The sequence below is a fragment of the Cellvibrio sp. BR genome, from assembly GCF_000263355.1.
Classification (GTDB): Bacteria; Pseudomonadota; Gammaproteobacteria; order Pseudomonadales; family Cellvibrionaceae; genus Cellvibrio.
The window spans coordinates 1,095,756-1,211,098 of sequence record NZ_JH668200.1 but is presented as its reverse complement, the minus strand read 5'-3'; the positions used below and the strand labels follow the sequence as shown (position 1 = coordinate 1,211,098).

Genomic DNA, 115,343 nt, shown 5'->3' with positions numbered 1-115,343 from the left:
TCAAACCGAACAAAATTGTTTCATCTTCACCAAACTCCTGCAGCAGGCCAATCGGTTTTTTAGCACTACCTACAGTTGGATATTGTTTACAGTTAGTTTCCAATAACCCCTCAACACACACTTTAACGCGCGCAACATACTCACCATTGGTCGCAAGACTGGCGACACTCAATTTGTTGCCCGAATTGGCGCTCGGTGCAGTCCCATAAGCATAAATTCCGGAACCGGCGATCACGTTATCGTTACCGGCTCCGTCAAACCTGCACTGCCAGCGCTCGTTGCTTGCCCACAGCGAATAATTTCCTTTTGCTACTCTAAGCAAAGGCGGGCTGGTGATGGTTTGCGAAAGATTGGAGTTGAGATCGGTATCGGCCGTGGTATTACAAATCGTAATACCTGTAGCCGCTGTATTTGACTGTAACTTGGGAACAGTAAACGGAGTTAATTTCTCAATGTCAGAACCATCGTAAAATTTTGCAAAAGAGTGGGCGTCATGAGGCAATAAGGCGCGCTCTAAAACGGTAGCAGTGCTTGAGTCGGTGGAGCGCAGCCCACCGTAAAGAATTTTGCGAACAGCATCCATGCGCGTCATTGAGGCCCAGTTTAAAAAATTACCACTCCATAACTCCGAATTTGCAGTGCAATAGTGATCGCTGGTAGTTGCTTCTTTGGGCTCGAACAACTGATCTGTTGTGTTGTATTTGTAGCATTTTTTACTGTCAAAATAGCCGTAGTATTCATATTTAGTGATGTAAGTTGTATCCGGCGAAGTATCTGGATTGCCGCCATTAGGGTCGGTCAGATCTCCATAGTCATCATATAATTTGAAAAAAAGCTGATGATCCCGCGACATGTTCAGCATAACTATTGGCTTCACCGGCGCCATCAAAAACAGTGGACTCTGATGTGGTTCAGCCACTGCTATATGCGTGAGCGACAACGCAAGGCCACCCGCAACAGCGGCAATCCAGGTTTTGGCGAGCGCTTTAAAAGAAGATGATATTTTGTGCATATAATTCTCCAAAACTAACTGGATTAACGAGCAAATGTGGATTGCAAAATCACTTCCGCATCCGCTGTCAAACCGAGCCCACGGCTGGTTATACGATAAAATTCTGCGTCCTGTAACTTTTCAACACTCTCGTGATCCACACCGCTACCCTGGCTTGCAGCAAGCCCTGTCACTATCACTTTTTCAATTGTGTAGCGTGGCTGTTCAGTAAGACCACTAATTGTATCTTCATCCAACTGAACGCTATTTGCTTCCCACTGCGCCGCAGTCCAAATAGTAGGGCGCAGTCCACGTACCGTAGTAGAGCCTTCAATATAAGGCCAGCTACCCAGCAGACTGGGGGAGTAATTGGAACTTTTATTTAAATCCGGCCAATAACCAATAACGGATCCGGTAAAACTGGGCAGAACCGGAAAATCAAGAGGATCAAGAATATTTTCACCCTCGCGAAGAGCCGCTTCAGAAGCCTGAAAAGCGATATTGCGGTCACGCATATTGCCTGCCATGCGCTCCTGCAAATCACTGCCGCGAATTGACGCGAGACCAATAACGGTAAGAATCAGTAGGAGCACTAGGCCGACAATAAGAACCGCGCCAGTTTGCTGCTTGATTACAATTGTTCGCTGTTTCATAAACACATCCAGAACATAATTTGTTTTAAAAGGAGCGACTGCGAATACCAACGGTAGTGGTGAACACTTGGCGTAATCGCCTATCAACTGGGTCGGGAGTTATATCGTCTTCTCCGGCGAAGCTATAAGTTTGTGTTTCAGGCAAAACACCATCATCAATACTGCTCACCAATAACTCAACACGCATTGCAACAACCTGTGCCCACTTAGTCAGCGCTATATCGCCAGCGGGTAGATAATCATCCGGAACATAATCTCCATTATCATCCACGCCATAGGTCACACTCATATCATCAACGCCTTCAAGCAACTCCAAATTATCGTTATTAACATTTTGCCAGAGGCTAGGACGCCCAGAGGCGCCAGTGGCAATGAAGTAAGTAATACTGGTGGCAGATAACAATTCCGCGCCTGGTTTAAAGGTATCTTCGTCATTACCGGAATTCCCCCCCCAACTGGTAATTGCATTGCCGGGGCTAGCGCCAGACCCATCGTGATTAAGGTTTACCTCATCGCTCGCCACAGTTACCTTAGTTGCCTGAAATACCTTTGCTTTGGTGCAATCGGTTAATACGAGGATGTCACCCTGGCAAATGCCGCTGATTCGTGTCGAACCATCTGCACAGGCTTTAGGTTCGTTACTAGTAAGCGTGACAAATACTTGCGCCGATTCGTTATTTTTACTGACCTGAACACCCGAACCATAAGCACCACGCAGCACAAAAAAATCAGTATCGGCTTTGGGCAATGGACTCAGACCGTGATTTGCAGGTAGCGCAGCGGCGGTATACCCCATAATCGCGGTGCCAAAATCGTATTTATAATTATCCTTGTCATTCAAAGTATTGGTTACTTTCATTTCCGATGAGCGCGTAGCACACCCCATATAGCCTGCCATACGAATATCGCGCGCCAAAAAATCGATAGCCAAGCGCCCGGTTTCCTGTATGCGCGACAACGCTTGCTGGGTTGTGTAAACCGTTTTGCTGGAGATAAATACTTGCAACACACCGGTGATCAAAATCAAACCCAATGTGATGGCAATCATGAGCTCAATCAGTGATAAACCTTTCTGCTTCTTCATAGATCAGCTCTCAAATAACCGACGTAAATTCAAATTCACTGGTTGCCTCTGCAGCGACATCCTCATCATCATCGTTCTCATCGAATAACGAAGAGTCTTTCCATTTAATAGAGACGGTACAAATACGGGTTGCCTGCACACAGGCAATCTTACCTTTGCCTTCAGGCAAATCTTTCTCAAGCCTTGCGCGCCAATCTGCAACGTCTGCAGACGCGACAGCGTTACCGGCTGGATCAGCCTCATAATCAGCGGTATAAGCGGATAACCGGTTATCGCCGTCGGTACCGCGGTTGATGCGCATACGGTCCATTATGTCGTAGGCGTGAATATTGGCTTGTGAGCGCATAAACGCACTCTGATTAAACTGTAATGAGCGAGTCTGCAAAGTCGCCATTGCCAACAGTGAAGTTGCAAGCACTAGCACAGTAATAGCCACTTCGATAAGTGTGGCGCCTGATTGTATTTTTTTATTGACCATAACCCTTCCTCACCTATGGGCATGCTTGTTTGGTGGTGCTTAACATTCCCGCCAAACCTACATCAATTTGGGTAGCGGCATTACCTTTGCAATCCGTCACCCGAGCGGTAAAGCGACGCCCCAGTTGATCCACCCGAGCTAGCGCCCCAGTACTGTTAAAACGAATAAAACTGACATCGGTGGCGGTACCGGTTTTCCGGGCACTGATCACCGCCAAGGGGTTAAGATCGCTCCAATAACGCAAAACTGTCCCCACGGTTACTGCGGCTGTACTGTCTGCCGCCGCATCATCAATAAATACCAGCCATCCCTCTTTCCAATTGTTCGCTGCCAAACAAGTAGCGCCATCATTAGAAGCGCAAATAGAAACCCGTTTGGCCCGCTTCACTGCTTCAGATCGAGCATAGTTAAGCGCGCCCGCCAATTCAGAACCAAGACCACTGGAGCTATTGTTGCGCATAGTTTGATTAAAACTTGGGATCGCTATACCTAGGGCAATCGCAGCAACAGCCAAGGTGACCATTAACTCAACAAGAGTGAAACCTTTTATTTTCCCCATCATCTATGCCTATTTACGATAAATACCGAGACAAAAGTAAAGTTGTCGCCCATGGCTGATGTCGCTCTAGACAATTAACTTCTACCACTTTATATTCCTTTCAAGGTATCACATCCTCTCTATACCTCGAGCAAGGGTGCGATATCCGGTCAACAAGGAAGCATGAACGGCTACAACCTGATGCTATGTTTATTTAGCCATGACAACCAACCACGGAGGGTCCCCCCATGAAACCGCAAGGTTTTACTCTGATTGAATTAATGATTTGCCTGCTAGTGTTAGCAATCATCCTCGCCCTGGGCATTCCCAGCTTTTCAGAGCAGTTCAAAAACATCCAAACCAAAGTAGCGATGCACGATCTATTGCGCGCAATAGAGTCAGCACGAACTCTCGCAGTGACCAGCAATAAACGTACGGTATTACTTGCAAACCAGGAAGATTGGAAACAAGGGTGGACTCTATTTATTGATGAGAATGATGACGGGGAGCTAAACGGGGAAGAGACCTTAAAGCAGGAGAAGAGCGCGCTGACAAAAGTAAAAATCGATGCCAATACCCATGTGGAAAAATATGTATCCTTCATTGGCACCGGTGAAGGAAGGAAACTGGGAATAAATAACACCGGCGCATTTCAGGTGGGAACCATCAAAATTTGTCCATACACAGAGGGTAGTGGTTATGCTCTGGTACTATCGCGGGGAGGAAGAACCAGAGTTAAAACGCTGACAAAAACAGAATGCGATGAAATTAACTAAATAATAAATAACTGCGCTGCTGCAGTTTTATTGCCGCAGCGCTTTAGGTAGTGAAAAGCTGATATTTTCAGGAGTGCCGTCCATTTCGATTGGCACTTGTGCGCCGCAGGCTTTTAATTTGTCGATGACCTGTTTCACCAAAATTTCTGGCGCAGAAGCACCAGCGGTAATACCAATGCTGGTGCGATTTTTAATCCACTCCGGATTAATATCTTCAGGTCCATCGATTAAATAAGCTTCCGTTCCACAGCGCTCGGCCAATTCGCGCAAACGATTTGAGTTGGACGAGTTAGGTGAGCCAACAACAAGAACCAAATCACACTCTAACGCGAGCTGACGCACAGCATCCTGGCGATTGGTAGTTGCATAGCAAATATCATCGCGGCGCGGCCCCTGAATCTTGGGGAATTTATTGCGTAGCGCTTCAATTACCTTGGCAGTGTCATCCATAGAAAGCGTGGTCTGGGTAACGTAGGCAAGGTCTTCCGGGTCATGTACTACAAGTGCATCAACATCAGCTTCATCCTCTACCAAATAAATTGCACCGCCGTTACTGGTACTGTACTGCCCCATGGTGCCCTCAACTTCCGGGTGACCTTCGTGACCAATCAAAATACATTCGCGACCTTCGCGACTGTAGCGTGTCACTTCGATATGCACCTTGGTCACCAGTGGACAGGTCGCATCAAACACCTGCAAGCCGCGCGCCTCTGCTTCTTGCCGTACCGCTTGCGATACACCATGGGCGCTAAAAATAAGAATCACATCATCAGGAACTTGATCCACTTCGTCGACAAAAATTGCACCGCGCTCGCGCAGAGAATCCACCACAAATTTGTTATGCACAACTTCATGACGCACATAAATTGGCGCACCAAAAACATCAAGCGCGCGGTTCACTATATCAATTGCGCGGTCGACACCCGCACAAAAACCACGGGGATTGGCGAGTTTGATTTGAGTCATGATCAGTGCACCTGAACCGGTTCGATTTTGAGAATAGCGACTTCAAATAAGATATCGCGACCCGCCAAGGGATGGTTAAAATCAACCACCACCACATCTTCATCAAAGCTTACAACGACACCGGGAAGCTCGGTTTTTTGCGCGTCAGCAAAAGACAGCATTAGGCCTTCGCTCAACTCTAAATCCGGGCTGAACTGGCTGCGTGCAATCTCTTGAATATTATTCGGATTGCGTTGACCAAATCCGTCTTCCGGTTTGATTACCACCGTTTTATGCTCACCTTCGAGCATGCCGAACAATGCCTTCTCAAAACCAGGTAATAGATTGCCATCCCCAACAGTAAAGGTCGCCGGGTCGCGCTCAAAATTGGTATCCACTAATTCGCCATTGTCCAACTGCAAGGCAAAATGCAAGGTGATTTTTGTGCCGGGACCAATTGCTAATTCACGCATTCGCTGGTTTCTCTTTGCTAAATAACATATCGATAATCAATACCGCCGCACCCAAAGTAATCGCTGAGTCTGCGATATTGAATGCTGGCCAATAATTATCGTGATAATGCACCACAATAAAATCCACTACATGGCCGAGCACAATACGATCATAGAGATTGCCTAATGCACCACCAAGAATAAATGCCAACGCAAAAGCCTCGCGCGGTTTTTGCTGCGCCGTGCGTGAAATCCACACACTCAACAGCACGCTAGCGGCAATAGCGATAACGGCAAAAAACCAGCGCTGCCAACCACCCGCACCGGCAAGAAAACTAAACGCTGCACCAGGATTGTAAGCCAAGGTGAAATTAAAAAATGAGGTAAAGACTTTCGTCTCGCCATATTCAAACGCTGCTTCTATGGCATGTTTACTGGCTTGATCCAGTGCCACTATCACCAGTGCAACGAGATACCAGAACCAAGATTTTTGGTAGATTTTGTCTGCCATTATTTTCGTTTCACCATGATTGATTATTGACAACACCTATGGGGCCCCGCTTGCTGAGCCCAATAAACATCCAATAAAAATATTTGCACAGACAGGGCGCGGCAAGCAGCGCCCCTGCAAAAGTAATTACGCGAACTGACGGGTTTCGCCCGCACCATCCACGTTTTCCACACAGCGCAAGCAAATAGTTGGGTACGTTGTATTTGCACCCACATCTGCACGATGATGCCAGCAGCGTTCGCATTTCGCGTGTTCGGATTTTTTCACTGCCACCTGCAGACCAACAACATCGGTTGCAACTGCATTATGCGCTTCGCCAAGTGGACGAATTACCGCTGTGGAGGTGATCAACACAAAACGCAATTCATTGGCGAGTTTTTGTAATTCGATTTGCAATTTTTCATCGCAATACAAAATCACTTCCGCGCCTAATGAACCACCCACTTCACCCGCAGTACGTTTTGCTTCCAGCACTTTGTTTACGGCATCTTTCACTTGCGCGATCAATTCCCAGTAGCTGTCAGCAAAGGAGTCCGCTGGCATTGTGGGCAACTGATACCACTCAGCAACAAACACATTCGCTTCGCGCTCACCCGCAATTTCTTTCCAGATTTCATCGGCAGTGAAACTTAAAATCGGCGCGATCCAGCGCACCATTGCTTCAATTACATATTGCAAAGCAGTTTGCGCCGAACGGCGCGCAAGCGCATCGCCTTTTACGGTGTACTGACGATCTTTAATAATATCGAGATAGAAACCACCTAATTCTACAACACAGAAATTGTGCAATTTTTGGTAGATCAAATGTAATTGGTAGCTATCGTAAGCAGCGATAATTTCTTGCTGCAACTGCGCAGTGCGCGCCACAATCCAGCGATCCAGTTGCAGCATATTTCCAACTGGCACAGTATCAGCTGCCGGATTAAATCCAGTGAGATTGGACAAAATAAACCGCGCAGTATTGCGGATACGTCGATAAGAATCGGCAGTGCGTTTCAGAATTTCATCCGACACACTCATCTCGGTGCTGAAATCTGTAGCAGCAACCCACAGGCGCAACACATCTGCACCCAAATCGTTCATCACTTTTTGCGGCGGGATTACATTGCCAATCGACTTGGACATCTTGCGACCCTGCGCATCCACTACAAAACCATGGGTCAACACGGTTTTGTAAGGTGGAACCGCATGCATCGCCATGGAGGTTTTGAGCGATGATTGGAACCAACCGCGATGCTGGTCTGAACCTTCGAGATATAAATCGGCGGGAAAACGCAGACCGGCGCGCTGTGCAAGCACGGCGTAATGGGTCACACCGGAATCGAACCATACATCGAGAGTATCAGTCACTTTTTGATATTTATCGGCATCCGCGCCGAGCAATTCTGCGGCATCCAATTCAAACCAGGCATCCATTCCACCCTGCTCGACTTTTTGTGCAACTGCTTCAATCAGGCGTGCCGTTTCCGGATGCAATTCTTGCGTTTCTTTGTTTACAAATAACGCAATGGGCACGCCCCAAGTGCGCTGCCGGGAGATACACCAATCGGGCGAGGTGGCGAGCATTGCATCGATACGCGCCTTGCCCCAGTCCGGCACCCACTCAACCGACTCCACCGCTTGCGCAACCTGATCGCGCAAATTGTTTTTGCTCATGCTCACAAACCACTGCGGCGTTGCGCGGAAAATCAGCGGGGTTTTGGTGCGCCAGCAGTGCGGGAAACTGTGAGTAATTTTTGCCTGCGCCAGCAATGCATTTTTTTCGATTAACAAAGCAATAACTTTTTCATCGACTTTATAGACATGATCGCCTGCGAAAATTTCCACATTCGGACGATAAGTACCGTGATCGTCGATGTAATTCAGCGTGCCGATACCGTATTTCACACCGACATTAAAGTCGTCTGCGCCGTGATCCGGTGCGGTGTGAACAAAACCGGTACCCGCATCGGTAGTAACATGATCACCGAGAATCACCGGAACCTGACGCGCATAAAAAGGATGCTGCAGCAGCAAGTTTTCCAGCGCAGCACCTTTTACACGACCAACGATTTCATGGCTTTCAATTTTTGCGCGCGCCAGCACGCTGCCGATTAAGGTTTCTGCAATTAGCAGGCGCTCATCGCCAACTTGCACTAACGCGTAATCAACTTCCGCATTGGCAGACACCGCTTGGTTTGCAGGCAATGTCCAAGGTGTAGTGGTCCAGATCACCAAAGAGATTTTTCCGCTGCCACTTAATTCGGTAATTGCTTTTGCAATCCCCGCTTGATCGACAAACGCAAATTTTACGTCGATGGAGAAAGAAGTTTTATCCTGATATTCCACTTCCGCTTCCGCGAGCGCGGAACCGCCGACCACACTCCAATACACAGGTTTAAAACCTTTGTGCAGATGGCCGTTTTCAGCAATTTTACCGAGAGCGCGAATAATGTCGGCTTCGAATTTGTAATCCATGGTGAGATAAGGTTTATCCCACTCACCCAAAACCCCCAAACGCACAAAGTCAGCCTTTTGGCCTTCAACTTGTTTGGCGGCATATTCACGGCATTTATTGCGAAAAGTTTTTACATCAACTTTGTCGCCCGCTTTGCCGATTTTTTTCTCAACATTGTGCTCGATCGGCAAGCCGTGGCAATCCCAACCCGGCACATAGGGCGCATCAAAACCGCTCAGGGTTTTACTCTTGACAATAATGTCTTTAAGAATTTTGTTGACCGCGTGACCGATATGAATATCGCCGTTGGCGTAGGGTGGGCCGTCATGCAAAATAAATTGCTCGCGGCCAACACGCGCGGCGCGAATCTGTTGGTACAGATCACTCGCTTGCCATTGTTTCAACATGTCCGGCTCGCGCTGGGCGAGGTTTGCTTTCATCGCAAAACCGGTGTTAGGCAGATTCAGTGTTGTTTTGTAATCGATCATGATTCACGGTCAACTTGTTAACAAAAATGTTTAGAAAAAATTAGCGAAAATCGCCAGAAAATTATTGCTTGTCTTTCACTTCAAGCCGATCAACCACCTTTGGCATGGTGACCAGAATTGCCAGGGCTAATAAGGTGCAGAGGATTGCTGAAGATTCGCGCCCTAAACCGGCCGCCACACCAATGGCTGCTGTCAACCAAATACCGGCAGCGGTTGTTAAACCCTTAAGATCCTTTTCATCATTTCCTTTCAAGATTGCCCCGGCACCCAAAAAACCAATACCCGCAATAATGCCCTGCATTACCCGGCTTAACTCTTGCTCTGAAAGACCTGCCTGCTGGGGAATTAATACGAATAATGCAGAGCCTATGGCTACCAGCATATGTGTTTTAATACCGGCCGCCTTGCCACGCTGCTCGCGCTCAAAACCCAGAATTCCACCCAACAATGCTGCCATCAGCAAGCGGGTTACGAGAGTGGTAATCTCGCTTACATCTTTTAGGTCAGAAAACTCTGCCACCAATGTGCTGGTTATTTGTTGCCAAATGCTGCTCATAGTTTGTATTCCATTTTACGAAAACCGAACATCGACAATCTTCAGCAACTTGTAAATCAGCTGAGGCTATTGCCCCTGAAATAATCTTGCCCCTGACTGATATCTGTTTGTAATTGCGCTTGCAATTCATCCAATGAATTGAATTTTTTTTCATCGCGCAATTTGGTATGAAACACCACATCGATCATCGCGCCGTAGACTTTGCGCGAAAAATTAAACAGGTGCACTTCCAGCAGAGGCTTTTTATCCCCTGTAACAGTTGGCCGCACACCAACGTTAGCGACGCCCTGATGCACGCTGCCATCGACAAAGCGCGCAGTAACAGCAAACACTCCGTGCAGCGGTGAGCGATAACGACGCAAATGCACATTGGCAGTTGGCACGCCGAGTTTGCGCCCGAGTTGCTGGCCGTAGGCGATGCGTCCACTAATGCTGTAAGGTTTACCCAACAGGATTTCGGCCTGTGCAAAATCGCCTACTTCCAACAACTGGCGGATGCGGGTGCTGCTAACACGCTCACCCCGAAGCTCCAGAGTACAGGTATCCGTTACACCAAAACCACGCTCACGCCCAATGTTTTGCAACAGCGTAAAATCACCGCGGCGATCACAGCCAAACCGGAAGTCATCACCCACCACCAAATGTTTGATGTCCAAACCATCCAGCAGGACTTTTTCGATAAATTCTTCGGCAGTCAGGTTGCGCAAGGCTTGATTGAATTGCACGCAGAGTACGCGTGCCACACCGGCAGCCAGTAATGCCTGTACTTTTTCGCGCAGGCGCATCAAGCGTGCGGGGGCTTTGTCACCCGAAAAAAATTCGTGCGGCTGAGGTTCGAATACAATTACCACCGCCGGTAAGTTGTAGTAGCGACTAACATCAATCAACTGGCGCAAGATGGCTTGATGCCCTAAATGCACACCATCAAATGAGCCAATGGTCGCCACGCAACCGCGATGCCAGGGGCGCAGGTTATGTAACCCACGAATAAACGCATGTGCCGCTGGATTCACTCTGTGTTTTGCCCTCAGCCAATTTGCCTGAAAAATGGAGGGCGGAAGTATACAGGAGCGGTGGCACCTGAGCCTACCCCGCAAGCCGCGCCCCTCCCTCCTAATCAATATTGTTGCTAATGCTGGGCCTTAAAGTCACGCAGGCGCACGCCCACGGCAAACAGCATCAATAGATAGACAACAAAGCCAACCACGCAAATCACCATCAAGCGCAGGATCCGCTCCAACGCCGACCACTCGGGCCAGATATTCCAGAGCAACAGAAAACCGGTCAAGACCGCCACCAGAGCCAAATTGGCCGCACCGTAGCGCAACCACAACGCCGGCCAGTTGCTGGCAGGACTGTAGACTTCACTCTTACGCAGGCCGCGATAAAGCAACCAGGCATTTACGTAGGCCGCCATCGCCGTGGTAAACGCCAGCCCAACATGCCCCATCCCCCAGAGCATTACCAGCGGAATCACCACCAGCGGTTTCATCAGGATATTGGCAAAAATCGCGATGATGCCAATACGCACCGGTGATTTCATATCCTGCCGCGCAAAATAGCCAGGTACCAGAACCTTGATCAGCATAAAAGCGAATAACCCGAGCGCATAGGCTTTAAGGCTGTAAGAGGACATAAGGATATCCGACTGCTTCATCTCCCCGTGATAGAACAGGGTATAGAGAATCGGCTCCGCCAGAATGATCAGCGCGAGCGTGGCAGGCAGCGCGATCAGCACCACAAAACGAATCGCCCAGTCGAGCATCTGGCTAAATTTTTCACCCGATTGCGTGGCGCTCAAGCGCGACAAGCCGGGCATAATCACCGTCGCAATCGCCACCCCGAATACACCAAGCGGCAGCTCTACCAAGCGGTCGGAATAGAACAGCCAGCTTACGGCACCGTCACCCAACATAGTGGCAATCATCGAATCCAGCAGCAGATTCAATTGACTTACCGACACCCCAAACAGCGCCGGCGTCATCAGCACCAAAATGCGTTTAACGCCGGGGTGCGACCAATCCAGCTTGGGCGATGGCAAGAGGTGGATCTGGCGCAAAAACGGCAATTGGAACAGCAGCGAAAAAATACCCGCCGCAACAATACTCCACGCCAGTGCGTAGGCGGGATTGGGGAAGAAATCGGCTACAAGCAGCGCCGCTGCGATCATAAATACATTGAGAAAAACCGGCGTCACTGCGGGGATCGCAAAGCGGTCGTAGCTATTCAAAATCGCCCCGGCAAAACCGGTAAGCGAGATCAACATCAAATAGGGAAAGGTGATGCGCACCAAGTCGGTCAATAGCAAAAACTTCTCTGGCTCATCGGCGTAGCCATAACCAAAAATATAGGCAAAACCAACTGCACCCAACACCCCAATCACAGTCACCAACAGTAAAATCGAACCAAGGCAACCGGCTACTTTATCGACCAACTCTTTCACTGCAGCATGAGTACCTTTCTCGCGATATTCGGATAACACCGGAATAAATGCCTGGGAAAAGGCGCCCTCGGCAAATAGACGCCGAAAGAAGTTGGGGATTTTCTGGGCAATGGCAAAAGCATCCATCGCGCCGCCCGCACCCAACACACTTGCCAATACGATATCGCGGATCAGCCCCAGCACCCGCGACAGCATCGTCATGGAACCCGTGAGCAAGCTGGAACGCAGCAGACTTTTGGGGCCCGTTGGTTTCTCCGGTGAGGGTTTCTCCGAAGAGGGCTTTTCCGGCGATGGCTGTTCAGGTGATGGAACGGGAGGTAACGCAGAGTCAGACACGGGCAAATCCTGTGCAGGTGAAAAGAAGCGGCATTATCAACGGCTGGTATACTCAGGCACAACACCCAGCCATCACGATCAAGGAGAATCTATGCGCAACCTATCACGCCACCGCACTGCGGCAGTTATTACCAGCCTGATTACACTGCTTAGCGCCTGCTCCAAAGAAACTACCGAGACCCAAATTGCTCCGTCCTCAGCGTCTATTTCCGTTGCCGCCAGTTCCAGCGTCGCCGCCAAAATTATGCACCCCAGCTGGGATGCAGACCAAAATGGCGTGAATGATTGTGAAAATGATGGCAGCTGCGATCACAACGTCGACTACAGCCAGCCGCGTCCCGATCCGGTTGCCGCCCTGCACCAACGGTTCGCCGCTAACAGCAAACGAGGCCCCTTTGTATTTACCTGCGCGAGCGACGCAGCACCTACCTTTACCGCCACATTTTACGCCACCGAACCGGGCACACTTATTCTGGAGCACGGTCAAAATGCTGCTGAACTACTACAAGCGCCAGCCGCCAGCGGCAGCAAGTACGAAGGGCCAGACGCCAGCTTTTGGGAACATCAGGGCGAGGTACGAATCCGTTGGGGAACTGGGTTGACAGAGTTGATCTGTAAAACTGCTGATTAAAAAGCAGGTTGACATCCCGCCCCGCCACAGATACTGTATATAAAAACAGTAACAACCTTTTGAGGATTTACCCCATGGCAGTAGTCGCCGTTTGGTTATGTGATCGGGATGGCAGTATGTTTGAAGACAGAAAAATCGCAGAAGAGCACGATAAGTATCTGGAACTTGCTGCCAACATCACCCAGTTGATAGAAGACAACATTCCCGGTATCGATGAACAACACAGCGAAGCGATTGGGCTGTTATTAGCGCAACGCCGCGAATTGTTAGCAAAAGCCTGCAAAGGCAAGCCCGATGAATTATTGCAGCCCTTCACCTACGAAAAGCCTGCAACCCTGAACAGCAAAACCGGCGCCGCCATGGACAAGGACAACTAGGCAGCAAGGGTTTCTGTAAGCACGGGTGCGCCCACAATCGCCCGTGCCGTTAATGGCCGCCCACACAGCCATTAACACCCCACAAACAACTGAATCACCACTCAGTGGTTTGTTCGTGTAAAGGTGTGCTTTTGCTGCGGGTAATCACTACTCCCCAGCAGTTGTTGTTCTCAGCACTGCACACCGGCTTCCAACCATTCGTTAATGTCCGTTTGTCAGCCACAAGCGACCACAGAAACGAATCGCTTTCACCACTGCACCTTTCCTATGGAACCTCAACGGGTGCGGTGGTTTTTTCATTTTCTTGTGTTATTGTCATTTTTACCATATAACTATTTACCCCGGCCTCGCCGCAGCGGATAAACCATAACAATAAACTTGTGGATGAAAACGACATGCATTCAGAAACTCCCCAGGCTCGCCCCTGTCACACCTATTTGGTCCTTAGCGCCCTGCTGTTTTCAATGTTATTCAGCGCTTCGCTTGGTGCACATGCAAACACCCTGCGAATAGTACAAGGCAATAACAGCATTGAGGTATACGCCAGAGGTTTACTGCAACTGGCGCTCAGCAAACTGCCCGAATCCTACAAAGTACAAGAGACAGTGCCCAATACCAGCGAGGAGCGCATGGTAAGCATGCTGATGGACAACCAGTTGGATGTGGTCTGGTACGCAACCACCAATGAACTGGAAGAAAAACTGCAACCAATTCGTATACCTATTTATCGCGGGCTGCTGGGCTACCGGGTATTGATGATTAAAAAAGGCACTCAGCATAAATTTAATGGCATTAAAACCTTGAGCGATTTGCGGCAGGTGTCTTTGGGCCAAGGGCACTTTTGGGCAGACACCAATGTGCTCACCGCCAATAGTTTAAATGTGGTGAGAGTGCTGAAGTACGAAGGACTTTTTTACATGCTCGATGGCGACCGGTTTGATGCCTTTCCACGCGGCGCCCACGAACCCTGGTCGGAAATGCAACGCTACCCGGATCTGGCGCTGGAAGTAGAGCAAAACCTGCTGCTCTCCTACACCAACCCTTTTTATTTTTTCGTCAACAAAACCAATACCAAACTCGCGCAAGATATAGAGCGCGGCCTACGCCTTGCGATTGAAGATGGCAGTTTTGATGCGTATTTTTTTAATGACCCAACCGTAAAAGATGTAATGACCAAGGCCAACCTGAAAAACCGCACACTGATTAAATTGGATAACCCGGGGCTGCCCAAAAACACGCCGGTGGACGATGCATCACTCTGGTTCAATCCCTACACATTCAACGAATAATTGCCTCTGGCGGTGCTCGCCCCTGTAGCTACAGGGCGAGCTCAAACCGCTAACGGTACATATTCAGGTATTGCACCATGCGCGGAAAATCGGCGCGATTGGGGCTGCTGCCGTGAGGCAAGGCTTGATGCCAGATAATTAAATCACCCGCCTTGGCCGCGATAGGTTTCACCGGCCACTGCGTCCAATCCTGTTGTTGCAAATCGATTCCCTCTGGCTGCGCGGCCAACCACCGGTCAATTTTTTTATGGAATCCCGGCACACAACAAAATGCCCCCTGGTGTTCGGCAACATCGGTTAAATAAATTAACGCCTGGGTACCAAAAGGAACCGGCGCCGTTAATTCCACATCCCAATGCATTCCCGGCCCGGGAAACTGCCAGCGATCAGTTTCCGGCGGATTAAAACCCACGCGATCCGTTGTCATCACCAGATCCTCGCGCTGCCACAGCTGCTGGAAAATACGGCGGATATAATCCGAACGACGCGCAACCTCAAATGCGGGATGGGCAAATAACTGCACCATAATTTTTTTCATCTGCGCGGAAGATTGATACCAACTTGCAGGATCATGTTCGTGCATGCCTAAAAAATCCCAAATAGCAGCGCGCGCCGCTGCAGATTCGCTGGCCGCTAACACACCCGGCACAATCAGGTAGCCCTGTTCGTCCCAGTGCGCGAGCTGCTCATCATTCAGCGGCAACCCAAATTCGGGCTTCAATGCCTCGTGTTTATTTTCGATAAAATTGAGTATCGCACTATTGGTGCGCTCAACTTGTTGCGGCGCAAGCGTGCCAGCATTGGCACTGGCGAGCCAATATTCAATATCGACCAGTGTGCGAGCTGAATAGAGTTGTTGCATGGCAGGCTCAAGCCCCACACCCAACTGGTCCAATAAAATGCGATCCAACAGCCATTCACTGTCGGGAACGGCGGTTAATTGCTGCCGCGCTGCCGCAGACGAGTTCGCCTGTTTACGCAACTGGATTTTGTGCCACAGTCGTTTTACGTGATAAATACCCTGACTATTTTTTTCCAAACTATCAGGCAATGCGCAATCGGTAAGCTCGGGCAATTTCTCATAGGTAAAGACACATTGGGGATAAACGCCAAGCGCGTAGCGAAAATGCAGCACTGAATTGGGCAAGACTCGTGCGTTACGTTCATACAGTGGCAAGGTAAGCTGCGATTGATTGTCGTGCAGCTGATAAGCGCCAAACACTTGAATAAAGGTAGTTAATTTTAAATCCTGCAACAGCAGGTCATAGTCAGGCACCAATAGACTGCCCTGTGCACAAGCAGTATCCCCATTACCTAATTGCATCGCAGTAGTCTTGTCCAGCTGAAATACCGACCCCAAATGCACATCAGGATTTTTGCATTCATTCCCTGCGGGAAAAGCGCCAGCGCTCAACCATAAATTCAGGCGAATAATTTCCGGTATCAGCCAACCATCCGCTTTTAAAAATTGTTGCAGATGACTAAAAATACTGACTTGCGGCTCTTGTATCAAACCTTGCCGCATAGTTTCAGAAATAATCAGATCAAACTTTTTGGCGCTCTGCCATTCACAAGCATCGGCACATTCAGCCTGCACAATAAAATTACTTACATCCAAAAAATCTATCAACCGCTGTAATTTTGTCAGTGACTCCGGGTGAATATCCAACAGCGTTACCCGCAGCTGTCTTGCATCCAATAACGGCAACAAGGGAATCAGCAATAAACCAAAAGGGCCAGTGCCGGCGTACAACACATCGATGGCTTGATGATTGACTTGATGATTATGGTGTTGCAGCTTTTGTTGGATCGCCGCGTAAACACCCTGCATAAAAATGCGCGTGCGCTGCACATCTTCAGCACACTGTGCCGCTGTGGTGGGTGACACTGCCTTGCCCTGCGCGGTGACAGTGGCATGCTCATCCAAAAAGAGTGACGGGTGCAATTCCAGCCCGGTGATAGCACACAAGCGCCGCACCAGTTCGTCGACAATTGGCTTGGCTTCGCCCGCCGTGGTGCAGGCGAGCAATTGGATAACAAGCTGGCGCAGATCAGTAACCATCAATCAGAATCCTTAAAACAATAATGGGGGAGTTGCCATAAGCCTATCGCAAATTGGGGATTTTGGTATTTCACGCTATTTCACCCACTGCGATAAAGTGCACAAAATGACCCGGCATCGCGAAGCTGTCATCAAATCGGCAAATTACTTTCATAATTGAAGGCTAGGGTTGAGCCTGCAACATCCAACACTGGCCCAAGGAGGTTCACATGCTACGCCGAATTCATGTATTAACCAGCAGTATGCTATTGATGCTATTAATGGCCGGCAGCGCCGCTGCCTATAAGGATAAACACGACCACCATGATGAGTACGACAAACACAAACATAATAACGCCAGTATCCAGCTCGGCCCTCGCCCATTATTTTTAATCAATGACATGGATGACAGTGCGCTGAAAAAGAAATTACAAAGCTGCATGAATCGCCCGGTTAGAAAAACCGATTTTTCGATTGGTCACCGGGGCGCGCCCTTACAATTTCCCGAGCACACCAAAGAATCCTATGAAGCCGCAGCGAAAATGGGCGCAGGCATTATGGAGTGTGATGTCACCTTCACTAAAGACAAACAACTGGTATGCCGTCACTCGCAGTGCGATTTGCACACCACTACCAATATTCTCGCCACGCCCCTCGCCAATAAATGCAGCCAGAATTTTTCACCCTTTGATCCGGTAAGCGGCAAAGCAGCCAGCGCCAATTGCTGCACCAGCGATATCACCCTCGCTGAATTTAAAACCCTGCAAGGAAAAATGGATGCGTTCAACCCCAAAGCAACCACTGTGGATGAATACCTGAAAGGCACCGCTAGCTGGCGCACCGACTTATACGCCGACAAAGGCACACTGCTTACGCACGCGGAAAGTATTCAGTTGTTTAAAAAGCTCGGTGTAAAAATGACCCCAGAATTGAAATCGGCCAGCGTTGCCATGCCGTTTGAAGGCACCTACACCCAAGCCATGTACGCACAACAAATGATTGATGAATACAAAGCAGCTGGCGTAAAAGCGCGCGATGTCTGGCCACAATCGTTCGACATTCAGGACATTCGCTACTGGATTAACAACGAACCTGCGTTTGGTAAACAAGCCATCTATTTAGACGATGCCAATAGCATCGTCGATTTACCGACAGCCAGTGAATTACAAATGTATGCCGACGAAGGCTTCAATATTGTCGCACCACCTATTTGGGTGCTGTTAGCGTTGGATAACAACAATAAAATCATCCCTTCAGAATACGCACGCCACGCCAAAAAAGCCGGGCTAAAAATGATTACCTGGTCATTTGAGCGCTCAGGCCCGTTAAAAAATGGTGGAGGTTGGTATTACCAAACTATCAACCCGGCCATCAATAACGATGGCGACATGATGGATGCACTGCATGTGCTAGCGAAAGATGTGGGTGTGATTGGCATTTTCTCCGACTGGCCCGCCAGCGTGAGTTATTATGCGAGTTGTATGAATTTGAAATAAGCGCAAAGATAAAAATAAAAAGCCCCGGCCAACTAACTGACCGGGGCTTTTTTATGTGGCAGTGATCTGGCAACGCCATAACACGTACCAGTAACCAGACTCACAGGTACGCATATGCACAACGAATTTCCACACACTCCAGCAGACATCTCACGCATTATTGAAATGGCGTGGGAGGATCGCACCCCCTTCGAAGCCATAGAAAAACTTTACGGCCTGGGTGAACCCGAGTTGCGCAAACTGATGCGCCGCGAACTAAAGCCCGCTTCGTTTCGACTATGGCGTGAACGTGTAAGCGGGCGCAAAACCAAACATCTATTATTGCGCTCACCCGAGATTAATCGCGGCTACTGCCCTACTCAATATAAACGCTAGAACAGCAGGTTCAATTTAATAGCAGCGTTTCCAAACAATGCTCTTGGATACCATAAAACGCTTTAATATCTGCGATTTGCTGTAGCACCTCGGCGTTATCACGTGCGGCTTTTCGTTTTTGGGCGAGGATCATTTTATTTTTGCTGGTGTGCTCCAGTGAAATAAACTCAAACACTTTAGTGTCATAGCCATGGGCTTCCAACAAGAGCGCACGTAAACCATCGGTAATCATTTCTGCTTCTTGCCCCAAGTGAATACCGTGTTGCAATACGGGCGCCAGCAGTGCGGGGCTTTTTAGTTGCGGGCGAATTTGTTTGTGACAGCAGGGCGAGCACATAATAATGTCTGCACCGGTGCGAATCCCCATATTGAGCGCGTAGTCGGTCGCGGTATCGCAGGCGTGCAAGGCGATCATGATATTAATACCCTGCGCGGAAAAATGTTGCACATCACCCTGTTCAAATTTAATACCGGCAAGGGCTAACTTCTGCGCGGTTTGATTGCATAAATCCACCAACCCCTGACGCAACTCCACACCTGTTACCTGAGTTTTTACACCGAGATTCGCGGTTAAATAATCGTGTACCGCAAAGGTTAAATAGGCTTTGCCTGAACCGAAGTCGGCGATGTGTAATTCGCTGCGTTTATCCAACCCCGTTTGCTGGATTGCAGTAGAAAGCACCTCGATAAATTTATTAATTTGTTTCCACTTGCGCGACATAGCCGGAATAATTTGGCCATTCGCATCCGTGATGCCCAACTCGCGTAAATAGGGGCGATCCTGCTCCACATAACGTAGCTTGGTGCGATTGTGCGCCAGCTCGACTTGGGTAGATGTTTTATCGCCCTCCGCTGGTGAGTTTTTGTTGCGATTTTTATTGATCAGCACCTTACCTTTTTTGCTAAAGCTTAGCTGGATTTCCCATTCATCAGTAATCATATGGGCATTATGAAAATCGCCGCCCAGCCACTGCTGCAATTGCGTCATCGCTTCATCAACAGCCAGATTTTTGGTCACATGGTTAGTGCGGTATTCGTATAAAAAGGAGAGTAATGTTTGCGCTTTGATTTCTACGGGGCGAATTACCACCCGAGTCAACTCTTCTTCTGCACCTTTGTATTTGGATAAGACCAAACGCTGCAACGCACCATTGCTGGCAGTTTGTTGGCACATAGCAATAAAGCTGGTTAAATCGGAAACAGGGGAGCCGGTCATGTTTATCTCATTGGTGCACAGGGGATGGATATATCGGGCGATACAAGTCCAGCCAGTATATACAGCGGCCACCAATAACGTAAACTCGGCGAAGCGAGGGGGAAGGAACGCATTCCTTTGCGACAGCAGAACTATAAGTTCTGACTACTCTCCTTGAGCGTTGCTCACTTGCACACTACTTACTTGTGATTTTCTTTCAAATCACCAATTCCTTTTTGAACTTTTCCTTCCACTTGCTTAATAGCACCTTTGACTTGCTGTTTTTCGCTACCAATAACTTCACCGGTTTTTTGTTGTACCTTACCGGCAGCCTGCTTTACTGTACCTTTCACTTGATCTTTATTCATGATGATTTCCTCGATGAATGATATTCAGGATCGGGACTCTTTGTTGATCATTCGCAAACAATCCCCTAACACAAGTGCCTATTCAATATCGTCAGTGAACAACTCCAATTCAATTGAAAATAGCACTTTACGAATTCACTATATAAATAAAAATATATCTATTCAGTGCGAAAACAAACATAAGGCCAAAAAATTTTTTAATTTTCCAAATTAACAGTGAGACTAATCTGTGCATTTAATACTTTGGAAACGGGGCAAGCTTCTTTTACTTTGTTGGCGATTTTTTCAAATTCATCCGCCGCTATATCGGCGACTTTTGCCTGTAAATCCAGATGCACTTTTGTAATAGTGAAATCCTTGCCTGACTGCTCCAGGGTGACCTGGGCATTGGTTTGAATTTGTGTAATGACCAATTTCATTTCGGTTAACTGCGCGGCCAATGCCATGCTGAAACAGGCTGCATGCGCGGCACCAATTAACTCTTCTGGATTAGTGCCCGGGCCGTCCTCAAAGCGAGTATTAAAACCATACTGCGTGTTAGATAAGACTTCACTCTGGGTAGATATATAACCCTTTCCTTCTTTTAAGGTGCCAGTCCAGACTGCTGTCGCTGTACGTATCATAAGAATTCTCCGCTGGGTAACGCGCCCATCCAAAAATGGATGTGGGGCGGCTGGTGCCACAGCGGCACCAGTAATACGCTAACCATCTCAGCCGGAGCCCTCGGTGTCTGTTCGCTAGCGAACCTTAGCCTGCGCTGGAAAATTCCGAAGCTGAAAGGGAAAATAAAATCCAGCGCGAGACAAACACCTTAGTGAAATTAAACTTTAATAAAATTAATCGCCGAGAGAGAACCAAACGGCAAGCCCGCTAACTGCCCGCCCACTGCCAGTGAACCTAAATCGACCGGGAAAAAGCCGGTATTTTCGATCAGTGTGCGCACTTCTGTTTTTGCTGCTGCGTCATCACCGGAATAAAACAATACGCGCTGACCGCCCGATAATTCAGGCTCGACTAGTGCTGCTACATCCAGATGATTAAACGCCTTCACCACACGAGCACCCGGCACAAAAGTACTGAATACTTCACTCGATTGTTTATCGCCAAGGTCAATCGCTTTGATGCCATAGGCCGCAAGTGGATTGGTTGGGTCTTGGGTTTCCGGTGAGCCTGGCTCTAAAAACGCCACAGCGTTGGTGCCATCAACAACAATGCGATTATTCCAGGCAGGTAAATGGCCCAGCGCTGTACCCAAATCCTCAAAACGCACAGCAACAATAACGATGTCTGCACTGGCCGCTTCTGCCACAGTGCCCGCTTTAATGCTTAGACCAACTTCGCTGATCAGTGAAGCTAAAGATTCTGGGCCACGACGAGTCGCAATAGTGGCCGATATACCTTTTTTAGCAAATGCGCGTGCCAAGTTTGAACCCAATGCACCTGAACCAATAATTCCAATACTCATGTTGTAACTCCGTCCCATACAAGGATAAAAAATTAAAAGATAAAAAAACAATTAAGCGAAAAAGGGGCGATAAATTTCCCGGTCAGCGGCGCCCCAAAAGCCGATGTACTGGGTGTTCAAAAAATTGTGGTGAACGATGCTTAAATGCGATCCATCAAACGCAGCTGATTGCCAATGCGATTAATTTCCTGCTCGCCTTGCTGTAGCGCTTGTTTGGAGGTGTGCACCGAGTAGTAACCCAATACCAATTCGTGCGGGTGTTTAATCGCGGCACCGAAAACAAAAGCGCTATCACCCTTGGCGCGGATGGTGATTACGTTGGTGGACTCAGCAAATACCACCATCTCACCTTTGCGCACCGTTTCGGGTGTGTTTAACTCCCCGCGAAATACCGAGAGCCAGGCAACGTTTTGATTAGCTTGGGGTTCGTAACGCCACACCTCGCCATCTTTTAATTGCACTAAAAAGTAATTGATACCGGGCGCTGAACGAATCGGGCTTTGTGCGTGTTGATATTGGCCTAACAGAACTTTGACCGAACCGACGACAGGTACTTCTTCTGCTGTGATGTATTGGCTTTGCGCTGGTGCGTTTTCTTCGGCAGCGGGCAGCGCCAACCAAAGTTGATAAAATTCCAGCGGCTCTTTACCGGCGGCATAACCATCGTGCCAAACGCCGTTGCCCGCTTTCATCCACTCCAGACCACCGGCGTTAACGATTCCGCTTTTACCGGTTGTATCTTCGTAACCAAAACCGCCGGTGATGGGCAATGACAGAGTTGCCAAGCCTGAGTGTGGGTGCATGCCAATGGGCGCTTTTGAGGGCGGCATAACACCGTAATCCAGAAATACAAAGGGTTTAACAAGTTGACCTAAATCTGACGGGCTCATGAGGCGGGTAATCACCCCGTGAGTTCTACCGGTGGTGCGTGCAACAATGCTGCGGAAACTCACTGTCTTCTGATCTTGTACGTTAGGCTTGATGTTCAGGGCGATATTCATAAATCTCTCCAGCTTCCAGTTTGGTTGTCCTTGTGCTCTCACCAAGGAATGAACACAGCTTATGGCTAGAAGATCAAACTGAAAATCCTATATTATTGGATGATAAGTATCGGGAAATTAGATATATGCTGGATAACGTCACACTGGACCAAATGCGTACCTTTATTGCGGCAGCAGAGGAAGGCAGCTTTTCGGCGGCGGGGCGCAAGCTCAAGCGGGCGCAATCGGTGGTGAGTCAGACCCTCGCCAATTTGGAGTCACAGCTGGGTGTGGTGCTGTTCGATCGAAGTGAGCGCTACCCCAAACTGACCGAAACCGGCGCGTCCTTATTGGTTGATGCGCGCGCGGTTGTGCAGAATATGGATGCCTTTAAAGCGCGGGCGCAATCGCTGTACGAAGGCTTGGAACCCGAGCTATCGGTGGCGGTGGATGTGATGTATCCCATGAATAAACTGACCCAAGCGGCCGGTTATTGTCAGGATAATTTTGTGCATACACCGCTGCGGCTGTATGTGGAGGTGTTAGGCGGCGTTGCGCAGTTAGTACTTGATGGCAGTTGTCGGCTGGGCATTATTGGCTCTTTGCCGATTGTGCCGGAATCATTGGTCGCGGAACCATTGGGGCGAATTCAGTTTGTGACTGTCGTCAGTCCCGCACACGAACTAGCTTCCATACAAGGTTTAATTAGCGATACGGAACTCGCACGCCATGTACAGTTGATCCTCACTGACCGCACGGCATTGTCGAGCGGGCAAAACTATGGGGTGATGTCACCCTTGATGTGGCGTTTATCTGACCTGGGTTCAAAACGCGCCTTTTTAAAAGCGGGCTTTGGCTGGGGGCATATGCCCTTGCATATGGTAGAAAAAGATATTGCCGCCGGGGAATTGGTGAGCATTCAACTGCACAGTATCCCAGCCGCTGAAATGTTTATGGGCATGCAATTGGTTTATCGCGCGGATGATCCACCCGGCCCTGCAGGCAGAGCGTTTATATCCCAGCTTTTGAGTTGATCGATAAACGCACGGCCTGCAGGGCCGGGCGGCAAATCCTTGCGGTAGACAATGCGCATAGTTAAGGCTGCGCTCTGCCGCTCACTGCCCGCAATCAGAATTTTTACCAACTGGCCGGTGGCGATATCGGCTTCTACCAGATGTAAAGGCATATGCCCCCAACCAAAACCCGCCTTTAGAAATTCATGCTTCGCGCCAAGATCTGCCAGTTTCCAGGTCAGGGGCGACAATACACCGAAACTTTTCCCGTCCGATAACGCCGTGCGGTCGGTGAGAATTAATTGCACCTGTTGCGCCAGTTCCGCGCTGGTTAAGGGGCGTTGAATAGCGGCCAACGGATGCGTTGCGGAAACCACCGTCACCATGGGTAAATCGCATAATGGCTCGGACATCAGCTCATCAGGCACCGATGGCAAAGTGCCGATAATGCCGATTCTACAAACCCGATCCAACACTGGCTGAATGACACCGCCAAGCGTTTCTACATATACACGCAATGGCGTATCCGGAAATACATCGCGACAAAACCCCACCGCGCGAGCAAGTCCATCCATTGGAAACATCACATCCACCGCAACAGAAATTTCCGCCTCCACCCCTTCACGCAATGAAGACGCCCGCGCTTTAAATCCATCCATATTATCGGCCACGACATAGGCATCACGCAGCAGCGCACGCCCCTGCGCGGTGAGCTGCGGGTAACGCCCCGCCCGATCGAATAAGCTCACACCCAATTGCAATTCCAGATTGGCCAGCGACTGACTCACCACCGACTGCGCGCGATCTATCTTGCGCCCTGCCGCCGAAAAACTGCCCGTCTCGGCAGCGGCAATAAAGGTTCGAAGTTGATCGAGGGTAACGGCATCTAACATAAGTATCGGCTCGGGTGATGGGGTTCAATCGGAGAATATAGGCTACCAAGATAACCAACGACTATCTCTAATTGCCACTAATTGAGCTACGTCTGCCAATAAAAACCCGCTCAATTATCTACTCGTCTCACACTCCAATATCAACCAACCACTGTTCAACTGTGCGTGGATTAATGCCCAATAGCTGCTGCGCACTTGTTGTTACATCGATCGCAGAATCCGTGGTTAGCGCTTTCGCTTCATAACCTGCCACAACGTCGGCCGCTACCGCCTCGCCAAACAATACCGCCAAGCGCGCTCCAAATTCTTTTGGGGTCAAACTCACGTAGCTGACGTCTCGCCCAAAATGATTGGCGAATGCTTTCGCAAGTTCATCACCGGTGACCGCCGGTAACTGACCAATCTCAACGACTCCAGTGATCGCATGGTTCGTCAAAAGGGCGGCTGCGATATCAGCAACATCCAGATGCGAACACCAGGAAACCGGGTAATCTGCCTGAAGTGGATAAGGGAGTATCCCCTCGGTTTTCACTGCCTCAATCACTATCGGTAACAGCAGGTTTTCGAGATATAAGCGTGGCGCAATTATCGCGGTAGAGACGCCTGTTGCTTCAACTCTACGAATCAACTCGGCTAGCGCGCTCTTATCCTCTGAATCACCCAATGCCCACCCGCTAGTAGAAATTACCACCCGCTTAGGGCGCGCGAGCCCAACTGCCTCTGCGATATTGTGTGCGTATTGCAGGCGCAGGCTTTCAGGCCCTAATGGCAGATGGATAAAAACACCTTCTGCACCTAAATAAGCTGCAACCAAGGATTGAACCGACATGAGATCAACCGCTACAGCTGAACCCGTACCGAGATTTTGTGGATTTCTAATGGCAGCCGCTACCGGTTTACCTTCAGCCGCTAATTTTCTAAACAAGGGTGATCCTTGTGCGCCGGTTGCGCCGTGAACTACATATGTCATAAATACTCCTCAATAGTTAATTAAACAGAGTATTAATGGTGCTATGCTAAGATTGGTTACGTCAAATGCACTATTAGAGAATTTTTGCCATGAATGAAAATAAAGTTCCCTGCTGTGGAGTTGCCAGGTTTTTAGTCCTTCTTGATGGGCCATGGGCGACCTTAATCGTGCGGCAATTGCTCCTTGGCCCCCAGCGCTTCACGCAATTACGGGATGCACTACCGGGTATAAGCGCGCACACCCTGACTCACCGGCTGAAACGATTTGAGGCACACGGATTGGTCACTCGCACAGCCTATGCAGAAACACCGCCGCGAGTTGTTTACGAACTAACCCCGTTAGGAGAAGGCTTACGCGATGTGCTGGAGTCAATGAAAACCTGGGGCGACGCAGTGCCGAATGAAACAATTATGGGGAATGTAAAATACAACGAGGCGAGCTTGGCCGATCTTAGCGTTCCGCTGCCGGTGTTGAAGTCTCCTGCTTGAACAATCGCCTATAAACCGACGGCGAGGTACGAAAAGCGCTTTTAAAATGCTTGCGGAGCGACAGAGCCGTGCCGAAACCGGTTGTCTGCGCAATGGACTCAATTGATAGGTCACCACTTTCAAGTATTCGCTGTGCATAGGACAAGCGCTGGTTTAACAGCCATTGTTTGAACGAGGTGCCGGTAAGCTGGCGAAAATGCCGCGTAAAATTGCGGCGGCTCATGGCCGCTCGCTCCGCTAACGAATCGACGCTATGCGGTTCATCCAGATGATGCCCCACCCACTCCAGAATCTGTGACAAGCGATTGTCACTGCCGGAGATGGGCAATGGCCGCTCGATAAATTGTGCTTGTCCACCATCCCTATGAGGTGCAATCAGCAGCCTTCTGGCAACTTTGTTGGCGGCCTCAGCACCCACAATGTGGCGCAAAATATGAAGGCAGCAATCAAGCCCTGCCGCCACACCACCCGAGGTAATGATATTGCCTTCATCCACATACAAGACTTCCGGATTGACATGAATATCGGGATAGCGGCTGGCCAGTTCGCCAGTCGCCAGCCAATGTGTTGTCGCCCCTTTCCCATTCAGCAGCCCCGCCTCAGCAAGCGGAAATGCACCCAAGCATAAGCCCACTATTTGCGCGCCGCGTGCATGTGCTGAACACAAAGCATCAAGCAACGCAGTAGGCGCACTGCGATAGTCGTCATACCAGCTGGGCATGATGACTATGTCCGCGTGAGCCACTGTCGATAAATTATGTTCTGTGGAAATCGTAAACCCACTGGAGGTACTCAAAAGGCCTTCATTCTCCGCACAAACTGTGACCTTGAACTTAACCTCGGCAGTGCTGCCAAGATCCGCCTCAAACACAATGCTCGGTACCGATAAATGGAATGGCGTTATATCGTCAAAGGCGATGACCGCCACATTGATGAGTCGTAAATGGGGAGATTCTTTTTTCATGGCCTGATTGTATCGAATAATGTCTTTCAGGCCACTATTTTCTACTCCACAAGCTGGCGACAATGAACACATCAAAACAGCCTTACGATCAAACAATCCCAGGAGAATACAATGTCTGTAAGCCCTCGCCGCGCCTTAATTGTTATTGATGTGCAAAACGAATACTTCACCGGCAATATGCCGATTGAATACCCGCCCGTCGAAATATCACTGCCCAATATCTTGTTAGCAATTGAAACGGCTCGTGCAAACAAAACGCCCGTTATCCTTGTGCAACATGACGCTCCAGAAGAATCCCCCATATTCGCTAAAGGGTCTCATGGCTGGCAATTGCATTCCGCGATTAAAGAAATTGCGGCAGACCATCACATCAACAAAGTCATGGCCGATGTTTTTGCGGGCACGGATCTCAAACAATGGTTGTCGGCCAACAACATAGATACCTTGGCGATCACCGGTTATATGACGCACAACTGCAATGCATCGACTATTTATCACGCGGCCCATGAAGGCTACAAAGTGGAGTATTTATCAGATGCCACCGGCGCCTTGCCCTATGAAAATGCCGGCGGAAAAGCGAGTGCAGAAGAAATACATCGGGTTTTTAGCACCGTGTTCCACTCCAATTTTGCCGCTGTCGCAACGACACAGGAGTGGATAGGTGCGGTGAACAATAATGCTGCGCTGGAGCCAGACAACGTCTATGTTTCGAACCTAAGAGCCAGATCAGTTAAAGAAAATTTATAGCTGAATAAACTTGGCACATGAAGCACATGCACGGCTGATTTCAAGGATGAACGCAGCATCAACCATACTTACGCGGGACGTGTAACGAAGCAAGATAATTTCCAATAGCCTCAATCGCCGCACTCACCTTGGGTGGCTGAAGTGTACGCTTCAAAGTTACAGCGTAAATGCCCGCGCCGGGCAGCGCCCAATCGGGCAACAGCAAAACCAGCTCGCCGCTGGCTAGCTCGCGCTGCACCATATAGCTCGGCAAGCGGGCGAGGCCAAAACCCTGCACGGCAAAATCGCGCAGCATCGCCACATTGTCGGTCATGGCGCCGGGAGTGAGCACAATACGCGCGCTTTCACCTGTGGCACTTTTGAAGGTGAGCGTGGTCGGTTCCGCAAAGCGATTAAAGCCAATAATGCGATGTTCGCGCAGACTTTCGGGCGAATCAGGCACACCAAAACGACGCAAATAATCCGGCGATGCCACCAACATTTCGTGCAAGTCAGCCAGCTTGCGCGCCACTAACGATGAATCGCGCAGCCAGCCGGAGCGGATGGACAGGTCGATGGCTTGCGTCGTCATATCCACGATGCGGTCATCCACCACAATATCCAGCAGCAATTTAGGGTGCTGGCGGGCGAGTGGCGCCAGCGCTGGTAATAGAATTTTTTGTGCCGTATCGGAAGCCGCAGAAATACGCAACCGCCCGGCAATTTCGCCCACACCACCGGCCACCATTTCCTCGGCAGTCTCCGCCGCTGCAAGCATCTCCACGCATTTCTCATGGTACAGCTGTCCCGCCTCGGTGAGCGACAGGCTGCGCGTGGTGCGGTTTAGCAGGCGCACACCCAGCTCTTCTTCAAGCTGGCTGACGGCGGAACTCAGCACTGAGGTTGCCAAATCCAACGCGCGCGATGCGGAGGAAAAGGAACCGTGGCGCACCACCATCGCAAATAGCGCCATCCGCCTTAATCGATCAAGTTGCATAGTATTGTTCTGTTTAAGCGAAAGATGATTTAGATCATAGCCTATTTTTCACGCGACCTGATCAGCCTAAAGTCCACCTCCAGGACAAACCTACCAACCCAATTTTTAGAGGCTACTATGAAAATTTCATCAACATTAATTAAGGCAGGTGCATTCTTTGCCATGGTGACTGGCGCCGCACAGGCACTCAGTGCAACATTGGAAACCACCCTCTTTAATCCTCAGGAAAAAAGCATGTTCCCGGTGAGTTCGGTATTAATTACCGGCCCCAAGGAAGCCATTTTGGTTGACGCCCAGTTCCAGCGGAATGATGCGCAGTCGGTTGTTGAGCTGATCAAAAAATCCGGTAAAACATTAACGACTATTTATATCAGCCATGGTGACCCTGATTATTATTTTGGCCTGGATGTCATCACCGCCGCCTACCCCAATGCCAAGGTAGTTTCCACGGCAAATACCCAAGCCTATATCAAAGCATCCATGGAGCCGAAAAAGGCTTATTGGGGGCCGATCCTCAAAGAAAATGCACCGCAAACACTGGTTGTACCGGAGGTGCTGCAAGGCGACACATTGATGATTGATGGTGAAAAAGTACAAATAGTCGGTATTGATGGCCACGATCCCAAACATACTTTTGTGTGGATTCCCTCCAGCAAAACCATGTTGGGTGGTGTAGTGGTATTTAACAACATGCATGTTTTTTTAGCGGATACCCAAACGCCCGAGTCGCGTCAGAAGTGGTACAAAACGCTCGATACAATTGAAAAATTACAACCGGAAACCGTCATTGCAGGCCACATGCTGGGCGACAAACCAATGACTCTTGATGCCGTTAACTTTACCCGCAACTACATTAAGGACTTTGAGGCCGCCGCCAAATCCTCAATCAATTCCGCTGAATTGATTGCCAAGATGAAAACCAGCTACCCCACTATTGGTGGCGACAGCATTTTGGGTTTAAGTGCAAAAGTCATCATGGGCGAAATGAAGTGGGGGCAATAGCCGCCGCCTAAAGAATCCACATTGCCCTAGCTCCTCGATTACACAAGCTTCGCAATTACACCAGTTCCGCAAACGCACAATGAAGTGCTTTTCATCTTGACCCAAATCAATGATTCCTGTAATTTCAGTAATTACTGAAATTACAGGAATCTCGCAAATGTCTATTACCCTCACCCCGATGATCCAATCCTGCATCCTCCATTTTGGTGAAATGGGGAGCCGCTGGGGGATCAACCGCACAGTCGGGCAGATGTATGCCCTGTTAGTCTTGAGCAAAGAACCCCTATGCGCCGACGATATGACCGAGGCACTGGGTATTTCCCGCTCCAATGTCAGCATGGGTTTAAAAGAATTAATGTCGTGGGAGCTGGTGAAACTGCAGCATCGCCCCGGTGAGCGCAAAGAATTTTATTCCGCGCCGGGCGATGTCTGGGACATCGCCAAGACCTTGATCGAACAGCGTCGCAAGCGTGAGATTGATCCGACACTCTCAACCCTGCGCAATTTGCTGATCGAAAAACCCGCCAATGCCGACGAAGAATACGCACAACAGCGTATGCGTGAAATGCACGAGTTGATCGAAATGATCACGCTCTGGACGCAGGAAATTCAACGGCTCGATTCCGCCAACCTCGGCAAGCTGCTCAAGCTTGGTAGCAGTATTGGCAAAGTGCTCGATATGAAAGACCGTTTATTGGGTGGCAAAAAAGAATCCACGAAATAATTGACCGAGGTACCCGTCATGCTCGAAACGCTTATGCTCTCCCGCATTCAATTCGCGGCAAATATTTCCTTTCACATCTTATTTCCCACCATCACCATCGCGCTGTGTTGGTTTTTGTTTTATTTCAAAGTGCGCTACAACTTCAGTGGCGACGAAGTATGGATGCGCGCCTATCGCTTTTGGGTAAAAGTATTTGCCCTGAGTTTTGCACTGGGTGTAGTGAGCGGCATTACCATGAGTTTTCAATTCGGCACTAATTGGCCGGGTTATATGGAAACCGTGGGCAATATTGCAGGCCCGCTGCTCGGCTACGAAGTACTGACCGCATTTTTTCTGGAGGCCACTTTCCTCGGCATTATGTTGTTTGGTATTGATCGCGTCTCCAACCGCATTCATACCCTTGCCACATTTTTAGTCGCCTTTGGCACCAGCATGTCAGCGTTTTGGATTATCGCCCTGAACTCCTGGATGCAAACGCCGGTCGGTTTTGAAATGCGTGATGGCAAAGCCTTTCCACTGGATTGGTGGGAAATTATTTTTAATCCATCCATGCCCTACCGTTTATCGCACATGCTGATCGCATCAGGTTTAACCGCTGCATTTTTAATTGCGGGTATTTCTGCTTATCGCATTTTAAAAGGCGATCACAAACCCGCACCGCGCCTTGCCTTAAAAACGGCCACTATTGCGGCAGCGCTATTAATTCCTATGCAAATTTTTCTGGGTGATTTACACGGACTAAATACACTGGAACATCAACCGGCAAAAATTGCGGCGATGGAAGCAGTATGGCATACCGAAAAGGGCGCGCCTTTGGTGCTATTTGCGATTCCCGATAAGGAAACCCAATCCAACAAATACGCGCTTGAAATTCCCAACATGGCGAGCTTGATTCTCACCCACAAAATGGACGGCGAATTAAAAGGTTTAAATGAATTTCCTGATGCACACCCACCGGTTGCACCGCTGTTTTATGGCTTTCGCATGATGGTGGGCATAGGTGTACTCATGCTGCTCGTTTCCTGGTGGGGCTGTTATTGTTATTGGCGCAAGCAGGAAATTCCGCCGCTCTTACTGAAAGTATTTGTCGGCATGACTTTCTCCGGTTGGTTGGCCACGCTGGCAGGCTGGTACGTCACAGAAATTGGTCGCCAACCCTGGTTAGTGACCGGTGTATTAAAAACAGCCGACGCGGTCACCAGCACACCCGCCACGAATGTCGGCACCTCGCTGGCCATTTATTTAACGCTTTACGTAGTACTGCTGTTTGCTTATATCCGCACATTATTTGTGATGGCGAGAAAATCGGTGTTGGTGGATCGTCCGCAAGAAATTGAAACGCTGCAAGAAAAACTCGTCGAAGAAAATCTGTGAGGAAAATAGTATGACCGATATCAGCACCTTGTCCGGCGAAGCATTTTGGTTGCCCGTTATTTTTATTGGCTTGATGGGGCTCGCATTATTTATTTATGCGATTCTTGATGGCTACGATTTAGGCGTCGGGATTTTATTGCCAAACGATTCCGAAGAACAGCGCGATACCATGATCGCAAGTATCGGCCCGTTTTGGGACGCCAACGAAACCTGGCTGGTATTAGGTATAGGTCTTTTATTAATTGCCTTCCCCAGCGCGCACAGCACGATTTTGTTGAATTTATATTTGCCCGTCACCGTAATGCTTGCCGGGTTGATATTGCGCGGAGTGGCATTCGACTTTCGCGCCAAAGCGCCGGAAGACCATAAACGTTTGTGGGATCGGGTTTTTCAAGCAGGCTCATTACTCGCCACTCTGGCGCAGGGTTATATGCTCGGCCTTTTTGTCATGGGTTTTGAAGACACCATCGCCGCGCATTTATTTGCCGCACTCAGTGCAATTTGCGTAACAGCGGGTTACACCTTTATCGGCGCGGCGTGGCTGGTAATGAAAACCGAAGGTGATTTACAAAAACGCGCCGCCTGGTGGGCACGCCGCTGCGCATGGTTGATGGCACTCGGCATTATCGCGGTATCCATCGTTAATCCATTAGTGAGCAATACCATTTTTGATAAATGGTTTGGCACACCGCTGGTAATTGTATTGTGGGTAATTCCGGTATTTTGTTTTCTTTTATTTTTTATTGCCGACCGCTATTTACGCCGCGCACCCTACGCGAATGATGTCGGCTGCTGGATTCCTTTTGTCGCCGCCGCGATGATTTTCCTGTTAAGTTTTATCGGCTTGGCCTACAGTTTTTATCCTTACGTTGTACCCAACCAAATGGACATCTGGCAAGCCGCCAGCGCCCCCGAGTCACTCATGTTTATTTTGTTCGGCGTGATAATTGTGTTGCCCACCATCCTCGGCTACACCTTCTTTGCCTATCGCGTATTCCATGGCAAGGCGACGCAGTTGAAATATTATTGATGGCGATCACAAAAAGTTTGCACCAGTAGGTTTTTTTACGCGAAAGGAATCGCTAGCATCCACCGCGACCTAACAGGGAGATTAGTCGCGTGCACACCACCTATATTGCCAAGACCCACCTTATTACCGCTGCTGGCCCCAACTCTCTCAGTAATTTTTACGCTTATCGCGCAGGCATCAACACTTATAAGTCGGCGAATTACCACACCGCAGATCATCACCAAATTACGCTGTCCCTCATTCCAGACGGCGCACTGTTGCCCTTGGCCGAAGATCTGGAAGACACAGACCTAAGCTTTCGCGACGAACGCCTGTTACAAATGGCCAGCACTGGCGCGCTCGATATACTTGCCGGACACCAGGGCGCCCCCATTCCACTAATTATGGCCGGGCCGGAAAACTACCCCGGTGTGGACAATCAATTACCCAACCAATTTCTCTCCCTGCTGCGCACGCAGGCGGAACTGCCTATCCTTTACAGCGCCAGTCGCATCCTCTGCACCGGGCGCACCGGCATGCTGGAAGCCATCCGACTGGCGCAACACTACCTACAGGGCGGGCACTTCGAGCAAATCCTGATTGGCGGCGTCGATAGCTGCCAACACAGCAATTGGTTGCACGCATTGGAACGCGATGGGCGCCTCAAATCCGAAAGCCCTCACGGCAGAGCCGACACCTTTGTGCCCGGCGAAGGCATTGCCTTTTTATTGCTAACCAACAACCCCGCGCTGGCCATGACCGACAAGGGTTATCGCATCACCCTGAGCCAACCCGGTTTTGGCGAAGAACCGGGACATATTTACAGTGAACTGCCCTCTCAAGGCAAAGGCCTGGACACAGCAGTAAAAGCCGCCCTGTCGCAGCTACCGGAACATCTCTCCATCAGCACAGTGTTCAGCAGTATGAACGGCGAGCACTATTGGGCAAAAGAATTCGGCGTCGCCATGACCCGCTCAAGCCACAGACTCATCAATTTCAAACACGAACACCCCGCCGATTGTTACGGCGATTTGGGGGCAGCCACCGGCGGCGCACTGATCACACTCGCCGCCTTAAACTGCCTTAAACCCTCAACACCTACCACCGCCCTTGTGTGCACCGCCTCCGATAGCGCCTATCGCGCTGCTATCTGTGTAATTCCAGAAAGGACCTCAGCATGACTCAACTAGGCGAAGGCATAGCCGTCACCAGTATCACCGACCCGGACAGACCACACTGGGTTCAAGTGGAATACAAATACGCCAACGGCAAGCCGGTAAAAGGCAGCTTTCTTGCAACCGACAGTGAAGGCATGACCTGGGCCGGCAAACTCAACGACCAAGGCCAAGCCTGCCTCAGCAATTTGCCACCGGGTTCCGTTGAATTTGAATTGGCGTCAGACGATCTGGAGGACGAACTCAAACAAACCCGCACCAATATCAAAACCGTGTTGGATTCGATAGTTGCGGAACAAAAAGCCGAAGCCGCCAAACACGAAAAAGAACTCGCACAACAAAATGCACTGCAACAAGCGGGTAGCCATTACTGGGCCTACACCAAAGGTTTTTGGAATGGCGCGGTTGGCCTTGTCACCTTCGCTAAAGATGTAGTGGTCAAAACCGCCGAAGTCGCGCAATACTTGAGTCCACTGGAACGGCTCAACAATTTGCTACACGCAGGCTACAAAAGTTATTACGACGGCACACTTACCTCTGCGCAATGGAAACAAAGCCTTGCCAAAAACCTGCAAGACGAAGAGATAAAAGACATCGCCCGCATTCTGGGTATAGATGCCAAACATTTATCCTCTGAAGGGCTACAACGCCTTAAAGAACTCTTTGCCGAAGCCTACGAAATCACCGCCTTCATCGCCGACGACAAAGAATCGCTCGACATGCTCACCCAATTTGGTAAAGATTACGCCGGTGCGCAATCCAGCATCGAATGGGCAGAATTCGCCGGTGGCGGCGTATTTGAAATCGTCCTCACCGCACTGCTCCTCATGTTCACCGGCGGCATAGGCAACGTCGCCCAAGGCGCCAGCAAAATCCGCCACGCCGGAAAACTAAAAAGCCTTGGCTCGATATTTAGAAATTTAGGGAAATTATTGAAGCGCAAAAAATTGCGCAAGAAAATATCAGGCAGTGTTGATAAAAAACACACTGTAAATACCGATCTACCACCAGGCAAAAAAACTTCTTCACCAAAAACTGCTCATCAAAAAGCGGCCTTCGGCGAAAAAACTGCACACGAAAAAATGGTAAGCGATGGCTATCAACCTTTAGGCAATACAAATGGAACTTATAAGCCAGGTGAAACAGGTATTGATGGTGTATACAAACATCCAAATCCACCACCAGACTATGTAATTACCGAAGCCAAATACAATACTGCAAAATTAGGCAAATTAAAGGATGGTACCAAGCAGTTAGACGACAAATGGGTTACAGGGGGAAAGCGTTTAGAAAAGGCTGGTTTATCACCATCGGAGCAAAAGGCTATCGCTCAGGGATTAAAGCGTGGAGATGGTACAGTAGAAAAACTTCTTGTAAGGGTTAAACCAGATGGCACTACTGTAATTAAAAAAATCCCATAACCAACATCATTTAAACAAAGCAATTCAACAGGAGAGCCTTAATGCTGCGAGATAAAATGAGAAACGAAGAGTATTTCAATGAGGCGATTAAATTTACTGACGAGTATATCAGTGAAGAAATTGAATACATCAATACGACAAATCCACTTAAACCACTTGCCGCGATGAAAACAAGTGCAGGATTATGTCAAATAACATTGGACAGATTAGAATTTTGTTATTCCCGTGGTGACAAAATAGAAAAGTCAAAAAATTATCTTATCGATCTATTGAAATATAGAGAGATGCAACTTCATTATGCAGATCTGCTGCCAAAAGAAGAAGAGAAGCACAGGGTTGAATGGGAGAGATTAGGATTTTCAACTTATAAAGAAACATTTACTTGGCTAGCTTTTGCAGTAAGCGCAGGAGCCAGCCAGGAGTATTTGAAAAAACTTTTTTACTTGGTTGATAACACTGGACTCGATATTCTTTTTGATCGAATTGCAGTAAAGCTCGGCGATACAGATCGCCCTATTGGCACCAAAGTACTTTATGCAAAACCTTACCAGTTACTGCTGGATGCCCTTGAGGCAAAAAAAGAACAACAACCTATGCTAATGAACAAATTTATGGATGCCTGGTACCCCGCGTGCGTTAAAAATGGATTCTATGATACTCACAACATCACCAATAACTTTGGCTATGCAGGTTACTGGTGCTTTGAAGCTGCGCTAGTAACATTAGTATTCAATCTAGACGATAGCGGCTACCGAAACCATAAATATTATCCCGCTGCATTAGTGCATGGTGATTAATCAAATTTAATCGTTTACGAGCGACAAGAAATGCCACGAGACACACGAAAAAGTGCAGACTACTTTAAGAATCTTTTACCGCAATACGTCGAGGGAATAGAAAATTTAACCCTTGCGCTGGAAGACGGCTCTATGCCTCTTCCCGACGAACAAACCAAAGTAGCGAACGACTTGTTTGAGTTGCAATTAATGTACTCCATCGCCAGCTATTCAAGTGGCGAAACGCTTGATGCACTAAAACCAAAAGTGGGAAAAATTCTCGAATCAAGAAAAATATTTCTCGTAAAGGCCAGCACGCTACCACAAAGGCAACAAATTTATCGCCAACAATTTGAACAAATTACCGGTGACGATGAAATTAATGGAATACACCCGATTAGCCGTTACATTAATAGCCTGTGGTGGCTATCCCTTGCTGTAGCCACAAAGCAATCAAAAGAACACTGTATGGAAATCCTCGCCTGCATAGGCAACAGAGGTGAAGATGCACTTCTGGACAAAATTGCGATTACACTAGGGGATGAAAACACAGCACAAGCAAGCTCCTTATGTTTTCCACACCTGTATCGACCATTGCTAAAGGTTTTTGAAGAAGCACCTGGCAAACGGATAGAATTATTGAAAACCTTTCTGGATAATTGGTATTCAAGCTGTTGGCAGTCAGCGTGGTACAACAATCACAGCAAGGAAAATGAAGAAGAGGGAAACTGGGATTTCTATTTCGGCTACTGGAGCCTGGAAGCTGTGCTGATAGTGAATCTATTAAATATTGACGATTCCGACATTAAAAAACATTGGCACTATCCAGCGGATCTATCGTTCTCATAATAATTATCAAACTTTCCAAAAAAAGCACACACTTTACTCATCTGTAAAAAATACCCACTAGTGGGTATTTTTCATTTATATCAACAATTAGATTCCATCGCCCAGACTCTGGTTATAGACGCCAAACACCTATCCTCGGAAGGAGTGCAGCGCCTCAAAGAACTCTTTGCCGAAGCCTACGAAATCACCGCCTTCATCGCCGACGACAAAGAATCGCTCGACATGCTCACCCAATTTGGTAAAGATTACGCCGGAGCGCAATCCAGCATCGAATGGGCAGAATTCGCCGGTGGCGGCGTATTTGAAATCGTCCTCACCGCACTACTCCTCATGTTCACCGGCGGCATAGGCAACGTCGCCCAAGGCGCCAGCAAAATCCGCCACGCCGGAAAACTAAAAAGCCTTGGCTCGATATTCAGAAATTTAGGGAAATTATTGAAGCGCAAAAAATTGCGCAGAAAAGTTCGTGTTAATGTTGATACGAAAAAACCGGTTAAGACGGAGTTGCCAGAGGATAAAAAACCTTCCGCTAAACCAATTAAGAAAATGGATGAGCACAAACCAAAATGCTTTAAGCCTGGCGATGCACTCAAAGAAAAGTTTAAAGATGACCCCCAAGGGATGGAAAAAGAATTTTATCGCCAGCTAAAAGCTCAGGAAGAGGGAATCAATAAAATGAGCGTTGGCACATATTTGCAAAACCGCCAAACGCTACAACAACTTACGGAGCAACATGGACATTCAAAAGCACGCGCAATCCTTACTAATGGGGGTAAAGCACAGCAAGATGCTAGAGATGATCTTGCTGCAAAAATGAAGGAGTCAATAAAAGAGTCTCTAAGAAAAAAAATATAAGAGGTAAAGAGGCAGAAGTGATTGCTAATAATCAAGTCAAGAAACAAATGGATCAGTTAGCTGCGTTACACGATCCTGACCTTGTAGCAGGGGGAAATGATACAATTTCTGGAATGGGGAATAAAAATGTAAATTCATCTCTTGGATCGCAATGGGCTAAGGATGGTCGCGTAGATGGAATGGATAATGCTGCCAAAAACGCAATGAGTACTTCTGGCCCCGACACAAAAATGAACGTTAAATTAGAACGATGCAAGTAGGAGATTTCTATGGCATTCGTACTTGATGAAGATTTTTCTTGGTTTCTGGAACAATTCGGAAAACCCCAGTTAGCCGAAGATGTGACTGAAAACTTAATTGATACTTACAAAGGGTTACTACCAAATAGACTGTTTGAATACTGGAGGAAGTTCGGCTTTTGTAGCTTCAAAGATGGCCTTATTTGGATCGTTAATCCTAACGACTACAAATCATTAGTTAATACTTGGCTAAAAGGGACTGGAATTTTGGAAACGGATAATTTTCATGTTTTTGCTCGTTCAGGCTTTGGGGTGCTTTATCTGTGGGGTGAAAAAACGGGTAGAAGCTGGAGCATTGATCCTTTGAATGGCAGAATATTTAATAATGGAAGTTACCAAAAAGAAATATTGGCAGGTAATGCAGACGATGTAATTCAAAGCTTTTTTGGCATCATAAGTCCTGACACGATAGATACCAAAGACTCGAACACTCGAAATTTTATTTTTGAGGATGCGGTTAGTAAATTTGATCCTTTAAAAAGCAACGAAATGTTCACTTTTGAGCCTGCGCCCTTCATCGGCGGCGAAAGATCATTACGAACTATTAATAAAGTTAATATTTTTATTCAATCTGAAATATTGGCAAGTATGGGGCAACGAGAAATAACAGATATGAAAGGTTTAGCTAAAAAAACACTAGGATAGTAGCGCTTAACTCATCCTTTAATTAAGCCTTTTGCAGAGAGCAAAAGGCTTAATGCATTCTCCCATTAACCTCCCTTTCCCGTAATCTGAATAAATAAAAAGCATCACCCGAATTCTGGGTATAGATGCCAAACATTTATCCTCCGAAGGGCTACAGCGCCTCAAAGAATTATTCGCCGAAGCCTACGAAATCACCGCCTTCATCGCCGACGACAAAGAATCGCTCGACATGCTCACCCAATTTGGTAAAGATTACGCCGGAGCGCAATCCAGCATCGAATGGGCAGAATTCGCCGGTGGTGGCGTATTTGAAATCGTCCTCACCGCATTGCTCCTCATGTTCACCGGCGGCATAGGCAACGTCGCCCAAGGCGCCAGCAAAATCCGCCACGCCGGAAAACTAAAAAGCCTTGGCTCGATATTTAGAAATTTAGGGAAATTATTGAAGCGCAAAAAATTGCGCAGAAAAGTTCGTGTTAATGTTGATACGAAAAAACCGGTTAAGACGGAGTTGCCGGAAAATACACAATTACATTCACCACCGCAGAAGCTAAAAACCAATCCGAAAGATATTCGAGAAGACGCTAAAAGTTGGCCGCCAGACAAAAGAAAAAGATTTGAAACTGCGGATGAATATTACAGAAATGCGGGATATAAAGATTATGATAGCCATTTAATAGGAATAGATTTTGATAAGCCAGTGTCGATAGTCGAGCATCCAGAAGGTGGAAAATTGTATCAATATTCCTACCTTGATCGGACGACTGGAGAACCAAAAGTCGGCTCATACTTTTATGAATCCCCTAATGTCGACGCCTCAAAACTAGGTTTTGATATAAATGGTCGAAAAATGATAGAGGTAACAAACGGAAAGTCAGATACATTTTTGAAAAGTACAGCTGCAAACATTGAAGACTGGAACGGATCCGGAAAAGTATTTCAAGGTGGTGAAACACAATGGTTTAATCCAAATGCATCACCAACAAAAATTAAGGCAATAAAATGAAATCTGAAATAAAATCAATTAAGTCAGCAACTGATAACATTCTTGCGTATGGAGCAGACACCTTTTTAAAAAATAATTCCGAATTTTCGCACTCAAATATCGAAGGTGTTTATCATTACAAATCAAATTCTCCAATTTTTGATAGATTCATAATGTTTGACTTTGGAAAACCAGAAGAATTGAGTTTGGTTGTTCAAGAGAAAAAATTAACACTTAAAGACATAAAACAGTACTTCAACATCATCGATTCGCATTATGATTTTAGAGAGGATTTTTCTAAAGTATACCTGAATAAAAAGACATTCATTATTCTGGCAGGAAAAATCGATATCTCAAGCCACCCAATGAAATCAATAGATGCGAGAGGAAATATAAAGTATGAAAACGAAATTCAGATTTCATCGATAGTTATTGAACTAAGTTAATATTCTTTGAAATAGGGCATATCCGAATTAGATAAAACGGCAGAAGAAGCTATAAAAAATAGTCACGGCGACCACAAAATGAATGTAAAAATGCATCGCTGCCCATAGGAGTATAAATATGGACGAATATTTTAAAGAATTTTTAACCGGAGAAGGCTTTTCTCCAATTGTTGACTCAGTCCCGGTTGATAACGAGACCTTAAGTTATTTTAGTGGAAAGCTACCAGAAAGATTATTGAGGTATTGGAAAGAATATGGATTTTCAGGCTTTGGTGATGGAATTTTCTGGGTTGTTAATCCCAATGACTATCAAGCAATTGTAGATAAATGGCTTGCCCAGACCAAACTATGGGGGCGCGAAAATTTCTATGCTGTAGCCAGAACAGCATTTGGAGAAGTATACATTAGGGGGGATAAGAGCACCTCAACCACAATTATAGATCCTCATCTAAACAATATACTGCCGGGAGACTTTGAGACTCTAACACCTGATAAAGAATCTTTAGAAAAAAGTATCGGAATTTTTTTCGAAATAAAGAGCAAAAAATCGGTCGACTATGCAGACAAGAACGAAAAACCACTCTTCCAACGCTGTCTAAAAAAATATGGGATGCTAGAACATGACGAAATGTATACATTCTCGACAGCATTAGCATTGGGTGGAACAGCAGACATCAACAACATCAAAAAAGTAAAAGTATTAGAGCAGCTCTCTACGCTCTGTGATTTGGACGTTCCAGTTGTACTACCTAGTGCAGGCGAGTTATTTGGATCAAATTAGTAAATAACAACTAAAAAATGCCCACCAAAGAGTGGGCATTTTTTATTCGCATCCACAACAATATGCAAATGCCAGTGTTCTTAACGTAGACACTAAACCCCCATCCTGTGAAGGATTACAACGCCTTAAAGAACTCTTTGTCAAAGCTTACGAAATCACCGCCTTCATCGCCGACGACAAAGAATCGCTCGACATGCTCACCCAATTTGGTAAAGATTACGCCGGAGCGCAATCCAGCATCGAATGGGCAGAATTCGCCGGTGGCGGCGTATTTGAAATCGTCCTCACCGCACTACTCCTCATGTTCACCGGCGGCATAGGCAACGTCGCCCAAGGCGCCAGCAAAATCCGCCACGCCGGAAAACTAAAAAGCCTTGGCTCGATATTTAGAAATTTAGGGAAATTATTGAAGCGCAAAAAATTGCGCAGAAAAGTTCGTGTTAATGTTGATACGAAAAAACCGGTTAAGACAGAGTTGCCAGAGGATAAAAAACCTTCCGTTAAACCAATTAAGAAAATGGATGAACATAAACCAAAATGCTTTAAGCCTGGCGATGCACTCAAAGAAAAGTTTAAAGATGACCCCCAAGCAATGGAAAAGGAATTTTATAAGCAATTAAAAGCGCAGGAAGCTGGATTGAATAAAATGACTGTTGGAGAGTATTTGCAGAACAGGCAAACATTGCAACAACTAACCGATCAATATGGTCATGAAAAAGCAAGGGAAATTCTTACGCAAGGAGGAAAGGCTCAAGAAGCAGCAGCAGAGCTAGGATCTGATGCAAAAATGAATGTAACCCTAGAGAGATGCAAATAACAGGAGAAAACGATGCGCATTACTGAAAATAAAAAATTTGAATGGTTTTTGAAAAAGTTCGGAAGCCCGATACACTCACAAATTGCTACGCAAGAAACAATTGAAAAATATAGAAATAGGTTACCCGATGCACTAATCGATTGCTGGACAGAATATGGGTTTTGTAGCTTTCTAGACGGACTATTCCAAATAGTAAATCCAGAAATCTACAGAGAGACAATTCCAACTTGGCTAAAGGGAACTGGTTTACTTGAAATTGACACTTTTCATGTTTTCGCTCGCTCTGGATTTGGTGAACTTTTTTTATGGGGTGAAAAAACCGGACAACACTTCAACATTGAGATACTAGAAGGATCTATTTTTGATAATGGATCGGATGAAAACTATATTAACAAGGAGGGTTCAAGCGAAGCAATTCTGAATTTCTTTACCGTCTTAAAGCCCTCTTCTTTGGATATAGAGGACATCAACACCGAAGAACCAATATTCCAATACGCTATCGATAGATTGGGGGCCTTAGCAGATGATGAAATGTTTACCTTTGAGCCTGCGCCATTTCTGGGTGGAGAACAGACATTTAAAGCAGTTAACAAAGTAAACTTCTTTATCCAAAATGAAATTTTAGCCAGTATGGGCCAGCGCGAGATTATGGACATTAAATGCCTAGCCAACAAAGCGTTCGGAAAGTAGCTTTTAATATATTTTTTATTAAGCCCTCAACCGAAAAATGAGGGCGTTTTAACTACATCTCCCCTCTTCAAAAATTTAACTAAAAGCCTGTAAGAAGAGCAAGGCTATTGCTCACGTTGTGGCAGCACGAAACGCACATCTAGTGAATTAATCGCCGACACACTCACTAAACCTGGCAAAGATTACGCCGGAGCGCAATCCAGCATCGAATGGGCAGAATTCGCCGGTGGTGGCGTATTTGAAATCGTCCTCACCGCACTGCTCCTCATGTTCACCGGCGGCATAGGCAACGTCGCCCAAGGCGCCAGCAAAATCCGCCACGCCGGAAAACTAAAAAGCCTTGGCTCGATATTTAGAAATTTAGGGAAATTATTGAACCGCAAAAAATTGCGCAGAAAAGTTCGTGTTAATGTTGATACGAAAAAACCGGTTAAGACGGAGTTGCCAGAGGGTAAAAAACCTTCTGTTGTTCCGGCAAAAAAATTAAAAGAAACAGATGTGCCTTGCTTTAAGAAGAATGCAAAAGGCGATCCTTTGTAGTATGCCCGTCAATTAAAGGGGCAACAAAAAGGGCAGAATGATATGACTGCCAAGGAATATTTGGATGGCAGAAAAGCTTATACGGGCAATAGAGCAAGCACCACTGCAGTAAGAGAAAAATATGAAAAAAAGCTAGCCAACGATTATCTAGATACAGGCCTAGCAAAAACAAAAAAAGAAGCTGCAAAAATGGCTTCAGACAAAATGAAAACGCTTAACGCACTTCACAACCCTGATATGATTGCTGCAGGGAAAGATATAACGACGGATTTTGGAGATGCAGGAGTTAACAAATCCATCGGAGCACAATGGAAATCAAGGGTCTCTGATTTGGATAGGGTTGCCGAAGAAGCCATAAAAAATGGACAAAGCGACCATAAAATGAATGTAAAAATGCACCGCTGTCCTTAGGAGACTAGATATGGATGAATATTTTGATGAGTTTCTGAATGGAGAAGGTTTTTCGCCCATCATTGACTCCATTAAAACCGAACAATATTTAATTGACATGTTCGCAGAAAAATTACCAAATAGACTTTTGGGCTATTGGAGAGAGTATGGTTTTTCTGGATTTGGTGAAGGCTTGATGTGGTTGGTTAATCCTACAGACTACGATGATATAATTAAAAAATATTTCGCGAAGACTCTACTTTTCGAGCGGGAAAATTTTTATGTAATAGCACGCACAGCTTTTGGTGAACTATATGTTTTTGGAGATAAAAGCAAAGATCTTACAATTATTAACCCTCATTTAAATAACATTTTACCCGGAACACTTGATAAGTTCTCACAGGATAGGAAAAAAATAGAAAGAAGAATGGGGATATTTTTCATGACTCTCGACAAGAAAATCCTAGACTACAAAGATAAAAGCAACAAAGCACTCTTTCAGCGCTGCCTAAAAAAGTATGGGATGCTAGAGCATGATGAAATGTATACATTCTCACCTGCACTAGCATTGGGTGGCACAGCGGACATCAACAACATCAAAAAAGTAAAAATATTAGAGCAGCTCTCTATGCTCTGTGATTTGGATACTCCAGTTGTACTACCTAGTGCAGGCGAGTTATTTGGATCAAATTAGTAAATAGCAACTAAAAAATACCCACCACAGAGTGGGCATTTTTTATTCGCATCCACAACAATATGCAAATGCCAGTGTTCTTGACGTAGACACTAAACACCCATCCTGTGAAGGATTACAACGCCTTAAAGAACTCTTTGCCAAAGCCTACGAAATCACCGCCTTCATCGCCGACGACAAAGAATCGCTCGACATGCTCACACAATTTGGTAAAGATTACGCCGGAGCGCAATCCAGCATCGAATGGGCAGAATTCGCCGGTGGTGGCGTATTTGAAATCGTCCTCACCGCACTACTCCTCATGTTCACCGGCGGCATAGGCAACGTCGCCTAAGGCGCCAGCAAAATCCGCCACGCCGGAAAACTAAAAAGCCTTGGCTCGATATTTAGAAATTTAGGGAAATTATTGAAGCGCAAAAAATTGCGCAGAAAAGTTCGTGTTAATGTTGATACGAAAAAACCGGTTAAGACGGAGTTGCCAGAGGATAAAAAATTAACACCGAAGAAAAAACCTACCTACCAACACGGGCAAAGTGATGGGGGTCCTGGTACTTGGCAAAAATAAACAACACCACAAAAAGGTTCAGATTATCAGGCCAAAGTTACTGGTGCGCCAAAGGATACGGAATACGTTGTTAAAACAGATCGAATGAAAAGTGGCAAAAAGAAATTTGATGGTTACGACCCTGAAACCAATACGTTAATTGATGCGAAAGATTGGGAGACTGGATCGAAATGGTGTCTACTTTTTGTGGGTAAGACCAAGTTTTCGTAACACCAAAAGGATAAAAAATATGAAAGATATGCTGGAATTGATCACTAGATTCAAATGCTCAATGTTGACTGCAAATGAATACATAAAGCTAAGCGAGATTATTATTTCGCATATACAAAAATTTGACCCTATTTTCGAGATTGTTAATAGTTGGGGTGATTCGGCAAGCTCCTGGACAAAGATCGAAGATGATTTTTCAAATTTTAGTTCAATAGTTTTTCAGCATATCTATGACAAAGAAATTAACTATAAAAATCCAACGGGTTCAAAGGATTTTTTGTTGGATTCCATTTCATGGGCGGGATTTTCTAATTCATACTCTAATACAAAGAAATCTCAAGATGGGAAATACACCATAACAATAAGAGCTGGCGGGGAAGACGGCATCGGTTTTGTCAATGTAAAATTTCCTCTGATCGGTCACGAGAAATTTCACCAGACAGATACAATAAAAAAGTTTATAGAACATCTGCTATCTGTAGTTCCGCTACTTGCTGCATACGTATCTACAGATAGTCTCTTTGATCAAGTTGTTGATTACGAAAAGCCCTATGATATACAAATAGGGTGGTTAAATTATTTTAAAAATATTGACGTCTTAAAAAATATTCCGCATGAAATATCAAAACAAGCAACAAAAGAAGGAGTTTATTTTTGGTTGGATGATGAGGTTTCCGATATTTCATCCGAAAAAATAAAATTAGCAATAAATGTTCGCGACATGTTGGGTGATTTAGGTTATCTTAATATTGAATAAATTTAAAATCGAAGCATATATTATTTTTCCACATTCCCCAGTTTAACAACGAATAAATGCCCATTTTATAGTGGGCATTTTTTGTGCCATTTCTTGCGTTTTAAATAAGCAGAATATTTCGTGGCTTCAGCAAAATCCACCACGCCGGAAAACTACAAAGCCTTGGCTCGATATTTAGAAATCTAGGTAAATTATTGAATCGCAAAAATTGCGCAAGAAAATATCAGGCAGTGTTGATAAAAAAACCAATGTAAATACCGATCTACTACCAGAAAAAACTTCTTCACCAAAAACTGCTCATCAAAAAGCGACCTTCGGCGAAAAAACTGCACGCGATAAGATGGTAAACGATGGATATCAACCTTTAGGCAATACAAATGGAACTTATAAGCCAGGTGAAACAGGTATTGATGGTGCATACAAACATCCAAATCCACCACCAGACTATGTAATTACCGAAGACAAATACAATACTGAAAAATTAGAAAATACTGCAGATAGAAAACAGATGAGTGATGGCTGGATTACGGAAAGTAATCGATTAGAGAAGGCAGGACTATCAACAAATTAGATAGACGCGATTAAACGAGGATTAAGGCGTTGCGACGGCACAGTGGAAAAATTCTTCTGAGAGTTAAACCTGATGGAAGCACTACTGTGAGAACAATACCTTAAGCGGGTAAAGAATTTAAAAAAAGGACAACATCATGTTACGAGATAAATTAAGAGATAAAGATTATTTTGATAATGCGATTCAAAATAGCACTGATTTCATATTAGAAGAGATCGATTATCTAAATAATACAGCCACGCTAAAACCACTTGCAGCAATGAAAACCAATGCAGGATTATGCAATGACTTAATAGAAAAATTAATCTATTGCTACTCTCGCGGTGACACCACAATAGATTCAAAAAAAGACCTTATTGACATATTAAAACATCGAGAAATGGAACTTCATTATGCAAACCTATTACCTAAAGAAGCGGCCAAAAATAGAGTCGAATGGGAACGATTAGGATTTTCAACGTATAAAGGAACATTTACTTGGCTAGCTTTCGCAGTAAGTGCAGGAGCCAGCCAGAATTATTTGAAAAAACTTTTTCACTTCGTTGATAACGTAGGTCTGGATATTCTTTTTGATCGGATTGCAGTAAAGCTAGGCGATACAGATCGCCCTATTGGCACCAAAGTACTTTATGCAAAACCTTACCAGTTGCTACTAGATGCTCTTGAGGCAGAAAAAGAACAACAACCTTTGCTCATGAACAAATTTATGGATTACTAGTACCCCGCATGTGTTAAAAATGGATTCTATGATACACACAACATCACCAATAACTTTGGCTATGCGGGCTACTGGTGCTTTGAAGCCGCGTTGGTAACATTAGTATTCAAACTAGATGATAGCGGCTACCGAAACCATAAATATTATCCCGCTGCATTAGTGCATGGTGATTAATTAACTTTAATCGTTTACGAGCGACAAGAATTGATGGAGTTTATAAAAAAACTAGTCCACCACTAGACTACATTATTACGGAAGCAAAATATGGTACGGCGAAGTTAGGGAAAACTGCCGATGGTATACAGATGAGTGATTCATGGGTTACTGGCAGTGATAGATTGGAAAAAGCTGGTTTAACCCAAAAAGATATTAAAGCGATCCGTGAAGGTTTGGAATTTGGTGATGGCACCGTTGAAAAGCGATTAATTCGTGTAAAACCATACGGAAGTGTCGCATCAAAAATAATTAAATAGTGAGGTATAAAATGTTACGTGATTCTCTAAGAGATAAAAGCTATTTCGATGAGGCTATTGCAGACATAGATGATAGTATCGCACGCTATCAAAAGCGATTAGAGCAACCAGAAAAATTAGTGCCATACGGTAGAATGGGCGGCTCAGCAGGGCTTTGTCGGCTCATTCTTAATCGGATGAAATATTGCTACTCAAGAGGTGATACTCTTAAAAATTTACAGCACAATTTGGTGGATTTATTGAAATATCGAGAAATGCAAAATAAATTTGCTGACGAATTGCCACCAGAAGATGCAGATCGAAGAGTCGAGTGGGAGCGTTTAGATTTTTCAACATATAAAGAAACATTTTCTTGGATTTCCTTTGCTTTAGCAGCCGACGCATCAACAGATTATTTTGCTAAACTTTTTAAGCTGGTTGACAACCAAGATTTGGATACAATTTTTGATCGGATTGCAGTAAAGCTAGGCGATACAGATCGTCCTATTGGCACCAAAGTACTTTATGCAAAACCTTACCAGTTGCTACTAGATGCTCTTGAGGCAGAAAAAGAACAACAACCTATGCTCATGAACAAATTTATGGATGCCTGGTACCCCGCGTGTGTTAAAAATGGATTCTATGATACACACAATATCACCAATAACTTTGGCTATGCAGGCTACTGGTGCTTTGAAGCCGCGTTGGTAACATTAGTATTCAAACTAGATGATAGCGGCTACCGAAACCATAAATATTATCCCGCTGCATTAGTGCATGATGATTAATCAACTTTAATCGTTTACGAGCGACAAGAAATGCCACGAGATACACGAAAAAGTGCAGACTACTTTAAGAATCTTTTACCGCAATACATCGAGGGAATAGAAAATTTAACCCTTGCGCTGGAAGACGGCTCTATGCCACTTCCTGACGAACAAACCAAAGTAGCGAACGACTTGTTTGAGTTGCAATTAATGTACTCCATCGCCAGCTATTCAAGTGGCGAACCGCTTGATGCACTAAAACCAAAAGTGGGAAAAATTCTTGAATCAAGAAAAATATTTCTCGTAAAGGCCAGCACGTTGCCCCAAAGGCAACAAATTTATCGTCAACAATTTGAACGGATTACCGGTGACGATGAAATTGATGGAATACACCCAATTAGCCTTTACATTAATAGCCTGTGGTGGCTATCCCTTGCTGTAGCCACAAAACAACCCAAAGAACACTGCTTGGAAATCCTCGCCTGCATAGGCAACAGAGGTGAAGATGCACTTCTGGACAAAATTGCGATTACACTAGGGGATGAAAACACAGCACAAGCAAGCTCCTTATGTTTTCCACACCTGTATCGACCATTACTAAAGGTTTTTGAAGAAGCACCTGGCAAACGGATAGAATTATTGAAAACCTTTCTGGATGATTGGTATTCAAGCTGTTGGCAGTCAGCGTGGTACAACAATCACAGCAAGAAAAATGAAGAAGAGGGAAACTGGGATTTCTATTTCGGCTACTGGAGCTTGGAAGCCGTATTGATAGTGAATCTATTAAATATAGACGACTCCGAGATTAAAAAACATTGGCACTACCCAGCGGATCTATCGCTCTCATAATATTCATTGCATACATCAAAAAAACTATTTTAAATTTTTAGTGAAATACGTAAGAATTAAAAATTCAAAAAATATATTTACATCCCCCCAAAACTAGTTAGCAGGAAAAATGGCTTTTACAAGAAAACAAGCAGAAGAAACCTTCGAAAATTTTTTAATGATAATGGATGATCAATTAGAAAATTTGAAAGGCACCGCCGAAAAAAATCAAATACCACTTGATTATTCATTAAGGGACCTCGAAAACCTTGAGAAATTATTTGACATAGTTTCTAAAGATTTACCCAAAGATGAACTATCTAAAATGGTGGTTTTTTTTGCTAGATATTTAGGCGAGCTGATGATAAATAGAAATGGAGGGAAATGGACAATTCCTTTAGATAATGAAAAAAATATAAATTTCAATACTCCTGTTATAACAGGACACTCACCGATTGACGGGCTAGAGTTTGCCCCCATTTCTACGATGAGAGCCTATGCATTAAGACGAAAGAAGGGTACGTTGAGACGCTCCTATGATGCAAACGTGAATCCGATTGCTGTAGACATAGATCACCTGATCGAAGAATAGTGAAAATTGGGAATGAAGATCGATTTGGTAGATTTTTTATCCCTCCACTACAAAGCGAGCATTTTTAGTTGGCACGCGCCACTATTTGAATCCGTACCGTGCGCGTTGCCAAATGTACCTCACGCAAAAAATATCCAAGCCCAACAATTAAGGTTAGCGTTGATGCAGTAAATAACGCGCTAATCACCCATTTGAATTCCACCTGCAACAATACCTGCAAAAAAATAAATGCCACCACCATACACACCAGCAACGCAGAACAAGTGCAAGCCGTGATTGCCGAACTGGCATAGTGGCGGCGGCGTTCAAGGCGATTTAATTCTTTAAACAGGACATCCGAATCGCGCAAATGCGCAGGAAGTTCTTCCTCCGTAAGGCTGCGCCCACGATCAATGATCCGCGCAAGGCGACTGGCCATTACATTCAGCAAACCGGCAATACCGGTGAGCAAAAACACGGGCGCCAGCGCAAGCTGAATGGCGTGGGCGACATCGCCGAAACTCATTACCAGTTCTGGGGAGGAGGTCATTTTTTGGACTCACATGATTCATTGCGTCACAGAGTATGATAAGGACAAGACAAACTAGTCAATCAGAAAAACATTACCACCCCAAACCCAACCACTGGTTGACACCTTTTAACCTGCGCAGTACAAAAAATTCAATTACCAAAATTGCAACCAACGAAATCGCCAATAACGGCAGAAAAATTGCCAGACCAAGGGTGATTGCCACTACTGTAAAACCAACACGGGCGGGCATCGGTGGTGGTGCGCCCAATGCTGATTCGGGTTTGCGTTTGCGCCATAAAATAAAACCGCTAACGCTGATGAGTATTAAGCCTGCGCAGGTGAGTACACCTAACACTAAATTAAACCGGCCAAATAAATAACCTTCATGTGCGGCTACGCCTATACCGATGGCGCGATCCAGTAGTTTTTTCTGTGCAAAATCGCTGCGCTTTTCAATGCTGCCATCGCCATTGATCCATACATCCGCACGCTGGGGACGATTAGACGTCTGCGAGGAGGCTTTCCAGCTTTGCGCCATCAACTCATGATGATTATGTTCGTTGTGATCTTTGTGATGTGAAGCCTGAGAAGAGGCAGCCACGCTTAATTCCACGGGCGGTGCGAGCTGTAATTGTTGCGCAGTAGTGATCACAGCGGGGGTTAAATTAAAAACATCGCTCGCTTGTGCGCGCCAATGCTGGTGTTCTTGCGCGCGGCTTTGGCTCCAATCCTGTTGTGCAGAGAAATCAATTGCGCGTACTTCTTTTAATGCGCTACCCCAAACTAATGCCCAGGGTAAACCGGTGATTAATAAAAATAATGCCATTGCAGAAATCCAGATGCCGGTCACCGCGTGAATATCACGCCAGAATGTTCTGCTGCCTTCGCGCAGGCGCGGATAAATAATGCCTGCCATGCCGCGTGTATTGCGCGGCCACCATAAATACAAACCGGTGACGATTAATACAATTGCCCAACAGGCCGCCAGCTCTACCAATATTGAACCGACATTACCGAGCAACAATTCGCCGTGAATGGTTTTGACGATATTCATTAACTGATCGTCAGTCCGTTCTTTTGCAAGCACAGCACCGGTGTAGGGATTTACAAATACCATCCAGTTGGTATCCGCCTGCACTTTAATTAGCACGGCTTCATCGGAGGATTGCGACAGGCGATAACTTAATAATTTTCCGTTTTCGACCGCTGCCAGCGCCGTAGTGATTTGGTCGTTAGGTGCGAGTGCCTCGCCCGTTACTTGCAGGCCACGATAATCACGCTCTTGCCAGTGCTCGTAATAGGGTTTGAATAAATAAATCGCGCCGGTGAGCGATAATAAAATCACAAACGGAATAGCAAAAATGCCGGCATAAAAATGCCAGCGCCAAATGGTGCGATAGAGGGCTTTAGAATTACTGGTATTGCCTGCCATTTTTGCTCTCTCATTTATTCACGAAGATGGTCATGTTGGGTTACGCTGCTCGTTGCACTCGCATCTAACCCAACCTACGGTCACTTCGTTATTTTTTATGTTCTTACATGTCGTACGAAAGACTTAAATAAAGTGTGCGCCCTGGCCATGGGTGTGCCACATAACTTTGTTCATCGGTGAGGTTATCCACACCGAAACCGACTTCAATTTGCTCGCTGAAATCATATGTGGTTTTTACGCCCACACGGGTATAGCCATCTTGTGCGCCCATCACGCCTTCGGCGATGTCGTCGTTTTGCAGGCGACCAAAACTTTTATCGGCATATTGCACATTACCACTGAGATCCCATTTGTCATTCACGTGATAAGTGAGCAATAAGTTGCTGCGCCAGCGCGGCATACGTGGGTAGTCATTGCCTTCAATGCTGGTGGTTGGGTTGGGGCCTTCGGCGGTGCTGTTATCTTCAATCACTGATTTGGTATAGGTGACATTAAACCGCGCATCCAACTCGGGCACCAACAGGCCAGAATAATTAAGGATCAATTCCGCACCATCGGTTTGCACTTCATCGACGGCAGAAAAAGTGGTTACCAGCGTGGAGAAGTTGCTTTGCGATTCAATCGCGTCCTCTATGGTTTCGCTAAATAAATTAATACGCACGTAGCCACCATCAAATTGTTTTTCCAACATTACATTGTGATGCACACCATTTTCCGGTTTTAAATCCGGGCGCGGCACAGTGGAACCGGAATAGGATTGGCTTTGGGAAAATAGTTCCTCCACAATCGGAAAGCGATAGGCGCGCGCGGCGGAATAACGCAGCAGCCATTCATCGGCAGGCACGAAGCCGAGTGAAAATTTTGGCGAGAATTGATTATGTTTTGCATCTTCCACATCGACTAATTCAAAAGCGGAGCTGATGGGATTGTTGCGGCTGAAATAACCGTTTTTACTTTGCCATTGTTCGTAACGGCCACCCAAGGCCAAATCCCAACGCGCGCTAATATCCCAATTTAATTGCACAAACGCAGCATCAATACTGGTCTCACCACCGCTGCGGCTGGTGTAACCGGCCTTGTCGCCCTGCAGCCAATTGTTGGAATTGTATTGATCAAGATTGAGGCGATAACTTTCGTGGCGCACACCGCCCAGCCATTGCATGCCTTCCAATCCCACATCATCCAGCACCAATTTCACATCGAGTGTCTGCCAACCGGTATCGTCATAATCCGCCGTTAAGCCGGTGTTATTAAAGAGAGGATCTTGCGGGTTGCGACTGGAACTTAGGTTGTTATCTTTGAGAATACGAAAATCACTGAGGTTGGTTTCCACGCGCAATTGATCATTCAATTTTCCTTTTACGCGCAGGCCGGTCGATAAACTTTTGCGTTCCAACTCACTATTACCCAAGCGACCGGCGGCGATATTCATGCCGATACCGTCCTGCACAAAATTTCCCGCCCAGGCTGTGCTGCCATCGGCATTGCGCAAATAGCTGTTGGCGGCCTCGCGCAAGGTAGTGCGATCCTCATAGGCAAGGTTGAGCAATGCTGACCAGTCGTCGCTAAAGTCGTAACCTAATTTGATTTTAAAATTATCAGTTCGCGCTTGTTCAACGCCGGTATCGCCGTAGTAGTAAGCGGGCTTACCATAGACATCGCGCTGCACAATGGCGCCGGTGACCGTTGTGGCGCCGCTAGCGGGTGTTGCGCGATAGTCATAATAAAACGACTGGGGTTGGCTGTCGTTTTCGAGATGGTTGTAAGAAAAATAAATGCTCAAGTCGCCAATTTTGTCGCCGTAGGAAAAAAAAGTTTTGGTGCCGGTTAAGCGATCCGAAAAACCGTAGGCGGAGAAATCTTGCGAGAAATAATCCAGATCCACATGCACTTTGCGTGTTTGTGGCAAGGCGGTTTCAATCAGCACTACACCGCCCATGGAGTTACCGCTGTATTCGGCAGAAAAAGGCCCGTAGAGAATTTCCACCTGCGCAATTTCACTCGCACTCACCATGGTCCAGCGCGGCGCACCGCTCCAACGGGTTTGCAGCAAATAATGCAGCGGCACGCCGTCGGCAAATACCATGGAGCGCGGCGTTGCAAACATATTGGAACCGCGCAGGCCAAGGGTGCCGTTGGAATCGCCAATATAGCGTTTGCGAATTACCAGGCTGGGTTCGTATTTGACCAGATCTTCAGTAGTAGTCGCATTGATGCTGACCATATCTTCCTGCGTCAGCACACTGGTGGGATTGGTATAACCGGCGCGGCTCGCATCGCGTGCGTCACCCCAGACTTTTACCTCTTCAACCTGCTGCGGATTTTTAGTGCGCTTTTTTTTCAACACCTGTTCATGTGCCTGCGCAACGCTGGTCATACCCATACTCAGCACACCAGCACCCGCCAGCACAACCGCCAACAACCGTCTCACTAGTCCCACCCGCCCTACTTTTTAATGGATTTTCCTGAGGAGCAGAGTAGGCAGTTTGCGGCGCGACGAACAGTGACAAATTGTCGCAGGGGCGAGACCAGGGAGGCGGGTAAAATAGGATTTTCGTCATACCTGCGAACGCAGGTATCCATAAAGATCAATAGCGAAGATCAGCGGCGCTTAATGAGGGATACCAGGCCATAAACCAACAGTGAAACCAGCAGCGCCGGTAAACCCAAATATAAATCGCCGCCGATACCACACCAATGCAAAAGAAGTACCGTGCCGCAGCCAAGACCCATCAGCCATAGCGCCATAGTTTGCGACAAGGTTTTACCAAGACAGAGCAATAAAATAAGCGGCACAAATGCTGCCGAGAGCATCGCCCAGGACAACACTACTAACGCAAAAACCGATTGTTGATTCAGCAGCGCCCACGCTAGTGCAGCACAGGTTGCTAATAGTGTGGCGATTTTTATACCGATGATGTTGGTGCTACTGCGCGCCGCAAACAGACGCGGCGCCAAGTCTTGCGAGATAAATGAAGAACAACTCAGCAGCAATGAATCCGCCGTAGAAATTGTGGCCGCAAATATTCCCGCGAGCACCAAGCCGACCAGCAGTGGTGGCAATAATTCCACCGCCATTTGCGGCAGCGCCAACTCGGCATCAAAGTTTGCCGACTCAGGTAAATAAATTCGCGCGAGCATCCCCACGGCGGTCGCCATGCAATAAAACACTACAAACCAGGCGTAATACCACAGGCGGGTTTGCACAAAATTCTGCGCGGCATTGAGCGTAATAAAACGCACCATAATGTGCGGTTGGGCGATAACCGAAAAACCGGCAAGCAGCCAGCCAATAAAAAATATACCCACTCCTGCCGCGCCGGGTAATACCACCGATGCAGGCGCGAACGAAAGAAAACCGGGAATATCATTCATGGCGGCAACGCTGGCCGATACGCCACCCAGCGCTTGCACGGCGGTAAATAACATTAACCCCATGGCAACAATCATCACGATTGATTGCGCTGCATCGGTCCAGATAGACGCGCGAATACCACCAACAATGCAATAAAGCATCACCAAACACGCGCCGATTACTGCCCCCAACCACGCGGGCCAATTGAGCAATACCTGCAACGCTTTACTACCCGCGACCAGTTGCGCACCGGCATAGGACAATAAAAACACCAACGCAATCAGTGCCGCAATTACCCGAAAACCGCGCCCCGAAAAACCGGCCCAGCGCGTGAGCGCACCGATATAGCTGGTTTCGCCGTTATTAAAAGCCTGCGCGCGCAAGCGCTGATGAACCCAGAGCGACGCGAGAAAATCCCCGAGAATCCAACCGATCATTAATAAACTGGCCGACAAACCAACGGCGTAGGTATAACCAATCACCCCGATAAACATATAGCCGCTGTTATTCGTGGCCACCGCCGACAAACCAACCAACCAGGGCGGCACACTGTGACTGGCGAGATAATAATCCTGCGCATTATTTTTACGCACGCGCGCCGAGGCCAAACCAATAACCAGAAAAAGTGCAAGGCAAACAATAAAACTGATCAGCATAACAAGGCCCGGATTTTAGACGGTGCTATGGGCATCAAGCAGCAACTGCTCAAACGCGGGCAAATGGTGGAGTGGTTCTAACGCGGGGTCTTTGGCGAAATCATCCAAACGCGCATCGCCATTGACGAGCGCTTTGGTTAAGAAATTAATTGCATCGTCAAAATGGGAAAGCGCCGCATGAGCGCAGGCCAACTGATAAAACGCATGCGCATTGGAAGCATCAAGCTGCAGCGCGTTTTGACACAAATTAATCGCCCACTGGGGCTCATTGGATTCCAGTGCAGCATCGGCTTTGTACGTGAGCGCTTCACAATCCCGTGGGTTGAGCGCCAGGATTTGATCATAAACCGCAATTTTATTGGCGGGCGCCGACTCTTGTGCAGCGCGCAACCAGAGCGCGTGAATTTCTTTGGTGCGCTCAATGGCTTCGCGGTTTTCATCAATGTAGGTGGATTTTTCCCGCAGCTGCTGTTCAATTTCACGCAGCCGGTCTTCATAAGCACCAATTAATTTGCGCAGTTCTTTATCGGCAAGAGTGCCCATTTTTTCTTTCATTTCGCGGATGGATGTCCAACCCACAATCACCAACACCGAACTTACCGCAGCGATAATGTAGAAAAAATTGGACACAGTATTGGTGGCGTAACTCACACTGCGATCGACCGCTTCAATTTGGCGATCAGTAATTTGCTGGATAAATTCCACGCGCTGCGCGGCCATGTCGGTGCGCAGGGATTTTAATTCATCCAAAATATAACGCTCGGTAAACGCACTGTAGAGCGGTGCGTCCAGCTGCTCTACAGTTTGTTGTGCCTGCTCTGCCGCTGCGCTGGCCTTTTTTTCCAGTAAACTTTGCGCCTGAATACCCGCCGCAAATAACAGCGGCAGGAGCACAATTAGCAGCAGAATAAAGGCGCGCTTAAACGCGGAGTCTTGCTTCATACAATCACTTCCGCCGCTAGCGCATAGGCACCTTCGGCATTGTGCACTTCGCGCCCCATCAGCGGCGGGTTAAACACACAGGCTAATTCCATTTCTTCAAACGCACGCAGAATATGTTTGTCGTGTTTATCCAAAATATAAATAGTGCCCGGCTCTATAGTGTGAATGGCGCCGCTGGCGACATCTTTAATCTCACCAAAGCCACTGATGCAATACACCGACTCAATATGGTTTTGATAGTGCATGGGTAGCACCGCATCTTTAAAAATACGGGTGATATGGAATGAAAAACCGGCGCCATCACTTTTTAACAACAGACGGTTACTCTCCCACCCTTCTGCATTAATGGTGCGCCCTTGCAGTTTTGCCTCGGATAATTTTCTAACAATCATAGATACCTCTCTATTTTTTAATCAGGTCAATACGACTTACGCGGATTTGCGTGCGACATATTCACTCATGGTGGCCGCAAAACTTAGCTCAAGAATTTTCAGGCCTTTGCGCAGATCCTCCTCACCAATCGTGAGCGGACAAAACACTTTTACTACCTGCCCCTGGTTACCGGCTGTTTCAATCACCAGACCGCGTTCAAATGCATGGCGACAAATCGAATCGGCAATAGCACCGCTGGCGCATTCAATGCCCTGCATTAAACCGCGCCCTTTTACGCGCAGGGTGAGCGGCTGGAATGCATCGAGCATGGCTTTTAATTGCTGCTGTACAATGAGGGATTTCTGCGCAATCTCCTGTACAAAATGTTGGTCGCGCCAATAGGTTTCGAGCGCCGCTGTCGCGGTGATAAAGGCGTGGTTATTACCGCGAAAGGTGCCGTTGTGTTCGCCCGGCAACCAGCGATCCAGCGCGGGGTTTAACAACACAATCGACAACGGCAAACCAAAACCGCTGAGGGATTTTGACAAGGTGACAATGTCGGGCTTAATGCCGCTGCTTTCAAAACTAAAGAAGCTACCGGTGCGGCCGCAGCCTGCTTGAATGTCATCGACAATTAACAACATGTCGTGTTTGCGACACAATTTTTGCAAACCCTGCAACCAGGAATCGGCCGCGACATTTAAACCGCCCTCACCTTGCACCACTTCAATAATCACAGCGGCGGGAATATCCACACCACTGGAAGGGTCAGACAATAATTTGTCCATCATTTTGAGGGTGTCGGCATCGCGCCCGTGATAACCGCAAAAAGGCATGCGCTCAATATTGTTCAGCGGCACACCAGCACCACCGCGATGATGTTGATTACCCGTGGCAGCGACCGCACCGAGCGAGACACCGTGGAAACCATTGGTAAACGCAATCACACCGCTGCGGCCTTTGACTTTGCGCGCAATTTTTAATGCCGCTTCAACTGCATTGGCGCCCGTCGGCCCGGTAAATTGCACGCGATATTCCAAACCGCGCGGCGCCAAAATAATATCGCGCAGACTGTGCAGAAATTTTGCTTTCGCCTGGGTGTGCATATCCAAGCCATGAGCGATACCGTCTTGCTCGATATAATCCATTAGTGCTTTTTTAAGCAGCGGATTATTGTGACCATAATTCAGCGAGCCGGCACCGGCGAGAAAATCGAGATAGGCTTTGCCCTGATCATCAAATAAATAGCTGCCGCGCGCATGGTGAAATACCACGGGAAAAGCGCGAGAGTAAGAGCGAACTTCCGATTCCATTTGTTGAAAAATTTTCATTGTCGTCATCCTCTTGGTGAATATGATTTGTGCTAATGGGAATAGCTAAATTTTGGATAGCAGTTTCCCGTGGCGATACAGAGGTATCACCATTCGGGTAGGGCTTGGCCCTGCAAGGTTTAACGGTTTATGGGTGATGTTCGCAGCGCGGGCAACGAGTTGCACCGCGCGCGTTGCCCATCATCAATCCAGCCAGCGCCGGTTGGAGCAGCGCAAACCTGCACGCAAATCGTCCAGGTGATAGGCCATGGATTTGTCGGGGCGGTTGGGCAACGGGGCAATTTGCAGCAAGTATTCGTCGTCGTGCTCGCCACCAAAATGGCGATCGCGATCAAACATCATGCTTTTAACGGGGATGGCGCCGCAGTCGCGGGCAAAACTTTCAAACAGCGCCCAGGAGGCGTGATTATCGGGGGTGATACTGGTCGTAAGGCGCTGGGCTTTTTCGGTGCCCGGCTGATCCACCAACCACGTGAGCATGCGCTTGGCCAAGCCGGAACCACGCATTGCCTCGCTCACCACAACTTGCCACACAAAGAGGGTCTCGCTGTCATTCGGCGGGCAATAAGCCGAGATAAAACCGACCAACTGCCCGTTGAGCAGGGCGGCAACCGAGGTATCGGCAAAATGCTGGCATTGCAGCAAATTACAGTAGACGGAGTTGGTATCCAGCGGTGGGCTGGCAGCAACCAGTTGGTTGAGAGCATAACCATCGGTTGGTAGAGGGTGGCGCAGCTCCAGGGTGTCCCATAAAAGATCGTTTCTGGCGTTCATAAAAACCTCCATAGTGCGTCTTTGATAGCGGCAATATTATTACAACACTAATCAATTGGAAGCCTTTTTAATAGATTAAAAGGCTTTAAGAAAGGATTAAAATTTAGTAAACATCGAATTAACAGCAAAAAATCGTTTTTATTGGCACTTAATCAAACTTTTTGCCTTAAAATATACTTAGTACACAAAGTATATTTTTGATAGTACAAAATTTATCAGCACAGGTCTAGTGATAATTTTGTGACATAACCTGACCTTTGCACTGAGGATGACAAGAAGCACTCCCACAGGCATGCTGCTATCTCCGCCCCCTAACCCTTACTGACGACACCCTAAATGAACCAGATCGACCAGGTACTCACTTCGCTGCGCCGTGTAATTCGCGCCATCGACCTCCACTCGCGCCAACTGGTGAAAACCGCCAGTGTCACCGGCCCGCAACTACGCCTGTTGCAGCTGATCCGCAGCCAGCAGGGCGGCACAGTAAAAGAGCTGGCGGACGCCATGAGCCTGAGCCAAGCCACAGTCACCAGCATTATGGATCGCCTGGAAAGCCGCAGCCTGATTGCGCGGGTGCGCTCGCTGACCGATAAACGCAAAATTCACCCGCAGCTTACCGACAGCGGCAATGCCCTGCTGGATACCGCCCCCACCCCGCTGCAAGACAGCTTTGTGCGCAAGTTTGACCAGCTGCACAGCTGGGAGCAGCACATGATTATCGCTTCGCTGCAGCGCGTGGCAGAAATGATGGATGCCGAAGCAATTGATGCCTCGCCCTTTTTGGACATAGGCTCGCTGGACAGGGTGGAAGTAGACGAGGCGACAATCGCCCAACAGGGCTCACAAAATTGACGCCCCCATGGGATAGTCACAAAAACATCACCAAATAGTCCAAATCCCGCCACAGCTCCGTAACAAAGCCCACCTAAGCTGCGCCCCTGACACAGTTAATTGCCCATATCGGGCATTTGCCAAGGGAGCGCACACCATGAGTTCAGTAAAAGCGATTCACCTGTCGCTGGCCTGCTTGATTGCAAGCGCCAGCTTCCCCGCCGCCGCCACGCTGTATTTTTCTGAATACATAGAAGGCAGCAGCAACAATAAAGCATTGGAAATCTACAACAGCAGTACCAATGACATCGCCCTGAGCGGCCATAAAGTGGAGATGTATTTCAACGGCAGCAATAGCGCTGGCCTGACCATCAACCTCATCGGCAACATCCCCGCAAACGGCGTCTTTGTGCTCGCCCATGGCAGCGCCAATGCAAGCATTCTTGCCCTTGCCAACCAAACCAACAGTTCCGGCTGGTTTAATGGTGACGATGCGATTGTGCTGAAAAATGGCAACACAATTTTGGATAGCATCGGGCAAGTCGGCGTTGACCCCGGCAGCGAATGGGGCACGGGTTTTACCAGCACCGCCGACAACACTCTGCGCCGCAAAACCTCCATCACCGCTGGCGATGCAATCATCAATAACAGTTTTGACCCCGCGCTGGAGTGGGAAGGTTTCGCGCAAGATACTTTTGATCACCTCGGCACCTATCAAGGCAGCAGCAATAACGGTGGCAACAATGGCGGAACAACCGGCAGTTGCGGGGATGCTGCCACCTTGATCAGCAGTATTCAGGGCGCCGGCGCGAGCAGCCCGCTACTTGGAAGCGATGTCAACATTGAAGCCATCGTGGTTGCGGATTTCCAAAATGCCAATCAGCTCGGCGGATTTTTTGTGCAAGAAGAAGATACCGACAGCGATGGCAATGCAAACACATCCGAAGGCATTTATATCGCCAGTACTACACCTGTTGCAGTGGGTGATCGGGTACGCGTATATGGGAAAATCGCAGAGACTTTTCAATTAACCCAACTCAGCGAAACAACGGTAGCCGTGTGCGCGAGCAATCAAGCCCTGCCGACGCCAGCCACTCTTTCACTGCCGGTTACCTCACTGGATACCTTTGAAAAAATTGAAGGCATGTCCGTGGCTATTGCACAAACACTCACCGTAAACGAAACCTATCAATTAGGTCGCTTCGGTCAAGTGCTGCTCGCCAATGGCCGTTTGCAACAACCCACCAATGTGGTTGAACCCGGTGCAGCGGCTAATGCATTACAAGCGCAAAATAATTTAAATAAATTGATGATGGATGACGCCAGCAATCTGCAAAATCCTGATCCGGTTATTTTCCCCGCACCCGGTTTGTCTGCACAGAACACACTGCGCAGCGGCGATACTGTGGCAAATCTACAAGGTGTAATCACTTACGATTTTGGTGTGTATCGCATTCTCCCTACGATTGCACCCAATTTTATTAACACCAATGCCCGCCCACTCGCACCGGTAACAGATTCAGCGGCGAATTTAAAAATCGCCAGCTTTAACGTCTTAAACTTTTTCAATGGTAATGGCACTGGTGGCGGTTTCCCCACTGCACGCGGCGCCAACAACGCCACGGAATTTGCACGGCAGAAAGCCAAAATTGTCAGCGCCCTGGTGGGCTTGAACGCAGATGTGATTGGTCTGGTTGAAATTGAAAATGATGGTTACAGCAGCACCAGCGCAATTGCCGAATTAGCGTCAGCACTGAATACCGCTAACGGAATCAACACTTGGAAATATATCAATCCAGGCGTAAATAAAATCGGTACCGATGAAATTGCGGTCGGGTTTATTTATCGCAGCGACAAAGCTACTGCGATTGGCACAACCGCAATTTTGGATTCAAGCATTGACCAACAATTTATCGACACCAAAAATCGCCCCGCGCTCGCGCAAAGTTTTCGCGCCAACAGCAACCGTGCAATTGCGACCGTTGTCGTCAATCATCTTAAATCCAAAGGTTCGGATTGTAATGACCTGGGCGATACAGACATCGGTGATGGTCAGGGCAATTGCAATATCACTCGCACCCAAGCCGCCACCGCCCTGGTGAATTGGCTGAGCACCAATCCAACCGGCGTTAATGATCCGGATTATTTAATCATTGGTGATTTAAATGCGTACGCCAAAGAAGATCCCATCACCCAGATTATCAATGCGGGTTATACCGACCTGATTCATAAATTCGGCGGCAGCAGTGCTTATTCTTATGTGTTCGACGGGCAAGCCGGTTATTTGGATCACAGCTTGGCAAGCAGCTCATTAACACCACAAGTGTTATTCACTGCTGACTGGCATATCAATGCCGACGAACCTATCAGCCTCGACTACAACACTGAATTTAAATCGCCCACACAAATTGCCAATTTTTATAGCGCCGACGCATATCGCTCATCCGATCATGATCCGTTAGTAGTTTCATTGAAATTAATTTTGGACCTCGATGGCGACGGCGATGTGGATAAAAACGATGTGCAACTCGTCACCAACGCACGCGGGGTAACGCCAACTGCATTTGATCAACGCGATGTAAACGGCGACGGCGTCATCAATGCACTCGATGCACGCGCACTCACATTGCAATGCACTCGCACCGGCTGCGCCACCAATTAATTAAGGAGTTTGAAAATGAAAAAAATCTTCGCCTGTTTATTAGCGCTTGGTTTAATTTTATCGCTCAACGCCAATGCAATCAGTATCGATCTGATAACCGACAAGAATGCTACCAGTATCGGTGAAACAATTGAACTGCAAGTGCGCATCAACGGATTAGATGACGCAACTGCACTGGGCAGTTACGATGTCAATTTTCATTACGATGAAAATTTGTTTAGCATCAGCAGTATCAGCTGGGGTGATGCAGTACAAGGCAACCAGTTAGACCTACTCGGCTTTGGCAGCCTGCAAGATAGCAGCAGCAACCTTGGCTGGTTAAATATGTTAGAAGTATCCTTTGATGAAATAGCAGATCTGGAATTACTACAAGCAGGGGAATTTACCTTGTTCAGTGTATTGCTTAACACAATTGCTATTGGCAGCGGAGATTTTTCGCTAACCACTAATGCAATAGGCGATGCTTACGGCCAGGATTTATTTATCGATAGCATCAGCAATACAACAGTGAATACAAGTGAGGTAACTGTGTCAGAACCAGCGGGCATGTTGTTATTACTCGGTGCGATTGCTTTCGTTGCTTTGCGCAACAAAGCATCTCAACACAAACAATAATTACTAGGGTTAACAATAAAAACGCCCGCCGCTTTCAATAGGGGCGGGCGTTACACTCGTGACAAAAAAGCTCAAGAATCCTGAATATACCCAAGAATTTTTTCAACTTCTGCCGCCAACTCTTTGTTATCAAATTTCATTTTATTCATATATGCAGCCAAAGATTGAGGATCTTCCTTATAGCCAGTTTTTAAAGTCCATGCATAAGAGAATGCCTTCTCTGCAACAGAAATATCGCGCAAGTTACCATCCATAATTTCAAGCAACTTTTCTACTGGATAGCCAGCAAAAGACATGGACTGGGTGGCCGCACTTACCGCCTTGAACTTTAGCGATGGATCTTTAATTGACGCCACAAATTCACCCACCTTTTCACTGCCATAGATATGAATTTTACTGGCGCCAGTTAACGCAACCGATTCTGCAATTTTTTTATCATGCAAACTATCGATAAGTTGATAGGCATCAGCGAAATAGGCACGATTAAATAAACTGTCCATCAAACCATTAACCGCCCATTCATCAACATGAGCCTGATTTTCGAGAAACATTTTTTTTGCTTCCAAAGGGTCAGTTTTGGCGTATACAGCCAAGGCACTATTGAGCAAGGTCACATCAACCTCTCCTTGGTGCTGCGTTAATGCATAATCAATCGCCGCCATAGGATTCGCTGTCGCCACGGCTTGAGCCAAACCGACCCTACTCCATTTATCTTGCGGACGAACACTCTCCTTGAGTAAACGCACTCCTTCCTCGTAAGCCATCCACTGCCAATCGGGGTAAATGGACAAAGACTGCAACAGAGCCATCTTTCTCTCAAGCTGCTGCTCAGGAGCGGAAAACATAAATACAAAATCGCTTTCATGCTGCTGCAACCATTCAAATGTCATTTGCGGCTGATTCAGAGACAAATTAGCAAACAGGGTTGCAGCGAGCTCCTCCCCCATGGATGACTCCATTAACGTGAATGCGTGCTCAGGGAATTTTCCCGCAAGGAACCATGCAATTTGTCCCTTAAGTTGCGGCTGGGAATCATCCAGCGATAGCAAGATATTTTGAATGGCAGAGGGGGATAAAAGCTCCAGCTGCTGGAGCGCACGGTATCCGTCGAACTGACTTTTAGGCGTCTGCACACCTAAAAGTCTGATCACATCATCCGATGAAGGTAGTGATGCCATAGCGATCCGTTGCGGGGTGGTTTTAGCAACTTGCGGAGCCGGTAGCGCGACTGATTCAGGATTAGAATCCAATTCAGCGGGAGCAGACACCCACTCCAGATCAAATGGAACCTCAGCGCCAATTTTATAACCGCACAATCCACCCAAACCAAATACTAAAACCAGTATTACTGCCTTGTTCATGCCTGCCTCCCTCAAAGTTTTTTTACGCTTCTGGCATCAGCTTTTTTGACAAACAATAGCTCACACACTGAGATATTAATGCTTTAACTCAACACCAGATTATCGCGATGAATCAATTCGTTATCATCGCGATAACCTAAAACATCGGCGATTTGGCTACTGGGTTTACCGATAATTTTACGCGCCTCATCGGCGTGGTAATTAATTAATCCGCGCGCGATTTCTTTGCCGTTTAAATCTTCGCAAATCACCATATCACCACGGGTGAAATCACCGCGCACTTCTTTGACGCCCACTGGCAAAATACTTTTACCTTTCTCGCGCACCATGCGCACTGCACCGTCGTCCAGAATAATGGTGCCGCGGGTTTGCAACTGGCCGGAGATCCAGCGTTTGCGTGCGGCTTGTGGCTGTTGTTCGGCCCACAAAAAAGTGCCTAGGTTTTCACCGTCCGCAATACGCAGCAATGCATTTTCAATGCGCCCTCCCACAATTACTGTGTCGGCACCGGAGCGCGCAGCAACTCGTGCGGCGCGCACTTTGGTAATCATGCCGCCGCGCCCCAAGGCACCACCAGTACCCCCAGCCATTTGCTCCAGGCGATTATCATCAGCGGCGATTTCACTCAGCAGTTGCGCATCGGGATTGGAGCGCGGGTCGCTGTCGTACATGCCTTTTTGGTCGGTGAGAATGACCAACAAATCCGCTTCAATTAAATTGGCCACCAGCGCACCGAGGGTGTCGTTATCGCCAAAGCGAATTTCGTCGGTAACCACTGTGTCGTTTTCGTTAATCACCGGCACCACATTTAAACCCACCAGAGTTTTTAAGGTGGAGCGTGCATTTAAATAGCGCTGGCGGGAGGATAAATCGTCGTGGTCGAGCAGCACTTGTGCGGTGAGCAAACCGTAGCGCTGGAATTCCACTTCATAAGTTTGAATCAAACTCATTTGACCAACAGCGGCCGCCGCTTGCAGCTGATGAATTTCAGTCGGGCGCGCAGCCCAACCTAAACGGCGCATACCAGCGGCAACGGCGCCGGATGAAACCAATACCAGTTCAATGCCGCGCAGACGCAGCTCAGCCATTTGTTTGACCCAACCGGCAATGGCCTCGGCATCAAGACCTTTACCATCATTGGTAAGGAGAGCGCTGCCGATTTTTACTACCCAGCGCTTAGCTTGGGGAATGATGTTTCTTTTGCTCATGAAGAGATGCGCTCAAGAATAATTTGTTAAATTTTTATGTAAACACCGGGCGCATAATGCAACACGCCCGGAACGAGACCCGGGCGTGAGATTACACTATTTTTTTACGCTGACTAATCGCAAAATCAACGCGCATTTAATTAGTGACCAACGTAAATAACTTCTACGTCGTAATCATCTTCATTGAAGTTATCATCCTCCACATCGCCGCGTGCACGACGCGCTTCACGCTCGATTTCGCGCAGCTCTTCAATGCGATCACGCGCTTCCTGCGCCATCTGATTTTGCAATTGCTCTTCGCGCTCGCGCACTTCCGGATTGGTTTTTTCCTCTTCCCAGACCGCTTCAAGGTTATCCATCAGCTTGCCAATCAATGGCACTGTGCCTTCGCGATTGAGCGCCGAAATACGATAGACCGGGCCCGTCCAGTTCAATTGATCAACCACCGCCTGGCAGCGCGCCTCCACTTCATCGGGCGGCAGCAAATCGATTTTGTTGAGCAATAACCAGCGCTCGCGGGTGGCGAGGGTCGGGCTGAACTTGGCTAACTCCTCGGCGATGATGCGGACATTGTCAGCGGGATTGGATTCATCCACCGGCGCCATATCCACCATGTGCATCAGGTAGCGGCAGCGGGTTAAATGTTTGAGGAAACGTACCCCCAAGCCAGCACCTTCGGCGGCACCCTCGATCACACCGGGAATATCGGCGATCACAAAACTGCGGTGCTGCTGCACTTTTACCACCCCGAGATTGGGTACGAGTGTGGTGAAGGGATAATCCGCCACTTTGGGCTTGGCGGAACTGACCGCGCGGATAAAGCTGGATTTACCGGCATTGGGCAAACCAAGCATACCTACATCAGCCAATACTTTTAATTCAAGTTTCAGGTTGCGCATTTCGCCTTCCGTACCGGGCGATGTTTTGCGCGGTGTGCGGTTGGTACTGGTTTTAAAGCGGGTATTACCCAAACCGTGGAAACCACCCTGCGCCACTTTTAATTTCTGACCGTGTTCGGTCAAATCGCCAAAAACCTCTTCGGTATCGGTATCAATTACCGTGGTGCCTACGGGCACGGGCAGAAACAGATCGGCACCTTTGGCACCGGTACAATCTTTACTGCCGCCTTTCTGGCCATTTTCGGCGCGATACTTGGGCACAAAACGATAATCGATGAGGGTGTTCAGGTTTTCATCAGCCACCAGATAAACACTACCACCATCGCCGCCATCGCCGCCGTCCGGGCCGCCTTTGGAAATAAATTTTTCCCGGCGGAAGCTCATGAAACCGTTGCCACCATTACCGGCTTCGACATGAATAGGGGCTTCATCAACAAATTTCACAAATCACTCCACAGGAATAAAAATAAATACAATAAAATCATTAACGCAAATCGTCAGAACTGGATAGCAACCCTGCATATCGTCCTGAATATAAAAAAGCCCCATCGTGAACGATAGGGCTTTTTTATTGTTCTTCATTTGCCCACTGCAAGCAGTAAGCTTGGCTAGTTTTTTAGCGCAATATTAAGCAGCAGGAATGATGCTTACGTATTGACGGCCAAAAGCGCCTTTAATTTCGAACTTAACAGTACCGTCCACTTTCGCGAACAGAGTGTGGTCTTTACCCAGACCTACGTTTACACCAGCGTGAAACTTGGTGCCACGTTGACGAACAATAATGCTGCCGCCAGAAATCAACTCGCCGCCGTAAGCTTTAACACCAAGGCGTTTCGCTTCTGAATCGCGACCGTTACGAGAACTACCAACCCCTTTCTTGTGAGCCATTTTATAGCCTCCTCAATTAACCTTTGATAGCAGTGATTTTCACTTCGGTGAACCACTGACGATGACCTTGACGCTTCATGTGGTGCTTACGACGACGGAATTTGATGATCTTCACTTTGTCGGCACGGCCATGAGCAACTACTTCAGCAGTAACGGTTGCGCCTTCAACAACAGGAGCGCCAATTTTGACGTCTGCGCCGTTAGCAACCAGATACACTTTGTTGAATTCAACAACGCCGCCAGTAGCGAAATCGATTTTTTCGAGTTTGAGGGTTTCACCCACAACTACGCGATGTTGCTTACCACCGCTTTCAAATATTGCGTATGCACTCATTTACTTTGCTCCATACTTTTATCCAGACGAATCTGGACTTGGACGACACGAAGTAGCTTGGCGATATGCCTGGGCATTTGGGACTAGCGTCGTATACCGGTTTTCAGGGGCGGCGATTGTATGCCAAGCCGCCAGATTATCGCAAGCTAAAAAACCATCGCTATCGCAGTTTTTGCCTATTTAATGATCTGCAGAGCACTCAACCACAACTCCAGCGCCTGCGGCCAACTGGAGACAGTGCCCTGCCCTTGAATCATGCCCACACCGTGGATAGTGGAGTTGTAGACATGCAGCTCCGACTGTTTACTGTATTTCTGCACCTCAGCAAAAAACATCAGGCTGTTACCGACAGGCACCGCTTGATCGCCCACACCATGCAGCATAAACACGGGCGGAACCCCTGCTTTGACTTGCTTCTGCAGTGAGTTATCACTCACTAATTGCGGCTCGGGATGGTCGCCCAACAATGCCTTGCGCGAGCCAGCGTGAGCATCGGAGCCCTCCAGGGTAATTACCGGATAACCGAGAATGGCAAAATCCGGGCGCGCGCTAATGTCAGCCAGTGGATCAGTGTTGTCGCCGGCAAAGTCAAAACGGGTAGCGACACTGGCAGCTAAATGGCCACCGGCGGAAAATCCTATCACCCCCACTTTAGCGGGATCTATCCCCCACTCCGCAGCATGCTGGCGCACCTGGCGCACCGCACGCAAACCATCAAGCAAAGGCGCGGGAAAGCCGTGCTCCTGCATACGGTACTTGACCACAAACGCTGCCACACCGCGCGCGGCAAACCATTTGGCGATGTCGTGCCCCTCGTGGTTAATTGCCAAACGAACATAGCCACCGCCAGGGAAGATCACAATCGCGGCGCCATTGGCCTTGCTCGCCTCCGGCCAATAGGGCGTCATGGAGGCGTTATCCACACTATAAACGCGCTGATCCTTTACATGTTCGCGGTCGGGACTGACCAAAGGCTTTTCATTCCACAAATAAAAAGCACCCACAGGGCGCGGGGTAGAGGGTTGTTCGGCAAACACTTGCGTAGTTACTCCAATACAAAACAAACAGCAGACAAACAGGAAAACGCGATTAATAACAGCCATAGGTAGATCTCGTCAGGGACGCCGGTTAATGATTATTGTGTTGACCGGTTTGACTATTGCCGAGCGACGGAAAACTGCCTGTTACTGGCGCCCCGCCCTTATCAATAAAATCGCCCGGTACATTGCCGGGCGAACTGATAATAACAGCTGCAATGGAAATTTCAGCAGTGCTTAGTGCAGATGGGTTTCGTCGTCGCCCCACCAGTGGTGCAACTGCCAATCCACGCGCGTTGGGTCAGCGGCGCGCAGTAGCCAATCACTGGTGATCAGCTCCCACTCATAAAGCCCAAGCTTCAAATCCGACCAGATGCTGTGTGCGTCTTCGCGAATATAAGCCTTGGCTAAATCCACCTCTTCACCCACCATCTGCTCGGCGGTAAGTTCGAGTTTGACCAGATCGTCAACCTCCTGTTTAAGCGCGCCCAGAGCCCCCGTTTCCTCGGGGCTGAAGGGCAAATCGAGCTGACTGACATGGTAGGGGTTGTCGGCAGCTTTATTGGTTGGATTATTCGTTGGCTTCATGGCAAATAACTCCCGCTAGCGCTTCAAGATATTTATACCCACATAGGCAGTACAGCCTCTATAATCACCGCCTTTCTCAACATTGAGTGCAAAACTCCACCTTCAGTATAGGCCTTAGATTCCAATGCAAGAGCGCCCCATGCAAGAACAATACACTCCCGCCGAAGTTGAAGCCCAAGCCCAGCAGTACTGGGAAGAACACCAAAGCTTCAAGGTTATTGAGGATCGCAGCAAAGAAAAATTCTATTGTCTGGCGATGTTTCCCTACCCGAGCGGCAAGCTACACATGGGGCACGTGCGCAATTACACCATTACCGATGTGATCGCCCGCTACCAGCGCATGCAAGGCAAAAACGTATTGCATCCAATGGGTTGGGACGCCTTTGGCCTGCCCGCTGAAAATGCCGCGCTGCAGCGCCAGACCGCACCGGCAGCCTGGACCTATTCAAATACCGACCATATGCGCAGCCAGTTAAAGCAACTCGGCTTTGGCTTTGATTGGTCGCGCGAACTGACCACCTGTAAACCCGAATACTACAAATGGGAACAGTGGTTCTTTACCCGCTTGTACGAAAAAGGTTTGGTTTACAAGCGCATGGCGACGGTGAACTGGGATCCGGTTGACCATACCGTTCTGGCGAACGAACAAGTGATCGATGGACGCGGCTGGCGCTCAGGCGCATTGGTTGAGCGCAAAGAAATCCCGCAGTGGTTTATCAAAATCACCGCCTACGCTGAAGAATTATTAGCCGATCTGGACAAACTGCCCAACTGGCCCGAGCAAGTCAAAACCATGCAGCGCAACTGGATCGGCAAAAGTCGCGGTCTGGATATGCATTTTGATCTCGCTGCACCTGTTGGCGAATTTACCGGTTTTGATATCTACACCACCCGCCCCGATACCATTATGGGCGTGACCTATGTGAGCCTCGCGGCCGAGCATCCTATCGCCAAAGTTCTTGCGGAGAGCAATCCCGCGCTTGCGCAATTTATCGCTGAATGCAAAGTGCAATCGGTCGCCGAAGCCGATATGGCGACCATGGAAAAGCGGGGCATCGATACCGGTGTTAAAGCGCTGCACCCGATTACCGGCGAACCGGTCTCGGTGTGGATCGCCAACTATGTATTGATGGACTACGGCTCAGGCGCAGTGATGGCCGTACCCGCGCATGACCAGCGCGATTACGAATTTGCGCAGAAATACAACCTGCCAATCTCTCCAGTGATTGCGCCGCAGAATGGCGAAGCCATCGACCTGAGCAAAGCCGCCTTCACTGAAAAAGGTGTATTGGTGAATTCAGGCGAGTACGACGGTTTGGATTTCAACGCCGCCTTTGATGCCATCGCCAGCACCCTGGAAATGGCCAACAAAGGCCAGGTGAAAACCAACTATCGCCTGCGCGATTGGGGTGTATCCCGCCAGCGTTACTGGGGCGCACCTATCCCCATGTTCAACTTGCCCAACGGCGGCGAGATTCCCGTACCCGCACACAAACTCCCGGTATTGTTGCCGGAAGATGTGGTGATGAACGGCGTTCACTCACCGATCAAAGCCGATCCTGAATGGCGCAAAGCCGAATTGGATGGCCAAGCGGTTGAGCGCGAGACGGATACCTTCGATACCTTTATGGAATCCAGTTGGTACTACGCGCGCTACACCTGCCCGAACTTCGAAGGTGGCATGCTCGACAAAGCCGCCGCTGATTACTGGCTACCGGTTGATCAATACGTCGGCGGTATCGAACACGCTATTCTCCATTTGCTCTACTCGCGCTTCTTCCACAAGTTGATGCGCGACGAAGGCTTGGTGAGCTGCGATGAACCTTTCGAACGCTTGCTCTGCCAGGGCATGGTGCTGAAAGACGGCACCAAGATGAGCAAATCCAAAGGCAACACCGTTGACCCGGAAGAGCTGATCAACCAATACGGCGCCGATACCGTGCGCCTCTTCTCTATGTTTGCCGCACCACCAGAGCAAAGCATGGAATGGAGCGATTCCGGTGTTGAAGGCGCCAACCGCTTCTTGCGCCGCTTGTGGAAAGCAGTTGAAGGCCACATCAATGCCGGCACACCGGGCAAGCTTGATGTGAGTGCACTCCCGCAAGCGCAAAAAGATTTGCGCAGAAAGACGCACGAAACCATCCAGAAAGTCAGCGATGATTACGGCCGTCGCCAAACCTTTAACACCGCGATTGCCGCAACCATGGAATTGCTCAACGAAACCAGCAAACTCGCCGACCGCGCCAATCCGCTTGGCTTGGCTGTTGAACGCGAAGCGCTGGAAGCAGCGATTTTATTGCTTGCGCCCATCGTACCGCACATCAGCCATTCACTCTGGCAAGCTCTCGGCCACAAGAGTATTCCACTCAATGAAAAATGGCCGACACTTGATGAAAGCGCATTGACCCGCTCAACCGTGGAAGTCGTTATTCAAGTGAATGGGAAACTGCGCGGCAAATTGGATGCAGCCATCGACTCACCCAAAGAACAATTGGAAGCGCTGGCGCTTGCGCAGGAAAACGTACAAAAATTCCTGGAAGGCATTACCGTGCGCAAAGTCATTGTGGTCCCCAATAAACTTGTGAATATCGTTGCCAATTAAAACCCCTCCCTTTTACAAGGGAGAACTACATGAGAGTGTTATGAAAAAAATCATCGTCAGTTTATTAGTGCTCACCCTCACCGCTTGTGGCTGGCATTTACGCGGCTCTACAGCCGGCGGCGATAAGCTGGCGATGACAACCCCGCTGGATTTAGTAATCGACGCCGAGGATAACCACTCGCCCTTGATGGACGCCCTACGTCAATCACTGAATAGCTTCAACATCAATGAAGTTAACAGTGCTACCGCCAACTCCCTGACCCTAACCTTGGGAGCAGAGATAATGGATAAACGCACCGCAGGTGTGGGTAGTGATGCATTGACCAGCGCCTATGAAATTATTCTCAGCATGGATTATGTCGTTAGCAATACCGAAGGCGTCATCACTCCACTGAATACCCGTGCGCGCATTTCACGCACTTACAACTACGATGTGAACAATGCAAACAGTGCCGCACAAGAAGAGAAATTGGTGCTGCAGGAAATGCGCAGTGAATTAGCACAAACTATTTTGCGTCGCACCAAAACCCTGTCGGTCAAAACATTGCCCGCCAAAGCACCCGCTGCTGACGCTAACTGATATGCCCAAACTGCGCCCTGAACAACTGTCCGCCGCACTGGGCAAACAACTGGGCGCTATTTATTTGGTGTCCGGCGACGAACCGCTGCTAATTCAGGAATGCTGCGATCAAATCCGCGCCGCCGCGCGCAAAAATGGTTTTAGCGAGCGCGAGCTGTACCACATAGATACCAGCTTTGATTGGGGGCAATTACTCGCCGCCGCAAACAGCCTGTCACTCTTTGCCGAGAAAAAAATTATTGAAGTACGCATGCCCTCCGGCAAGCCAGGCGATAAAGGCGGCAAGGTTTTACAAGAGTATGCCCAGTCACCCGCCCCTGATAATTTGCTCTTAATCGTCACCGAAAAACTCGATGGCGCCACGCAAAAAAGCAAATGGTTCAAGGCCATTGAAGATGCAGGACAACACATTCAAGTCTGGCCAGTAACACCCGCTCAGTTGCCGCGCTGGATTGGTGTGCGCCTGCAGCAATCCGGTTTACATGCCGATGGCGACGCCATCGATTTGCTCGCCTCGCGTATTGAAGGCAACTTGCTCGCCGCCGCACAGGAAATTGAAAAATTAAAGCTGCTCGCGACCGATAATCGCATCAGTTATGAACTGATGGCCTCCGTAGTCGCTGATAGCGCGCGCTACGATGTTTTTGGCCTTACCGACAAAGCCCTGCACGGCGATGCCCGCGCTGCCGTGCGCACCCTGCAAGGTTTAAAAACCGAAGGTACCGAACCCATCAATGTGCTCTGGGCAGTGACCCGCGAAATTCGCGCCTTGATTCAAATCTCGCAAGCGGTTGCCCAAGGTAAACATTTTGAGTGGGCCACCAAACAGGCGGGGGTATGGGATAAACGCCAGCCACTTATTCAAGCCGCACTGCGCCGCCTAAAGCCTGCACAATTACAGCAATTGCTGCGCAAAGCCAATGGCATCGATAAGGCTGTCAAAGGCATGCGCAATGCCGAGCCATGGGATGAATTATTGGATTTAATTTTAAATATCGCCGGGGTGCAAAGTTTGAATATGCACAATGAGCGACTAAGCTTGAAAAGTTAAATACTACTGGCATTGCGAATGCAAACACCAATGACACGATTCGCAAAAACAGTATCAAAAAGTATTAATAATAAAATGCGCCACAAGCGCGATTTTCAAAAAACACACAGCCTGCGTTACCTATGCCTTATCGCCCAGATGGCGATGATGGTTATTTTTAACTTTACTGCAGGAATTTTTGCCATGTATTTGTACTCCCGCTCTATTATTCGCGCAGCTTCGATTATTGCCTTAAGCGCCCTCTGCCACATGAGCTATGCGCAGACTGCACAAGTCTCCGCTGGCACGACGCCCACTAAACGCACCACTGAATACTCATGGATGTCCGTTGCCACTTGGGATCGTATGCACGCCGAAGATGTATTGGTCGCCGAACACGATCAGGTAGATGTTTTGTTTGTAGGTGATTCAATTACCGCCGGATGGGATTGGCAAATTTGGGAGAAAAATTTCAAGCCCCTTAACGCAGCCAATTTTGGTATTGGTGGCGACGGCACCGCTAATTTACTGTGGCGCCTGCAGCACGGCACTATAGGTCAGTTACAACCCAAATTAATTGTGCTGTTAATTGGCGTAAATAATTTCGGCCTCTATAACGAAACACCAGAGCAAGCCGCCGCCGGTGTCACTGGAGTTGTCAAGCAACTCCAATTAGCCTGGCCCCACAGCAAAATCTTATTAAACGCCGTACTGCCCTTTGAAGAAAAAGCCGACTCACCCAAGCGCGCCATGGTAACAAAACTTAATTCTATTATTGCCAAGCTCGGCGATGACAAACATATTTTCTTTAAAAATTATGGCGCAGCGTTACTGCAAAAAGATGGCAGTATTTCACCTGAAATCATGGCAGATTTTCTGCACCCAACACCCAAGGGTTATCAAATCTGGGCCGACGCCATGTTGCCGGACATCAAACAACTGCTGCAATAAATTTGTAGTGCCTACTTAAAATAGTACCGATTAAGAAAGTGCCTGCCCAAGAGCAGGCACTAGCTCACTTCCACAAACACCAGAGCATTAGCCTCACACAGGTAACAATATGAAATATGCTTATTTTATATTTTGTTCGCTGACTGCACTTGCACTCAACGGCTGCACCCCAGTAACACCACAGGAACCCACCGTAATTAGTATGCAAGCTACCCAAGCACCGCTCAGCATTATGGGGCGCACCCACAGCACTGGCGATAGCGCCTATGAATTTGGTTTTCCTGGCGTGAGTTTTCGCACCGAGGTAATAGGCAAGACACTCACCGCCGAACTGCAAAGTTCCGGTGGCAATTCCTGGATTGATGTTATTGTTGATGATAATCACATCACGCAAGTGAAACTGGAACAACAATTACAAACGATTGAATTATTTAATTTTTCCGGCTCAGGACGACACTCAGTAGAAATTATTCATCGCTCGGAAAACTGGCACGGTAGCGTGACACTAAAAAAACTCACCTTAACCGAGGGGAAATTTTTACCCGCACCCGCACTGCCACAACGAAAACTATTAGTTATGGGCGACTCAGTGACCTGCGGCGAAGCAATTGATCGCGTAAAGGGCGAAGAGAAAAATACACGCTGGTGGAATGCGCGCGAATCCTACGGCATGCTCACTGCGAAAGCACTCAATGCGCAGGTGCAATTAGTGTGTTGGGGCGGGCGCGGCTTGGTGCGCAGCTGGAACGAAAAAACCGATGATAAAAATCTGGCCGAATTTTATGAGTTTACTGTTGGCGATCATAACCCCGCACTGAAATGGGATCACCGGAGCTATCAACCGGATTTAATTTTAATTGCGATAGGAACTAACGATTTCAGCCCGGGCATTCCCGCACGCGAAGACTACGTAACAGCCTATGTGCAATTGATTAATAAACTTTTGCACAATCACCCGCAAGCGCACATTGCCCTGACTGATGGCGCAATCTTAAACGGCGAAAAAAAGGCGGCACTGATTGATTATTTACGCGAGACCATTTCACGGGTCAACAATACTCGCGTGCATCAACTGATTTCCAATCACTACCCGGGTGATGCACAGGATGCACACCCCACCAAAGATCAACACGCTGCAATGGCGAAAGACTTAACACCGCAACTTAAAGCCCTAATGCATTGGTAAAAAATTTTACAATAAAAAAGGGGCGCGAATTTCGCGCCCCTTTTTTGTGTAACCCTGCGTGCAAACCAATGGTGGTGAGAACTATTTACCGGGCCCAAAAGGTTTTAACAGCAGGATTAATTTTGGCAACAGTGTGAGCGAGCCAATCACAGCCATCAACATCGCAAACGCCGTTAGCAATCCAAAATAAATTGACGGGATAAATTCCGACAACATCAAAATGGAAAAGCCCACAATAATTGTCACCGAGGTGTAATACATTGCACGTCCAATTGAAGCATGGGAGCGGTGTATAGCTTCGACGTAATTTTGGTCATGGGCAAACTCCACGCGGAAACGATAGAAATATTGAATCGCCTGATCCACACCCACACCCACCACTATCGCCGCAATAGTAGTAGTCATCATATCCAGAGGAATTCCCACTAACCCCATTGCCCCTAAAACAGTTCCCGCCGCAATCATATTGGGCAGTATTGCAATCAATGCGATTTTGAATGAGCGGAACAACACCATCATCATTAACATGATGGCAACAAATACCACTCCGATGGTGGAAATTTGTGAGGCAAACAAACTCTGCAGCATGTTGTTATAAAGCACCAACATGCCGGTGAAATTCACCTGCTCCGGCTTAAAGCCGGCGTCGGTGGTGGCGTACTCACGAATACGCTCTACCAACTCCGCGCGCTTTAAATCCGGTGTAGTTTCAATCACGCGCAGAGTGATACGCGTCTGCTGGGCTTCATCCGCCAGATAGGGCTTGATCAGGAAACCTTTAATATCGTCCGACAACATATTGCGCAACACATTTAATTCAAAGTCATTAAGTTTGCCTTTGTTTATGTCGTGCGCCAGTTGGTACACAGTCGCAAGTGATTGCACCTTGCCCACTTCAGGTAGCGATTCCAAATAGTTGTGCAATTTTTTAATTTGATCCAAGCCCGCCACGCTGAACCAATAACTGGGAGGGGCGTTGGAGGTTGTACCGCTATCGGCAAAGGCATCTTCATCACCCATCCCGGCAAACGGATCTTCCTCATCAAATACTTCCGCTGCGGCAGCATCACTTGGAATTTCCGCAAACGGATCTTCTTCATCAGCGGTTTCTGACTCAACAATATCAAGCGTGTTTTTCTCGGCGTCGAGAATAATATCCAGCGTCACAGTGCCGCCCAGTTGACGATCGATCACACTCAAGCCCTGATGAATTTCGCTGTCGCTTTTGAAGTAATCGACGAAACGATTTTCCACTTCGAGTTTGCTGATGCCCCATATGCTCAAGAATACGGCGAGCATCGCTACCAGCAACACTTTGCCACCATGAAATTCCGCCAACTTGGAAAAACGCACCGTGAGCGCCGCCGAATTATCGCCGCGATCTTTAGGCTCACCTTTGGGGAGCATCATCAAACCGGCGGGCAGGACGACAAACACCAATATAAAACCCACCACCAAACCTATAGTCATCATCCAGCCAAAATCGATTACCGGGCGAATACCACTCATCACCAATGACATAAACGCGACTATGGTAGTGAGCGCGGAATAGAGGCATGGTATCGCCATGTCGCGCATGGTTTGCAGTACTAAATCCGCCTGCTCCAGATCTGGATCTATGGCATGTAATTCGCGATAGCGCACCACCACATAAATGGTGAAGGCAAACACCATGATTAATAACAGTGCAACAAAGTTGGATGAAATTACCGTGAGCCGCCAGTCAATCCAACTGAGCCAGCCGAGCATGAGCGTGACCGACATCAAGCAGGTGGTGAGCGGCAGAATGACAAAGCGCCATTGGCGAAATAAAAATGCCAGCATAAACACAATAAACAGCAATAGTGCCGCACCAAATACCACCAGATCACTCTTAATGTAAGCGATCATATCGGAGGTAATCATGGTGACACCGCCAAGGAAAATTTGTGCGCGATCCTGATATTTCTCCACAATACCGCGCACAATTTCGACACGCGCCGCATCCTGTGCCGCGGTTGCGGTGCGATAGGCAAGAAATTCCGCCGCCACTTTTTCCAGCTCGTGAGCCTCTGCCGGGGTCAGCCCTGCCGTTTTCGCTTTCAGCCGCAACGCGTCGCGATGCCGTGCCATTTCAATGTACTGATTGTTTACTTTGAGATTGAGCAGAATCGCCGAGGTAGTGCCGTCGGGGCTGAGCAACATATCGCGATAGATAGGGCTGGTTAAAAATTCCTGTTTCACCATGGCGCGATCTACACCCGGTGTGAGCAAGGTACGGGTGGATTCCTTTTGCTCGGCCAGTGAGCGCATGGGACTGTAGAGTAGCGGTACGTCGATCATTGAGATAACACTCGCGACCCCATCAACATTGGCCAATTCGTCGCGCAATTGCTTGAGGGTGTCAATCGACTCGTCGGAAAAAATATCCGCCTTGGGGGTATAGGTCAGCACCAGAAAATCGCCGCTCTGGTAACGCTTGGATATTTCACGCAAATAATCGATAGAGGTGTCATTCTCCAGCGTGAGCGAGTCGGCCGACGCATCCAGTTTGAAATTGGTCAACCCAAAGGCGGCCACTATGGTCAGAATCACCAAACCGGTGAATACATGATAGGGGCGATTGATAACCACTGCGCGATACACCCGGTTGAGTGTCCAGTAAAAGCGTAACAATGTGTGCATGAAATAATCCGGTGGAGTTGAGTCCTTCAGAGGGTGTGGCCAATGCTGTAGTCACGGGCGGCGCCATTATGCCAGCCGCCCCTGGCTAAAACAGTAAAAAGGCCATCAAGCCGCTTTTGGTGGTGGAGGTTTATTACAAAAGTCAGTCATTTTTTATGGCCGTCGCTATGCCCCAGGGAGCGATCCGGACAGAGTAGATCGCGCACCCGTTGCTTTAGTTCCTTGGCCTCGGGAAATCCGCCATCGCGCACCCTGTCCCACACCAACTCATTGTTGAGCCAGACATGAAAAATCCCGCCAGTGCCCGGGTGTAATGCCACTTCGTCCAGCTCGCCGTCAAAGGTACTGAGTAGTTCCTGCGCAAGCCAGGCGGAGCGCAACATCCAACGACACATGTTGCAGTAGTGGATTACTACCCGATTAGTCGCCGCAGGAATCGATGGCGCAGGCGCAGATGGCACAGCGATGTCGGTCATAAGTTTGCCCTTTAGGTATTGAGTTAATAGAATTCGATGGTAATGTCATTCAGATCAGTAAAACGGCGCCCGAATAAACAATACCTTCACACTTACCCATCAAAAAGATGAATAAGGCGACAAAACGGAACCTTCGATGCTCAAACTCCATTTCAAGGACAATCGCCAGCCCCCGATATGGGTCGTCGAGAAATTATTTTCCATCGGCAGCGCGAGCGACAACCATCTAGTCATAGATGACCCCGAGGTGGCCAAACACCACGCCAAGATTCTGCAGGAAAACAACAAACACATCCTCAAAGATAACAACAGCCAAAGCGGCTGCTTTGTAAACGGTCAGCGCATTACCCAGCGCGAAATTTTACCCGGCGATATTATCAAACTTGGCCACTGCGAGATTATTGTGCTCGACCCCCGCAGCCTTGCCGATCGCCCCAAAGATGCATATGCACTGCCCTGGCGCCTGGTATCCGATAGCAGCTGGCTGGCTGGCAAACAATTTATACTGCTGCCCGAGCGCAGCATGGTGATTGGGCGCGGCAACCAATGCGATATCGTTATCCCCGGCACCCACCTCTCCCGTCGCCACACCGAGATCAGCATTGAAGGCAATCACCTGCGCATCAAGGATCTCGGCTCCGCCAACGGCACCTTCCTCAATGAATTGCGCATCGACAACGCCACCGCCAACAATGGCGACCGCCTGCGTCTGGATGTTTATACCTTTCGCATAGTGGCTCCAGATCTGGATGACACCAAAACGCGCATGCGCAAACCTCTGGATGAGATCAGCAAACCGATTGAGCGCAAACTGCCCAGCAGCGAACCCAAGCGCTGGAAAACCCGCCCCACATCACCCGGCAACCGCATCGAGCCTATTCGCCGCAAAGGCCAACGGCAGGCCTGGCTGGCACTCGCCGCCGCAGGCATAGTGGCGGCGGCTATCGTGGTGTTTTTGTTGTGGTAGAATCCGCGGCCGCTTAGGTAAAGTACCGGCCAGGCTTTTGATCCCGGCACCAGAACCACGTTTAGATTCACTAGTCTTTTATCAACACATAACCAACACGTCAGGAACCCGCCATGAGTTTTGAACTTGTCCCTGCAGGCAAAAGCTTGCCCGATGACTTTAACGTAGTTATCGAAATCCCCATGAATTCCGGCATTAAGTACGAGATCGACAAAGACAGCAACTCGCTGTTTGTTGACCGCTTGGTTAGCACCGCCATGTACTACCCCTGTAACTACGGCTACATTCCTCACACCCTGTGTGGCGATGGCGACGCCGCTGACGTACTCGTAGTATTCCCACAACCGGTACAAGCAGGCTCCGTGATTCGCTGCCGCCCACTGGGTGTACTAAAGATGACCGACGAAGCCGGTGAAGACGCAAAAATCGTTGCCGTACCCCACGACAAACTCACCACGCTGTACAGCAATGTCAAAACCTTGCAAGACCTGCCTGAAATTACCCTGAAGCAAATCGAACACTTCTTTGAACACTACAAAGATCTGGAAAAAGGCAAGTGGGTAAAAGTGGCTGGCTGGGGCGATGTAGAAGAAGCGCGCGCCGAGATTTTAAAAGCCGCAGAAACCTATAAAGCAGGCAAATAAGGGCACGCCTTTATGTCATGCCTGTGAACACAAGCATCCATAGAAAGTACCTATAAAAAATCTTCCCAAGAAGAATGCAACACCCAAGTAGTATCAACCGCTTGATCAGGTGAGAGAGATCGCCAGGGCCGCTCTAACCAGCGGCCCCGGTTTCAAAAGCAGTTAAAAAACCAATATGGCAGAACTACTGCCATCGCACGGAAGCGCATCAGAATAAAAGCCAATCAACCATCATAAGAAGATTCTGAGCAGCACAACAATCACGAGGTTTTGAGACTATGCAACAATCCACCCACAGGCTATCGCTCCGCGAGAAAATTGGTTACTCGATGGGCGATGCAGCGGCGAACTTTGTTTGGCGCAGCGGTTTTTTTATCCCGGTGTTTTACACCGACACTTTCGGCCTTGCCGCCGCACACGCCACGATTTTGATTCTGCTGGTGCGTTTATCGGACGGTATTACCGATATCATGATGGGCTCCATCGCCGATCGCACCAATACCAAACAAGGTAAATTTCGCCCGTGGATTTTATGGTCCACACCTTTCCTTGCGCTGTTTCTCGCACTGATTTTTACCACCCCCGATTTCAGTTATACCGGCAAAGTGATTTACGCCTTTGTCATTTATTTCTGCTTAACACTCGCCTACACCGCCAATAATGTGCCCTACGGTGCACTCATGGGGGTAATGACCGATAGCGTAAAAGAACGGGCCAGCCTCTCCAGCTTCCGTTTCATTGGCGCCTTCGCAGGCGGTTTGCTCGTAATGAGCACCCTGCCCTTTTTGGTGGAACGCCTGGGCGACGGCAGCGAAGCACAGGGCTACCAGCGCACCATGCTGATTTTCGCCGCACTGCTGATTGTGTTCCTACTTATTACCTACAAAACCACCAAAGAACGTATTAAACCGCCCGTGCAGTTAAACAAACCCTTCTGGGAAGAAATGAAGGATTTATTTTGTAACCTGCCGGTGATTTTAATTCCGGTCTTCGGCATCAGCGTCTTTATTATCAGCCTCGCGATGGAAAACTGGACTGCAGTGCATAAAACGATTGCTGCCATAGTCATGCTTGGCAGCTTTGCTTACACCATGCAGCTGCGTAAAACCTTGATTAATCGACCCAGCGAAACCCTCACCAACACCCAAAAAGATATGGCGGATCTGCTCACCAACAAGCCGTGGCTCATCCTCCTCGCGGTGGGCATTATGTTTGGCTTGTTCACCGTAGTGCGCCCCAGTGCGGCCAGCTATTACTTCAAATACTTCCTCAATCGCCCGGATCTAATTGGCTACTATTTTGCCATCACTCTGGTGGCCTCCCTGGCAGCAGCGGTGGCCACGGGTTGGCTCTCCCGTCATTTTAATAAACGCACCCTGATGATTGCCGCCTTTACCCTGGGCGCGCTATTTAACGGCGCGATTTATTTTATTAACCCACAACAAATTACCGCGATGATGATTTTGGCCACCATCGGCGAATTTTTTGCGGGCATGATGCCAGTATTATTTTTCAGCATGCTGGGCGACACAGTGGATTATTCCGAATGGAAAAATGGCCGTCGCGCCACCGGCCTGATCTATTCCGCCGGCACCTTTATCAACAAAACCGGCCATGGGTTTGCAGGCGCCATGGTGCTGATTGTGCTCACACTCTACGGCTATCAAGCAACAAACCCGGAGGCTATTACCGGCTCTATCCAAGGCATGATTTTATTAATGAGCGCCATTCCTGCCGCCATCGGTGTGCTCGGCACCATTTTTGTACTCTGGTATCCGCTGGATGATAAAACCATGAAAGGTATCGAAAGCGATCTTATTACCCGCCGCGAGGCCAATGCCGGGTAAAACTAGCGCGAGATGAACTTGCTGCAAGGCAAAAAACTTGCCTAAGAAAAGCCCCGCTCTAATCAGCGGGGCTTTTTTTGGAGAAGATTTTTATTCCACCGGATTTCGATTAGACAAAGAGAGCAGTTAATGCGGAGCGTGTTGATCAAACCCGGCGGAGTAACGGGCAATCCATTCCAACGCAGCCTCTTCGCTCGTTAAGTTGCGCCCCTTAAGCGCCAAACGCTGACGGTAATCCTCAATCTGGCAGACCTGCTCAACCATGCGCGTGCGAAAAAATTCATCGTCGCTGGTAAACCTGACACCCACTTCATAACTGTCGGGCGCCTGCTCACGCCGCCACACAATCACACCACTGCCATGGTAATCGGGGTTGGTTATTGGAATATCAAACTCTACTCGCGTACCCACTTTCACGGGCTTATCGGTAATAAAACACAGCCCGCCGGCGCTGAGATTGCGCACCCGCACGCGGGCATCATCATCGCCACCGGCGCAAACTTGAATGGGAATGGAGGTAGGGTGCCGAATAAATGTGCGCATAGAAACTCACCACTTTTGAACAGGAGTTCTTAAAGTGTAATGCAGCAACTCCAGGCGTTAGGACGAGATTTTCATCAAAACCCCAGTGCTTTAGAACTAAAAAAACTGTGCTAGGAATGACGCAAAAAAACGGATGCTCGCTGATAAACAAAACGACGCCACAGCCATTCCAGTGGCCCGCTATAAAAGTAACGCAACCACAACACCGCAAATACACACTGCAATATCCACACGCTGAATATCACCAGCAGCAGTTGCGACAGCGCTAACTGGCCGTACCATCCAAGGCCATAACCGTAAAAAATGCTGGTGAAAATGAGCGTCTGCATAATGTAAATAGTCAGCGCCATGCGCCCCACCGCCATCAACACCGCACGACAAACAGGCCACACCAAGGTTCGGGCCCAACGGGCAATCAACAGCGCATAGGCTATAGCCAATACACCGCTGGCAAACATTTGTAACTCCATGCCCAGCGTCAAGGCATACTGGGAGGTAAAACCACTGGCGCGATTAGCCAACAGCGTAAATAACATTAGCAGCGCGCCCAACAACAAAGTTACCACCAGCAAACGCGATGAATTAGCAGGCGCTTGCGCCGAGAAATAACCGCGCCGCGCAAGCACCACTCCCACCAACATCATCGAACAGGGAAACCAACCGCCAAATACTGCGATGAGCTGCATACTCAAGGCATCAGCAAATCGACGCGACGCTTGCTGCCACCAACCTTGTTGGTAATGCGCCACCTCTTCCGCAAGCGCCGCCTCATCAAACATGTAACTCAACTCTTGCCAAACATCGGCAGGCAACCAAAACATGCCACCATAAAGCAACGCCTGAATCGCAAACAGAATGAGCGCGGTGAACATTAATTTTCTGTCACCCCAATATCGCCAACGCCACACCACAAAGCTAAATAGCGCGTAAGTCACCAACACGTCACCATCCCACAACAAATAACCGTGTGCAGCGCCGAAGACCAGCAGCGAAATGCTTCGACGCCACTGCAAATTATTGAGTTCAGAATCGGTGAGTGCCTGCTTATCGGCAGCAAAAAGCCAGAGGCTGGCACCAAAGGCCAGACTCAACAGGGCGATAAATTTTGTATCGGCAAAAAAATAAATAAGATACCAACACCACTGCTCCAGGTTGCTGTAGTGCGGCATTAGCGACGCATCAAGGCGTACCACCTCCGGCAGCGCGAAGGAATAAATATTAACGAGCAAGATACCCAGTACCGCAATACCGCGCAGCAAATCCAGTGTGGGCGCCCGCACTTGCGCAGGCCCAGCGATGGGCTTATCAGGTAGCGGCGCCGCGACAACAGCAGATTCATGAATAGACACTACAACATCCTCCTGTTATTCCCGCCATCCGGGCGGATTCCATTAGCAGCACGAATCAGTTGCTGCTTTCACTCGCATCAATTGCCGTGCCGCGCAATTTAGACTGCAGGCCTTTTAAAAAATTACGCAGTACTTGGGACTGGCACTCACGATAATTGTTGTGGCCGGGCTTGCGGAAAAACGCACTTAATTCATGCTTGCTCAAAGGAAAGCCGGCAACCTCCAGGGTTTCCAGGATTTGCTCGTCTTTATAATCCAGTGCGATTTTTAGTTTGCGGAAAATAATATTGTTATTTAATTTTTTTTCTGGCTCAGGTTGTGCACCCTCGCGCTGGCCACGTTTTTTGTTAATCAAGCCATTTAAAAAAATCGCCAGATGCACATCGTGCAGCGCTTTAAATTCCGGTTTGTCGTCGCTCTTTAACCAATCACTCACCAGCTCGCGCGATGCATTGAATCCACCAGAAGCAAATAACGCCATCATTTGGGAATCACTGAAATCAAAAATAAAACGCAGGCGACGGAGAATATCGTTGTTGGTCATGGCATTAACCTGAAAGTTGAACGCACAAAACGACACAAAAAAACAAAACATAATAAAAAGCCCGAAGCTCTTGCGAACTTCGGGCTCTTAAATATGGTGCCCAGACCCGGAATCGAACCAGGGACACGAGGATTTTCAATCCACTGCTCTACCAACTGAGCTATCTGGGCGTGTCGCTTGCGCTGTGCTGCAAGAGGCGCACATTAAACCCGCTCGGGCGAATTGAGTCAATAGTCATTATTAAAAATAATTTGCTTTTGGCCCCTGGTGATTATTTTTCAATCAGCCCTGTAGCGCAGGGCGTTTTGCTGCTCACTGAACTCCATATTTGATGTCGTGCAATCACCAAAATTGGGGACGATTAGCTGGTCCTGCCAAGAAAATTCCCAAGAGCCACACAACAGCGCTCCCGACGATCATCAGGCAAAAAATGAACACTATTTGCGCATAACACTTATTACAGGAAACAAACTAGTGCACACCGGTGCAGCCAAATGGTCAGGATTTACAATTTCCTGCCCATTTGGTCAGTAAATTAAAGGGTTGACGTAGAACGGGAACAGAATTTGCTGTACTACAAGTAACAACAGGTAAGTACGAGTAACTTTGAATGATTGCAGCCTTTCTGCAGTGGAGCCCGCTATGCAAACCTTTATTGAAAACATGCCTAAGGCCGAACTACATGTGCACCTTGAAGGAACGCTGGAGCCAGAGCTAAGTTTTGCGCTGGCGCGTAAAAACAATATTGAACTGGGTTATGAAACACCGGAAGAATTAATTGCCGCCTATGATTTTTATGACCTGCCATCCTTTTTAAATATCTACTATGGGGCGATGAAAGTACTGCAGGATGAAGCAGATTTTTATCAACTCGCCTGGAGTTACCTAAGCAAGGCTTACAGCCAGAATACGATATACGCCGAATTATTTTTTGACCCGCAAGCCCATACCAGCCGCGGCGTAGATTTTGGGGTAGTGATTCGCGGCATTCGCGCTGCACAGGAAGATGCCGAGGCAAAACTTGGTGTTAAAAGCCAACTTATTATGTGCTTTCTGCGCGATATGAGCGCCGAGTCAGCGATGGAACACTTGCTCATGGCCGAGCCCTATCGGGCATGGCTAGTGGGAGTGGGTTTGGATTCCGACGAAAAAAATAATCCCCCAGTCAAGTTTGCCGAGGTATTCAAAAAAGCACGGGAGATGGGGCTGAAACTCACCATGCACTGCGATGTAAACCAGCAAAACACATTGCTGCATATTGGCCAATGTTTGGATGAAATCCAAGTTGATCGTATCGACCACGGGGTTAATTCACTGGAGAGTGAAGCGCTGTGTGAGGCAATCAAAGCGCGCGGATTGGGTTTAACGGTATGCCCGGTCTCCAACCGTTTTGTGGTGCAATCGCTAACTTCTCGCGAAATTCGTCGCATGCTGGATAAGGGTATGCTTGCCACCATTAATTCTGATGACCCCGCTTATTTTCGTGCCTACTTAAATGAAAATTTAATTGAGTTACAGCGTGAAGGCAATTTCAGTGACGATGAGATTGCAACGCTGGTAGGTAATGCGTTTCGCGTAGCCTGGCTGCCAAAAGCAGAAAAAGATGTCTATCTCAACCGGTTAAATGATTATCTGCACAACGCGACGTGTACGAGCTAATTTTTTTGTAACGTTTTTTTATGTTGTTTTAATTTTTTTTCATGCTGTTCTCCTCCGTAGTAGTAGCTTGCCCGCGTTCGCGGGCTTTTTTATGACTAATTTCCATGCAGGTTTTTTATGTTTTCTATTAATGCCCACTGTATTTTTATCGCCCGCTGTTTGTTGGTTAGTGCGGCTTTATTGGCAACAAATAGCCATGCAAAAGCACCAGCCGATACCCATTCAAAAAGCAAAACAAGCTATCAACAAGCGGTAGAACAATTGGGTTATCGCGAATTAGCGGAGACATTTAGTCGTAGTAAAGCCTTGGCCATTAGCACACTAGCCGATGAAGAAAAACTCTCCCTACAAGAGTTACAAGCCGCCGCAACACTGGAATTAATCGGCGCGCCCATAGCAGAGGGTGCGCAGGCGCTGCAGAATTTTGTGGCGCAATATCCACGCAAAGATTCAGCTTATCTCGGCCAATTGATTGAGCCATCGCTTTACCAACGCATTGCTATCAACTGGCACAACAGCCCGACTATTGAGCCCTCACCTTTTGCATTGGAATTGCGTCAACTGATCGCACAGGGTATTGCTACCGGCTATAACCTGGTCACCACTCCCTGGCCATTATTTGCACCCGAGCGCCATGTTATTTATGGGCACAGCGATATACAACACGCACAACAATTACTCGCACTGCTTGCCAGTGAAGGATTGCAAGCGCGGGTTGGCCTCTCGCGCAAAACTTCCGCATTTCTCTATCGCGATGACTGGGGCACGCTGAGCCAATCGCTCATTGATGTCGGCAATAACCGTCGTTTGGTTGAAGCGAGCGAATACGATTTGCATTTTGAATTTACCACTGCCGCCGATAAAACCCGTTTTGTCGCCGCCATTGATCGCTATGCAAAAAAAGAAAGCGCTGAACAAACTGGTTTAATTCTAGGGGCGTGGTGGCAACCGTTTTATCGCAGCCGAACTGCTGCTGAAGGTTTTTCTAGCGCCACGCAAATCGCGGTGAGCAATGGCAGTGAAACCGCACTGCTGTTAGCGCTACCGGAACAAGCACCGGCATTGGTTAAAGCGATACAACAACTCAATCCCTCCTGGTCGATAGCACCCGAGGCGATTTGGGTAAACCAGGCCTTTCACCGCTATTTGCGTGGCGGATACAAGTAACTCGCCGCCATCATTTGCGACAAACGCTTATTTATTTTTTACCTGTCCAGTTGGTCAGTAATTTGCATTGCTAAAAACTATCTGTGCGCGGAAACAGCCAAACAGTGCGCGCAGTTATTTTTGGATGCTTATTTATTGAGGTTATTTATGTTTGATTTACCAAGGCGAGTATTAAATTTATCAGCGCGAGTTTTTTTAATTTTCGCCACTCTTGCTTGTGCAACCAGCGTCAGTGCAGCAACCACAGTGAAAACTAGCGCAATTCCCGTAAAAGTAGTTGTGGTAAGCATGTTTGAACACGGAGAAGTAAGCGGCGATGAAGCTGGTGAATATCAATTGTGGATCGAACGCCAAAAGCTCGATAAAAAATTCGCTTTTCCGCTCGGCGCCTACGACTTGCACATGAATGAGGCAGGTGTGCTCGCCATTTGCACCGGTGGGGGCGTCACTAATGCCACCGCATCGATTATGGCGCTGGGCACCGACCCACGTTTTGATTTATCCAAAGCCTATTGGGTGATTGCCGGTATCGGCGGTGGTGATCCACTGGACGTATCGCTTGGCACCGGCGTGTGGGCCAAACACGTTGTTGATGGTGATTTACTCTATGAAATTGATGGCCGTGAAATTCCCAACGAGTGGGAATACGGTTTAATTCCACTGGGCGCCAAAGAACCTAATCAAGAAGCGACGGGCTGGACAGTCGATACCATTGTGTACCACCTGAATCCAACACTCGTGGACTGGGCTTATCAACTCACTAAAAATTTCCCCCTTACCGATACACCGGCGATGAAAAAATTTCGCGCGCAATACAACGGCTTCCCCAATGCGCTGCGCCCACCATTTGTCACCATTGGCGACACGATTGGTTCAAGCACTTACTGGCACGGCGAACTATTAAATAATTGGGCGAATGATTGGATGCATTTACATGCCGGTAAAGACAGTAATTTTATGACCACCAATATGGAAGATAACGGCAGCCTCACGGCGCTGCACCGTTTAGCCAAAGCAAAATTGGTGGATACCAATCGCGTATTAGTATTGCGTACTGTGAGTAACTTCAGCTTCCCGCCACCGGGAAAAACTGCTGCCTGGAGCACTACCGCGCCCTATCCGGACAAAGGCCTACCCGCCATTGAAGCCGCTTATGGTTTGGGCAACCACGTAGTACAAGAGTTACTTAGCGGCTGGGATAAATATGAGCACACCACCCCTTCGGTAAAATAATATCTCTTACCGCTGCACTCGCGCGGCGAGTGCAGCCTTATGTTTACGGATTTATGATGATGAAAAAATATTTACTTGCGATATTTTTATATTGCACCAGCATGAATGGCCACAGCAAATCGATCATCTTTGATAACGATATGGCGATTGATGATTGGGCCGCGCTATTGTATTTACTGCATCATCCTAAAGCCAATGTTATTGCTGTGACTATTTCCGCAAGCGGTGAATCGCGCTGCAAACCCGGCCTTGATAACACCAATGCATTAATCGATTTATCGGGCAAAGTCAGCAAAACTATTCCCGTTGCCTGTGGCGATGATTACCCACTCGATGGTTATTTTGTTTTCCCCGAAGCCTGGCGCAAAGATTCTGACACACTCTCCGGTGTGCCGATCAAATCCAGCGCGCGCGCTGCCAGTGACCAACACGCCGCAGCAATAATTCACGCCGCACTGGCTGACGCAAAAGAACCTGTCACGCTTATTGCCACTGGCCCGCTAACTAATATTGCGCATTGGCTCGAACGCTACCCGCAGGACAAAAACAAAATAGATCGGCTGGTAATTATGGGCGGCACGGTGGATGCGCCCGGCAATATTATTGTGCCGCTATTTACCAAAGGGCATCCGAATACCACAGCCGAGTGGAATATATTTATCGACCCACTCGCCGCTGATAAAGTTTTTGCAGCGGGCTTACCGATTGTATTGGTCGGTTTGGACATCACTAATTCCGTACGCGTAACCACTCAAGTCGCCGCCGATTTTAAGCAGGCAGTAACCACGGATTCTGCAAAATTTTGGGATGCAGTGCTGGATAAAAACGATTGGTTTATTGCAAGCAATGAATATTATTTTTGGGATACCTTGGCAGTGATGATCGCCATGGAACCGGAGCTGTGCCTAGGTGATGAGCAATCGCTGCGGGTGGATTACCAAACCACCACCAAACCTTGGTTACAAACTACGGATAACAGTATGCCAGATACGCGCTGGGACGGAAAAAAACGTAATCATCTTGAGGCTAAAACAGCAGGGACTTTAGTGAAGGATAAAAACTATCCGGTAATTAAGGTATGCCGCAAAACCGAGCCTGCGCGTATTTTTAAGGAGTTTCGCGATACCCTGAACCAATAAGCCCATAAGTTGATGCAAACCTGGAGAAAATAATAACAAGTCCAATTTGTTATTAGCCGCCATACAGTCTGAAGCGTATATTAGGTGGGTTATTTTTTTGGAGCCCCCACCATGAACCGCCGCTTGGAAGACGACCCCAGTGTTTACAAAACCCTGCTGGAATCCACCAAAGCCATTCCCTGGAAAATCGACTGGAACAGCCTGACGTTTTCGTATATTGGCCCACAAATAGAAGCGCTGCTCGGTTGGGAGCCGGATACTTGGGTAACGGTACAAGACTGGGCAGCGCGTATGCACGAGGAGGATCGCGAGCGTGTGGTCAACTTTTGTGTGAGCCAATCACAAGCGGGAGTAGATCATGAAGCGGACTACCGCGCCCTTACCAAGGACGGCCGTTTTGTGTGGATTCGCGATGTGGTGCATGTAGTGCGCAACCCGGCGGGTGAAGTGGAAGCGCTGATTGGTTTTATGTTTGATATCAGCGAGCGCAAACAAACCGAACAAAAATTGATTGACCTGCAAAAAGAATTGGAAAAGTTATCCTTTAAAGATGGCCTTACCGGCGTAGCCAACCGGCGCATGTTTGACTCAGTAATGGAAGTGGAATGGCTCAATGCCAAACGCAATCGCCAACCACTGTCGTTAATCATGATTGATATAGATTATTTCAAACAATACAACGATCACTACGGCCATTTGCAGGGCGATGACTGCTTGAAACGCGTAAGCCAGGTATTGAGCGAATCGGCCACCCGCGCTAAAGACTTTGTTGCGCGCTTTGGTGGCGAAGAATTTGTATTGGTATTGCCCGAGAGCAATGAAGAGGCCGCCGCCGCAGTGGCAGAGCGCTGTCGCAAAGCGATTTTTAAATTGCAAATCGCCCACGAAAAATCTGACATCAGTCAGTTGCTGAGCATTAGCCTTGGTGTGGGTACTGTTACACCCGGGCCAAATGATCAGCTGCTTGAATTTATTAATTGCGTTGATCAACGCCTTTATCTTGCCAAACAAAATGGTCGCAATTGCATAGTCACACACAACAATTAATAACAACTAAAAATCCGTTACTCTTTAAAGCGCCCAACATCGGTTGCACGTGCAATAGTGTCGGCAATCTCACTGCCCTTGCCCTGCAGAATTTCCTGCGGGGTTAGGCCGCATAATTCGTGCGGGAACACCAACCAACGGTCGGTGGCATGTACGTAAAAATCCGGTTTTAAATCCGTCACGTTACGCGAAGGTTTATACCAGGGGCAGGCCACTTTAATCACATTGGGGGTATTGCGCCGGGACTTGCGTTTTATCTCATCAATAATCGCTTTGATGGAACGCCCGGAATCAAATACGTCGTCCACAATTAATAATTCCTGATCCGCATCCACATTTTTTACAATGTAATCCAAACCATGCACGCGAATATCTTTACTTTGTTTGTCGATACCATAATAGGACGAAGTGCGAATCGCGATGTGATCGGTAGGTACGCCAACACACTCCAAATATTCCTGTACCGCAATACCCACCGGTGAGCCACCGCGCCATACACCGACAATAAAATGCGGGCGAAAACCGCGCTGATAAATTTGCTCACCCAGTTTAAATGAATCCAGCAAGAGTTCATTGGCGGTAATAAAATGTTTATCCATTATTTTTACCTCTAACAGTTATCCAATATTTTTTATTAACAGCACTTTCATGGAGATAGATTTTATTGCGCAAGTTTCTGTAGTGTATTGCCAAGCGCCTCAATTGCCAGCGCAACATCTTCCACTGTAACTGATTCATCCGGGTGATGACTAACACCGCCTTTGCAGCGCACAAAGTACATGGCCACATCGCAGATATCGGCCATCGCCATAGCATCGTGGCCGGCGCCGCTCATTAACTTATAGGGGTTTAAATTCATATCGCACAACACTGACGCTTGCAATGCTTGTATCCAATCCGCACAGACTACGGCTGGCGCATTGTGAATTTCGTTCCAGCTGGCAGCGAGGTTTCTGTTGATACAAATCATATCCAATTCATGCTGGATTTTTGCAAATGCCTGATCGCGTAATTGATCATCACCCGAGCGAATATCGATAGTAAATTTTGCATGACCGGGAATCACATTCACCGCGCCGGGGCCACATTCTATTTTTCCAACAGTAGCGACCACATTAAATTCGTTGGCGATATTTTCCACCAGCACTACGCCCAGTGCCGCACCGACCAGTGCATCTTTTCGCATGGGCATGGGTACTGTTCCGGCGTGTCCGGCATAGCCTTCGATTTCGATCGCGAAGCGACGTGCGCCAGCGATGGCGCTAACAATTCCAAGCGCGAGGTTTTCATCTTCCAATACCGGGCCTTGTTCGATATGGACTTCAAGGTAGGCGAGTAAGTCGTCGGGGTTGCGTGCGGCGCTGTGAATATTGTCCGGTTCCAAACCAAAATCGATAAAGGCTTGTTTTAAGCTGATTCCATTGCGATCTTTTAATTCCCACCAATCGGGGTTCCAGGTGCCCGCAACGGCGCGACTGCCTAATAATGTGCTGCCAAAACGTGTGCCTTCTTCATCGCCAAAACCAATAATGTCGATGGCATAGGGCAATGTAATATCGCTTTGATAAAGTTGTTCGACTACGGCGATTGCAATTAACACCCCGAGAATCCCATCGTAAGCACCAGCGTTGGGGATTGAATCCAAATGCGAGGCGAGCACCAGTGTTTTTGCGCAGGAGTTTTTTGCATCATAGCGGCCGCAGATATTTCCTGCGGCATCAACCCAGGTTTCCATTCCCGCCTCTTGCATCCATTGCGCTACTAATGCATTGCAACGTTTGTGTTCAGGTGTGAGATAAAAACGGCTGATGTTTTCCGGGTGCGAGCTGATGGCGGCGAGTTGATCGCACCAGTGCATGACTTTGTTGGCTAGGGCTTCTGTTGCGATTGAGTTCAAGGTAGCTCTCTTTTCTTAATTAAAATTATTTACATAATTTTTTAACTGATCAATAAACTCCTGCTTTTCAATATCGCCAATAAAACTCGACGTGAAACTATTGTGTGCGAGCAACAACGCCTGCTTGCGTGTTAACGGAAACGCGTCGGCCAATGCAAAATAATTGTCGTTGAGGTAACCACCAAAATAGGTGGGATCGTCGGAATTAATCATTACGCGCAGGCCAGCGTCCATGAGTGAGAATAAATTATGCTCGGCCATTTTTTCGTAAACACATAAACGCACATTGGAGAGTGGGCATACGGTGAGTGGGATTTGGGTTTCGCGCAGGTATTCCATGAGTTTTGGATCTTCATCGGCGCGCACACCGTGGTCGATGCGTTCCACTTTTAACAGCTCAATTGCCTCCCAAATGTAACTCGGTGGGCCTTCTTCACCGGCGTGGGCGACAACGCGATAACCTTCAGCGCGCGCGCGGGCGAATACTTCAGTAAATTTGCTTGGGGGATGGCCGAGTTCGGAGCTGTCCAAACCGACGGCGATAATTTTGTCTTTCCAGGGTAGCGATTCTTCCAGGGTTTTCATCGCGCTTTCAGCGCTTAAATGCCGCAGAAAATCCATGACCAATTTTGAGCTGATACCCAGTTTTGTTTTGGCATCATCCATCGCGCGCAAAATGCCGCTAATAACCGTATCAAACGCGATACCGCGATCAGTATGGGTTTGCGGGTCAAACGACAATTCGGTGTGCAGAATATTATCGGCCTTGCACTTGGTAAAATAATCCCACGCAAGGTCGTAAAAATCTTGCTCGTGTTTGAGTACCGAGGCGCCCTGGTATAACAAATCCAAAAAGCTTTGCAGATTGGTGAACTGATAGGCAGCTTCAATGTCTTCCACGCTGTTGTAGGGCAACTTCACCTGATTGCGCTGGGCGAGGTTAAACATCATCGCCGGAGATAAAGCACCGTCGAGATGCATATGCAATTCTGCTTTGGGCAAGCCCGCCAAAAACTCACGCGACGCAAGTTCTTCAAGTTTAGGTAGCCCGGAAAAATCCGTGGCGATTACCGATGGAATCATTGTTGCTCTCCTTCATAAATAGTCATCGCCGTATCCACACCCGCATTGGCGGTTTGCGAATGGCCCGCGCGACGCAACACCGCTTCAAGAGCACTCAGTGTTTGCAACACCGCATCTTTACGTGCGTTGTAACCCATAGTGCCGATGCGCCAGATCTTGCCGTGCAGCGGGCCAAATGATGTGCCGATTTCAATTCCAAAATCGTTAAGCATACTGCTGCGTACGGCTTCACCGGCCACACCTTCGGGAATATAAACGCCGACCACGTTGTGCATTTTGTTGGTTTGATCGCCGAACAATTTTAAATTCATCGCCGCCAAACCCTGTGCCATTGCCTTACCGTGAATACGGTGGCGCTCGATGGCATTTTCAACACCTTCTTCCAATAAAATACGTGCGCATTCACGGGCGCCATACAACATAGTGGTCGCTTCGGTGTGATGATTAAGGCGCTCTTCGCCCCAGTAATCCATGATCATGCCGAGATCAAAATAATTGGAGGCGATGCGCCGACCGCTGCCTTCGACATGATTTTCGGTACGAATACCGGCTTCGATATGGCGGCGTTTGCGAATCGTTGCAACCGCTTTTTCGCTCAAGGTAATTGGCGCGCTGCCTGAAGGCCCGCACAAACATTTTTGCAAACCAACGGAAACCGCATCCAGTTGCCACTTATCCGTTTCAAACGGATTGCCACCGATAGAGGCCGTGCCATCGGAATAAAATAATACGCCGTGGCGCGCACAAATTTCGCCGAGATAATCCAGCGGTTGCAGCATGGTGGTGGAAGTATCGCCCTGCACTATCGCGAGCATTTTGGGCTGCACATTTTTAATCGCCGTTTCGATTTCGTCGGGCGTAAATACTTCGCCCCACTCTTTGTGAATTTTGTGTACCTCGGCGCCGCAGCGCTCGGCAATTTCACACAGCAAATGCCCAAAGCGACCAAACACTGGAACTAAAATTTTATCGCCCGGCTCCAGCAGTGAAATTAATACGGCTTCAATACCGGCGCGCGAGGTGCCATCAACTAATAGTGTCCACTGATTTTTGGTTTTAAATACACCGCGATACAGCGCCATGGTTTCATTCATGCATTGCGTCATAGCTGGATCATATTGGCCGACAAGTTGCGCTGACATAGCGCGCAGTACCCGCGGATCAACAGTGATTGGCCCCGGCCCCATTAATAAACGCGGCGGTGGTGAAAAAGGTCGCAGAAGCGATGGACTAACACTGTACAGATCGGACATTTAACAACTCCTGACGGCTTCTAACAACGACAAAAAAACACGAACTCATTGCGAACAAAACACATTGGAAATTTTTGTTTGATCAAGCAAACACCTGCATCAACATACGCCCGCCGCTGATGCATAAAAAAATCGCGAACACACGCTTCAACATCACGGCATCCAACTTGGAACCAATCCAGGCACCAACCGGTGCGAGCAATACGGTGAGCGGCACAATCAATAAAAATCCTGGCAAGTTCACCATGCCAATCATGCCTTGTGGTGCGTCTGCTGGAGTCTCAGCAAGCAACATCGCAGCTGCGCCAGGAATTGAAATTAACAAACCGAAACAGGATGCGGTGCCCACCGCGCGGTGCGGCGGATAATTACAGGAGGTGAGCAGTGGTACACCGATGGTGCCGCCACCGACTCCCATCATTACCGAAAAAAATCCGGTGGTACTTGCCATGAAACCTTGCCCCGCCATTCCGGGTAATTGCTGGGCGATGGGCGCGGCTTTTGCGCGGAACAACATATTGGCAGCAACCAATAAAGCGACCACGCCAAAAATTGCGCTGGTCACTTCGCCTTTTACTTTGAGTGCAAAAGCGCTGCCGGCGATAACACCGGCAACCATAAATGGCCACCAACGTTTGAGTAGCGCCCAATCCACATTGCCGCGTTTGTGATGCGCGCGCAGTGAGGAAATGCTGGTGGGCACAATCACTAACAGCGACGTGGCCGTTGCAACCAACATGGCAGTTGCCGGGCTAATACCGAGCGACTGCAATACAAAAAACAACACCGGCACAATCACAATACCGCCGCCCACACCGAGCAGACCGGCGAGAATTCCTGCAAAAGCACCGGTCAGCACCATCGCGATCATGGTGGGCAGCCATTGGCTTAAAAATTCATTCATTGTGCGCGCTCCTGCATGGTGGCAACGACATTGCCAACCACACCCACGCCGTCGCTGCGCGGGTCGCTGGCCGCAATGGCATTGCCATCGCCGAGACTGACAACAGCACCGGCGTGCCCCATGATTTCACTGCGCGCGGGAACGGCTTTGAGCGCGTGACCGCGTTCACGCAAATTGTTACCGAGTAAATCCACTAAATCCTGCTCCATTTTTAAATCGTGATTGTTGTCGCCCCAGGTGCGCCCCAGTAACCAGCGGCCGCGACTGATGGCATCGTCGAGTGCGCGCCCATCGTACAGATAGCGACTCAATAATGCCGCTTGTGTTTGCGGTTGGCCTTCGCCACCCATGGTGCCGTAGCTAATACGGCGGCCATCATTTAACAGTGCAAATGCGGGGTTGAGCGTGTGAAAAGGTTTGTAGCCAGGCGCGAGCGCATTGCGATGCCCCGCCTCCAAACTAAAACCCACACCGCGATTGTTCCATACCAACCCGGTACCGGGCACAACTACACCCGAACCAAATTCCCAATAAATACTTTGGATAAAACTGACCATGGTGCCGCTGCTGTCCACGCAGCCCATCCACACGGTATCACCCGGTTCGGCGACTTGCGGCCAAGGCAAGGCGCGCTCGGTGATGACCGCCGCGAGTTGGTCGATATGTGCATCATCCAGCAAATCATTCCAGCGTTCGCTCAAGCGGCGCGGGTCGGCGACTTCGCGGTCGCGCACTAAAAATGCGAGTTTGGTGGCTTCAATCAAACCGTGTACCCGTGCCGCTTCGTCCCATTCGGGTTTAAACAGGCGATCATAAATCGCCAGAATCAGCAGCGAGGCCACACCCTGGGTCGGCGCAGGCAGGTTAAAACACTGACCAAAGCGGGTTTGCACCGAGAGCGGTTTTACCTCTTGCGCGCGATAGTGTTGTAAGTCAGATAACCGCAACGGGCTACCGAGTTGTTCGAGTTGTGTGGCGATATGCGCAGCCAGTTCGCCGCAATAAGCCGAATCCAAACCCTGTGTCGCAAGGGTGTTTAGCGTGGCCGCCAAGTCGGGGTTGGTGAGGATTTCGCCTTCAACCAGCGGGCGGCCCTTGGGCATAAATACCCGCTGGTATTCCGCTTGTTCGGCCATTTCCGCCTGCACTTTGCGGCTGGCAGCCGCGAGGCTGTGAGTGACCAGAACACCGTCGCGAGCGAGTTGAATCGCTGGCGTTAGCAAACGACTTAACGGCAATTGGGTAGATGATTCAGCGGCAATATCGCGCGCCTTTTGCCAACCGGCCAAGGTGCCGCCCATGGTCACGGTGGCGAGTGCACCACGGCTGGGAATTTGCTTAAAACCTTGGCTGTGGTACCAATCGATACTCGCCAACTGCGCTGCGCAGCCGCAGGCATCTATGGCGCGCGGCGCGGCGCCGGGTTTGTGGATCAACCAAAAACCATCGCCCGCCAAACTATTCATATGCGGGTAAAGCACGGTGATCGCAGCAGCGGCTGCGATCATCGCATCCACCGCACTGCCACCTTCCCGCAATACCGTCAAGCCGATGTCGGCGGCCTGTTTATGTGGGGCGCTAAAGGCGATGGCGTGCGGCACCTTGGAATCCGGGATCATGAGCTGGCTCCACACAAATCAAGCGCCAGCTGCAGCAGGGCTTTGTCATCGCCGCGTCGGCCTAACAGCGATACACCGTAGGGCGCGCCCTGCTCATCGCGCAAAACGGGTAAATGCACTTGCGGCAATCCAGCCAAACCGGCAGGTGCGGTCAGGCCCATTAATTGGCTGCGATAGCTGTCCATCCATTGGCTGTCGGCACCCAACAGCGGCGCGGGGCCGGGGGTGGTGGGCAGCAGGATGAGATCAACATCGGTAAACCAGCCTTCAATATCCGCCTGTAAACTCGCGCGCTCTGTTTCTGCTGCGGTTTGATCGGCGTCAGTGAGCGTCGCACACCATTGAAAACGGGTGTGAATATCGGGCGCAAAAGTGGGCTGGTTGGCAGTAATCCACTCGCCGTGGGTTTGCCAAATCGCCCGGCCTTGCAGGGTGCGAAAACACTGACTGGCGCGCGTCAGCCAATCGCTATTAAGCAGTATGGGTTTGACCGCAGGTAACAGCGTTTGCTGTTTTAACCAGGCTTGATGCTCAGGGCTCCAGAGCACACCGTTTTGCAGCGGCAGCAACAGCGCCGCACGCAGGGATCTATGGGGGAAGCGCGGCGCAAGCTCGGCAGGCAGCAATACCTCGCCCACTTGCGCCAGGGTTTCAGCATCGCGGGTGAGCCAGCCCACTGTGTCAAACAGCGGCGCGAGCGGCACCATCTGCTCACTACTAATCAAACCATGACTGGTGCGAATACCAAACAAGCCGTTGTAGCTGGCGGGCACCCGAATGGAGCCGCCGGTATCGGTACCTAACCCTATATCGATATCGCCCGCGGCAACCGCCACCGCTGAACCGCTCGATGAACCACCGGGCAGGCACTCGGGACAGGCGGGATTTATCGGCGCGCCGTAATGGATATTCAAACCGTTAAGGCTGTAAGCAAGCTCATCGGTTTGGGTTTTGCCGACCAGTTCTGTGCCCGCGTTCAGCAGCTGCGTCACCACCGGCGATGTCTGCTCCGGTGTAGGGTGACTGGCTAGCCAGTCGGGATTTCCCGCCGCCGTGGGTAGCCCGGCGATGTGGAATAAATCTTTCACGCCCAGCCGCAGCCCGGCCAGCCTGCCGGATTCTGCGCAGGGATTGGGTTTGGTATTAGGATAGTGACCGCGCCATGCAAAGACGCGTTGATCGAGCGACATGAATGTGAAGCCTTTGAAAGCAGATTACTTGATTGGCAAGTCAGGCTCGCGCTACTACCTCTGAGACACGCCGTGAATACATCCTTGTAGGCTCATCGTCGACATCCATGTCTCCGATGGTCTCAGAGGTAGCAGCGCAAGCCTTCCGGAAATTGAGCGCTTAACAACACACTATTTCAAATCCGCCGGTGTAGGCACTTTGTCTTTGTAGGTTTCCCAATTACCCAAAATCTTGTCCATTACGGCAGTTCCTACAATATAGGCGGATTCGAGCGATGCATCTAACCCAGCATAGCCTTCATTTTCGGCGAGTAAATTTTCTGCCGCCGTAACACCCGGTGGAGGCATGGTGTAGTTACTGCCGGTGCGCAATACCAGCACGCGGTTTTTATCGGCCTTGCCAATATTGTGTAAATAAGTCAGCGACAAATAAGTACCGGTATCTTCCATCGCGGACGTCACAAATTCACCTTTGCCTTCGGTCCAATAATCCGTCCACTTATTGGCCCAGGTATTCATAATTTCACCGTGCCAAAAAGTCATGGCCGCGAGCTGATCGCCTTTCAATACAAAGGGTTTACGCTGCGCGTTGGGGTGATTGGTATAGAGTGCGCGGGTCGCTTCCAAACTTTCGATATCGGGTAATTCAATATCTTTGGTCAACTGAAATGCCCACTCGGTTAAGTCGGGATTCAAGCGCAACATCTCGCCCGTTGGTTCAGGTTTTTTCGGGTCATACGGTTTGCTGGTGTAACGGGCAAAATAACCTGTCTCCCAATCCGCCGGAATTTCGCGCGCGTCAATTTCATGGGCGAGGTCGCCATCCACCAAATATTCAGCCCAAACCGCTGAACCGATGGAAGCATCTTCCGGGTCAATACCGGCAATACCCGCCACCAACCAATAGGCTTGGCTGAAATCAAAACGTGGGTCCATACCTAACGCCATAGTCGCGGCGGTGGAATGTGCAGTGCCAATACCGGTAACTATGCCCATCACTCCGGTTTCCATATTCATATAAATATCGTGATAGGAATTGGGAAATTCAAATTTGGTATCCAGCTTTTGGCGCTCTTTCCACAACTGGAATTCACCGGCTTTATCGCCGCTGTCCTCACCAATTTCAAACATAGTGATGACCACAAATTTCACCGGAATAGGCGCCGGTGCCTGCACACTGGCTTGCACTGGTGTCGCTGCGGATTCGGTCGCGGGTTTATTGCAGCCCGTGAATGCAGCAACTGATAAAAACATCGCCGATAACAAAAAACCTGTACGCATTTTCATAAATAATTCATCTCGATAAAAATAAAAATTTAACCTTCAGTTTCCTGGCTGCGTTTGATCCAATTGTGTTGGCGACGCAAATCTTCCGCGTATTTCAACCAGGAGCCCGCCTGTTTTTCGGTATAGGCATAGGCGCGCGCTTTTTTAAACGCATCAAAACCCTGATCAAATTGGGTTTGTTCGGTCATCACAATGCCCAGAATTAACCATGCCTTACCCGGCTCTTTGACGTTGCTTTGCAGCGCTTTGCGCAGGGCTTGTTCGGCAGGTTTCCATTTGGCTTGATCGACATAAATATTGGCGATGCGCACATAGGGGTCGCCACTGCCGGTAATTTTTGCCAGCTCTTCAAACGCTGCAATAGCCGGTGTATTTTCCCGTGCGGCGATCCAGGCGTTAGCCAACAAATCCACATATGTTTCGTTGCGCGGCACCGCATTTTTTTGCAGCGCGGCATCCAACAAACGCGCACCAACTTCCGGCACGCCTTGAGTCACAGACAATTGCACCAGCGAGCGAATAGACGATTCTTTTTGCAATACGCCCAACTTCCACGCCAACTGCAAACTGGCCAGGCCATTTAATTCTTTGCCCTGCATCACGTACACACTGGCCAACTGCTCCCAGTAATCCGGTTTTTGCGGCCAAGTTTTAATTGCGGTTTGCAAAGCCTCTGCTGCTTGGTTGTAATCTTTTAATTCAAAACTGCAGGCGATATACAGTTGATACCAGCTTTCGCGCGGCTCCTTACCACTGGCAACACCTGCGGCGATGGCTTGTTTTACATAGGGAATGGCCTGTTGGTATTTTTCCGTTTGCGCAAAAATATTGGCCATAAAAATAGCTTGCTCGGGAGTTGGCGCGGCGATGGTTTTAAACCACTCCTCGGCAAACACTAAAGCCTCGTCATATTTTTCCTGCGCGGCGTAGAGTTGCGCCACCATATAACCCACGTTGTATTTCACATTTTCCGGCAACATATTTAACGCGAGGCTGCGCTTTAAATAATCGATAGCCGGCGCGTAATTATTGCGCCCCATTTCGGTGTAGCCGAGCATTTGCAACACCAGCGCTTCATCAATAGAACCCTGCTCAACTTCGGCGTGCAGCGTTTTCAGTGCATTAAATGCCTCGGTAGATTTGTTGGCGGCAATCTGCTCTTGAATACTGGTGAGCTGTTTAAAGGTGGAGGCACTCACGGAGGTTGATGCACTCCAACTATTCGCCGCAAACACAACGCCCAGCATCAGCGCACTGAATTTTGTCGTGCGCCACAATCGCTTTTTGAATGAATGGGTTGCGGGATTAGCTAACGAATTGTTTTTTGCCATGATCGACACCTGTTTATTTATCGCGTGTTATTCATCACACGGGAACCGCTATTGATTCAATTTAAAATCAATGGTCTGGCGCGCACGTTGCGCCTCGGGTTTACCATTCACAATTTTCGGGCGGAATTTCCAGCGCTGCATGGCTTGAATGGCGGCCTGATCAAATAAGCGCGGCGGGTTGGATTCAAGCACTTGCACATCGGCCACTGTGCCGTCGGGGCGAATGGTTACCGCCATGGTCACCTTGCCTTCCAGCTTCGCTTGCTTGGCCCGCTGTGGATACGCAGGCGGTACCCGCACCACCGGAATCACATCGGTATCAAAACCGGACATGCCATCACCGGCGGCAAGGGTGCCGAGAAATGGCCCCGAACCGCCGCTGACTTGCGTACCGATTTTGGGCATATCCATACTCAAATTGGTATTGTTGGCCATCATCTGATTACTCAGGTCAGGCACATCCGGCGGTGTTTCTGGCGGCGGTGGTGGCTCCGGCAAACGGCGATCTTTGGTATTCACATCGTCGTTGCTGGTATCCACGCGCACAAAATTTAAATAGGTGTGATTTTTATCCGGCTCGGCAAACATGCCGTCTGTCGCGATCAATGCCTGCATGGCGACAAACACCAGCAGCCCAAGCACTACGGCTGCCACCAGGCTGAAGCTGTATTTCGCAAGCATTAGTCATTCTCCGACGCAACCGAAACCGATGTCGCACCGGCGAGGCGCGCCTGATCCATAACATCAATCAAGGTGTGAGTATTGGAATCCTGATCGGCCACAATAATGACGGATGCACCGGGGTTTTCAGCGAGGGATTTTTCCACGTTGGCGCGAATCGCACGCTTATCAATTTGACGTTTATCCATAAAAATTTGATTCGCGGCTGTAATGCCAATTTGAATTGCATTGGATTCAGTAACCACCGAGGTTTCCGCCTGCGGCCGTGTGACATCCACGCCCGATTCTTTCACAAACGTAGAGGTAACGATAAAAAAAATCAGCATGATAAACACCACGTCAAGCATGGGTGTTAAATCGATTTGCGCTTCATCTTCTTCATTCATTAAAAAACGATTGTCACTCATAAAATTCTCACTTGTCTAAAGGCGACCGTTAATGAAACAGTGGCATTGCCGCCGCGTTTTCGCGCAGCTCGCGCTGGTAGCGGCGATTTAATTCGGTCATAAAAGGAATGCCCACGAGTGACAGCACCATACCGGCCATGGTGGGAATAGTGGCCGCACTCACACCATTGGCCATCGCGCGCGGGTTGCCTGAGCCGAGGTAAGCCATGACTTCAAATACCTGAATCATGCCAGTGACCGTGCCGAGCAAACCCATCATCGGCAAGAGTGCAATCAACGCGGGAATTAATTTCATGTTGCGCAACATTAAACAATCCAACTCCGACAACAATTGTTTGCGCTGCTGCTCGGCAAACCAGGAGGATTTATCGCTGCGCGCTTGCCATGCCGCGCGATTGCGCGCGCGGAAGGCCGGGTATTCACGCAGGTAAAACCAGTAGCGCTCAATAATCAGAAAAAACAACCAAAAACTGATGAACATAATTGCCCAGAGCACATTGCCGCCGGTGTTGAGAAAATCACCGAGAGATGTAACTAATTCCATGACGGCGTACCTCCGCGTTAGGCTTTGGACTGGGCAATATCAACCGCTTTTTCAGCGATCATGCCCGACGCTTGTTCACCAATCACTTTGCTGAGTTGTTGCGCGCGGCTGCTGAGCATATTGCTCGATAACAACAGCGGAATCGCCACCACCAAACCTTGCACCGTGGTCACCAGCGCTTGCGAAATACCACCGGCCATGAGTTTTGGATCGCCTGCACCAAAGAGTGTGATCGCCTGGAAGGTGCCGATCATCCCGGTCACAGTTCCCAACAATCCCATCAGCGGTGCAATCGCGGCGAGCACTTTAATGGTGGACAACCCTTTGCGCAGTTCAGCCAAATCTTTGAAAATAACTTCATCGAGTTTTTTGCTGAGCACATCCAAATCTTTAAGGTGTTTGTTTTCGTAGTAAGCCAGCATCATCCGCCCCAAGGGATTGTCATTGGCCGCATGATCCATATCTTTCAATTGTTTTTTCATCAGTGCCGATACTCGGCCCAATTTGATCATGCGTTCAAGCACCACCAGCAGCCCGATAAAACCCAGCGCAATAATGGCGTAACCCACTTCTTGCCCCTGATCAACACGCTCCATAAAACTGGGCGATTGCACCAGCAAGCCGAGCAGCGCACCGCGCGATGGATCGAGCGCAAAACCTACCGATATATCGCCGGATGCCTCACTCAAATCGGCGGCTGTTGCGCGAATTGCACCGCTGGGTTGGCGCGCCAGTTCAACCAGTTGTTGACTATCGGCCACGTAATTTAAATATTTGTCGTCGGCAACAATATTGAATGTACCTACACGGGTTACCGGCGCGGTATAAGCTTCGCCATCAGGTTTTATCACGGTGGTTTCAAAACGGCTCACCGATCCCGACAGGGAAATTTCCTGCAGCATCAAACTCCACAGTTGTTGCATTTGGGTGATGGTGGGAACTTCTTTGGTTTCTGCGAGGGATTCCAGCAGCGCAATACGCTCCGGATGTTCTACCGAAATTACCGAGTCAAATAACATCTGTTGGGTGTCGCCCGCCATTTGACGAAATACGCCAAATAATTCACCCAGATTGCCGGTGCGTTTATCCAATTGGGTGGACAACTCTGCCAGCTGGGTTTCGTTAGCATCAAACACCAATTGCATTTCAGCGCGCAATTTTTCTTGCGCTGCCAATTTGCCTTGCACCTCTGCCAACATCGCCTGCTGTTCGCCGGCGGCCGCGCGGAAACGCTGCTCGCGCTCGGTATTGTGCGTGGCCTCGGCAGTGACTTCTTTGTTGATTTGTTGATACAGGTCTTGCAATGAATTAGCGGTTTGCGCCTGGGCACTGATACTGGTGGTCAGCGCAACAACACCTGCCGCTATGCCAATGCTAACCAGCGCATTGGCAAGTATATTTTTCAGCGATACACTTTTTACAAAAGCGCTTTTCATAAAAATGCTTTTCATTAAAAAGCGTGGAGCAAATTTCAAAGTAGGTTTCATAAACGGAATTCCTTACTTGGCAGGCACATTAACGGGGAGCGTTAACAACTCAGGCGGTGTTTGTTTGCGCGCAATACGCAAACCATCGCGAACTGCAGTGCGATAACTGGCGTCAAGCATTTCCCAGGAGCCGCGTTTGCCATTCCAAAAACCGCTCTCGCTGCCGTCCAGTGTTTGGTAATACAAGCCCACGCGACCCACACGTAAAAAATCCACACTGCGCGCCGCATTGTTTACCACTAATTCACCGCGATAAGCTTCAATCGTGCGGCCGTATTCCACTTCCACCAAATAGGCTTCCATAATGCGGCGATATTTTTCACCGGCGGTGACATCGGCGCGATCAATCAGCGTTTGCAAATTAGCCACGCGCTCTTTGCGTTCATCTTTTAAAAACGGCACATCGGCTTCCACCAAATCGGTGAGCGTTTTGGTCATTTTTAACATCAGCGGCAAGGCACCGGTTTCGATGGTGTCAATTTCACTCGTCTGCCGCTGAATGCTGGAAATTTCATTTTTTTGTGAGGCGATTAGTTTTTCCATTTGCTGGTTGTAAATGGTCAAACTTTCCAAACGCTGGGAGGCAGTGCGATAGGTTTGCAATGCATCTACCGTTTGATCGGCGAGTTTGTCGATGCGCTGCTGACTGGCAGCCGCATTTTTATCAATTGTTTCCTGCTTTTGCAGGCTGTCTTCAACGGCAAAAGCCGGATGCGCGAGCAGGGTAACCGCCATCAGTGCAGCGCCCAGGGGTTTACGCAAAACCATAATCAACCTCAATCAAATTGCGGGGCTCATACGAGCCCCCTGTAACATGAATTAAAACTTGAAGGATGCAGACGCAACAAAGTGACGCGGCAATTCCGGCAGAACGATGGTGCCACCAAACAGATCAGGGAAGTTCGCGCGGAAGTAGCGCTCATCCGTCAGGTTTTTACCTTGCAGGCTGAATTTCCACGCATCTACATCAAAACTAATACCGGCGTTAAGCAAGGTGTAAGACGGCAATTTCACCCCTTTGGAGAAACCGGAATAGGTGGCGTCGGCATGCACCGTACTCGCTGTTACACGCACACCATTTCCAAAGTCATAGGCACCGGTCAGGCTGTACATGTTTTCCGGAATACCGGATTTGGTTGCATCGTCTTCATTGCCCACCAGCGTTAAACCTTGCATCACATAACCGTAAAACAGTGATGGATCGGTTACGCCGGTTAAATCACCTGCGCCCATAAACCCGAACTGGGTACCGTTTTCCAAGGCGGTGAGGTTAGTGATTTCCAAGTGAGTCATAGCGGCGGTCAGCGTGAAATTACTGGTCACCAAAAAGCGCGCTTCCAACTCATAACCTTCGGATTGCGTAGTGCTGTTACTCACCTGATCTTGCGCGCTGTAATTAGTGCGGATCTGATCAAAATAGGCAGCGGCGACATACAAACGGTCATCAAAGAAACTGCCTTTAACACCTACTTCTTCCAGCTCGGAATCAGCCAGGGCATTGCCGGCCGCCAAACCATTGTCAAGCGTAATCAAGCCGGGAGAAATTTCTGAACCCTGTCCCATCACGATGGTGGTTTGTGTTGATTTGGTGATGTAAGGCGTAAAACCAAAATCAGTTTTGTAGGAGAGACTTGCCGTCCAGGAACCACCTTCGTCTTTATCCTCACCCACTACATCGGCAGTCGCGCCGCGAATTTTTTCAGCAACGGTGGTGGATTCCATATCCAACAAGTCATAGCGCGCGCCCAGCAATACGCTGAGTTTTTCTGCAACGGTATAGTCCGCCAAAAACGCCATACCGTAGTCGGTGTAATCGCCCACTAAATAGTTGGAATAATCCGAATCGGTTACAGTTGCCAATAATTTGCGATCAATACCATTGGAGGGTTTGGTCAAATCGCGACGGTCAAAATATTCGTAGTTGAAATCATCACCCTGTTTAAAATCGGTGTAGCGAATACTGGGCGATACTTGATAGCTGCCTTTTAACCAATCGGTGTGTTCAGTGTTGAAGGCAAAAATTAATTGATCTTCAAACGCGTAGCTGTCGACAAACTGTGAAAAGCCATACGCATTTTCATTAATGTTTTCGAGGGATTCATAAAACATTTTGTTGGTGATGCTGAAGCTGTCGCTAACATCGTGGATCAGATCGAAATACAGGGTTTGTACCGTAGTCACCAACTGGTCTTCCGGTGCCACCATGGTTTGGCTGCCACTCAACTTGGTCGTGCCTGGGTTCAGCAGTGCCCACTGGGGCGCCATGCTCGCATCGGTTGCAGAAGAACCGGGTACAAAAAAGTTACTGTAATTTGCAAAACTATCTTTCCACACATCAAATTCCGCGGGCGAGTTATAGCCATCGCCGTCGGTATCCACTGAGGCGGGCGAACCGGTGATGTAGGTACCGTTATCAATCAGGTCTTGCGTCAAACGGTTCCAACCTGCCACTTGGTTGCCGTCGTATTCGTGATACATACCGCCAAATTCCACGCGGGTTTTATCGCTCAAATCCATGTTGAATGACGCTTGTAAAATATTTTGGTCAGTGGCGGAGTTTTCATAATAACTGCCGGAATTTTCGGTTTCGGCGTAAACGTAATAACCGAGTTTTTTATCGCCAATTTCTGCTGGGCCACCCACTTCGGCGGTGAGCACATTTTTGTCCCAGGTGCCGCGGGTGATAGAAATTTCGCCCGCCGGTTTATCCAAATACTGACCGGTTTCTGCACGCGCTGACTTGGGTTCAAAGTTGAGGAAGCCACCAATTTTTGAAGGGCCATAAATCGGTGATGCGGGGCCGCGCACAATATCGATACGGTCAGTGGCGCCAATTGGCGTTGGGTAGTTACCAGGGTTGTTCACACGACGCACACCACGGAAATAGACTTCACCGGGAGTACCGCGTACATCCAGTGAACCTGCCACACCAAAAAAAGATTGGGTAAATGCACCGGGGGAAATTAATACCAGATCATCAATATCGTTGATGCTGAAATTTTCCATCATATCCGCGCTCACCGAAGTGACGCCGCGCGGTGTTTCCAAAATCGTTTTACCAAAACCGAATACCGACTTAACCGGCTCGGTGGACATCACACCCATGGTGTCTTCTACCTGGCCTTCGGCGGTGTAGGTTTCCAACTCCACTACTTCATCTTTTTTAGCCTCTTGCGCCAACACAGCAGGAGCAGCCACAACGCAGCCAAGGCTGATCAGTAACGCGAGTTGTTTCGGTTTGAATCGTTTGTGCATGATCATGAGGGAACACTCCAAGGGTCTAATAATGATTGCCTGAAACACAAACCAGATTTAGCAAGCGCTGTGCCATTTCCTGTCCGATTGGTTACATTTTTGATTAAAATGATTTATATCCTTACTAATCAACTAGTTATGAATCATAAAAACCGGTTCACTTGCTCATTAATCGATGAATACCAATTTAAACAGCGAACCACAGGAAAAATAACGATCACTGATGAAGCAAAAACACGCGCCATGCACCAAGCAAAAAAGCCAACTTGGTGCACAGCAAAAATTTAACGCCAATCACATAACGCATAGCGTTTGCAGGTGAAGCCGTAGGAGACAGGAGCCGCCGCCGTTAAGCTGGCAATACCCTTGGAGCGGAATTGTTTTTCAAAACGGGCGGCCCGGGTGTTATAGGTGTTGAGCAGTTGCTGTTTGATATCCTCTTCCACAAAACTGTATTGCAATGAATTGCGACTGAGTAATAACAACTCCTCCCAGGACAAATTAAATTCCTTTACCGCCACAAAAAATTCGTCGGTAATATTGGAGTCCCACATGCCGCGATCATCGGTGGAGAGCGCAACGGGAATGCCCAAGCGCAAATATTCAGGGAAAGGATGTTGTGAATAATCGCTCACGTATTCGAGCAATAAATTGGAAATTAAATTAATTTCGATCAGGTAGGGGCCGTGGCGCATTTCGCGCAACAAATCTTTGTCGGTAATTAAATTCACACCGTGACCAATACGATCAGCGCCAAGCATCAGCGTATCGCGAATATGGTAGTTGGGTTCGTCCACTTCGCCAGCGTGTACCGACAAACGCACATTGTTGTATTTGTGGCGCAGCTCGCGCAGGGTTTGGGTAAAACGCAGTGGGTAGCCCTTGTCATTGTCCTCGCGCCCCACCATGTTCACCGCCACATACAAATCACGGTGGCGCGACACTATGTCGTACGAGGCGCGCAACTGGTCTTCTGCACTCGGTACAAAGCGCAAAATGGAATCCTGAAAACGCACGGTAACACCGGTTTTTTTCGCATCGGCCTGGGCTAAACGCTGACGAAATATAGCCACGGCTTCATCTTCGGTGAAGGCCGTGCCATCCGGTTTAAAATAACCACCCGCCTCTACCATCGCCTCCAAATAAATTAAACCTTCGTTGCCAAAGGCTTGCATATTTTTATACAGCACTTCCGCGATTAAATAGGGGCTGTGTAACAACTGATCCAATCGCTGCCAATGGGTTTGAAAAAATTCATCGCGCCCTTCGTGTTCGTGATTGAGCATTACACTTTGCACCCAGGCAGCTTTTTCTTTTTCGTCCAGCTCTTCCAGGCGTTTGTATTCCGCTTTTTCACACTCCGGCAATTGCTGGTAAGACGCCTCGGTTAAATTATTAAACAACATTAAATAAGGGCGACGCACAAATTCATTGTTGCCAAAATCGCGGCAATTATTGATGCGCACTTTGGTATAAAAACGATAACCGTGTACTTTTTGCGACAGCGCCAGGTCGTACCACCAATCCGACAATACCGCGCCGCTAATATGATTGTGCAGGTCACCACCTTTGGGCATGGCATATAAAAAACGGTATAACTCTTTATCCGTTGCCGTGGATTTAAATTGTTCAAACCAGTGATCTTTGGTAATCACCCGATCACTGGCGGGGCTACTGACCAGCGCATGGGCATTCAGGCTAGTCAGCCCGGCAAGTGCAATAAGCGCAGCAAACGCAAGGTCGCGGCCTGCACCACAAAGGCTATTCATAGGAAGCAATTGCATAAGCGAGTTCTCTAACAGTTCGGGGGGTTGATATAAAGAAAGGAAGCCATCCCCCTGCCCAATGCAATTGTGATACCAGCCAGCGGCATTTGGCGCCAGCACAAGACAGCCCTGTCATTCCCCCCGCAAATAACCTGTCCGATTGGACAGGTTATGCTTTTATCTGGTGCATGCCATTGCGGATTTGCCCAGTAATATTGCGGCCTGCACCGGAATCACAGCGTAAAACCTAAGGCTGGACGATGGCACAGAATTTGATACAGCCGCTCAAGGCCCAACTGAGGAATGCATCATTCAACCTGTGGAATTTTGTTATGCCCAATACCACTGACACCCGTCCCTACCCGCGCGACCTGCTTGGTTATGGCCGCAACCCACCACCCGCCAACTGGCCGGGCGGTGCGCGTATTGCGGTGCAATTTGTGCTGAATTACGAAGAGGGCGCGGAGAATTGTGTGCTGCACGGCGATGCCGCATCGGAAACTTTTTTGTCCGAAATTATTGGCGCGCGCGCCTTTGAAGCGCGTCATATGAGTATGGAATCACTGTATGAATACGGCAGCCGCGCGGGGTTTTGGCGACTGCACCGTTTGTTTAATAAATATCAATTACCGGTGACAGTGTACGGCGTGGCCATGGCACTGGAACGCAACCCCGATGTGGTAGAAGCCATGCTCGAATCCGATTGGGAAATTGCCAGCCACGGCTACCGCTGGATTGATCATCAATTTATGCCAGAGGAAATTGAACGCGAACATATTCGCACCGCGATTGACATCCACACCCGCGTCACCGGTTCGCGCCCTCTCGGTTGGTATACCGGGCGCGACAGCCCCAACACGCGAAAATTGGTCATTGAACAAGGCGGATTTTTATATGATTCGGATTCCTACGCCGATGACCTGCCCTATTGGACGCAGGAATATGCGCAGATCAATAACGGCAAGCCGCATTTAATTATTCCCTACACCCTGGACAGCAACGATATGCGCTTCGCGGCGGCGCAGGGTTTTAATTGCGGCGAGCAATTTTTTACTTACCTCAAAGACAGTTTTGATGCGCTCTATGCCGAGGGTGAATTTGCCCCCAAGATGTTAAATATTGGTTTGCACTGCCGCATTATTGGCCGGCCCGGGCGCATTCAAGCGCTGGAAAAATTTATCCAGTATGTGTTGCAACACAACGATGTATGGGTCTGTCGGCGCGATGCAATTGCACGCCACTGGCACGAACATCACTACCCGGCAGGAGCTGCATAATATGGCGCCGCGCCCGCAGCTCTCTCACAGCCACAACCATAAACACAGCAACTATTTTTTTTCACGTTTTTTATTATTGATCTGTTTGCTGCTGATCTTTATCGGCCTGCTCAGCATTAGCCAAACCTTGCAGGCGCAAAGCTGTAAATTACCGGATCACGCCGCCACCGATTACGACTTTGACATGGCGACCGATAGCTTCGGCCCCAACCCCGACGCCAGCACTGACTATTACAAAATGGCGGTGAACTGGTCAGAAGATTACTGCAAGCGTATTAACATCAATCTCGCTACCGAAACCGACCCCAGCAAATTGGAAAAATTACAGCGGGATAATGAGTTCCAATGTTTTTCCAAGCAGAATTTTGGCTGGGTATTACACGGCGTTTGGGCTTCCTCCTGCGATGGAAAAAGTCTGGGGCGTTGTACGGATTTAAAAGAAATAAAAAAACATCCGCGCTTTTGTGCTGGCGATTTACCGGTACTGCCCTACGCCGACATTGAACCCTATTTATGTATGTCGCCGAGCGCTGCACTGCTACAAGCGGAGTGGGAAAAACACGGCGCCTGTGATTTCAACTCTGCCACCGCTTATTTTGAAAAATCCCAACAGCTGTTTACCGCATTGCGCTACCCACCACGCAACATGAGCCACAAGCAACTCGATCGCTGGATGAAACAAAACAACCCGCCGCTTGCCAACAAACGTCTGTTGTATCGCGGCAGTGAAATGTATATCTGCTACAACACAAACTTTGAATTAATCAGCTGCCCACGGCGCAATTGAACAACCAGATCACGAGACTTTTATGTTTACTAATTCATTAAAAACCTTGTTTAAAACCAGCTTATTAACCAGTGCCTGTTGCTTGAGCGCGTGCAGCTCCATGGAACCCGGTAATAGTGCGCAAGCGCAACCCACTTATGAACGATTAAACGCCGTCCTGTGGATGCAAACCTCCGCTGAATATTATGCGCTCACCCAAAGTGCTTACACCCAAGCCACTAGCATGGTAGACAAAGCCTTGGCAGACAAACACTGGAGCGCCGCGCAAGAACAAAGCGGTGACTACAGCAAATTGCCACCCGCGATTATTTTGGATATTGATGAAACTGTATTGGACAACCTGCCGTTTCAAGCACAACTCATTAAAGACAACGCCCCCTTCACGCAAGAAGCATGGGACAAATGGACCAAACTTGCTGCCGCTGAACCACTGCCGGGTGCGAAAGCATTTTTGGATTATGCCAGCACAAAGGGAATTACTATTTTTTATGTCACCAATCGCGATGCAAGCCAGGAAGAAGATACGCGCGCAAACCTGCGGCAACAAAATTTGCCCCTGCGCGATGACATTGATGTGGTGCTCACCCGCAATGAAAATCGCTGGAGTTCATCCGATAAGGGCGCACGCCGCCATTACGTCAGTCAGGATTTTAGAATTATTGCGCTGGTGGGCGATGACTTTGGCGATTTTGTTTCAGGCGCAAAAGGCACCGCCGAAACCCGCGTAGAACTGGCAAAAAATAGTGCGGCAGCTTGGGGCAGCAAATGGTTTTTAATTCCCAACCCGGTTTACGGTTCCTGGGAAGCCGCACTGTTTAATCACGATTACACTACGCCGGTTAATGAAGTCACTGGGTTGAAATTTAAAAAATTACAGGGGTTTTAAGATTATTAAAAATCTAACAACTAAATCAAAAAATCTCTTCATATAAATATGAAGAGATTAGGTATGCTTCTGTGGCTTAACTCTGAAATGATAAAAATCCCAAAAATGAATCGAATGAAGCAGTTGGCTATGATTTATAGGCTTCGGGGTAAAGCTCTTTATCTACCTCAATCAAATATTTTTTTAATTCCAGTTCGTCGGGAGATGCAAACTCTCTTGAAGAAATTATTCCGTAAGTGAATGATTTTCCTTCTGGGAGCGAGCTACGAGGATTTTTTCCTTGTTTGGCACAACTGGCAATAAAGTTAAGCTGAGCCAATATTGATTGAATAGAAGGATCATTTGTATTTATGATCTTTTGATTAGTAAATTTATCTATAGCTTGAAGCGCTGCTCTTTCAACATTCAAAAGATTCATTTCATATCCACTTCATATTTATACTAAAAATATTTTTTTCATCATTCATTAACAACTGAATACCAGTCTATTACACATGTAAATATTCAAATATTAGTGGAAAAACTTCATGAGTAACATAATGCAAAAAACGTGCGATTTTGGTGACCAGAGCAGGGGAAGTCGGTGAGGATATTTTAGTAAAATGGATACCTCAGAAGACCTAGACTAATTAGCTGAATCAGTTTCTAAAACTGATAACAGGCCCGACAGTCAATTACCTTCGGGCCTCCTATTGATTTATATAGTTTCCCCATCCTGCAAGAATTTAAGTAGAGCCATATCATCAATCGGACCGGTAATGCTTTCTTTAAGTATTGATCCTGATCGCCAAAGCCGCTCCAATGTCTTATAAAGATTATCACTCATAGTACTTGTTATTTTCCACTCGGAAAAATACCTTTCCTTAAGAGCAGGATCAATAAAATCCATAAATGACTCTCTAATACCATCCATATCTTTACTCAAACCACGAAAATTTCCAGCTGCAGCACTAATACCTGAATAATCCCCCTGTTTTGCTTCAGCAATTGAAGTCTTCATATTATTTTTCATATTCAAAAAGTTAGGGATTACTTTTAACTTCCATAAGTGAATATCAGAAGTCACGTTTGAGTACTCCGAATGACTTACCGGTTTTTCAAGAATTTTTTCATAAGCCTCAAATGCCAGTATTCCTGCACTAATAAACTCAATAAAATGTTTTGAATACGCATTCATATAATCAACCGAAGAGAACATTCTTAACAGTAATTTCTCTCTAAGTTTTGAATCTATTTTACACATAAGGCCAATTGGTTAATTTTTGAGTCAACTTTACAGGCGAGCTAAATGCAACATATATTTGCGTTCGACCACCCTCAGATAGCACTTAAACTTTCAAATATCCTTCAAGAAAAATCTGGAATCTTGCTGGCTGAAATTCACCACAAGAAAAAATAAAAATATATTTCCCGCTTTCCTCTATTGAGATATGACCATACAACCTTAACCCTTTCTTTCTTCCCTTGAATATTTTCTCTCCGTCAAATTCAATTACACCAAAATTTAATTCGGACTGTATATTTAATGACTCATCATGAGAGATAATTTTCTCAAGTTTTGAAAAGTCAAACAAATCCGGAAAACTCAACTTAACTGATGTAACATCGGCAGTAAAAACCATTTCAATATCATTAGCCTCAAGGCTATCACCGTCATAAATTTTTTCATTTAATTTTTCAAACTTCATATCACACTTCCTTTAAGTAACCCTTACTCACCAAATCTTCAATAGTTAACGGCGTTTCTAATTGCGTGCCAAGACCAGCCTGATTAAACCAAGGAATAGCTTTTCCTGCATTAACTTTTGGAATGGGCTTAACCACCGTATATGACTTCATGGTTTTACTTTTAGTATCCGGGGGTAGCGCTCTGTTTTCAAATGGCTCACCTTTATAAGAAACAAAGGTACCAAAATCACGAAACTGGCCAGTATTCCTATCTATAAATCCGCCATAACGATCAATCTGAGTATCTATTTGTAAAGTTATCTCTGACGTACTTATTGCACCTCGATTGGGAGGCCAACCGCCATTGAGATTGTTATCGTTAAATAATGCTTCTAACTCATTCCATTGTTCTTTAGTGTACATCGCATACGCTTGCTCAGATAGCGCATTTCTAACTTCGAATTCTTCTACCGTACTACAAAACTCATCGTATGTAGCTTTCTTTGTTTCATCCTCATCCGATATCACATCACTATTTTTTTCTTTGGATTCAACAGTTGGACTAACCATATTCTGAGTAGGCGTTTCAATTTCCTCTGGATTCCGCGTACCCTCCGGTGCCAAAGGCACTGGCCTATCCGCTGCAGTGGCAGGGAGGAATTCTGCTGCTTTTGCTGGTGGTGCTTTTGGTGGCAAAGGAATTTTATAG

The 115,343-nt window shown here is 48.2% G+C and carries 117 protein-coding genes, 1 tRNA gene and 3 pseudogenes (2 of these 121 cut by a window edge); 57 read left to right on the top strand and 64 right to left on the bottom strand.

Going from position 1 to position 115,343, the window contains the following annotated elements:
- The 5 genes in view from O59_RS05105 to O59_RS20905 are tightly spaced (at most 25 nt apart) and all read right to left on the bottom strand, a layout consistent with a single transcriptional unit that may run on beyond the window.
- Nucleotides 1-1,012: the 5' end (the start) of a pilus assembly protein gene (locus O59_RS05105; RefSeq protein WP_007640203.1), read on the bottom strand. Its footprint begins 3,473 nt before the window's first position; 1,012 of the gene's 4,485 nt are visible here — the first part of the coding sequence; it begins with the start codon at nt 1,010-1,012; its stop codon lies beyond the left edge, outside the window.
- Nucleotides 1,013-1,035: 23 nt separating this feature from the next.
- The gene (locus O59_RS21675; protein ID WP_040391202.1) at nt 1,036-1,644 is read right to left on the bottom strand and encodes a PilX N-terminal domain-containing pilus assembly protein; all 609 of its coding nucleotides are present in this window, start codon (nt 1,642-1,644) and stop codon (nt 1,036-1,038) included.
- A gap of 25 nt (nt 1,645-1,669) precedes the next feature.
- Nucleotides 1,670-2,728 carry a PilW family protein gene (locus O59_RS05095; RefSeq protein ID WP_040391201.1) on the bottom strand — a complete coding sequence of 353 codons (1,059 nt, stop codon included), beginning with the start codon at nt 2,726-2,728 and terminating at the stop codon, nt 1,670-1,672.
- A 10-nt stretch (nt 2,729-2,738) separates the two neighbouring features.
- Nucleotides 2,739-3,206, bottom strand: a complete 468-nt coding sequence (pilV, locus tag O59_RS05090; protein WP_007640198.1) for a type IV pilus modification protein PilV — start codon at nt 3,204-3,206, stop codon at nt 2,739-2,741.
- 13 nt (nt 3,207-3,219) lie between these two features.
- Nucleotides 3,220-3,765, bottom strand: a complete 546-nt coding sequence (locus tag O59_RS20905; protein ID WP_050976947.1) for a GspH/FimT family pseudopilin — start codon at nt 3,763-3,765, stop codon at nt 3,220-3,222.
- A 227-nt stretch (nt 3,766-3,992) separates the two neighbouring features.
- Between O59_RS20905 and O59_RS05080 the strand changes: the two genes are divergently transcribed.
- On the top strand, nt 3,993-4,520 hold the full coding sequence (locus O59_RS05080) for a GspH/FimT family pseudopilin (RefSeq protein WP_007640196.1): 528 nt from the start codon (nt 3,993-3,995) through the stop codon (nt 4,518-4,520).
- Nucleotides 4,521-4,547: 27 nt separating this feature from the next.
- On the opposite strand, the gene ispH is transcribed toward O59_RS05080, so the two are convergent.
- From ispH to murJ, 7 genes are all read right to left on the bottom strand, one after another.
- Nucleotides 4,548-5,486, bottom strand: coding sequence for a 4-hydroxy-3-methylbut-2-enyl diphosphate reductase (gene ispH / locus O59_RS05075; protein WP_007640195.1), 939 nt, complete (start codon nt 5,484-5,486; stop codon nt 4,548-4,550).
- Nucleotides 5,487-5,488: 2 nt separating this feature from the next.
- Nucleotides 5,489-5,938, bottom strand: coding sequence for a peptidylprolyl isomerase (locus tag O59_RS05070; protein WP_007640193.1), 450 nt, complete (start codon nt 5,936-5,938; stop codon nt 5,489-5,491).
- Entirely contained in the window at nt 5,931-6,428 is a 498-nt protein-coding gene (gene lspA / locus O59_RS05065; protein ID WP_007640192.1) for a signal peptidase II, read from the bottom strand. The genes O59_RS05070 and lspA overlap by 8 nt, the downstream gene beginning before the upstream one ends.
- Nucleotides 6,429-6,554: 126 nt before the next feature.
- A complete protein-coding gene (gene ileS / locus O59_RS05060; RefSeq protein WP_007640188.1) occupies nt 6,555-9,353 on the bottom strand; it encodes an isoleucine--tRNA ligase in 2,799 nt (932 codons plus the stop codon).
- A gap of 61 nt (nt 9,354-9,414) precedes the next feature.
- Nucleotides 9,415-9,909: an MgtC/SapB family protein gene (locus O59_RS05055; RefSeq protein WP_007640187.1), complete on the bottom strand. Its 495-nt coding sequence runs from the start codon at nt 9,907-9,909 to the stop codon at nt 9,415-9,417.
- 56 nt (nt 9,910-9,965) lie between these two features.
- Nucleotides 9,966-10,922, bottom strand: coding sequence for a bifunctional riboflavin kinase/FAD synthetase (gene ribF / locus O59_RS05050; protein ID WP_007640186.1), 957 nt, complete (start codon nt 10,920-10,922; stop codon nt 9,966-9,968).
- A 116-nt stretch (nt 10,923-11,038) separates the two neighbouring features.
- A complete protein-coding gene (gene murJ / locus O59_RS05045; protein ID WP_081489651.1) occupies nt 11,039-12,580 on the bottom strand; it encodes a murein biosynthesis integral membrane protein MurJ in 1,542 nt (513 codons plus the stop codon).
- A gap of 199 nt (nt 12,581-12,779) precedes the next feature.
- Between murJ and O59_RS20900 the strand changes: the two genes are divergently transcribed.
- The 3 genes from O59_RS20900 (at nt 12,780) to O59_RS05030 (ending at nt 14,985) form a co-directional block, all read left to right on the top strand.
- A complete protein-coding gene (locus O59_RS20900; RefSeq protein ID WP_007640184.1) occupies nt 12,780-13,319 on the top strand; it encodes an MliC family protein in 540 nt (179 codons plus the stop codon).
- Between the two features lie 74 nt (nt 13,320-13,393).
- On the top strand, nt 13,394-13,696 hold the full coding sequence (locus O59_RS05035; RefSeq protein ID WP_007640183.1) for a YebG family protein: 303 nt from the start codon (nt 13,394-13,396) through the stop codon (nt 13,694-13,696).
- 395 nt (nt 13,697-14,091) lie between these two features.
- Nucleotides 14,092-14,985 carry a transporter substrate-binding domain-containing protein gene (locus O59_RS05030; protein WP_232283038.1) on the top strand — a complete coding sequence of 298 codons (894 nt, stop codon included), beginning with the start codon at nt 14,092-14,094 and terminating at the stop codon, nt 14,983-14,985.
- Between the two features lie 49 nt (nt 14,986-15,034).
- On the opposite strand, the gene O59_RS05025 is transcribed toward O59_RS05030, so the two are convergent.
- Nucleotides 15,035-17,047 carry a phytanoyl-CoA dioxygenase family protein gene (locus O59_RS05025; RefSeq protein ID WP_007640177.1) on the bottom strand — a complete coding sequence of 671 codons (2,013 nt, stop codon included), beginning with the start codon at nt 17,045-17,047 and terminating at the stop codon, nt 15,035-15,037.
- Between the two features lie 209 nt (nt 17,048-17,256).
- Between O59_RS05025 and O59_RS05020 the strand changes: the two genes are divergently transcribed.
- Complete coding sequence (locus O59_RS05020; RefSeq protein ID WP_007640175.1) at nt 17,257-18,522, top strand: glycerophosphodiester phosphodiesterase family protein; 1,266 nt, start codon at nt 17,257-17,259, stop codon at nt 18,520-18,522.
- Nucleotides 18,523-18,636: 114 nt separating this feature from the next.
- Nucleotides 18,637-18,897, top strand: a complete 261-nt coding sequence (locus O59_RS05015; protein ID WP_007640173.1) for a TIGR03643 family protein — start codon at nt 18,637-18,639, stop codon at nt 18,895-18,897.
- Between the two features lie 10 nt (nt 18,898-18,907).
- Here O59_RS05015 and O59_RS05010 read toward each other — a convergent pair whose 3' ends face one another.
- The 5 genes from O59_RS05010 to O59_RS04985 form a co-directional block, all read right to left on the bottom strand.
- Nucleotides 18,908-20,113 (bottom strand): SAM-dependent methyltransferase, encoded by a 1,206-nt coding sequence (locus tag O59_RS05010; protein WP_007640165.1) that lies wholly within the window; start codon nt 20,111-20,113, stop codon nt 18,908-18,910.
- A gap of 179 nt (nt 20,114-20,292) precedes the next feature.
- The gene (locus O59_RS05005) at nt 20,293-20,460 is read right to left on the bottom strand and encodes a CsbD family protein (protein ID WP_007640164.1); all 168 of its coding nucleotides are present in this window, start codon (nt 20,458-20,460) and stop codon (nt 20,293-20,295) included.
- A gap of 197 nt (nt 20,461-20,657) precedes the next feature.
- Complete coding sequence (locus O59_RS04995) at nt 20,658-21,083, bottom strand: OsmC family protein (protein ID WP_007640163.1); 426 nt, start codon at nt 21,081-21,083, stop codon at nt 20,658-20,660.
- A gap of 197 nt (nt 21,084-21,280) precedes the next feature.
- Nucleotides 21,281-21,925, bottom strand: a complete 645-nt coding sequence (locus O59_RS04990; protein ID WP_007640162.1) for an NADPH-dependent F420 reductase — start codon at nt 21,923-21,925, stop codon at nt 21,281-21,283.
- Nucleotides 21,926-22,065: 140 nt separating this feature from the next.
- Nucleotides 22,066-22,926 carry a pirin family protein gene (locus O59_RS04985; protein ID WP_007640157.1) on the bottom strand — a complete coding sequence of 287 codons (861 nt, stop codon included), beginning with the start codon at nt 22,924-22,926 and terminating at the stop codon, nt 22,066-22,068.
- A gap of 125 nt (nt 22,927-23,051) precedes the next feature.
- On the opposite strand from O59_RS04985, the gene O59_RS04980 reads away from it, so the two are divergent.
- Entirely contained in the window at nt 23,052-23,939 is an 888-nt protein-coding gene (locus O59_RS04980) for a LysR family transcriptional regulator (RefSeq protein ID WP_040391198.1), read from the top strand.
- Here the strand turns inward: O59_RS04980 and O59_RS04975 are convergent.
- Together O59_RS04975 and O59_RS04970 are read right to left on the bottom strand one after the other, a co-directional pair.
- Nucleotides 23,876-24,811, bottom strand: coding sequence for a LysR family transcriptional regulator (locus tag O59_RS04975; RefSeq protein WP_007640156.1), 936 nt, complete (start codon nt 24,809-24,811; stop codon nt 23,876-23,878). The genes O59_RS04980 and O59_RS04975 overlap by 64 nt on opposite strands.
- A gap of 127 nt (nt 24,812-24,938) precedes the next feature.
- Nucleotides 24,939-25,781: an SDR family oxidoreductase gene (locus O59_RS04970; protein WP_007640155.1), complete on the bottom strand. Its 843-nt coding sequence runs from the start codon at nt 25,779-25,781 to the stop codon at nt 24,939-24,941.
- Nucleotides 25,782-25,870: 89 nt separating this feature from the next.
- Between O59_RS04970 and O59_RS21320 the strand changes: the two genes are divergently transcribed.
- Nucleotides 25,871-26,269: a helix-turn-helix domain-containing protein gene (locus O59_RS21320; RefSeq protein WP_081489639.1), complete on the top strand. Its 399-nt coding sequence runs from the start codon at nt 25,871-25,873 to the stop codon at nt 26,267-26,269.
- On the opposite strand, the gene O59_RS04965 is transcribed toward O59_RS21320, so the two are convergent.
- Entirely contained in the window at nt 26,232-27,305 is a 1,074-nt protein-coding gene (locus O59_RS04965) for a GlxA family transcriptional regulator (protein WP_081489638.1), read from the bottom strand. The two genes, O59_RS21320 and O59_RS04965, sit on opposite strands and share 38 nt — an antisense overlap.
- Before the next feature lie 39 nt (nt 27,306-27,344).
- Between O59_RS04965 and O59_RS04960 the strand changes: the two genes are divergently transcribed.
- Entirely contained in the window at nt 27,345-27,980 is a 636-nt protein-coding gene (locus O59_RS04960) for a cysteine hydrolase family protein (RefSeq protein WP_007640148.1), read from the top strand.
- A gap of 58 nt (nt 27,981-28,038) precedes the next feature.
- Here O59_RS04960 and O59_RS04955 read toward each other — a convergent pair whose 3' ends face one another.
- Complete coding sequence (locus O59_RS04955) at nt 28,039-28,956, bottom strand: LysR family transcriptional regulator (protein ID WP_081489637.1); 918 nt, start codon at nt 28,954-28,956, stop codon at nt 28,039-28,041.
- Nucleotides 28,957-29,073: 117 nt separating this feature from the next.
- Between O59_RS04955 and O59_RS04950 the strand changes: the two genes are divergently transcribed.
- The 29 genes and pseudogenes from O59_RS04950 (at nt 29,074) to O59_RS04830 (ending at nt 49,888) form a co-directional block, all read left to right on the top strand.
- Nucleotides 29,074-29,958 (top strand): MBL fold metallo-hydrolase, encoded by an 885-nt coding sequence (locus tag O59_RS04950; protein ID WP_007640139.1) that lies wholly within the window; start codon nt 29,074-29,076, stop codon nt 29,956-29,958.
- A gap of 163 nt (nt 29,959-30,121) precedes the next feature.
- On the top strand, nt 30,122-30,682 hold the full coding sequence (locus tag O59_RS04945) for a GbsR/MarR family transcriptional regulator (RefSeq protein WP_040391534.1): 561 nt from the start codon (nt 30,122-30,124) through the stop codon (nt 30,680-30,682).
- A gap of 18 nt (nt 30,683-30,700) precedes the next feature.
- On the top strand, nt 30,701-32,056 hold the full coding sequence (locus O59_RS04940) for a cytochrome ubiquinol oxidase subunit I (RefSeq protein ID WP_040391196.1): 1,356 nt from the start codon (nt 30,701-30,703) through the stop codon (nt 32,054-32,056).
- Nucleotides 32,057-32,066: 10 nt separating this feature from the next.
- On the top strand, nt 32,067-33,086 hold the full coding sequence (locus tag O59_RS04935) for a cytochrome d ubiquinol oxidase subunit II (protein WP_007640133.1): 1,020 nt from the start codon (nt 32,067-32,069) through the stop codon (nt 33,084-33,086).
- Between the two features lie 89 nt (nt 33,087-33,175).
- Nucleotides 33,176-34,246, top strand: a complete 1,071-nt coding sequence (locus O59_RS04930; RefSeq protein ID WP_007640131.1) for a beta-ketoacyl synthase N-terminal-like domain-containing protein — start codon at nt 33,176-33,178, stop codon at nt 34,244-34,246.
- Nucleotides 34,243-35,661, top strand: a complete 1,419-nt coding sequence (locus O59_RS21965) for a hypothetical protein (protein WP_007640129.1) — start codon at nt 34,243-34,245, stop codon at nt 35,659-35,661. The genes O59_RS04930 and O59_RS21965 overlap by 4 nt, the downstream gene beginning before the upstream one ends.
- A gap of 41 nt (nt 35,662-35,702) precedes the next feature.
- Nucleotides 35,703-36,458 carry a PoNe immunity protein domain-containing protein gene (locus O59_RS04920; RefSeq protein WP_040391194.1) on the top strand — a complete coding sequence of 252 codons (756 nt, stop codon included), beginning with the start codon at nt 35,703-35,705 and terminating at the stop codon, nt 36,456-36,458.
- Between the two features lie 30 nt (nt 36,459-36,488).
- A complete protein-coding gene (locus tag O59_RS04915; protein WP_007640125.1) occupies nt 36,489-37,286 on the top strand; it encodes a PoNe immunity protein domain-containing protein in 798 nt (265 codons plus the stop codon).
- Nucleotides 37,287-37,346: 60 nt separating this feature from the next.
- A complete protein-coding gene (locus tag O59_RS04910) occupies nt 37,347-38,141 on the top strand; it encodes a polymorphic toxin type 15 domain-containing protein (protein ID WP_007640123.1) in 795 nt (264 codons plus the stop codon).
- Nucleotides 38,138-38,401, top strand: coding sequence for a polymorphic toxin type 15 domain-containing protein (locus tag O59_RS04905; RefSeq protein ID WP_081489636.1), 264 nt, complete (start codon nt 38,138-38,140; stop codon nt 38,399-38,401). The genes O59_RS04910 and O59_RS04905 overlap by 4 nt, the downstream gene beginning before the upstream one ends.
- A 9-nt stretch (nt 38,402-38,410) precedes the next feature.
- On the top strand, nt 38,411-39,085 hold the full coding sequence (locus O59_RS04900; protein ID WP_007640122.1) for a GAD-like domain-containing protein: 675 nt from the start codon (nt 38,411-38,413) through the stop codon (nt 39,083-39,085).
- Between the two features lie 229 nt (nt 39,086-39,314).
- Nucleotides 39,315-40,091 (top strand): polymorphic toxin type 46 domain-containing protein, encoded by a 777-nt coding sequence (locus O59_RS21960; protein ID WP_007640121.1) that lies wholly within the window; start codon nt 39,315-39,317, stop codon nt 40,089-40,091.
- A complete protein-coding gene (locus O59_RS04890; RefSeq protein ID WP_040391185.1) occupies nt 40,088-40,516 on the top strand; it encodes a hypothetical protein in 429 nt (142 codons plus the stop codon). Before O59_RS21960 ends, O59_RS04890 begins: the two co-directional genes overlap by 4 nt.
- Nucleotides 40,517-40,634: 118 nt before the next feature.
- Nucleotides 40,635-41,297, top strand: coding sequence for a GAD-like domain-containing protein (locus O59_RS04885; RefSeq protein WP_007640117.1), 663 nt, complete (start codon nt 40,635-40,637; stop codon nt 41,295-41,297).
- 31 nt (nt 41,298-41,328) lie between these two features.
- Nucleotides 41,329-42,114: a polymorphic toxin type 15 domain-containing protein gene (locus O59_RS04880; RefSeq protein ID WP_007640109.1), complete on the top strand. Its 786-nt coding sequence runs from the start codon at nt 41,329-41,331 to the stop codon at nt 42,112-42,114.
- 12 nt (nt 42,115-42,126) lie between these two features.
- Nucleotides 42,127-42,804 carry a GAD-like domain-containing protein gene (locus tag O59_RS04875; protein WP_007640108.1) on the top strand — a complete coding sequence of 226 codons (678 nt, stop codon included), beginning with the start codon at nt 42,127-42,129 and terminating at the stop codon, nt 42,802-42,804.
- Between the two features lie 267 nt (nt 42,805-43,071).
- Nucleotides 43,072-43,344 (top strand): hypothetical protein, encoded by a 273-nt coding sequence (locus O59_RS21620; RefSeq protein ID WP_007640107.1) that lies wholly within the window; start codon nt 43,072-43,074, stop codon nt 43,342-43,344.
- 12 nt (nt 43,345-43,356) lie between these two features.
- A pseudogene (locus O59_RS21615) lies at nt 43,357-43,755 on the top strand (polymorphic toxin type 15 domain-containing protein); the annotation flags it as partial.
- Between the two features lie 10 nt (nt 43,756-43,765).
- Nucleotides 43,766-44,428 (top strand): GAD-like domain-containing protein, encoded by a 663-nt coding sequence (locus O59_RS04865; RefSeq protein WP_007640105.1) that lies wholly within the window; start codon nt 43,766-43,768, stop codon nt 44,426-44,428.
- Nucleotides 44,429-44,459: 31 nt separating this feature from the next.
- The gene (locus tag O59_RS21300) at nt 44,460-44,762 is read left to right on the top strand and encodes a hypothetical protein (RefSeq protein WP_007640103.1); all 303 of its coding nucleotides are present in this window, start codon (nt 44,460-44,462) and stop codon (nt 44,760-44,762) included.
- 264 nt (nt 44,763-45,026) lie between these two features.
- Nucleotides 45,027-45,203: pseudogene (locus tag O59_RS22280) on the top strand (Tox-REase-5 domain-containing protein); the annotation flags it as partial.
- A gap of 19 nt (nt 45,204-45,222) precedes the next feature.
- Entirely contained in the window at nt 45,223-45,960 is a 738-nt protein-coding gene (locus O59_RS04855) for a hypothetical protein (RefSeq protein WP_007640096.1), read from the top strand.
- A gap of 208 nt (nt 45,961-46,168) precedes the next feature.
- Nucleotides 46,169-46,531, top strand: coding sequence for a hypothetical protein (locus O59_RS04850; RefSeq protein ID WP_007640094.1), 363 nt, complete (start codon nt 46,169-46,171; stop codon nt 46,529-46,531).
- A 136-nt stretch (nt 46,532-46,667) separates the two neighbouring features.
- Nucleotides 46,668-47,249, top strand: coding sequence for a PoNe immunity protein domain-containing protein (locus O59_RS04845; RefSeq protein WP_007640092.1), 582 nt, complete (start codon nt 46,668-46,670; stop codon nt 47,247-47,249).
- A gap of 21 nt (nt 47,250-47,270) precedes the next feature.
- A pseudogene (locus tag O59_RS22275) lies at nt 47,271-47,423 on the top strand (PoNe immunity protein domain-containing protein); the annotation flags it as partial.
- Nucleotides 47,424-47,554: 131 nt separating this feature from the next.
- Complete coding sequence (locus tag O59_RS21670) at nt 47,555-47,722, top strand: hypothetical protein (RefSeq protein ID WP_007640089.1); 168 nt, start codon at nt 47,555-47,557, stop codon at nt 47,720-47,722.
- Between the two features lie 11 nt (nt 47,723-47,733).
- Nucleotides 47,734-48,489, top strand: a complete 756-nt coding sequence (locus tag O59_RS22220) for a PoNe immunity protein domain-containing protein (RefSeq protein WP_081489635.1) — start codon at nt 47,734-47,736, stop codon at nt 48,487-48,489.
- A gap of 30 nt (nt 48,490-48,519) precedes the next feature.
- Nucleotides 48,520-49,317 (top strand): PoNe immunity protein domain-containing protein, encoded by a 798-nt coding sequence (locus tag O59_RS04835; RefSeq protein WP_007640086.1) that lies wholly within the window; start codon nt 48,520-48,522, stop codon nt 49,315-49,317.
- A gap of 109 nt (nt 49,318-49,426) precedes the next feature.
- Complete coding sequence (locus tag O59_RS04830; RefSeq protein ID WP_007640084.1) at nt 49,427-49,888, top strand: hypothetical protein; 462 nt, start codon at nt 49,427-49,429, stop codon at nt 49,886-49,888.
- Between the two features lie 64 nt (nt 49,889-49,952).
- On the opposite strand, the gene O59_RS04825 is transcribed toward O59_RS04830, so the two are convergent.
- The 8 genes from O59_RS04825 to ectA all read right to left on the bottom strand — a co-directional run bounded on the left by O59_RS04825 (nt 49,953) and on the right by ectA (nt 59,261).
- Entirely contained in the window at nt 49,953-50,417 is a 465-nt protein-coding gene (locus O59_RS04825) for a DUF2721 domain-containing protein (protein WP_040391183.1), read from the bottom strand.
- A 73-nt stretch (nt 50,418-50,490) separates the two neighbouring features.
- Nucleotides 50,491-51,831, bottom strand: coding sequence for a PepSY domain-containing protein (locus O59_RS04820; protein ID WP_007640080.1), 1,341 nt, complete (start codon nt 51,829-51,831; stop codon nt 50,491-50,493).
- Nucleotides 51,832-51,934: 103 nt separating this feature from the next.
- A complete protein-coding gene (locus O59_RS04815; RefSeq protein WP_232283037.1) occupies nt 51,935-54,262 on the bottom strand; it encodes a TonB-dependent receptor in 2,328 nt (775 codons plus the stop codon).
- 170 nt (nt 54,263-54,432) lie between these two features.
- Nucleotides 54,433-55,842 carry a sodium/proline symporter gene (locus O59_RS04810; RefSeq protein ID WP_007640076.1) on the bottom strand — a complete coding sequence of 470 codons (1,410 nt, stop codon included), beginning with the start codon at nt 55,840-55,842 and terminating at the stop codon, nt 54,433-54,435.
- Between the two features lie 15 nt (nt 55,843-55,857).
- Nucleotides 55,858-56,784 carry a CDC27 family protein gene (locus tag O59_RS04805; protein ID WP_007640074.1) on the bottom strand — a complete coding sequence of 309 codons (927 nt, stop codon included), beginning with the start codon at nt 56,782-56,784 and terminating at the stop codon, nt 55,858-55,860.
- Nucleotides 56,781-57,176 (bottom strand): ectoine synthase, encoded by a 396-nt coding sequence (locus tag O59_RS04800; protein ID WP_007640072.1) that lies wholly within the window; start codon nt 57,174-57,176, stop codon nt 56,781-56,783. The genes O59_RS04805 and O59_RS04800 overlap by 4 nt, the downstream gene beginning before the upstream one ends.
- A gap of 36 nt (nt 57,177-57,212) precedes the next feature.
- On the bottom strand, nt 57,213-58,487 hold the full coding sequence (gene ectB / locus O59_RS04795; protein WP_007640070.1) for a diaminobutyrate--2-oxoglutarate transaminase: 1,275 nt from the start codon (nt 58,485-58,487) through the stop codon (nt 57,213-57,215).
- Nucleotides 58,488-58,670: 183 nt separating this feature from the next.
- Entirely contained in the window at nt 58,671-59,261 is a 591-nt protein-coding gene (ectA, locus tag O59_RS04790; protein ID WP_040391182.1) for a diaminobutyrate acetyltransferase, read from the bottom strand.
- Nucleotides 59,262-59,597: 336 nt separating this feature from the next.
- Between ectA and O59_RS04785 the strand changes: the two genes are divergently transcribed.
- From O59_RS04785 to O59_RS04775, 3 genes are all read left to right on the top strand, one after another.
- Nucleotides 59,598-60,113, top strand: coding sequence for a MarR family winged helix-turn-helix transcriptional regulator (locus tag O59_RS04785; RefSeq protein ID WP_007640067.1), 516 nt, complete (start codon nt 59,598-59,600; stop codon nt 60,111-60,113).
- A gap of 136 nt (nt 60,114-60,249) precedes the next feature.
- Entirely contained in the window at nt 60,250-62,754 is a 2,505-nt protein-coding gene (locus O59_RS04780; RefSeq protein ID WP_007640065.1) for an ExeM/NucH family extracellular endonuclease, read from the top strand.
- A 15-nt stretch (nt 62,755-62,769) separates the two neighbouring features.
- A complete protein-coding gene (locus O59_RS04775; RefSeq protein ID WP_007640063.1) occupies nt 62,770-63,369 on the top strand; it encodes a cohesin domain-containing protein in 600 nt (199 codons plus the stop codon).
- A 71-nt stretch (nt 63,370-63,440) separates the two neighbouring features.
- Here the strand turns inward: O59_RS04775 and O59_RS04770 are convergent, their stop codons facing one another.
- The 7 genes from O59_RS04770 to O59_RS04740 form a co-directional block, all read right to left on the bottom strand.
- The gene (locus O59_RS04770) at nt 63,441-64,730 is read right to left on the bottom strand and encodes a hypothetical protein (RefSeq protein WP_007640062.1); all 1,290 of its coding nucleotides are present in this window, start codon (nt 64,728-64,730) and stop codon (nt 63,441-63,443) included.
- 83 nt (nt 64,731-64,813) lie between these two features.
- Entirely contained in the window at nt 64,814-65,938 is a 1,125-nt protein-coding gene (proB, locus tag O59_RS04765; RefSeq protein WP_007640060.1) for a glutamate 5-kinase, read from the bottom strand.
- Between the two features lie 140 nt (nt 65,939-66,078).
- Nucleotides 66,079-67,281, bottom strand: coding sequence for an Obg family GTPase CgtA (cgtA, locus tag O59_RS04760; RefSeq protein WP_007640058.1), 1,203 nt, complete (start codon nt 67,279-67,281; stop codon nt 66,079-66,081).
- Nucleotides 67,282-67,464: 183 nt separating this feature from the next.
- Nucleotides 67,465-67,725 (bottom strand): 50S ribosomal protein L27, encoded by a 261-nt coding sequence (rpmA, locus tag O59_RS04755; RefSeq protein WP_007640051.1) that lies wholly within the window; start codon nt 67,723-67,725, stop codon nt 67,465-67,467.
- A gap of 16 nt (nt 67,726-67,741) precedes the next feature.
- Nucleotides 67,742-68,059, bottom strand: coding sequence for a 50S ribosomal protein L21 (gene rplU / locus O59_RS04750; RefSeq protein WP_007640048.1), 318 nt, complete (start codon nt 68,057-68,059; stop codon nt 67,742-67,744).
- 176 nt (nt 68,060-68,235) lie between these two features.
- On the bottom strand, nt 68,236-69,162 hold the full coding sequence (locus O59_RS04745) for an alpha/beta hydrolase (protein ID WP_007640046.1): 927 nt from the start codon (nt 69,160-69,162) through the stop codon (nt 68,236-68,238).
- A 171-nt stretch (nt 69,163-69,333) separates the two neighbouring features.
- A complete protein-coding gene (locus O59_RS04740; RefSeq protein WP_007640042.1) occupies nt 69,334-69,684 on the bottom strand; it encodes a hypothetical protein in 351 nt (116 codons plus the stop codon).
- A 139-nt stretch (nt 69,685-69,823) separates the two neighbouring features.
- Between O59_RS04740 and leuS the strand changes: the two genes are divergently transcribed.
- The 5 genes from leuS to axe2C all read left to right on the top strand — a co-directional run bounded on the left by leuS (nt 69,824) and on the right by axe2C (nt 76,033).
- Entirely contained in the window at nt 69,824-72,286 is a 2,463-nt protein-coding gene (gene leuS, locus O59_RS04735; RefSeq protein WP_050976945.1) for a leucine--tRNA ligase, read from the top strand.
- A gap of 40 nt (nt 72,287-72,326) precedes the next feature.
- Nucleotides 72,327-72,866, top strand: a complete 540-nt coding sequence (gene lptE / locus O59_RS04730; RefSeq protein ID WP_007640039.1) for an LPS assembly lipoprotein LptE — start codon at nt 72,327-72,329, stop codon at nt 72,864-72,866.
- A gap of 1 nt (nt 72,867) precedes the next feature.
- Nucleotides 72,868-73,917 (top strand): DNA polymerase III subunit delta, encoded by a 1,050-nt coding sequence (holA, locus tag O59_RS04725; protein WP_007640037.1) that lies wholly within the window; start codon nt 72,868-72,870, stop codon nt 73,915-73,917.
- Nucleotides 73,918-73,992: 75 nt separating this feature from the next.
- A complete protein-coding gene (locus tag O59_RS04720) occupies nt 73,993-74,847 on the top strand; it encodes a GDSL-type esterase/lipase family protein (protein ID WP_232283036.1) in 855 nt (284 codons plus the stop codon).
- Between the two features lie 109 nt (nt 74,848-74,956).
- Nucleotides 74,957-76,033, top strand: a complete 1,077-nt coding sequence (gene axe2C / locus O59_RS04715) for a bifunctional acetylxylan esterase/glucomannan deacetylase AxeC2 (protein ID WP_007640033.1) — start codon at nt 74,957-74,959, stop codon at nt 76,031-76,033.
- An 81-nt stretch (nt 76,034-76,114) separates the two neighbouring features.
- Here the strand turns inward: axe2C and O59_RS04710 are convergent, their stop codons facing one another.
- The gene (locus O59_RS04710; protein ID WP_007640030.1) at nt 76,115-78,697 is read right to left on the bottom strand and encodes an RND family transporter; all 2,583 of its coding nucleotides are present in this window, start codon (nt 78,695-78,697) and stop codon (nt 76,115-76,117) included.
- Nucleotides 78,698-78,843: 146 nt separating this feature from the next.
- Nucleotides 78,844-79,173, bottom strand: a complete 330-nt coding sequence (locus tag O59_RS04705) for a SelT/SelW/SelH family protein (protein WP_050976944.1) — start codon at nt 79,171-79,173, stop codon at nt 78,844-78,846.
- A 136-nt stretch (nt 79,174-79,309) separates the two neighbouring features.
- Here O59_RS04705 and O59_RS04700 point away from each other — a divergent pair, with 136 nt between their 5' ends.
- From O59_RS04700 to O59_RS04690, 3 genes are all read left to right on the top strand, one after another.
- A complete protein-coding gene (locus tag O59_RS04700; RefSeq protein WP_081489634.1) occupies nt 79,310-80,140 on the top strand; it encodes an FHA domain-containing protein in 831 nt (276 codons plus the stop codon).
- Nucleotides 80,141-80,253: 113 nt separating this feature from the next.
- Nucleotides 80,254-80,784: an inorganic diphosphatase gene (gene ppa / locus O59_RS04695; protein ID WP_007640025.1), complete on the top strand. Its 531-nt coding sequence runs from the start codon at nt 80,254-80,256 to the stop codon at nt 80,782-80,784.
- A gap of 278 nt (nt 80,785-81,062) precedes the next feature.
- The gene (locus O59_RS04690; protein WP_007640022.1) at nt 81,063-82,631 is read left to right on the top strand and encodes an MFS transporter; all 1,569 of its coding nucleotides are present in this window, start codon (nt 81,063-81,065) and stop codon (nt 82,629-82,631) included.
- Nucleotides 82,632-82,757: 126 nt separating this feature from the next.
- On the opposite strand, the gene O59_RS04685 is transcribed toward O59_RS04690, so the two are convergent.
- The 4 genes from O59_RS04685 to O59_RS04670 all read right to left on the bottom strand — a co-directional run bounded on the left by O59_RS04685 (nt 82,758) and on the right by O59_RS04670 (nt 85,237).
- Nucleotides 82,758-83,174 carry a PilZ domain-containing protein gene (locus tag O59_RS04685; RefSeq protein ID WP_007640020.1) on the bottom strand — a complete coding sequence of 139 codons (417 nt, stop codon included), beginning with the start codon at nt 83,172-83,174 and terminating at the stop codon, nt 82,758-82,760.
- 110 nt (nt 83,175-83,284) lie between these two features.
- Nucleotides 83,285-84,523, bottom strand: a complete 1,239-nt coding sequence (locus O59_RS04680) for a DUF418 domain-containing protein (protein WP_007640018.1) — start codon at nt 84,521-84,523, stop codon at nt 83,285-83,287.
- Nucleotides 84,524-84,578: 55 nt separating this feature from the next.
- Nucleotides 84,579-85,067, bottom strand: coding sequence for a DUF1456 family protein (locus O59_RS04675; RefSeq protein ID WP_040391527.1), 489 nt, complete (start codon nt 85,065-85,067; stop codon nt 84,579-84,581).
- Between the two features lie 94 nt (nt 85,068-85,161).
- Nucleotides 85,162-85,237, bottom strand: a tRNA-Phe gene (locus O59_RS04670).
- 472 nt (nt 85,238-85,709) lie between these two features.
- Here O59_RS04670 and add point away from each other — a divergent pair.
- Together add and O59_RS04660 are read left to right on the top strand one after the other, a co-directional pair.
- On the top strand, nt 85,710-86,726 hold the full coding sequence (add, locus tag O59_RS04665) for an adenosine deaminase (RefSeq protein ID WP_007640011.1): 1,017 nt from the start codon (nt 85,710-85,712) through the stop codon (nt 86,724-86,726).
- A gap of 117 nt (nt 86,727-86,843) precedes the next feature.
- Nucleotides 86,844-87,893: a hypothetical protein gene (locus O59_RS04660; protein WP_007640009.1), complete on the top strand. Its 1,050-nt coding sequence runs from the start codon at nt 86,844-86,846 to the stop codon at nt 87,891-87,893.
- 128 nt (nt 87,894-88,021) lie between these two features.
- Here O59_RS04660 and O59_RS21945 read toward each other — a convergent pair whose 3' ends face one another.
- Nucleotides 88,022-88,183 (bottom strand): hypothetical protein, encoded by a 162-nt coding sequence (locus O59_RS21945; protein WP_225318657.1) that lies wholly within the window; start codon nt 88,181-88,183, stop codon nt 88,022-88,024.
- Here O59_RS21945 and O59_RS04655 point away from each other — a divergent pair.
- The 3 genes from O59_RS04655 to O59_RS04645 all read left to right on the top strand — a co-directional run bounded on the left by O59_RS04655 (nt 88,182) and on the right by O59_RS04645 (nt 91,312).
- The gene (locus O59_RS04655; RefSeq protein ID WP_232283035.1) at nt 88,182-89,126 is read left to right on the top strand and encodes a purine nucleoside permease; all 945 of its coding nucleotides are present in this window, start codon (nt 88,182-88,184) and stop codon (nt 89,124-89,126) included. The two genes, O59_RS21945 and O59_RS04655, sit on opposite strands and share 2 nt — an antisense overlap.
- 59 nt (nt 89,127-89,185) lie before the next feature.
- Nucleotides 89,186-90,265 (top strand): nucleoside hydrolase, encoded by a 1,080-nt coding sequence (locus O59_RS04650; protein WP_050976941.1) that lies wholly within the window; start codon nt 89,186-89,188, stop codon nt 90,263-90,265.
- Between the two features lie 111 nt (nt 90,266-90,376).
- Nucleotides 90,377-91,312: a diguanylate cyclase gene (locus O59_RS04645; protein ID WP_040391180.1), complete on the top strand. Its 936-nt coding sequence runs from the start codon at nt 90,377-90,379 to the stop codon at nt 91,310-91,312.
- Between the two features lie 17 nt (nt 91,313-91,329).
- Here O59_RS04645 and O59_RS04640 read toward each other — a convergent pair whose 3' ends face one another.
- The 16 genes from O59_RS04640 to O59_RS04565 all read right to left on the bottom strand — a co-directional run bounded on the left by O59_RS04640 (nt 91,330) and on the right by O59_RS04565 (nt 110,034).
- The gene (locus O59_RS04640) at nt 91,330-91,911 is read right to left on the bottom strand and encodes a phosphoribosyltransferase (RefSeq protein WP_007640005.1); all 582 of its coding nucleotides are present in this window, start codon (nt 91,909-91,911) and stop codon (nt 91,330-91,332) included.
- 62 nt (nt 91,912-91,973) lie between these two features.
- Nucleotides 91,974-93,209, bottom strand: coding sequence for an allantoate amidohydrolase (locus tag O59_RS04635; protein WP_040391179.1), 1,236 nt, complete (start codon nt 93,207-93,209; stop codon nt 91,974-91,976).
- Between the two features lie 15 nt (nt 93,210-93,224).
- Nucleotides 93,225-94,292: an adenosine deaminase gene (locus O59_RS04630; protein WP_007639999.1), complete on the bottom strand. Its 1,068-nt coding sequence runs from the start codon at nt 94,290-94,292 to the stop codon at nt 93,225-93,227.
- Nucleotides 94,289-95,545 carry an alanine--glyoxylate aminotransferase family protein gene (locus O59_RS04625; protein ID WP_007639997.1) on the bottom strand — a complete coding sequence of 419 codons (1,257 nt, stop codon included), beginning with the start codon at nt 95,543-95,545 and terminating at the stop codon, nt 94,289-94,291. The genes O59_RS04630 and O59_RS04625 overlap by 4 nt, the downstream gene beginning before the upstream one ends.
- An 82-nt stretch (nt 95,546-95,627) precedes the next feature.
- Complete coding sequence (locus tag O59_RS04620; RefSeq protein ID WP_007639995.1) at nt 95,628-96,449, bottom strand: sulfite exporter TauE/SafE family protein; 822 nt, start codon at nt 96,447-96,449, stop codon at nt 95,628-95,630.
- Nucleotides 96,446-98,068, bottom strand: a complete 1,623-nt coding sequence (locus O59_RS04615; protein WP_007639994.1) for a gamma-glutamyltransferase family protein — start codon at nt 98,066-98,068, stop codon at nt 96,446-96,448. Before O59_RS04615 ends, O59_RS04620 begins: the two co-directional genes overlap by 4 nt.
- Nucleotides 98,065-99,258: an amidase gene (locus tag O59_RS04610; RefSeq protein WP_007639992.1), complete on the bottom strand. Its 1,194-nt coding sequence runs from the start codon at nt 99,256-99,258 to the stop codon at nt 98,065-98,067. The genes O59_RS04615 and O59_RS04610 overlap by 4 nt, the downstream gene beginning before the upstream one ends.
- A gap of 171 nt (nt 99,259-99,429) precedes the next feature.
- Nucleotides 99,430-100,545, bottom strand: a complete 1,116-nt coding sequence (locus O59_RS04605; protein WP_007639991.1) for a purine nucleoside permease — start codon at nt 100,543-100,545, stop codon at nt 99,430-99,432.
- Between the two features lie 29 nt (nt 100,546-100,574).
- Nucleotides 100,575-101,876 (bottom strand): tetratricopeptide repeat protein, encoded by a 1,302-nt coding sequence (locus tag O59_RS04600; RefSeq protein ID WP_157152452.1) that lies wholly within the window; start codon nt 101,874-101,876, stop codon nt 100,575-100,577.
- Nucleotides 101,877-101,924: 48 nt separating this feature from the next.
- Nucleotides 101,925-102,557, bottom strand: coding sequence for an energy transducer TonB (locus O59_RS04595; protein ID WP_007639988.1), 633 nt, complete (start codon nt 102,555-102,557; stop codon nt 101,925-101,927).
- Complete coding sequence (locus O59_RS04590; RefSeq protein WP_007639985.1) at nt 102,557-102,964, bottom strand: biopolymer transporter ExbD; 408 nt, start codon at nt 102,962-102,964, stop codon at nt 102,557-102,559. The genes O59_RS04595 and O59_RS04590 overlap by 1 nt, the downstream gene beginning before the upstream one ends.
- 28 nt (nt 102,965-102,992) lie before the next feature.
- Nucleotides 102,993-103,508 (bottom strand): MotA/TolQ/ExbB proton channel family protein, encoded by a 516-nt coding sequence (locus tag O59_RS04585; protein WP_007639983.1) that lies wholly within the window; start codon nt 103,506-103,508, stop codon nt 102,993-102,995.
- A gap of 17 nt (nt 103,509-103,525) precedes the next feature.
- Nucleotides 103,526-104,995, bottom strand: coding sequence for a MotA/TolQ/ExbB proton channel family protein (locus tag O59_RS04580; RefSeq protein ID WP_007639981.1), 1,470 nt, complete (start codon nt 104,993-104,995; stop codon nt 103,526-103,528).
- Between the two features lie 12 nt (nt 104,996-105,007).
- The gene (locus tag O59_RS04575; RefSeq protein WP_007639979.1) at nt 105,008-105,763 is read right to left on the bottom strand and encodes a DUF3450 domain-containing protein; all 756 of its coding nucleotides are present in this window, start codon (nt 105,761-105,763) and stop codon (nt 105,008-105,010) included.
- A gap of 51 nt (nt 105,764-105,814) precedes the next feature.
- Nucleotides 105,815-108,256 carry a TonB-dependent siderophore receptor gene (locus O59_RS04570; protein ID WP_007639977.1) on the bottom strand — a complete coding sequence of 814 codons (2,442 nt, stop codon included), beginning with the start codon at nt 108,254-108,256 and terminating at the stop codon, nt 105,815-105,817.
- A 278-nt stretch (nt 108,257-108,534) separates the two neighbouring features.
- The gene (locus tag O59_RS04565; protein WP_157152451.1) at nt 108,535-110,034 is read right to left on the bottom strand and encodes an adenosine deaminase; all 1,500 of its coding nucleotides are present in this window, start codon (nt 110,032-110,034) and stop codon (nt 108,535-108,537) included.
- Nucleotides 110,035-110,348: 314 nt separating this feature from the next.
- Between O59_RS04565 and puuE the strand changes: the two genes are divergently transcribed.
- The 3 genes from puuE to O59_RS04550 are packed head-to-tail and all read left to right on the top strand — an operon-like array spanning nt 110,349 to nt 112,966.
- Nucleotides 110,349-111,293, top strand: a complete 945-nt coding sequence (puuE, locus tag O59_RS04560; RefSeq protein ID WP_007639966.1) for an allantoinase PuuE — start codon at nt 110,349-110,351, stop codon at nt 111,291-111,293.
- 1 nt (nt 111,294) lies between these two features.
- Nucleotides 111,295-112,080 (top strand): lipoprotein, encoded by a 786-nt coding sequence (locus O59_RS04555; protein ID WP_007639964.1) that lies wholly within the window; start codon nt 111,295-111,297, stop codon nt 112,078-112,080.
- A gap of 22 nt (nt 112,081-112,102) precedes the next feature.
- The gene (locus O59_RS04550) at nt 112,103-112,966 is read left to right on the top strand and encodes a 5'-nucleotidase, lipoprotein e(P4) family (RefSeq protein WP_007639961.1); all 864 of its coding nucleotides are present in this window, start codon (nt 112,103-112,105) and stop codon (nt 112,964-112,966) included.
- A gap of 127 nt (nt 112,967-113,093) precedes the next feature.
- Here the strand turns inward: O59_RS04550 and O59_RS04545 are convergent, their stop codons facing one another.
- The 4 genes from O59_RS04545 to O59_RS20895 all read right to left on the bottom strand — a co-directional run.
- A complete protein-coding gene (locus tag O59_RS04545) occupies nt 113,094-113,384 on the bottom strand; it encodes an immunity protein Tsi6 family protein (RefSeq protein WP_007639959.1) in 291 nt (96 codons plus the stop codon).
- A gap of 279 nt (nt 113,385-113,663) precedes the next feature.
- Nucleotides 113,664-114,143 carry a hypothetical protein gene (locus O59_RS04540; RefSeq protein WP_040391178.1) on the bottom strand — a complete coding sequence of 160 codons (480 nt, stop codon included), beginning with the start codon at nt 114,141-114,143 and terminating at the stop codon, nt 113,664-113,666.
- 151 nt (nt 114,144-114,294) lie between these two features.
- Entirely contained in the window at nt 114,295-114,654 is a 360-nt protein-coding gene (locus O59_RS04535; RefSeq protein WP_007639954.1) for a hypothetical protein, read from the bottom strand.
- 1 nt (nt 114,655) lies between these two features.
- Nucleotides 114,656-115,343, bottom strand: the 3' portion of a protein-coding gene (locus O59_RS20895; protein WP_007639953.1) for a TNT domain-containing protein. It continues 539 nt past the right edge of the window; the window shows 688 of its 1,227 coding nt (coding positions 540-1,227); its start codon lies off the right edge, out of view — the gene reads right to left on this strand; the stop codon is at nt 114,656-114,658.

Bases quoted from the DNA above. Each gene is read 5' to 3' on its own strand.
- O59_RS05015 (WP_007640173.1), top strand. From the start codon at position 18,637: ATGCACAACGAATTTCCACACACTCCAGCAGACATCTCACGCATTATT.
- holA (WP_007640037.1), top strand. From the start codon at position 72,868: ATGCCCAAACTGCGCCCTGAACAACTGTCCGCCGCACTGGGCAAACAA.
- lspA (WP_007640192.1), bottom strand. From the start codon at position 6,428: ATGGCAGACAAAATCTACCAAAAATCTTGGTTCTGGTATCTCGTTGCA.
- O59_RS04965 (WP_081489638.1), bottom strand. From the start codon at position 27,305: ATGTGTTCATTGTCGCCAGCTTGTGGAGTAGAAAATAGTGGCCTGAAA.
- O59_RS05055 (WP_007640187.1), bottom strand. From the start codon at position 9,909: ATGAGCAGCATTTGGCAACAAATAACCAGCACATTGGTGGCAGAGTTT.
- ppa (WP_007640025.1), top strand. From the start codon at position 80,254: ATGAGTTTTGAACTTGTCCCTGCAGGCAAAAGCTTGCCCGATGACTTT.
- O59_RS04955 (WP_081489637.1), bottom strand. From the start codon at position 28,956: ATGCAACTTGATCGATTAAGGCGGATGGCGCTATTTGCGATGGTGGTG.
- O59_RS04980 (WP_040391198.1), top strand. From the start codon at position 23,052: ATGCTGGATAACGTCACACTGGACCAAATGCGTACCTTTATTGCGGCA.
- O59_RS04820 (WP_007640080.1), bottom strand. From the start codon at position 51,831: ATGGCAGGCAATACCAGTAATTCTAAAGCCCTCTATCGCACCATTTGG.
- O59_RS04745 (WP_007640046.1), bottom strand. From the start codon at position 69,162: ATGGCTGTTATTAATCGCGTTTTCCTGTTTGTCTGCTGTTTGTTTTGT.
- O59_RS04875 (WP_007640108.1), top strand. From the start codon at position 42,127: ATGCGCATTACTGAAAATAAAAAATTTGAATGGTTTTTGAAAAAGTTC.
- O59_RS04570 (WP_007639977.1), bottom strand. From the start codon at position 108,256: ATGATCATGCACAAACGATTCAAACCGAAACAACTCGCGTTACTGATC.
- O59_RS04885 (WP_007640117.1), top strand. From the start codon at position 40,635: ATGGACGAATATTTTAAAGAATTTTTAACCGGAGAAGGCTTTTCTCCA.
- O59_RS04915 (WP_007640125.1), top strand. From the start codon at position 36,489: ATGCCACGAGACACACGAAAAAGTGCAGACTACTTTAAGAATCTTTTA.
- O59_RS04555 (WP_007639964.1), top strand. From the start codon at position 111,295: ATGGCGCCGCGCCCGCAGCTCTCTCACAGCCACAACCATAAACACAGC.
- O59_RS20900 (WP_007640184.1), top strand. From the start codon at position 12,780: ATGCGCAACCTATCACGCCACCGCACTGCGGCAGTTATTACCAGCCTG.
- O59_RS04585 (WP_007639983.1), bottom strand. From the start codon at position 103,508: ATGGAATTAGTTACATCTCTCGGTGATTTTCTCAACACCGGCGGCAAT.
- O59_RS04935 (WP_007640133.1), top strand. From the start codon at position 32,067: ATGACCGATATCAGCACCTTGTCCGGCGAAGCATTTTGGTTGCCCGTT.
- O59_RS04890 (WP_040391185.1), top strand. From the start codon at position 40,088: ATGAAATCTGAAATAAAATCAATTAAGTCAGCAACTGATAACATTCTT.
- O59_RS04740 (WP_007640042.1), bottom strand. From the start codon at position 69,684: ATGAAGCCAACGAATAATCCAACCAATAAAGCTGCCGACAACCCCTAC.
- O59_RS04775 (WP_007640063.1), top strand. From the start codon at position 62,770: ATGAAAAAAATCTTCGCCTGTTTATTAGCGCTTGGTTTAATTTTATCG.
- rplU (WP_007640048.1), bottom strand. From the start codon at position 68,059: ATGAGTGCATACGCAATATTTGAAAGCGGTGGTAAGCAACATCGCGTA.
- O59_RS04990 (WP_007640162.1), bottom strand. From the start codon at position 21,925: ATGAGTATTGGAATTATTGGTTCAGGTGCATTGGGTTCAAACTTGGCA.
- O59_RS04855 (WP_007640096.1), top strand. From the start codon at position 45,223: ATGAAAGATATGCTGGAATTGATCACTAGATTCAAATGCTCAATGTTG.
- O59_RS04650 (WP_050976941.1), top strand. From the start codon at position 89,186: ATGAAAAAATATTTACTTGCGATATTTTTATATTGCACCAGCATGAAT.
- O59_RS04615 (WP_007639994.1), bottom strand. From the start codon at position 98,068: ATGATCCCGGATTCCAAGGTGCCGCACGCCATCGCCTTTAGCGCCCCA.
- O59_RS04825 (WP_040391183.1), bottom strand. From the start codon at position 50,417: ATGACCTCCTCCCCAGAACTGGTAATGAGTTTCGGCGATGTCGCCCAC.
- O59_RS21965 (WP_007640129.1), top strand. From the start codon at position 34,243: ATGACTCAACTAGGCGAAGGCATAGCCGTCACCAGTATCACCGACCCG.
- O59_RS04655 (WP_232283035.1), top strand. From the start codon at position 88,182: ATGTTTGAACACGGAGAAGTAAGCGGCGATGAAGCTGGTGAATATCAA.
- O59_RS04685 (WP_007640020.1), bottom strand. From the start codon at position 83,174: ATGCGCACATTTATTCGGCACCCTACCTCCATTCCCATTCAAGTTTGC.
- O59_RS04545 (WP_007639959.1), bottom strand. From the start codon at position 113,384: ATGAATCTTTTGAATGTTGAAAGAGCAGCGCTTCAAGCTATAGATAAA.
- O59_RS22220 (WP_081489635.1), top strand. From the start codon at position 47,734: ATGTTACGTGATTCTCTAAGAGATAAAAGCTATTTCGATGAGGCTATT.
- O59_RS04970 (WP_007640155.1), bottom strand. From the start codon at position 25,781: ATGACATATGTAGTTCACGGCGCAACCGGCGCACAAGGATCACCCTTG.
- O59_RS04580 (WP_007639981.1), bottom strand. From the start codon at position 104,995: ATGAAACCTACTTTGAAATTTGCTCCACGCTTTTTAATGAAAAGCATT.
- O59_RS04920 (WP_040391194.1), top strand. From the start codon at position 35,703: ATGCTGCGAGATAAAATGAGAAACGAAGAGTATTTCAATGAGGCGATT.
- O59_RS21675 (WP_040391202.1), bottom strand. From the start codon at position 1,644: ATGAAACAGCGAACAATTGTAATCAAGCAGCAAACTGGCGCGGTTCTT.
- O59_RS05080 (WP_007640196.1), top strand. From the start codon at position 3,993: ATGAAACCGCAAGGTTTTACTCTGATTGAATTAATGATTTGCCTGCTA.
- O59_RS04985 (WP_007640157.1), bottom strand. From the start codon at position 22,926: ATGAATATCGCCCTGAACATCAAGCCTAACGTACAAGATCAGAAGACA.
- O59_RS04950 (WP_007640139.1), top strand. From the start codon at position 29,074: ATGAAAATTTCATCAACATTAATTAAGGCAGGTGCATTCTTTGCCATG.
- O59_RS21960 (WP_007640121.1), top strand. From the start codon at position 39,315: ATGCTCACCCAATTTGGTAAAGATTACGCCGGAGCGCAATCCAGCATC.
- O59_RS21670 (WP_007640089.1), top strand. From the start codon at position 47,555: ATGAGTGATTCATGGGTTACTGGCAGTGATAGATTGGAAAAAGCTGGT.
- O59_RS04540 (WP_040391178.1), bottom strand. From the start codon at position 114,143: ATGAATGCGTATTCAAAACATTTTATTGAGTTTATTAGTGCAGGAATA.
- O59_RS04535 (WP_007639954.1), bottom strand. From the start codon at position 114,654: ATGAAGTTTGAAAAATTAAATGAAAAAATTTATGACGGTGATAGCCTT.
- O59_RS04625 (WP_007639997.1), bottom strand. From the start codon at position 95,545: ATGTCCGATCTGTACAGTGTTAGTCCATCGCTTCTGCGACCTTTTTCA.
- proB (WP_007640060.1), bottom strand. From the start codon at position 65,938: ATGAGCAAAAGAAACATCATTCCCCAAGCTAAGCGCTGGGTAGTAAAA.
- O59_RS04675 (WP_040391527.1), bottom strand. From the start codon at position 85,067: ATGACCAACAACGATATTCTCCGTCGCCTGCGTTTTATTTTTGATTTC.
- O59_RS04940 (WP_040391196.1), top strand. From the start codon at position 30,701: ATGCTCGAAACGCTTATGCTCTCCCGCATTCAATTCGCGGCAAATATT.
- O59_RS05070 (WP_007640193.1), bottom strand. From the start codon at position 5,938: ATGCGTGAATTAGCAATTGGTCCCGGCACAAAAATCACCTTGCATTTT.
- O59_RS04720 (WP_232283036.1), top strand. From the start codon at position 73,993: ATGCGCCACAAGCGCGATTTTCAAAAAACACACAGCCTGCGTTACCTA.
- O59_RS04630 (WP_007639999.1), bottom strand. From the start codon at position 94,292: ATGATTCCATCGGTAATCGCCACGGATTTTTCCGGGCTACCTAAACTT.
- O59_RS04600 (WP_157152452.1), bottom strand. From the start codon at position 101,876: ATGGCAAAAAACAATTCGTTAGCTAATCCCGCAACCCATTCATTCAAA.
- pilV (WP_007640198.1), bottom strand. From the start codon at position 3,206: ATGGTCAATAAAAAAATACAATCAGGCGCCACACTTATCGAAGTGGCT.
- O59_RS21945 (WP_225318657.1), bottom strand. From the start codon at position 88,183: ATGCTTACCACAACTACTTTTACGGGAATTGCGCTAGTTTTCACTGTG.
- O59_RS05010 (WP_007640165.1), bottom strand. From the start codon at position 20,113: ATGACCGGCTCCCCTGTTTCCGATTTAACCAGCTTTATTGCTATGTGC.
- O59_RS04785 (WP_007640067.1), top strand. From the start codon at position 59,598: ATGAACCAGATCGACCAGGTACTCACTTCGCTGCGCCGTGTAATTCGC.
- add (WP_007640011.1), top strand. From the start codon at position 85,710: ATGCAAACCTTTATTGAAAACATGCCTAAGGCCGAACTACATGTGCAC.
- O59_RS04645 (WP_040391180.1), top strand. From the start codon at position 90,377: ATGAACCGCCGCTTGGAAGACGACCCCAGTGTTTACAAAACCCTGCTG.
- O59_RS04610 (WP_007639992.1), bottom strand. From the start codon at position 99,258: ATGTCGCTCGATCAACGCGTCTTTGCATGGCGCGGTCACTATCCTAAT.
- O59_RS04805 (WP_007640074.1), bottom strand. From the start codon at position 56,784: ATGAAGCAAGACTCCGCGTTTAAGCGCGCCTTTATTCTGCTGCTAATT.
- O59_RS04705 (WP_050976944.1), bottom strand. From the start codon at position 79,173: ATGACCGACATCGCTGTGCCATCTGCGCCTGCGCCATCGATTCCTGCG.
- ectA (WP_040391182.1), bottom strand. From the start codon at position 59,261: ATGAACGCCAGAAACGATCTTTTATGGGACACCCTGGAGCTGCGCCAC.
- lptE (WP_007640039.1), top strand. From the start codon at position 72,327: ATGAAAAAAATCATCGTCAGTTTATTAGTGCTCACCCTCACCGCTTGT.
- puuE (WP_007639966.1), top strand. From the start codon at position 110,349: ATGCCCAATACCACTGACACCCGTCCCTACCCGCGCGACCTGCTTGGT.
- axe2C (WP_007640033.1), top strand. From the start codon at position 74,957: ATGAAATATGCTTATTTTATATTTTGTTCGCTGACTGCACTTGCACTC.
- O59_RS21620 (WP_007640107.1), top strand. From the start codon at position 43,072: ATGTTCACCGGCGGCATAGGCAACGTCGCCCAAGGCGCCAGCAAAATC.
- O59_RS04995 (WP_007640163.1), bottom strand. From the start codon at position 21,083: ATGATACGTACAGCGACAGCAGTCTGGACTGGCACCTTAAAAGAAGGA.
- O59_RS04640 (WP_007640005.1), bottom strand. From the start codon at position 91,911: ATGGATAAACATTTTATTACCGCCAATGAACTCTTGCTGGATTCATTT.
- O59_RS04865 (WP_007640105.1), top strand. From the start codon at position 43,766: ATGGATGAATATTTTGATGAGTTTCTGAATGGAGAAGGTTTTTCGCCC.
- O59_RS04590 (WP_007639985.1), bottom strand. From the start codon at position 102,964: ATGAGTGACAATCGTTTTTTAATGAATGAAGAAGATGAAGCGCAAATC.
- O59_RS04660 (WP_007640009.1), top strand. From the start codon at position 86,844: ATGTTTTCTATTAATGCCCACTGTATTTTTATCGCCCGCTGTTTGTTG.
- ispH (WP_007640195.1), bottom strand. From the start codon at position 5,486: ATGACTCAAATCAAACTCGCCAATCCCCGTGGTTTTTGTGCGGGTGTC.
- O59_RS05005 (WP_007640164.1), bottom strand. From the start codon at position 20,460: ATGAATAAAGATCAAGTGAAAGGTACAGTAAAGCAGGCTGCCGGTAAG.
- O59_RS05030 (WP_232283038.1), top strand. From the start codon at position 14,092: ATGCATTCAGAAACTCCCCAGGCTCGCCCCTGTCACACCTATTTGGTC.
- O59_RS05095 (WP_040391201.1), bottom strand. From the start codon at position 2,728: ATGAAGAAGCAGAAAGGTTTATCACTGATTGAGCTCATGATTGCCATC.
- ileS (WP_007640188.1), bottom strand. From the start codon at position 9,353: ATGATCGATTACAAAACAACACTGAATCTGCCTAACACCGGTTTTGCG.
- O59_RS04770 (WP_007640062.1), bottom strand. From the start codon at position 64,730: ATGAACAAGGCAGTAATACTGGTTTTAGTATTTGGTTTGGGTGGATTG.
- rpmA (WP_007640051.1), bottom strand. From the start codon at position 67,725: ATGGCTCACAAGAAAGGGGTTGGTAGTTCTCGTAACGGTCGCGATTCA.
- O59_RS04810 (WP_007640076.1), bottom strand. From the start codon at position 55,842: ATGCTGATCAGTTTTATTGTTTGCCTTGCACTTTTTCTGGTTATTGGT.
- O59_RS05025 (WP_007640177.1), bottom strand. From the start codon at position 17,047: ATGGTTACTGATCTGCGCCAGCTTGTTATCCAATTGCTCGCCTGCACC.
- O59_RS04565 (WP_157152451.1), bottom strand. From the start codon at position 110,034: ATGCAATTGCTTCCTATGAATAGCCTTTGTGGTGCAGGCCGCGACCTT.
- O59_RS04575 (WP_007639979.1), bottom strand. From the start codon at position 105,763: ATGGTTTTGCGTAAACCCCTGGGCGCTGCACTGATGGCGGTTACCCTG.
- O59_RS04780 (WP_007640065.1), top strand. From the start codon at position 60,250: ATGAGTTCAGTAAAAGCGATTCACCTGTCGCTGGCCTGCTTGATTGCA.
- O59_RS04900 (WP_007640122.1), top strand. From the start codon at position 38,411: ATGGCATTCGTACTTGATGAAGATTTTTCTTGGTTTCTGGAACAATTC.
- O59_RS04620 (WP_007639995.1), bottom strand. From the start codon at position 96,449: ATGAATGAATTTTTAAGCCAATGGCTGCCCACCATGATCGCGATGGTG.
- O59_RS04595 (WP_007639988.1), bottom strand. From the start codon at position 102,557: ATGCTTGCGAAATACAGCTTCAGCCTGGTGGCAGCCGTAGTGCTTGGG.
- O59_RS04605 (WP_007639991.1), bottom strand. From the start codon at position 100,545: ATGAAAATGCGTACAGGTTTTTTGTTATCGGCGATGTTTTTATCAGTT.
- O59_RS20905 (WP_050976947.1), bottom strand. From the start codon at position 3,765: ATGGGGAAAATAAAAGGTTTCACTCTTGTTGAGTTAATGGTCACCTTG.
- O59_RS04835 (WP_007640086.1), top strand. From the start codon at position 48,520: ATGCCACGAGATACACGAAAAAGTGCAGACTACTTTAAGAATCTTTTA.
- O59_RS04710 (WP_007640030.1), bottom strand. From the start codon at position 78,697: ATGCACACATTGTTACGCTTTTACTGGACACTCAACCGGGTGTATCGC.
- O59_RS04700 (WP_081489634.1), top strand. From the start codon at position 79,310: ATGCTCAAACTCCATTTCAAGGACAATCGCCAGCCCCCGATATGGGTC.
- O59_RS04845 (WP_007640092.1), top strand. From the start codon at position 46,668: ATGTTACGAGATAAATTAAGAGATAAAGATTATTTTGATAATGCGATT.
- O59_RS04690 (WP_007640022.1), top strand. From the start codon at position 81,063: ATGCAACAATCCACCCACAGGCTATCGCTCCGCGAGAAAATTGGTTAC.
- leuS (WP_050976945.1), top strand. From the start codon at position 69,824: ATGCAAGAACAATACACTCCCGCCGAAGTTGAAGCCCAAGCCCAGCAG.
- O59_RS04960 (WP_007640148.1), top strand. From the start codon at position 27,345: ATGTCTGTAAGCCCTCGCCGCGCCTTAATTGTTATTGATGTGCAAAAC.
- O59_RS04975 (WP_007640156.1), bottom strand. From the start codon at position 24,811: ATGTTAGATGCCGTTACCCTCGATCAACTTCGAACCTTTATTGCCGCT.
- O59_RS05035 (WP_007640183.1), top strand. From the start codon at position 13,394: ATGGCAGTAGTCGCCGTTTGGTTATGTGATCGGGATGGCAGTATGTTT.
- O59_RS05020 (WP_007640175.1), top strand. From the start codon at position 17,257: ATGCTACGCCGAATTCATGTATTAACCAGCAGTATGCTATTGATGCTA.
- O59_RS04830 (WP_007640084.1), top strand. From the start codon at position 49,427: ATGGCTTTTACAAGAAAACAAGCAGAAGAAACCTTCGAAAATTTTTTA.
- O59_RS04800 (WP_007640072.1), bottom strand. From the start codon at position 57,176: ATGATTGTTAGAAAATTATCCGAGGCAAAACTGCAAGGGCGCACCATT.
- ectB (WP_007640070.1), bottom strand. From the start codon at position 58,487: ATGAAAATTTTTCAACAAATGGAATCGGAAGTTCGCTCTTACTCTCGC.
- O59_RS04550 (WP_007639961.1), top strand. From the start codon at position 112,103: ATGTTTACTAATTCATTAAAAACCTTGTTTAAAACCAGCTTATTAACC.
- O59_RS21320 (WP_081489639.1), top strand. From the start codon at position 25,871: ATGAATGAAAATAAAGTTCCCTGCTGTGGAGTTGCCAGGTTTTTAGTC.